This is a genomic window from Citrobacter sp. Cf087 (assembly GCF_030334285.1).
GTDB lineage: Bacteria > Pseudomonadota > Gammaproteobacteria > Enterobacterales > Enterobacteriaceae > Citrobacter > Citrobacter freundii.
On sequence record NZ_JAOWED010000028.1, the window covers coordinates 459,115 to 574,457 of the forward strand.

Consider the following 115,343-nt stretch of genomic DNA (forward strand, 5'->3'; position numbering starts at 1 on the left):
CGCCGTATTTGACCTTGTCGGGATCCCAGGGAATACCGTTTTTTTCCAGCGCTTTACGATACCCCATCAGGCGGGATTTACCGGTCGGGGTATGGCCTGGCACAGTGATACAAGCAATATCTCTATGGCCCTGGGAGATAAGATAATTGACCGCCTGATAGGCCGCGTCTTCCTGTTCAAAGAAAATCGCGCGATCGCGGGCCTGGCTTACATCACGGTTGATGACCAGCAAGGGCATAGCGATGCTGTTCATCAGCGACATTATCTCTTTTTCACTCATATAGCGGGTATAGAGAATAATGGCGTCGCACTGCCTGTCCGCCAGCATTTGCACGGCTTCCTGCTCACGCTCTGGTGTGTCGTGTCCGTCGGTGACGATCAACTGCTTGCCGTGAGATTCCGTCTGGCGTGAAGCCTGTTGCAGCAGCCGGCCAAAGTAGAATCCATCAAATGTAGAAACCACCAGACCAATGCTGTTGCTGGTGCGGTTTGCCAAAGATCGTGCTAAAAAATTAGGCCGATAATCAAGTGCCTGCATGGCCTTAAACACTTTCTGGCGCGTGCTCTCTTTTACCTGACCCGTGCCATTCAGTACGCGCGAAACGGTCGCTTTTGAGACGCCTGCGTGTCGTGAAACGTCCAACATCGTAGTCATAACGCTATCCTGGTTAATCGTTTGACGATGAATTCCCCGGCTCTGTCAGCGTCGAAACGGAATGGCGACGCACCAGAGTTGGGTTAAAAACGTGGGTAATTTCAGGCACGGGGCGCTTCTCCGCCAGCGCGAGCGCCAGTTCGGCAGCCTGGGTTGCCATCGTCACGATCGGATAGCGCACCGTGGTCAGACGCGGGCGCACGTAGCGGGAAACCAGCACATCATCAAAACCAATCAGCGAGATTTCTCCCGGTACATCAATGCCGTTATCATTTAATACGCCCATGGCACCAGCCGCCATTGAGTCGTTGTAGCAGGCTACCGCAGTGAAGTTTTTGCCACGACCAAGTAACTCGGTCATCGCCTGTTCACCGCCGCTTTCATCCGGTTCACCAAACGTTACCAGGCGATCGCTGACCGGTATATTGCTCTCTGCCAGCGCGTCGTAATAGCCTTGCAGACGATCTTCCGCATCTGAAATTGTGTGATTGGAACACAGATAGCCAATGCGTGTATGGCCCTGTTGAATGAGGTGCCGGGTCGCGAGCCATGCGCCGAAACGGTCATCAAGGGCAACGCAGCGTTGTTCGAATCCTGGCAGAATTCGGTTAATTAATACCATGCCGGGGATTTGCTTCATTAGTGATGCCAGCTCAGCATCCGGGATGATTTTTGCGTGGACAACAAGGGCTGCGCAGCGGTGGCGAATGAGCTGTTCAATCGCCTGTCGTTCCTTCTGTTCGTTATGGTAGCCGTTGCCAATCAGTAAAAAATTACCGGTGTTATAGGCCACCTGCTCGACAGCTTTAACCATTGCCCCAAAGAATGGATCGGACACATCACCAACTACCAGACCGATGGTCTCTGTGGATTGTTGTGCCAGCGCACGCGCATTGGCGTTGGGGTGGTAGCTGAGTGATTCCATTGCACTCGTTACAGCCAGGCGCGATGCTTCGCTGGCTTTAGGGGAATCATTAATCACTCGAGAAACGGTGGCGACTGATACACCTGCTAGTCGGGCTACATCCTTTATGGTCGCCATGATAGTACCTGTTGTGGGTAAACGCTTACATTCCGTCAGTGTTACGGAAAATGGCTGGCTGTTCAAGCAGATTGCCCGTCAGAACGTCGCAAATGTGAGCGCACACGAGCGAAGTAAGACAGAAAATAGAAAATGCTAATTTTTGCTTACACTTTGCGATGTGCTGTTGCGATTGTTCGCTGGTGAGGGAACTGAGCAGATTGCTAGAGTTGAGATCCCAGAGGTATTGATAGGTGAAATCAACTTTCGGGTTGATCACTAGAATTACACCAGCCTGCGCAGATGCGCAGGTTTTTTTTTACCTTCAGCCTATCTGTAACAGTAACCGATAATTTACACAACTCGTTGCATTTGGGTTCATTCCTTTGCGTTTTCGCACTGGCGTATCTGGCTGCTGACGACCACAATCAAGATCCCAGAGGTATTGATTGGTGAGATTATTCGGTACGCGCTTCGTACCTGTCTCTTGCACCAACCTGCGCGGATGCGCAGGTTTTTTTTCGAATTGTATTTAACAGTTACCTGTCGCACCTATTCCCCAACTCGTATACTCTCCCACCATTGATGTTTATATAATTAATGGCACAGGGAGTTGAGATGCTATTTGGCTTTTTTCGTAATCTGTTTCGCGTGCTTTTCCGCGTTCGCGTCACGGGCGATGTCAGCGCGCTACAGGGAGAACGCGTTCTAATCACTCCCAACCATGTTTCATTTATAGACGGCATCCTGTTGGCGCTCTTTTTACCGATTCGTCCCGTCTTCGCTGTTTACACCTCGATCAGCCAGCAATGGTATATGCGCTGGCTAACCCCGTTGATTGATTTCGTACCGTTAGATCCAACCAAACCGATGTCGATTAAACATCTGGTTCGTCTGGTCGAACAGGGCCGCCCGGTGGTTATCTTTCCGGAAGGGCGTATTTCGACCACCGGCTCGTTGATGAAAATCTATGACGGTGCCGGGTTTGTCGCCGCTAAGTCGGGAGCGACGGTCGTACCTGTGCGCATTGAGGGCGCAGAGCTTTCCCGCTTTAGCCGCCTGAAAGGTTTGGTTAAACAGCGATTCTTCCCGCGCATCCGCTTACACATCCTACCGCCGACACAACTGCCGATGCCGGAAGCACCGCGAGCTCGCGATCGCCGTAAAATCGCCGGAGAGATGCTGCATCAAATTATGATGGAAGCACGCATGGCGGTTCGTCCGCGTGAGACGCTCTACGAGTCGCTGCTGGCGGCGAAATACCGTTTTGGCGCAGGCAAAAACTGCATTGAAGATATTAATTTCACTCCGGACAGCTACCGCAAACTGCTGACGAAAACGCTGTTTGTCGCGCGTATTCTGGAAAAATACAGCACCGAGGGTGAAAGAATCGGCCTGATGCTGCCAAATGCGGGAATCAGCGCGGCGGTCATTTTTGGCGCCATTGCGCGTCGACGCATTCCAGCCATGATGAACTACACCGCGGGTGTGAAAGGATTAACCAGCGCCATTACTGCGTCTGAAATAAAAACGATCTTCACATCCCGACAGTTTCTCGATAAAGGCAAACTCTGGCATTTACCAGAACAGCTCACCCAGGTGCGTTGGGTGTATCTGGAGGACTTGAAAGCCGATGTGACCTTTAGCGATAAGCTGTGGATTTTCTCACATCTGCTGGCACCGCATCTGGCGCAGGTGAAGCAGCAGCCGGAAGACGCTGCGGTGATCCTCTTTACCTCCGGTTCAGAAGGCCATCCGAAAGGCGTGGTTCACAGTCATAAAAGCATTCTGGCGAACGTTGAGCAGATTAAAACGATTGCCGATTTCACCGCCGATGACCGCTTTATGTCGGCGCTGCCGCTGTTCCACTCCTTTGGGCTAACGGTGGGATTATTCACGCCGCTACTAACTGGCGCAGAAGTGTTTCTTTATCCCAGCCCGCTGCATTACCGCATTGTGCCAGAGCTGGTATACGACCGGAACTGCACCGTGTTGTTTGGTACGTCAACGTTCCTCGGCAACTACGCGCGTTTCGCGCATCCATACGATTTCCATCGCCTGCGCTATGTGGTTGCGGGAGCGGAAAAACTGCAGGACAGCACAAAGCAACTGTGGCAGGAGAAATTTGGCCTGCGTGTCCTTGAGGGCTATGGGGTGACGGAATGTGCGCCGGTGGTGTCGATTAACGTACCGATGGCGGCAAAATCGGGAACGGTAGGGCGCATTTTGCCTGGTATGGATGCTCGACTGTTGGCCGTTCCGGGAATTGAGGACGGTGGGCGTTTACAGCTGAAAGGCCCTAATATTATGAGCGGCTATTTGCGCGTCGAAAAACCTGGGGTGCTGGAAGTGCCGACGGCAGAGAATGCGCAAGGTGAGATTGAGCGCGGCTGGTATGACACCGGAGACATTGTGCGCTTTGATGAAAACGGCTTTGTACAGATTCAGGGGCGCGCTAAGCGTTTTGCTAAAATTGCCGGAGAGATGGTGTCGCTGGAAATGGTTGAGCAACTGGCGTTGGCGGTATCAGCAGACAAAATGCACGCCACGGCGATCAAGAGCGATGCCAGCAAAGGTGAGGCGCTGGTGCTGTTTACCACCGATAGCGAACTCACGCGTGAAAAACTCCAGCAGTATGCGCGGGCACACGGCGTACCTGAACTCGCCGTACCGCGTGATATACGCCACCTGAAGCAACTCCCATTACTCGGCAGCGGTAAGCCGGATTTTGTTACGCTGAAAAGCTGGGTCGATGAGCCGGAAAAACAACATGAGTGAGTCAGTGCACACTAACACGTCAATCTGGTCCAAAGGGATGATGTCCGTTATCGCCGCGCAGTTTCTGTCTGCGTTTGGCGATAACGCGTTGCTGTTTGCTACGCTGGCGTTGCTGAAGGAGCAATTTTATCCGGACTGGAGCCAGCCTATCCTGCAAATGGTGTTTGTGGGTGCTTACATTCTGTTTGCGCCGTTTGTTGGACAGGTGGCGGATAGCTTTGCCAAAGGCAGAGTGATGATGTTCGCGAACTCCCTGAAACTGCTGGGTGCGGCAAGTATTTGCTTCGGCATTAATCCGTTTCTCGGGTATACGCTAGTGGGGATTGGCGCGGCGGCGTATTCACCGGCCAAGTATGGCATTCTCGGTGAACTGACCACCGGCGACAAACTGGTGAAAGCCAACGGCCTGATGGAAGCTTCCACCATTGCCGCGATTTTGCTCGGTTCTGTCGCCGGCGGCGTTCTGGCCGACTGGCACGTGATTGCCGCGCTTTCTGCCTGTGCGCTGGCCTATGCTGGCGCAGTGGTCGCTAACCTGTATATCCCGAAACTAGCCGCGGCTCGCCCTGGCCAGTCCTGGCATCTGGGGAAAATGACGCGCAGTTTCTTCTGTGCCGCCTCTTCGCTGTGGCGCAACGGTGAAACACGCTTCTCGTTGGTGGGAACCAGCCTTTTTTGGGGGGCGGGCGTTACGCTGCGTTTTCTGCTGGTACTGTGGGTTCCGGTGGCGCTAGGCATCACCGATAACGCCACGCCGACCTATCTCAATGCCATGGTAGCGATCGGGATTGTCGTCGGCGCGGGGGCGGCTGCGAAGCTGGTGACGCTGGAAACCGTGTCGCGCTGTATGCCTGCGGGGATCCTGATTGGCGTCGTGGTGCTGATTTTTTCTCTTCAACATTCGCTGCTTCCGGCCTACGCATTGCTGATGCTTATCGGCGTGTGTGGTGGGTTCTTTGTGGTGCCGCTGAATGCGTTACTGCAGGAGCGGGGTAAGAAAAGCGTCGGCGCAGGTAATGCGATTGCGGTGCAGAACCTGGGTGAAAACAGCGCGATGCTGTTGATGTTGGGTATTTACTCACTGGCGGTGCTGGTGGGGATCCCGGCGGTAGCGATTGGTATTGGGTTCGGTGCGCTGTTTGCGCTGGCGATTGCGGCGCTGTGGATTTGGCAGCGCCGCCATTAGTCTGTTATATGCTGTTGCAACCAGGCCTACAGGGAACGCTGTCTGTAGGCCTGATAAGCGCAGCGCCATCAGGCGCTAACTGTTAAGGTGCAGGATAGGTATACACCTGATGCACCGCTTCAATCTCTGCCAGCACTTCCTCGCTCAACTCCAGATGCAGACTTTCAACGTTGGTTTTTAGCTGCTCCATGGTCGTGGCGCCCAGCAAAGTGCTGGCGACAAACGGCTGACGACGCACGAATGCCAGCGCCATTTGCGCAGGATCCAGATTATGGCGTTTCGCGATATCCACATAGGCCGCAACGGCTTTCTGCGTCTGCTCGCCGCTGTAGCGCGTGAAACGGCTAAACAGCGTATTGCGTGCACCGGTAGGTTTCGCGCCGTTCAGGTATTTCCCGGTTAATGTACCGAAGCCCAGGCAAGAGTATGCCAGCAGCTCAACGCCTTCATACTGGCTCACTTCTGCCAGTCCAACCTCAAAGCTGCGGTTCAGCAGGCTGTAGGGGTTCTGGATGGTGGCGATGCGTGGCAGATCGTGTTTGTCCGCCAGGTGCAGATAGCGCATCACGCCAAAAGCGGTTTCATTAGAAACGCCGATGTAGCGAATTTTCCCGGCGCGCTGAAACTCTGCCAATGCGTCCAGCGTATCCAGCAGGGAAACGACCGGCGCGGAGTCTGTCCAGCTGTAGCCTAACTTACCAAAGCAGTTGGTCGGGCGCTGCGGCCAGTGAACCTGATACAGATCCAGGTAATCGGTTTGCAGTCTTTTCAGGCTGTCGTGCAGCGCTTCACGGATATTTTTACGATCCAGCGCCTGATTCGGGCGGATGCCGCTGTCGTTGTTGCGTGATGGTCCACTGACCTTAGAAGCGACGATCAGCTTTTCACGGCTGCCGTGTTTGGCGAGCCAGTTACCTACGTAGGTTTCGGTGAGACCCTGGGTTTCAGGACGCGGCGGTACCGGATACATCTCGGCAACGTCGATCAAATTAATGCCCTGTGCTACGGCATAATCGAGCTGTGCATGTGCGTCGGCTTCGCTGTTTTGTTCACCAAACGTCATTGTGCCCAGCCCCAGTGTACTGACTTCCAGCGAGCTGTGGGGTATACGGTGATATTGCATAGCCGTTTCCTTTTTATAATCACGACATAAGGATTATAAAAATGGCTGAGGGAAGCGAAAAAGGGAAGTAAAATTGTTAAGGCCAGCGCGCTGCTGACCTCAACCATCAGCGTTCAATGATTTGGGACACATCATCGCGGTTAATCTGCATCGCATTGCCCTGCTGGTCGTGATAGCTCACCAGACCGGTATCATCGTCAATTTCTGGTTTTCCATCGGTCAGGATCATTCGACCATCTTTTGTCGCCATTACATAATCGCTGCTGCATCCGGAAACGGCAAAAGCCAGTCCTACGGCGGAAATCAAAACTGCCCATTTTTTCATCTGCTTATCCTCACATGGCCTGCGTCTGACAATAGTTTAGTAATAACGCGAAGTTGTGCAGGGTGAAAGCAGTAAAATCTTAAACTGTGAGAAGGGGTAGGTGTGGTGGGCATTCGCTCCCCTTGCAGGGAGCGATGGATTTCATCAGAGCGGATTTTTTTTATTACGCCACAGGTTCAGGGTCTCTACCGCGATAGAGAAGAACATGGCGAAATAGATATATCCTTTCGGAACGTGGACGTCGAAACTTTCCAGAATCAGCGTAAAACCGACCAGAATCAGAAACGAGAGCGCCAGCATTTTTACTGAAGGGTGGCGATCGACAAACTCACCAATTGGGCGAGCAGCAAACATCATCACACCTACGGCAATCACTACTGCCGCCATCATGATAAACAGATGATCGGACAAACCAACCGCAGTAATCACGGAATCCAGGCTGAAGATAATGTCTAACAACATGATCTGCACAATTGCACCCAGGAAAGAAGATACGCGGGTTTTTAACCCCTCTTCCTCACCTTCAATGGATTCGTGGATCTCCTTGCTGGCTTTCCAGATCAGGAACAATCCCCCCAGCAGAAGGATCAGGTCGCGTGCTGATATCGCCTCGCCAAACAACTCGAATAGCGGGTTTGTCAGGCGCGTTACCCAGGCGATAGAAGCCAGCAGTGCCAGACGCATGATCATCGCCGCCGCCAGCCCAATACGTCGGGCATGATTGCGTTGCGCTGTCGGGAGTTTGGCTACAACCAGAGAAAGGAAAATAATATTGTCGATCCCAAGAACGATCTCCAGCAGCGTCAGCGTACCGAGCGCAAGCCAGGCGTTAGGATCGGTTATCCATGCAAATAACATCGAACAAAGTCCTGCCAAAAAAAAGAAGCGGTAATTATAGGCTCGTAACGCGGCGGGTGAAAGGCCGGGCGGTGCCTATTGCGCCTGGAACAAGAAATGTCGCTCAAGCAATGCGCGGGTGAAGTTCTTTTTCAGGTAAAAGCCGCGTGGCAGGGTCAGGATGGGCTCGCCGTTGGCACCAATGGCCTCGGTAAGCGCGCGGGCGTTAGCGGCTTTAGGACGCAGTTGCAGTACTTCCCCATGGCGAGCGGTGATGCGTTCGACATGACCTAACACAATCATGTCCATTAATTCTTCCCAGTCCAGACGCAATTGCTGGTCCTCTTCTTCATTCGGGCTCCACAGCAGGGGAGAGCCGACGCGGCGCTCAGCCAGCGGGATGCTGCGTTCGCCTTCTACCGGGATCCACAGAACGCGTTTGAGTTTGTGCCGTACATGGCTGGTTTCCCAGGTGACGCCGGTATTGCCGGTTAACGGTGCCACGCACACAAAGGTGGTTTCCAGCGGTCTGCCAAGACTGTCCACAGGGATCGTTTTCAGCTCCACGCCCAGCGCCGCAAAATCCTGCTCTGGTTTACTGCCCGCGCTGGCACCGAGCCAGATTTCCAGTAGCACGCCAATCCAGCCTTTATCGCGCTTAAGATCCTTCGGCGTAACGATTCCCGCCATTGCCGCTAATTCTCCTAACGCGTAGCCCGAAAGCTGTCGTGCCTGGCTCAGCAACTGGGCTTCAGATTCAGGGGGAGAAAGCAACGGACGGAGTTCTGGCATCGGGTTAACCCTTAGGTGAAAAAATAAGCAATGATTTTATACCGTGTGGACAGAGTTTATCTTTTTCCACATGCTTTATTCAATTATATGATTTATATTGGTTTTTAGATTCACGTTTGCAGAGTTGCGCAACAGCGAAGCGGGTTTTCCAATTCTGGTCACTGACAATGAACAGGATCTTACACCATGTTATCCACAGAAAGATGGGATAACTGTGAAAAACCCCCACTACTGTTTCAATTTACAGCCTTGACGTGCGACGAAAATCGAATTTTCACACAAATTGTGCCTAACTTATTGGCATAATCTGTGGATAAAACCGACGCTGGTCGATCTTTCATCAGCGTGAAGATCGTATGAGTGATGTACATCACATTTCTGTGTGTTTATCTGCGTGGATCAGTTTTAACTTTATGAATGTATAAGACTATTTTTACTCTGTGACGAATGTCTTATTCGGGCTGTTCTGGGTTTTCCCATAGTAATTCCGTACTTCTTCACAACTATATCCACAGAAAAGGTGAATAAAATCGCCTTGCTTGCCCTTCTTCTGTTTATAACTCGGCCTTTAACTGTGAGTTATTCAATTGTTATTAGAATATCGCACCCTTAACAGAGTGGTTTACCGCCCCTCAGGAGTGTGAAACAATCGTTTGTATATAAGGTTTATGTTGAGGTAGTCCGGTGATTGATGACGATGGCTACCGCCCGAATGTAGGGATAGTAATTTGTAACCGCCAGGGGCAGGTCATGTGGGCCCGGCGATTTGGTCAGCACTCCTGGCAATTTCCACAAGGTGGGATCAACGCAGGAGAGACAGCAGAGCAGGCGATGTACCGGGAACTCTTTGAAGAAGTGGGTCTCAGTCGTAAAGATGTACGGATCCTTGCTTCTACTCGTAACTGGTTGCGTTACAAGTTACCGAAACGTTTGGTGCGTTGGGACACGAAGCCGGTTTGTATCGGCCAGAAACAAAAATGGTTTCTTCTGCAATTGGTCAGCAGCGATGCTGAAATCAATATGCAAACCAGCAGTACACCTGAGTTCGACGGCTGGCGCTGGGTGAGTTACTGGTATCCGGTTCGACAGGTGGTGTCATTTAAACGCGATGTCTATCGCAGGGTGATGAAAGAATTCGCAAGTGTTGTCATGGCGCTTCAGGAGAGCACTCCTAAGCCGCAAAGCACACCTGCGTACAGACGTAAAAGAGGTTAAGCTACGCAAATTATGCTCACCCGCCTGCGCGAAATAGTCGAAAAGGTGGCCAGTGCTCCGCGTCTGAATGAAGCGCTGAATATACTGGTTACCGACATCTGTCTTGCGATGGATACAGAGGTCTGTTCGGTTTATCTGGCCGATCACGATCGACGTTGTTATTACCTCATGGCGACCCGGGGACTGAAAAAACCACGTGGTCGCACTGTCGCACTCGCGTTTGATGAAGGTATCGTTGGCCTGGTTGGCAGGCTGGCGGAACCTATCAACCTCGCCGATGCGCAAAAACATCCCAGCTTTAAATACATTCCTTCGGTAAAAGAAGAGCGTTTTCGTGCATTCTTAGGCGTACCGATCATTCAGCGTCGCCAGCTTTTAGGTGTACTGGTGGTGCAGCAGCGTGAACTGCGTCAGTACGATGAAAGTGAAGAGTCTTTCCTCGTCACGCTTGCCACACAAATGGCGGCCATACTTTCGCAGTCGCAGCTAAACGCGCTGTTCGGTCAATACCGGCAAACGCGCATCCGTGCATTGCCTGCCGCCCCCGGCGTGGCAATAGCTGAAGGCTGGCAGGATGCGACGCTACCGCTGATGGAGCAGGTCTATCAGGCTTCAACGCTGGATCCGGTGCTTGAGCGCGAGCGACTGACCGGTGCGTTGGAAGAGGCGGCGAACGAATTCCGCCGCTACAGCAAGCGTTTTACCGCTGGGGCGCAGAAAGAAACGGCGGCGATCTTTGATCTTTACTCGCACTTGCTTTCCGATACCCGTCTGCGCCGCGAGCTGTTTGCGGAAGTGGATAACGGTTCGGTGGCCGAGTGGGCGGTTAAAACGATCATCGAAAAGTTTGCCGAACAATTTGCCGCGCTTAGCGATAACTACCTCAAAGAGCGGGCCGGAGATTTACGCGCGCTCGGCCAGCGTCTGCTGTTCCACCTTGACGACTCTATCCAGGGGCCGAATGCCTGGCCGGAACGCTTCGTGCTGGTGGCGGATGAACTTTCGGCGACCACGCTGGCGGAGCTTCCTCAGGACCGGTTAGTCGGCGTGGTTGTCCGGGACGGCGCAGCCAACTCTCATGCGGCAATTATGGTTCGTGCGCTGGGTATCCCTACCGTTATGGGGGCCGATATCCAGCCGTCGGTGCTGCATCGCCGCACGCTGGTGGTGGACGGTTATCGCGGTGAACTGCTGGTCGATCCGGAACCGGTATTGATTCAGGAATACCAGCGTCTTATCAGTGAAGAAATTGAGCTGAGCCGCCTGGCGGAAGACGACGTCAACCAGCCAGCACAGTTGAAAAGCGGCGAGCGCGTGAAGGTGATGCTCAATGCGGGTCTCAGCCCGGAACATGAAGAAAAGCTGGGTAGCAGGATCGACGGTATTGGCCTGTATCGCACCGAAATCCCGTTCATGCTGCAAAGCGGCTTTCCTTCGGAAGAAGAACAGGTTGCGCAGTATCAGGGCATGCTGCAAATGTTTAACGACAAGCCGGTGACCCTACGTACGCTGGATGTCGGTGCCGATAAACAGCTGCCCTACATGCCGATCAGTGAAGAGAACCCGTGCCTTGGCTGGCGGGGGATCCGCATAACGCTCGATCAACCAGAGATCTTTTTGATCCAGGTTCGCGCCATGCTGCGTGCCAACGCGGCAACCGGTAACCTCAGCATTTTGCTGCCGATGGTAACCAGCATTGATGAAGTGGACGAAGCGCGACGTTTGATTGAACGCGCCGGACGCGAAGTGGAGGAGATGATCGGTTACGAGATCCCGAAACCGCGCATTGGCATCATGCTGGAAGTTCCGTCGATGGTGTTCATGCTGCCGCATCTGACAAACCGGATTGACTTTATCTCGGTCGGAACCAACGATCTTACCCAGTACATACTGGCCGTCGATCGTAACAACACACGGGTAGCCAGCATTTATGACAGTCTGCATCCGGGGATGTTACGTGCGCTGGCGATGATTGCGCAGGAAGCCGAAAGAAGCGGTATCGATTTACGCCTGTGCGGTGAAATGGCGGGCGACCCGATGTGCGTGGCTATTCTGATCGGCCTGGGTTTCCGTCATTTGTCGATGAACGGTCGTTCTGTCGCTCGCGTTAAATATCTGCTGCGTCATATCGATTTTGATGAGGCGCAAACGCTGGCGCAGCGCAGCCTGGAAGCGCAGATGGCGGCTGAGGTACGCCATCAGGTAGCGGCCTTTATGGAGCGCCGCGGCATGGGGGGATTGATTCGCGGGGGATTGTAGGCCTGATAAGCGTAGCGTCATCAGGCATTACGGGGTAAAGATTACTTATACAGATCTTTTACATCTTCCCGGCATCCGCTTCTAACCCCTTGTGCTATCATTCGCACCTTTGGAGCGCCTGCATTATGCAGGCGCGCTTATCAATTGCTGTCTGACTTCAGCGAAATAACAAGAACTTGTGGTGACAGATGACCAGTAGCTATCTGCATTTTCCGGATTTCGATCCGGTCATTTTCTCAATCGGACCCGTCGCGCTTCACTGGTACGGCTTAATGTATTTGGTGGGGTTTATTTTTGCGATGTGGCTGGCGACGCGCCGCGCTAATCGCCCGGGCAGTGGCTGGACCAAAAATGAAGTAGAAAACTTACTGTATGCGGGCTTCCTCGGGGTTTTCCTCGGTGGGCGTATTGGTTACGTACTGTTCTATAACTTCGAGTTATTCCTCGATAATCCCCTGTATCTGTTCCGCGTCTGGGACGGCGGTATGTCCTTCCACGGTGGACTTATCGGTGTGATCCTGGTGATGATTATCTTCGCCAAACGCACCAAACGTTCGTTCTTCCAGGTTTCTGATTTCATTGCCCCGCTGATTCCGTTTGGTCTGGGTGCAGGGCGTCTGGGTAACTTTATCAATGGTGAGCTGTGGGGACGCGTTGACCCGAACTTCAAGTACGCCATGCTGTTCCCGGGCTCCCGTACCGAAGATATTTTACTACTGCAAACTAACCCGCAATGGCAGTCTATTTTTGATACCTACGGCTCGCTGCCGCGCCACGCCTCACAGCTTTATGAGATGGCGCTCGAGGGTGTTGTGCTGTTTATCATTCTCAACCTGTACATTCGTAAGCCGCGTCCAATGGGCTCGGTATCCGGTCTGTTCCTGATTGGTTATGGCGCGTTTCGTATTATCGTTGAATTCTTCCGCCAGCCGGATGCGCAGTTTACTGGCACCTGGGTACAGTACATCAGCATGGGGCAGATCCTCTCTATCCCGATGATTGTCGCAGGCATTATTATGATGGTTTGGGCGTACCGCCGCAGCCCACAGCAACACGTTTCCTGAGGAACCATGAAACAGTATTTAGAACTGATGCAAAAAGTGCTGGATGAAGGCACACAGAAAAACGACCGTACCGGAACCGGAACGCTTTCCATTTTTGGTCATCAGATGCGTTTTAATCTGCAGGAAGGGTTCCCGCTGGTTACGACGAAACGCTGCCATTTACGCTCGATCATTCATGAGCTGCTGTGGTTTTTGCAGGGCGACACTAACGTTGCCTACCTGCATGAAAACAACGTCTCAATCTGGGACGAATGGGCGGATGAAAACGGTAATTTAGGCCCGGTTTATGGTAAACAGTGGCGCGCGTGGCCTACGCCAGATGGTCGCCATATTGACCAGATCACCACCGTGTTAAACCAGCTTAAAAATGACCCGGACTCTCGCCGCATTATCGTTTCTGCATGGAACGTCGGTGAGCTGGATAAAATGGCGCTGGCACCGTGCCATGCGTTCTTCCAGTTTTACGTCGCGGATGGCAAGCTCTCCTGTCAGCTGTATCAGCGTTCGTGCGATGTGTTCCTCGGCCTGCCGTTTAACATTGCCAGCTACGCTTTGCTGGTACACATGATGGCGCAGCAGTGTGATCTGGAAGTGGGTGATTTTGTCTGGACCGGTGGCGACACGCACCTGTACAGCAATCATATGGATCAAACGCATCTGCAGCTTAGCCGTGAACCTCGCGCGTTGCCGAAACTGGTTATCAAACGTAAGCCTGAATCTATCTTTGACTATCGCTTCGAAGACTTCGAAATTGAAGGCTACGATCCGCACCCGGGTATTAAAGCGCCGGTGGCTATCTAACCAGCTTCATGCTGACACAACCGACGCCCGTGAGCGTCGGTTTTTTTTGTCTAAAATCACGTTATTCGGCCAACATTCCTGAAATAGTGCAACGGTCTGCAACGCGACGAATATTTCCCGTAGCTCGCCGTAGAAACCGAATTTCCCGCTCGTTATTCATTTTCCTCACGCCATACTGGCGACATGAAAAAACAACAAGGTTACACGCTTCTCGAAACCCTGATTGCGATGCTGATCGTCGCGGCGCTTGGTGCATCTGGGCTGTATGGTTGGCAGCGCTGGCAGCATCAACAGCGGCTGTGGCAGACCGCCTGCCAGGTGCGGGACTATCTGCTGCAACTGCGTGAAGATGCTAACTGGCGCAATCGTGATCACGTCATCAACGTGCTCCGCGAAGGGGGGACATGGTGTCTGGCAAGCTCAGCGACATCACAAGCTTCGTGTCAGCCTGTTTCACCGTTGATATTTGCGCCACTCTGGGCTGATGTCGAAATGGCAGATATCACGCCTTCACTGGCTTTTTTTGGACTGCGCAATACGGCATGGGCCGGACATATACGCCTGAAAAATGCGGCAGGGGAATGGCGCGTGGTGGTGTCTGGCTGGGGGCGAATCAGGCTTTGTGAGCGCGATGAGGCCAAATTATGTCAGTAAACGAACGGGGATTTTCACTGCTGGAGGTGCTCATTGCCATGGCGATTAGCAGTATTTTATTACTTAGCTCAGCACGATTTTTACCGGCGCTACAGCGAGAGATTCTGCGTAACACGCGCCAGTTAGCGCTGGAAGATGAAATATGGCAGCGGGCCTACACCGTGGCGAAGCATCTTCAACGGGCGGGATATTGCCGGGGAAACTGTGTCGGAGAGGGACTTGTGATATCGGCTAAGGGGGACTGTGTCATTGCACGCTGGGATGCCAACGGCAACGGCGTTTGGGAGAGCAGTTCCGCGAAAGAGGCTGATGCTATCGGGTTTCGTTTACAGGATAAGGTATTGGAAACCCTGCGTGGAGCCACCGGCTGCACTGGAAAAGGATGGGAGAAAATGACCGATCAGACTACCATCCTGATTCAGGCATTCCAGGTTGAACGGCTGAATTTTAGCGGATATTCCCCGCTTCTTACGCTGCGTTTGCGTGGAGTGAGCAATGACGAACCACAAAAAGTTGTTGAAGCGGTCTACAGCGTTACGGGATTCAACCTGTGAACCGTGAGCGAGGCGTATCCTCTCTGGCAATGGTCCTGTTGCTGCTGGTGCTCGGTAGTCTGCTGCTGCAAGGCGTTAGCAGACAGGAGGCTAGTTTTGCTGCGCGTGTGGCCACACAAAGTCAGGCGCTGCAGCGTCAGGCGGTAGTGCAATCCGCGATGGAATGGGGGCGTATACAACCCTGGCGCTTACAACCCGTCGTACAGTGTCGGCGCGATCCCACGCAGAATGCCGCGGTTTGCCTGCGCCTGCTTACCAATAATTTCGTGCTGCTAATCGCCCACTATGAAGGAGTATTTTTATGGCGTCAGGGGGCGGTTATTGATGGCAACATAGAATTCTCGGCGCATGGCTGGAGCGATTTTTGTCCGCTTAAGGAGCAGACGTTATGCCAGATCCCCTGAACAGTCAGCGTGGCTTTAGTCTGCCGGAAGTTATGCTGGCAATGGTACTGATGATCATGATTGTGACCGCGTTGTCAGGATACCAGCGGGTGCTAATGAACAGCTTTATTATCAGAAACCAGTATCAACAACTCTGGCGTCACGCCTGGCAGCAAAGCCAGCTGTACCAGTTTTCATCGCCTGTGAACTGGCAGGTTAACCGAATGCAGACAACGAGAGCGGGATGTGTCAGCATCAACGTCATAATTTCTTCACCCCTCGGCAGGCAGGGTCAGATGACGCGTCTGCATTGCCCGAATCGTCAGTAGTCAGGAGTCGCTATGTTAAGGGTCTACCACTCCAACCGTCTGGATGTGCTGGAAGCGTTAATGGAGTTTATCGTTGAGCGCGAGCGGCTGGACGACCCCTTTGAGCCTGAGATGATCCTGGTTCAAAGTACCGGTATGGCGCAGTGGTTACAAATGACTCTTGCACAGAAGTTTAGTATTGCCGCCAATATCGATTTTCCGCTGCCCGCGAGTTTTATCTGGGATATGTTTGTGCGCGTGCTGCCGGATATCCCGAAAGAGAGCGCGTTCAGCAAACAGAGCATGAGCTGGAAGTTGATGACGCTGTTGCCGCAATTACTGGATGGCGATGACTTTGCATTGCTGCGCCACTATCTGACGGACGACACCGATAAACGTAAGCTTTTTCAGCTTTCCTCGCGCGCGGCTGACCTTTTCGACCAGTATTTAGTCTACCGCCCTGACTGGTTGACCCAGTGGGAAGCGGGGCGACTGGTTGATGGACTCGGCGAGTCTCAGGCCTGGCAGGCACCGTTGTGGAAAGCGCTGGTGGAATACACCGCGGAGTTGGGCCAGCCGCGTTGGCATCGTGCCAATTTATACCAACGATTTATTCAGACGTTGGAAAACGCGTCCGAGTGCCCGCAGGGACTGCCTTCTCGCGTCTTTATTTGCGGCATTTCGGCGCTGCCGCCAGTTTATTTGCAGGCATTGCAAGCGCTGGGTAAGCACATCGATATTCATCTGCTGTTTACCAACCCTTGTCGCTACTACTGGGGAGATATTAAAGATCCTGCCTGGCTGGCGAAGCTTATGGCGCGTCAGCGTCGGCACAGCTTTGAAGAACGGCACCTGCCGCTATTTCGTGATAACCAGAAAGCCGAAGGATTATTTAACAGCGATGGGGAACAGGATGTGGGCAACCCGATGCTGGCCTCGTGGGGCAAGCTGGGGCGTGATTACATTTATTTGCTTTCGGAGCTGGAAAATAGTCAGGAACTGGATGCGTTTGTCGACATTACGCCTGACAACCTTTTGCATAATATTCAATCGGATATTCTGGAACTCGAAAGTCATGCCGTGGCGGGCGTCACGCTGGAAGAATATTCCCGTAGTGACAATAAACGCCGGCTTGATCTGAACGATACCAGCGTGACTTTCCATGTCTGCCATAGCCCGCAGCGCGAGGTGGAAATTCTGCATGATCGGCTGTTGGCCATGCTGGAAGCGGACCCAACGCTGACGCCGCGCGATATTATCGTGATGGTGGCGGACATCGATAGCTACAGCCCATTCATTCAGTCGGTCTTTGGCAGTGCACCAGCCGAGCGTTACTTACCTTATGCGATTTCCGACCGTCGGGCACGCCAGTCTCATCCCGTCTTACAGGCTTTTATTAGTCTGCTGTCTCTACCGGATAGCCGTTTTGTCTCAGAGGATGTCCTGGCGTTACTGGATGTCCCCGTGCTGGCGGCGCGTTTCAACATTGATGAAGAAGGGTTGCGCTATCTTCGCTTATGGGTCAATGAATCCGGGATTCGTTGGGGAATTGACGACGATAACGTGCGTGAACTGGAACTTCCGCCTACAGGTCAGCATACCTGGCAATTTGGTTTAACGCGTATGCTGCTCGGCTACGCGATGGAAAGCGCGCAGGGCGAGTGGCAATCGGTATTGCCTTACGATGAGTCCAGCGGTTTGATTGCCGAGCTGGTAGGGCATCTGGCCTCGTTGCTGATGCAGCTTAATCTCTGGCGTAGAGGATTAGCGCAGGAACGACCGCTGGAAGAGTGGCTACCTGTTTGTCGGGAAATGCTCAATGATTTCTTCCTGCCGGACGCGGATACCGAAGCGGCGATGACGCTGATTGAACAGCAGTGGCAGGCTATTATCACCGAAGGTTTAGGGGCCGAGTACGGCGATGCTATACCGCTCTCTCTGTTACGTGATGAGCTGGCCCAGCGCCTTGATCAGGAACGCATCAGCCAGCGCTTCCTGGCGGGTCCCGTTAACATTTGTACGCTGATGCCGATGCGCTCCATTCCGTTCAAAGTGGTGTGCCTGCTGGGTATGAACGATGGCGTTTATCCACGCCAGCTTGCGCCGCTGGGCTTTGATTTAATGAGTCAAAAACCGATGCGGGGCGATCGCAGCCGTCGTGATGATGACCGCTATCTGTTCCTCGAAGCATTGATTTCAGCACAGCAGACGCTCTACATCAGCTACATTGGCCGCTCTATCCAGGATAACAGCGAGCGCTTTCCGTCGGTGCTGGTGCAAGAACTGATGGACTACATTGGGCAAAGCCATTATCTGCCGGGTGACGAATTGTTGACCTGCGATCAAAGCGAGACAAGGGTAAAAGCGCACATTACCCGTTTGCATACCCGGATGCCCTTTGATGCGCAAAACTATCTACCAGGCGAACAGCAAAGCTATGCCCGGGAATGGCTACCTGCGGCGAGCCTGTCAGGAAAAGCGCACACGGATTTTGTGCAGCCTCTTCCTTTTGAAATGCCAGAAACGCTAACGCTGGAAACACTGCAGCGATTTTGGGCACATCCGGTACGCGCCTTTTTCCAGATGCGTCTGAGGGTCAACTTCCGCTCTGAAGAGAGTGAGATCCCGGACACGGAGCCTTTCACCCTTGAAGGATTAACCCGCTATCAGCTTAATCAGCAATTGCTTAATACACTGGTTGAAGAGAACGACGCTGAACGACTGTTCCGCCGTTTTCGTGCGGCGGGCACGCTACCCTATGGGCCGTTTGGCGAAATTCTGTGGGATACGCAGCGTCAGGAGATGCAGTCGCTGGCTGAGCGTATTATCGCCTGTCGTCAGCCCTGTCAGAGCATGGAAATCGATCTTAACTGTAACGGCGTACAAATCACCGGTTGGTTGCCGCAGGTACAAGAGGACGGTTTGTTGCGCTGGCGCCCATCTTTGATCAGCATTGCGCAGGGCGTGCAACTTTGGCTGGAACATCTTGTCTATTGTGCGAGTGGCGGTACGGGAGAGAGCCGATTATTCCTGCGTAAAGACGGGGAATGGCGTTTTCCGCCGCTGGATGCAGAACAGGCGTTGCTGTATCTGTCGCAACTCATTGAGGGGTATCGGGAAGGCATGTCGTCACCATTGCTGGTATTGCCCGAAAGCGGCGGTGCATGGATAAAAACCTGTTATGACGCCGCAAATGATGCCATGTTAGATGACGATGCAACGTTGCAAAAAGCGCGCAGTAAGTTTCTGCAAGCCTATGAAGGCAACATGATAGTACGTGGCGAAGGTGATGATATCTGGTATCAGCGTCTTTGGCGTCAACTGGATGCTGATACGCTGGAGACTATTGTTTTACAGTCTCAACGCTACCTGTTACCGATTTTTCGCTTCAATCAGTCATGATGGTTGTATAAAAATTGCGCAATTCGATAGCTTCCACTATGATGCGCATTCTGTCACGGACTGATTCTTACAAAGAGAAGATGCTGGCTCGTTCAGCACATAGTCTTGCCCTGTTCAGACCATGTATTTATGCGTGGTTTGTAGTGAACAGGTGAATACGTTAATGATGAGGTTTGTGAATGCCCCGCAGCACCTGGTTCAGCGCATTACTGTTGTTCGTCGCCCTTTGGGTTCCCGTAAGTCAGGCAGATACCGGTTGGCAGCCTTTAGCTGAAACCATCCGTAAAAGCGATAAAGATACCCGTCAGTATCAGGCCGTGCGCCTTGATAACGGCATGGTTGTGCTGCTGGTATCCGATCCTCAGGCCGTGAAATCCCTTTCTGCACTGGTAGTTCCCGTGGGCTCGCTGGAAGATCCGGACGATCATCAGGGGCTGGCGCACTATCTCGAACACATGTGCCTGATGGGCTCGAAAAAATATCCGCAGCCGGACAGCCTGGCTGAATTTCTGAAAATGCACGGCGGTAGCCACAATGCCAGCACTGCGCCTTATCGTACGGCCTTCTATCTTGAAGTCGAAAACGACGCGTTGGTGGGGGCGGTGGATCGCCTGGCGGATGCTATTGCCGATCCATTGTTGGATAAAAAATATGCCGACCGTGAGCGTAACGCGGTTAACTCCGAGCTGACGCTGGCGCGTACCCGAGACGGGATGCGTATGGCGCAGGTGAGCGCTGAGACTATCAACCCGGCGCACCCTGGCTCGCGTTTCTCTGGCGGGAATCTAGAGACATTAAGTGACAAACCGGGCAACCCGGTGGTACAGGCGTTACAAAAATTTCATGAAAAGTACTACTCCGCGAACCTGATGAAGGCGGTGATTTATAGCAATAAACCGCTGCCAGAGCTGGCGCGGATAGCGGCTGACACCTTTGGGCGCGTGCCGAACAGAAATATCGAAAAGCCTGAAATTACCGTACCGGTCGTCACTGATGCGCAAAAGGGCATCATCATCCACTATGTTCCGGCAATGCCGCGTAAAGTATTGCGCGTCGAGTTTCGTATTGATAACAACAGCGCGCAGTTCCGCAGTAAAACCGATGAGCTGGTGACCTACCTGATTGGCAATCGTAGTCCGGGCACATTGTCTGACTGGCTGCAAAAGCAGGGCTTGGTTGAAGGTATTCGCGCAGACTCCGATCCGGTGGTCAACGGGAACAGCGGCGTGTTAGCCATTTCCGCGACGTTAACCGACAAGGGGCTGGCGAATCGCGATGAAGTTGTCGCGGCAATCTTTAGCTACCTCAATTTGTTACGCGAGAAAGGCGTCGATAAACGCTATTTTGACGAGCTGGCGCATGTGCTGGATCTCGATTTCCGTTATCCCTCCATCACCCGTGATATGGACTACGTGGAATGGCTGGCTGATACCATGATCCGCGTTCCCGTCGAGCATACGCTGGATGCGGTGAATATTGCTGACCAGTACGATGCGAAAGCTGTTGAGCAACGTCTGGCAATGATGACGCCGCAGAATGCACGTATCTGGTATATCAGCGCGAAAGAGCCGCATAATAAAACCGCTTATTTTGTCGATGCGCCTTACCAGGTGGATAAAATCAGCGACAAAACCTTTGCCGACTGGCAGCAAAAAGCACAGGGCATTGCGCTGTCGTTACCGGAGGTGAACCCCTACATTCCGGATGATTTCACGCTGATTAAGACGGATAAAAAATACGCTCATCCGGAGCTGATTGTTGATGAACCGGATTTACGCGTGGTGTATGCCCCGAGCCAGTATTTTGCCAGCGAGCCGAAGGCTGACGTCAGCGTGATCCTGCGTAACCCGAAAGCCATGGACAGCGCCCGCAACCAGGTCTTATTCGCACTTAACGATTACCTGGCGGGGATTGCGCTCGATCAGTTAAGTAACCAGGCATCGGTAGGTGGAATTGGTTTCTCTACCAACGCTAACAATGGGTTGATGCTTAACGCCAACGGCTACACCCAACGTTTGCCGCAGCTTTTTCAGGCGCTGCTGAGCGGCTATTTCAGCTATACCTCAACGGATGAACAACTGGAACAGGCGAAATCCTGGTATGCCCAGATGATGGATTCCGCAGAAAAGGGTAAAGCCTACGATCAGGCTATTATGCCGGTGCAGATGCTTTCTCAGGTGCCTTATTTTTCACGTGATGAGCGCCGTCAGCTGCTGCCTTCCATCACCCTGAAAGAGGTGATGACCTACCGCGACGCTTTAAAAACCGGTGCGCGACCTGAATTCCTGGTCATTGGCAATATGAGCGAAGCTCAGACAACGAGCATGGCGCGGGATATCCAAAAACAGCTTGGTGCGAACGGGTCACAGTGGTGTCGCAACAAAGATGTGGTGGTGGACAAGAAGCAGTCCGTCATCTTTGAAAAAGCAGGCAGCAGCACGGATTCAGCATTGGCGGCGGTATTTGTGCCAACCGGATACGATGAATACGCCAGTTCAGCCTACAGCGCCATGTTGGGGCAGATTGTTCAGCCGTGGTTCTACAATCAACTGCGTACTGAAGAACAGTTAGGTTACGCCGTATTTGCTTTCCCGATGAGCGTTGGCCGTCAGTGGGGAATGGGGTTCCTGCTGCAAAGCAGTGATAAGCAGCCGTCTTACCTCTGGGAGCGTTATAAAGCGTTCTTCCCGACGGCGGAAGCGAAGCTGCGGGCGATGAAACCTGAAGAGTTCGCGCAAATTCAGCAGGCGATTATTGCGCAAATGCTGCAGGCGCCGCAAACGCTGGGGGCAGAAGCCTCACAGTTAAGCAAAGATTTTGATCGCGGCAATATGCGCTTCGATTCACGTGATAAAATAGTGGCTCAGATTAAACTGCTGACGCCGCAAAAACTTGCCGACTTCTTCCATCAGGCGGTGGTTGAGCCGCAAGGCATGGCGATATTGTCACAGGTTTCCGGCAGTCAGAACGGGCAAGCAGAATATGTGCACCCGGAAGGCTGGAAAGTGTGGCAGACCGTCAGCGCGTTGCAGCAAACCTTACCCCTGATGAGTGATAAGAATGAATGATGCCGCTGAGTCCCTTGATCCACTGCGTTTGCCCCTGACGGGCGAGCGTCTGATTGAAGCCTCTGCGGGCACCGGTAAAACCTTTACCATCGCCGCCCTGTATTTACGTTTACTGCTTGGACTGGGCGGCTCTGCCGCCTTTCCTCGTCCTCTGACCGTCGAAGAACTGCTGGTAGTCACCTTCACTGAGGCGGCTACCGAAGAGTTGCGCGGTCGAATTCGTAGCAACATTCATGAACTGCGAATTGCCTGCCTGCGTGAAACCACCGACAACCCGCTATATGCCCGTTTGTTAGATGAAATTGCCGATAAAAAACAGGCCTCTCAGTGGCTGTTATTGGCTGAAAGACAGATGGATGAAGCGGCGGTGTTTACCATCCACGGTTTTTGTCAGCGTATGCTCAGCCTTAACGCCTTTGAGTCTGGCATGCTGTTCGAACAGCAACTGATAGAAGATGAATCGCTGCTGCGCTATCAGGCCTGCGCGGACTTCTGGCGTCGGCACTGCTACCCGCTGCCCCGCGACATTGCGCAGGTGGTTTTTGAAACGTGGAAAGGACCGCAGGCGCTGCTGAGAGATATCGATCGCTATCTGCAAGGGGAAGCACCGGTTATCAAGGCTCCTCCGCCCGATGACGAAACACTGGCCTCCCGGCATGAACAAATTCTTGCACGCATTAACCAGATCAAGCAGCAATGGCGTGATTCTGTTGATGAGCTGGATGGTCTGCTGGAAGCCTCCGGGATCGATCGGCGTAAATTTAATCGCGCTAACCAGGGTAAGTGGATCGAAAAGATCAGCGCGTGGGCGCAGGAAGAAACTCAAAGCTATCAGCTGCCTGATGCGTTGGAGAAATTCTCCCAGCGCTTTTTAGAAGAGCGAACCAAAGCGGGCGGGATAACTCCTCAGCACCCGCTTTTCGTCGCTATTGATGAACTGCTTAGCGAACCGTTAACCCTGCGCGATCTGGTGATCACCCGGGCGCTGGCGGAGATCCGCGCGGCGGTTGCCGAGGAGAAACGCCGCCGCGGCGAGCTGGGTTTTGACGATATGCTCAGCCGTCTGGATGCAGCGTTGCGCAGTGAAAGCGGCGATGCGCTGGCGACGGCTATTCGCACCCGTTTTCCGGTTGCCATGATCGATGAATTCCAGGATACCGATCCGCAGCAGTACCGTATTTTTCGTCGGATCTGGCAGCATCAGCCGGATACCGCACTTCTGCTGATTGGCGATCCAAAACAGGCGATTTACGCGTTTCGCGGCGCGGATATCTTCACCTATATGAAGGCGCGCAGCGAAGTCAGCGCACACTATACGCTTGATACCAACTGGCGTTCGGCCCCTGGCATGGTCAATAGCGTGAATACGCTTTTCAGCCAGATGGACGACGCCTTTATGTTCCGCGAAATCCCCTTCAGCCCGGTAAAATTCGCAGAAAAAAACCAGTCGCTTCAGTTTGTTTTACACGGTGAAACGCAGCCTGCCATGAGTATGTGGCTGATGGAAGGGGAAAGCTGTGGCGTAGGCGACTATCAGAACTACATGGCGCAGGTGTGCGCCATGCAAATTCGTGATTGGCTTAAGGCTGGGCATTCTGGCGCTGCGCAACTGGTCAGTGGCAAAGCCTCCAGCCCGGTACGCGCGTCGGACATCAGCGTACTGGTACGTAACCGTCAGGAAGCGGCGCTGGTCCGAGATGCGCTGACGCAACTGGCCATTCCCTCCGTCTACCTCTCTAACCGTGACAGCGTATTTGAAACGCTGGAAGCGCAGGAGTTGCTGTGGGTGCTGCAGGCGGTGATGACGCCGGAGCGTGAGAACACGCTGCGTAGCGCGCTGGCAACCTCAATGATGGGGCTGAATGCGCAGGATCTTGAAGCGTTAAATAACGACGAAAATGCCTGGGATGCGGTGGTCGAGGAGTTCGATGGTTATCGTCAGATCTGGCATAAACGCGGCGTGATGCCGATGCTGCGCGCGCTGATGGCTGCCCGCCAGATTGCGGAGAACCTGCTGGCGACGGCGGGGGGCGAACGTCGACTGACCGACATTTTACATATCAGCGAACTGTTGCAGGAAGCGGGCTCGCAGCTGGAAAGCGAGCATGCGCTGGTGCGCTGGTTGTCCCAGCATATTCTTGAACCCGACAGCAATGCGTCCAGTCAGCAGCTCAGGCTCGAAAGCGACAAGCATTTGGTTAAAATCGTCACCATCCATAAATCGAAAGGGCTGGAATATCCGCTGGTCTGGCTGCCATTTATCACCAATTTCCGCGTCCAGGATCAGGCTTTCTACCACGATCGCAGCTCCTTTGAAGCGGTGCTGGATCTCAGCGATGCCGAGGAGAGCGTTGAGCTGGCAGAAGCGGAACGTCTGGCGGAAGACCTGCGTTTGCTGTATGTCGCGCTAACCCGTTCGGTATGGCACTGCAGCCTTGGCGTTGCGCCGTTGGTACGACGTCGGGGCGATAAAAAAGGGGATACCGATGTGCATCAGAGCGCCCTTGGTCGCCTGTTGCAAAAAGGCGAGCCGATGGATGCCGCGGGTCTGCGTGGCGCGATTGAAGCGCTGTGCTGCGACGATATTGCCTGCCAGATTCCCGCGCAGCCTGACGGCGAACCCTGGCAGGTTGCGCAGTCTGTTAGCAGTGAACTGAGTGCAAAAATACTGCAGCGTACGCCCGGCGATAGCTGGCGCGTGACCAGTTATTCCGGTCTGCAACAGCGTGGACATGGTATTGCGCAGGATCTGATCCCTCGACTGGATATCGATGCCGCAGGCGTCGGTGAGGTTATTGAAGAATCAGGACTCACACCGCATCAGTTCCCGCGCGGCGCTTCGCCGGGTACGTTCTTGCATAGCCTGTTTGAAAATCTCGATTTTACGCAACCGGTGGATCCGCATTGGGTCGAGGAGCAACTGGCGTTGGGCGGTTATGACGCGCACTGGACGCCGGTTTTGACCGAATGGCTGGACGCCATTTTGCAGGCGCCTCTCAACGAGACGGGCGTGAGTTTGAGCCAGCTTTCCGCGCGAGAAAAACAGGTGGAGATGGAGTTTTATCTGCCGATTTCGCAGCCGCTGATGGCCAACCAACTTGATGCGTTGATTCGCCAGTACGATCCGCTCTCGGCGGGGTGCCCTGCGTTGGACTTTATGCAGGTGCGCGGCATGCTAAAAGGCTTTATTGACCTGGTATTCCGCCATCAGGGGCGCTATTACCTGCTCGATTACAAATCGAACTGGCTGGGTGAAGACAGCTCCGCCTATACGCAGCAGGCGATGGCCTCTGCCATGCAGGCGCATCGCTACGACCTGCAGTATCAACTCTATACCCTGGCGCTGCATCGCTACTTGCGCCATCGCATTGCTGATTACGATTATGAACGCCATTTTGGCGGAGTTATCTATCTCTTCCTGCGTGGCGTTGACCGTGAAAATCCGCAGCAGGGAATTTATGCGACCCGACCTGACGGAGAGTTGATCGCTTTGATGGACGAGTTGTTTGCCGGTGTGCCGCTGGAGGAAATGTCATGACAATCCAGAAACGATTACTGGAAGCCGTTGAGCAAAAGCAGCTCCGCCCTCTGGATGCCCAGTTCGCGCTGGCGGTTGCTGGAAATGATAACCCTGCCGTTGCGCTGGCAGCGGCGTTGCTCAGCCGTGAAGCAGGAGAAGGGCACGTCTGCTTACCGCTTTCGCGTCTATCCCGAAGTGAGGACGCCCATCCTCTGTTAAGCGCCTGGCTCGCTGAAGCGGGAGAGCCCGAAGACTGGGCGGAATGCCTGCTGGCCTCCGGGGCGGTAAGCCGTGGCGAGCAGCCCACACCGCTGGTGCTGTACGGCGATCGTTTGTATCTGAACCGGATGTGGCATAACGAACGCGCGGTGGCGCGCTTTTTCGGTGAAGTTAACTACGCCATTGAGGTGGATGAACAACGGCTGACCCACACGCTGGCAGCGCTGTTTCCGCCCGTTGAAGGCGTTAACTGGCAAAAAGTGGCCGCTGCTGTCGCGCTCACCCGGCGTATATCGGTGATCTCCGGTGGACCGGGGACCGGAAAAACAACAACGGTGGCGAGGCTTCTGGCGGCGTTGATTCAGATGGCGGACGGTGAACGCTGTCGTATTCGTCTGGCGGCGCCCACGGGAAAAGCAGCAGCACGTCTGACCGCCTCGCTGGGCGCGGCGTTGCGTGAACTGCCGCTGACCGATGAGCAAAAGAAACGCATTCCCGATGATGCCAGTACGCTGCATCGATTATTAGGCGCTCAGCCTGGTAGCCAACGCTTGCGGCATCATGCAGGAAACCCGCTGCATCTTGACGTGCTGGTAGTGGATGAAGCCTCGATGATCGATTTGCCGATGATGTCGCGCCTTATCGATGCGCTACCGCCACACGGGCGGGTGATTTTTCTGGGCGATCGCGACCAGCTCGCTTCTGTTGAAGCGGGGGCGGTACTGGGGGATATCTGTGCTTTCGTCGGTGATGGTTTTACCCCGGAGCGTGCCCGCCAGCTTAGTCGCCTGACTGAAACCACTATTCCGGCTGGTTCGGGAACTCAGGCGGCTGCTCTGCGCGACAGTTTGTGCCTGCTGCAAAAGAGCTACCGTTTCGGTAGCGATTCCGGAATCGGTCAGTTGGCTGCGGCGATTAATCGTGGTGACAAAGCCGCGATAAAAACGGTCTTCCAGCAGGGATTTGGCGACATTGAAAAACGCGCTCTGCACAGCAGCGAAGATTACGCTGCGATGCTGGAGGAAGCGCTGGCGGGTTATGGTCACTATCTGGATTTACTGCGCGAGCGCGCCGAGCCGGATGCTGTCATTCAGGCCTTCAATGAGTATCAGCTATTGTGTGCCCTGCGGGAAGGTCCGTTTGGCGTGGGTGGTTTGAATGAACGCATTGAGCAGGTGATGGCGCAAAAACGCAAAATTCACCGTTCGACGCATAGCCGCTGGTATGAGGGAAGGCCAGTGATGATCGCGCGCAATGACAGTTCGCTGGGATTATTTAACGGTGATATTGGCATTGCCCTGGATCGTGGGCAGGGTCTGAGGGTGTGGTTTGCGCTGCCGGGCGGTTCTATCAAATCGGTCCAGCCCAGCCGCTTGCCTGAACATGAAACCACCTGGGCAATGACGGTGCACAAATCGCAGGGATCTGAGTTTGACCACGCGGCGTTGATTTTACCCAACCAGCATTCACCTGTGGTGACTCGCGAGCTGGTCTATACCGCCGTTACCCGCGCACGCCGTCGTTTGTCGCTGTATGCCGATGAGCGGATATTGAGTGGCGCCATTGCCACCCGAACCGAACGCCGCAGCGGATTGTCGGCGTTGTTTAATGATGGCATGATGTAGGCCGGATAAGCGTCAGCGCCATCCGGCTGTGTGCCTGATGGCGACGCTATCGCGTCTGATCAGGCCTACGATCTGCATACCAAAGATGTGCCAGCGAACTTTATGCCGCATCCGGCAACTACTCCTATGCCAAATCCGCCATCAGCACTTTTGACCGCCGCTGATAGTTGTACATCTCTTTTTTGCTTTCCGGCAGCAGGTCGATATCTACCGGCGTGAAGCCGCGCTCCTGAAACCAGTGAATGCTGCGCGTGGTCAGCACGAACAGCTTTCTCAGCCCCATTTGCCGGGCCTGCGCGGCGATCCGTTCCAGCAACACTTCCCCGCGCGACGAGCTACGGTAGTCCGGATGTACCGCTACGCACGCCATTTCGCCAATTCTCTCTTCCGGGAAAGGGTACAGAGCGGCACAGGCGATAGTCAGGTTATCACGCTGAATAATCGTGAATTTGTCGATCTCCATTTCCAACTGCTCGCGCGAGCGGCGGACCAGAATACCTTGCTGTTCCAGCGGGCGGATAAGCTCCAGAATCCCGCCGATATCGTTAATGGTAGCGCGACGGATCTGCTCGGCGCTTTCCATCACGATCTGCGTACCGATGCCGTCGCGGGAGAACAGTTCTTGCAGCAATGCACCATCTTCCTGATAGCTGATCAGATGGCAGCGGCGTACGCCACTGCGACAGGCTTTCACTGCTCCGCGCAGGAAACGCACCGTACCGGAGCTGTAATCGCCTTTCTCTTCCTGCAACTCAACGCGAGCCTGAGCTTCGTTAGGAAACAACTCGGAAATAATATCGCCATCATCGTTGGTGACACCCTGAGACGAGCAAAAACCGATCATTTTCTCTGCCTTCAGTTTGATAGCCAGCTGCGTGGCGACCTCTTCTGACGTCAGATTAAAGCTCTCACCAGTGACGGAAACGGCGACCGGGCCCATCAACACAATCGCGCCGCTATCTAACTGGCGGTGAATGGCATCTTCATCGATGCGACGAATACGCCCGCTATGGCAGTAATCTACGCCGTCATCAACGCCCAGCGGCTGGGAGATAATAAAATTACCGCTGACCACATTGATGTGTGCACCCTGCAATGGCGTATTATTCAGGCTCATCGACAGGCGGGCGGTAATATCAAGCTGAAGTAGCCCCGCAGCCTGTTTGACCAGCTCCAGCGTTTTCGCATCGGTGACGCGCGTGTTTTTGTGGTACACCGGCTCATGATGATGCGCCGCAAGATTGGCATCAATCTGCGGTCGAGCGCCATAGACCACGACCAGGCGGATGCCGAGGCTATGAAGAAGACCAATGTCATTGACGATACTGGAAAAGTTTTCATGCTCGATGGCTTCACCGCCCAGCATAATGACAAACGTTTTTCCCCGATGGGTATTGATATAGGGAACAGAATGGCGGAATCCCTGTACCAGTTCGGTTCTACGCTCCTTCACCACGGCACACCCTCATTGCATGATTATTCGTAATTTGTGTATTTTTATTCTGTTTTGGTTCTGTGCGCAAGCGTAATTTTTACCCATGCTGAAGATTTTTATCAGTAATACCGTGAATATAAAAAGAATGTTTACCCTTTTATAGATGACAGATTATGCGTCATTCGCTAAAGTTTCCGGTCAATTCGGACGTTTTACGTATTACCTCTAAAAAGATTTCTTTTGCTCGGGAGAAGCATGTCGGGATCCAACTCAGCAATCAGTCGCCGCCGTTTACTGAAAGGTGCGGGTGCTATGTGGCTTTTAAGCGTCAGCCAGGTGGGTCTGGCTGCCGCGAGTCAGGTCGTTGCCGTACGTATCTGGCCTGCGTCCAGCTATACCCGCGTCACGGTAGAATCTAACCGTCTGCTGAAATACAAACAGTTTGCCCTGAGTAATCCTGAGCGTGTGGTTGTGGATATTGAAGACGTTAATTTGAATTCGGTGCTCAAGGGCATGGGAGCGCAGATTCGTCCTGACGATCCGTATATTAAGTCGGCGCGCGTTGGCCAGTTTGATCCAAAGACCGTACGGATGGTGTTCGAGCTGAAACAGAATGTGAAGCCGCAACTTTTTGCCCTGGCACCGGTGGCGGGCTTTAAAGAACGTCTGGTGATGGATCTCTATCCCGCAAATGCCCAGGATGTTCAGGATCCGCTGCTGGCATTGCTGGAAGATTACAACAGGGGCGATCTGGATAAACAGGTACCGCCTGCGCAGAGTGGCCCACAGCCGGGCAAAGCGGGACGCGATCGCCCCATTGTCATTATGTTGGATCCGGGCCACGGCGGGGAAGACTCCGGTGCGGTGGGGAAATACAAGACGCGTGAAAAAGATGTGGTACTGCAGATTGCCCGCCGTCTGCGAGCCCTCATAGAGAAAGAGGGCAACATGAAGGTCTTTATGACACGAAATGAAGATATTTTCATTCCGCTTAAAGTCCGCGTGGCGAAAGCGCAGAAGCAGCGTGCAGACCTGTTTGTCTCTATTCACGCCGATGCCTTTACCAGTCGACAACCCAGCGGTTCTTCGGTGTTTGCGCTCTCGACCAAAGGCGCGACCAGTACCGCAGCGAAATATCTGGCGCAGACCCAGAACGCCTCGGATCTCATTGGTGGCGTCAGTAAGAGCGGTGACCGTTACGTCGACCACACCATGTTTGACATGGTGCAGTCGCTGACCATCGCCGACAGCCTGAAGTTTGGTAAAGCGGTATTGAATAAGCTTGGTAAAATCAACAACCTGCATAAGAATCAGGTTGAACAGGCCGGGTTTGCGGTACTAAAAGCGCCGGATATCCCGTCCATTCTGGTCGAAACGGCATTTATCAGTAACGTTGAGGAAGAGCGCAAACTCAAAACGGCGACCTTCCAGCAGGAAGTTGCAGAGTCGATTCTGGCAGGGATTAAAGCCTATTTTGCCGATGGGGCGACGCTGGCGAGAAGGGGATAAATATACGTCCTGGCATTCTGATGCGATATAACGAATGATTGTCCAGGACGAAATATTATAGTAGGACTATTTACAGGTTCATTTATTATTATCGAATAAATTACCGATAACGTATATTCATAAAGTATCTTGTTGATTATATGATTTTAAAATTAATATATCTGTTTGAAGTTTATTTTTAATTATTTGGCGGTGTTATTTTATTTATTAATTGATAATTATTTTATATTGATGTTTTCCTAAAAATAAATCTGATGATGTTTTCTGGCACATAGTGTCTCTTCACTTGGGATATAATTTTATCGCATCACCTCTGGTAGGAATGCAGACACCATAAATTATGGTATTGGATATTTATCACCAAGGGAAAAAAATGAAAAAATTTACTATTGCAGCCATTGCTATGGCATTTGCAGGAAGCGCTTTTGCGGGCGATCAGGACTCTGCGGATATTCACTTTGCCGGTGAAGTACAGACTAACATCTGTACGGCAGCGCTTTTAGGGGGAGGAACTTCAGTGCAACTGGATCCGACTGACGTTAAGACCGTCTCGGCAGCCACCACTGACTCGGTAATGAAAAAAGACTTCACAGTCTCTCTGGACTGTACGGCCCAGGGTTCCAAAGACAAAATTACCGGTGCGAGCTATGCCACTGTAACAGGCTATCTGGCGGCTGCAAAAGGAACAGCGGTTAATGCCAGCACTTCTGCGCTGGATAACACCGACGTTTCTGCTGCGGGTGCGCAAGGGGTTGGTTTCCAGGTGCAAAACAAAGACAGCAGCAATGCAGTCCAGACGTTTACCACCGCGGATCGCCAGGCGAAAGTGATCGATACTGCGGCGCCAATGCTGTTTAACTACAACGTCGGCTACCTGAAAACCGGCACCGTCAGCGGCGGTTTGGTTGCAGCTGACGCCATGTTTATCGCAACGTATCAGTAATATAAAAATAATGCCAGGCAGGGCCGTTGAGCCCTGCTTTTTCATCCAGGAGGGAGGGCGTATGCGTAAAGGAAAACCGTTATTGTTGCTCCTGATGATATTCGGTCTGTTAAACGGGCAAGGGGCGCTGGCTGCGGTTGCCCCTGATGCGGAACTTATTGTGCAGGGGCGTATTTATAGCACAACCTGTACCGTACAAACGCCGGGAGACGGTACTTCGATAGCGTTGGAGGAGGTGACCACACAGGCATTACATGATGCACGAAGCTTTCCTGTTTCGCCGAAGGAATTTACGATTAATGTCAGTTGTTCTTCACCTTCAAACTGGCATGAAGTGACGGGAAAATTTACCACTGACGGGGAGATCGAAGGTTCCAATTTTTCTGTTCATTTAAAAAATACGATTACCGATACGACTGGCGCAAAATATGTCGGCCTACAAATTAAAGATAAAATTACCGATACTGTTGTTGATTTCAGTGCAACGCAGCAGTTCACGTTAGCTTTTAGCAATGAGGACAGCGCCTCATTTAAGTTTGAAGTGGGTTATATGCCTTATGGTGTGCCGGAAAAGGGCGACGTACATGCGGCGGCGACCTTTACCCTGACCTATGCCTGACGGAGCGTCTGTGAATAAATTAATTGTTCTGCTGCTGTCTGGGTTGGCGTGGGTTAATTCAGCGCGTGCTGCCGATACGGTGGAATATGAATTTACCGGTCGGGTGACGGAGTTAACTTGTAAGGTGGAACTTTATTCCTACACGGGAACACCATTAAGTGCTCTTTATGTCGGCGGGCTCGTGATCGATACTCTGCCAGCCATAGGTGATATTACTTGGATATCGAATGCGGGAGATTATTATTTCCGCGTTTCCTGCCCGTCCGGATATAAGGCGTCAACAGTGACAGGAAAAATAAGTACATCGCAGGAGGTTGATGCCGCCACCCTCGCAATAAAATCTGAAGATAGAAATAATCAGTTTGGCTTCGTTTTTAAAGATACCGATCAGAATATGATGATTGATTTTAGCACGGCGGAAAATACGCAGACCCTTGTCCAGGATGGCGATGTAAAAAGGGCTGATTTTAATTTTATAGTGGGTGTCGTGCCTTACGGTGTGAACGTGAACTACGGTTTCCTGCAAGCTTCTATTATGTTTACTGCCACATTTGAGTAACAGGGGAAGAAAATGAAATATTTACCATTCCTTTTGTCTCTGATGGCTTTCTGTGTTTATGGTGCAGCGCCGGTTTACGACACGGTACAGACGCCTGAAATTGTTGTTTCGGCTTTCGTCGAGCCTATACCCACACAATGTAAAGTATGGGTCGAGGTGGATGGCGTGAGCAGCACCACTATTGCGTTAGAGACGGCTTCCCTGAAGGAACTTCAGGGGGCGACTTCAGGCGCGCTGCATCAAAAGAGTTTCGCTATACGTTCTGAGTGCACTCAGGCCGAGCAATATTATCCGAATATTCGTTGGGTGACGAGCGGAGAGACCGACCCTGCAACCTATGCATTAAAAAATACCGCCTTATCAGGCGCGGTAAACGTTGGTTTCCTGGTACAGGATCAATCAACACCACCGGGCTCAGTCGTGAATTTCCAGACGGGTAGCCGAAAAGATTATGAATATGTAGATCGCGGCCGTTGTTATAAATTAGAGGAAGGTGAACGAGTCTGCTTTAACTGGGCGTCAACCTATTCAGTCGGTTATATCGCCTACGGTACGCCCGGCGCGGGCATTGTTACTGCCGATGCTACCGTAATTATTAATGTTGAATAAAATAGCTAAAATATATTTGGTTGGTTTATATATCAGATTTGCATAGTGTAAAAATATTGTTTCTGTCAAAGGGATTTATATGAAAAGGTATTCATGTTCGCTATTTATTGCGTGTTTGATGACGCTCACTACAACTTCATCACTGGCCAGCGTGGTGATTCAGGGAACGCGGGTCATTTACCCTGAATCGGCGAAAGAAGTAACGGTAAAAATGGTAAATGAGGGCAGGTCGCCTTTATTGGTCCAATCCTGGCTGGATGACGGTAATGAAAACGGCGATCCGGCCAAAATGAAGCTACCGTTTATTGTCACTCCCCCCGTCTCGCGTCTTGATCCACAAAAAGGCCAGAGCGTGCGTATTACCTGGACCGGTAAGGCGTTAGCGCAGGATAAAGAGAGTATTTTTTGGTTTAACGTGCTGGAAATTCCACCTAAAGATAAGAATGCGGAAGGGAAAAGCAAACTTAATCTGGCTTTACGTTCGCGGATTAAATTCTTTTATCGTCCGGCCTCATTGAAGGGCAGCTTTATTGATGGTTTAAATAATGTTAAGTGGTCGCTGGTCAATGACGCGGGTAACGTGGCGATCGTCCTGAAAAACGACTCGCCTTATTATCTCTCACTGATTGGCGGCGCGGTGTGGGCAGGGGCGAAAAAATATGACTACAAACCGAAAATGCTGAGTCCTTTTAGTGAGGAACGCTTTGTCGTACCGCAATTAACCACGACTTCCGTTAATAAAGTGTCATGGGTTGCGTTGAATGATTACGGTGCGGATGCGGAAGTCGTCAAAACGGTTAAATAAAAAAGTACCCGCAGAGTAACAGGATTATTAATTAAAAGGGAATGATGGTGCGCCGATTATCACGATCTATTTATTTATCGACGTTTCTGACTGGCTTTTTTTCGCTGACATCCGCACAGGCAGATGAAGGTACGCCCGATGAAAGCGCCAGCACCGAAATGGTGGAGTTTAGTGACGCCTTTTTAATGGGTGATGCGGGCAGCCAACTTGACCTGAAGCGTTTTTCACGTGGTAATCCTGTTCTTGCCGGAACATACAACGTTAAAGTTTTCCTTAATGGCAAGGAAATGTTCAAAACTCCGCTGACTTTTCACGAAAACAATACGGATTATGCGTCGGCGTGTTTTACCCATGCGCTGCTGGAACAGCTCAGTGTGGATCCCGAGCCGCTAAATCAGGAGGATGAGGATGGCTGTTATGATCTGGCTGCCACCCTGCCGAAGTCATCCAGCCGCTACGACCCATTGACGCAGGAGCTGAATGTAACCATCCCGCAGGTCTATCTGGTCAGTCATCCTGCCGGCTATATTCCTCCTTCGCGTTGGGATTCCGGGATCCCGATGGCGCTGCTCTCCTATAACGCCAACGCCTGGCATTCCAAAAGCGACAATACCACGCAGGACACCTTTTACTCCGGGTTGATGTTGGGTTTGAACCTTGGCGCATGGCGTTTACGCTCAAATGGCGCATACAACTGGGATAACGATAACGGCGGAGAGTACAGCAGCTACGATCTGTTTATTGCACGCGACATTGTGCCGTTGCGCGCAAAACTGGAAGCGGGGGAGGTACGCACCAACGCCAACATGATGGATTCCGTTTCGCTGGACGGTGTGCACCTTTACAACGATGCACAGATGGATCCGTCGGCTAACAGCTATGTGCCGGTGATTCGCGGCGTCGCGAACAGCAATGCCAAAGTGACGGTACGCCAGGAAGGTCGTATTGTTACGCAGATCACCGTCCCTCCGGGGCCGTTCGCCATCAGCGACTACTATGCTGCACAAAACGGCAGCGATCTGGATGTTACCGTTGAGGAGTCTGATGGCAGTACGCGCGTATTTTCTATGCCCTATGCCTCTATTGCCCATTTACTGCGTCCTGGTGAAGTGGACTGGGATATCGGTATCGGCACGGTGGATAAAGACACGGTTGATGAAACGCTGTGGGCGGGAGTCGCCACCGCCTCTTACGGTCTGAGCAATATGTTTACCGCCTACGGCGGTGTGCAAATGGCAGACAACTTATACACCGCCGGAATGCTCGGCGTAGCAATGAACACCAGCATTGGGGCGTTTTCATTCGACGTGACGCACTCACAAACCACCGCCGATGACGTTGGCACCTTAAAAGGGCAGAGTTACAGCCTTAACTACAGTAAAAATTTCACGGCGACGGGGACCACCTTCAGCGTGGTCGGCTATCGTTTTTCCTCTGAAAACTACATGTCGATGAACGATGCGCTATCGCTCAAAAATACGCTGAATAATTATGCTTCCGATAAAAACACCACGACGCAGGAGGCATATCATGCCTATACACGCACGCGCAATGAGATACAGGCCAACGTCTATCAGGATGTGACTATCAATGGTGAAAGTTATGGCTCGTTTTATCTGAACGGGACCTGGCGTAGCTATTGGGGCGATGATGGCAATACCTCGCAGTATTCCGTAGGTTATAGCAACTCTGTGGGGAGCGTGAGTTACAGCATTTCCGCCCAGCGCAGCTATGACGAATTTGGCGAAGAAGACGATAGCATCAACCTGGGTTTCTCTATTCCGTTGGGGTCAGGCTCCAGCGTGGACTATCGTCCATTCTCCAGTATGAGCGTCAACAGCAGTAGCGACTTTAAAGGTAATGACAGCGTCAGCGCGATGGCGACAGGGAGTTCTCGGGACAATATGTATAACTACTCCCTGAACACCACGAGCAGCCGCAACAAAGACAGCGAAGACCTCACCACGATAGGCAGTTGGGTGACGCGCAACGGCGCGTACAGCACCACCTCATTATCGGCGACGCAGGGGCTTAACGGCGATCAACAGTACTCGCTAAGTACAACCGGTGGCGTGGTGCTGCACAGCGGCGGGCTGACGCTGGCCTCCGGCTATTTAACGCCAGACTCGACGATGGCGCTGGTGCACGCCAGCGGGGCGAAAGGCGCGTCCGCCTCAATGGGCAATGGGCAGATAGACGGTTTTGGCAATATGGTCGTCACCAGCCTGAGTCCCTACCGGGAAAACACCGTCGGTCTGAATATTGACACGATGGAAAACGATGTGGCGATTAGTAATACCACCGGTGTCGTGGTGCCGACCAGCGGGGCGCTGGTGCGTGTGGATATCGAAACCGACGCCCGTAAAGCGTTTATGCTGGAACTGATGCGCGACGATGGCGGGTTTATTCCGCTGGCGGCAGATGTGCAGGATAGTGCTGGCAGCTCGGTCGGCACCGTAGGCCAGGCGGGGATTGCCTTTGTGCGCGGCATGGATGACAGCGGTACGCTCTCCGTCATTTGGGGCAGCGGCGCAGAAAGCCGCTGTCAGGTGAGCTATCAGTTAGATGGCAATGCCAGCATGATCGGTAAAACGCCGCTTATCTCCGGTCTGCGCTGCCGGATGTCCTCAACCAGCGTGAAGGTGACGCCATGATCCATCATCGAATTTTTCGCCATGTAGTATTAGGCCTGTGTTCATTTTGCTTTAGCGCTGCTGCTTTTGCTGATTGCCTGGCAAAAAGTGATCCGTTGAAATGTATGGGGAGTACCAAGACGGTTGATGTAACCTTTACCGCAACTCTTCAAACTCCTTCGTGCAATGTTTCTTTAGGGGGAGAGAGTAATCTGGGAGGAAAGTCTCTCGTTATTGATTTTGGTCAGATTATAGCGCGTGATCTGGATTTGAATGATGAACGTTATAACCGTCCTTTAGGTATATTTTTAACTGGTTGTGACAATATGCTTAATAAAGCAAAGGTGACTTTTTCCATAAATAGTGCTGATCTCTGTTCAGATCCCCATAAAACATGCCTCGGGATGGGGACAATGTTGGGATTAAAAATTAAGGATCGAGTCAAGGGAGATTTTATTACATTCAACAGCGAGAGGGATATGACGTTGAATAGTAATGGTGAGGGGTATTTCACGATTTACGATATATATATTATGGCAGCCTTTGGGGGGGCTACAATGAGCTCTGGTTATTTCGAGGAATCGTTTCAAATCATTGTCCGTTATAACTAAATACCTAGGGTTATCATGCGCTATTATCTTCCTTACCTGTTCACGTTAATCCTGTCTTCTCCAGCGCTGGCGGCAGAAACGTTTATTGCTGCACCCACGATGGATGTTACTGTAACGGCAACAACCGTATTACCCGTATGTAATGTTAGTGTTGCACAGGAGATAACCCTTCCTGATACACATATAAGCCAGTTTGCTGCCGGCGGTGTATTGAACGCTTTAACCCCTACTGATTACAGTGGAGGAGATATCTATACGCCGTTTAATATTACGCTCACCAACTGTGGCAGCGAAACGGCGTCAATATCCAGAACAATGCGTTTAACGCTTCGTAATATAGGTGCCGGACCTATTATCGATGGCGTATTCAGCGATTATTTACAAAACAGTACCAACGTTGGCATTGTTATTTTTAATACGGATGGCGCCAGCGCAAGAAATGTCCTGCTGGATGAAATTATATTCACTAATCAAATTGCTACGAATAGTGAACAAGTCTTCCATTTCGCGGCGCGTTTTCAGAAAGTGGGCAACGGTGAAAGTGGCGTCGCAAGCGGATTGTATGCAGCGAAAGTTTCCGTGACCGCAGCGTATGAATAAAAAGGATATGTCATGCTGAAAAAATATGGATTTATCATGCTGTTATTGCTGGGCTTATGTGGCGTTCGCAGCGCATTGGCGAGTTGTGCATTTACCACGCCAACGGGAACATATATTGATCAAACTATGGCATCGTCGCCCGTAACGGCGGTCACGCTGACAAGCACAAATTTGCAGCAGTTATTCCAAAGTTCGGTGCTGGTTGGCGGACCGGTCATTTCCACCTGTAATCCGTCCACGGGAACCGCCATCACCGTATCGGGGGATGGTTTTTCTTCGGGTTCACTGCCTGAAACGATGCCTGATGGTGGTTTGCTGATAGGCGGCATCGCCGATGGATTTGGTTATGGATTCTGGTACACCGTGACCTATGGTGATGGCAGTGGAAGCGTTTCGGGGCATCTTAAAAAAGGGGGGATGTTCACCGCGACGCCTGCCCAGCTTAATGGCGCAAGGTGGGAGTTTCAGGCCGAATTATGGTATGCGGGGGGAAGCTATGGTGATAAGGTAAAAAAGAGCCAGATCGTGGCAGTGAACACTACGTATTTTAAAGTGGGCTTTAGTAATGTTATGAAAGGGTTTCGTTTTAATTCCCCTGCCATTCCGATTACGCCAACCACTTGTAACTTGTCTATTGACAGGTCAAAAGTCGATTTTGGTTCGTTTAACTTTTTGCTCTATGGCGGAACGGGGGGAGTTAAAAATGGGCCGTATCAAGAGATACGTGTTAGTAACAATAACTGCAAGATGACGACTAAAATTGAGACTCGTATACTGAGTAATGGGAATCCGGTGAGTTCTGACCAGCATTTGTTGCTAAACAAACTGGCTGGTGATGATGCCGCCAGCGGTTTTGGTGTGGCGCTTTATACTTTTGACAATCCCCTTATCATTGATGCTCTTTCGGGGAACGGAGACATTAGTGGCCCGTACACTTCCGCGCCGAAAGAGTTTGATGCCTCTGATCGTATTTACTTATATCTTGAGCCCGACGGTACGCCGCTAAGGAATGGGAAATTCGAGGCTACCGCTACTATTAACGTCAGCTACTATTAACCCCAATGAACGACCACTGCCTGTGCCTTTGATCGATACGGGCGGATGACAGAACGGCAGACACAAAAAAACCGCATAAAGCGAAACGCTTTTGCGGTTTTATTTTTTAAGGTCTTATTTAATAGCCTTAACAAACTATGTTGGTTGCGGGGGCCGGATTTGAACCGACGACCTTCGGGTTATGAGCCCGACGAGCTACCAGGCTGCTCCACCCCGCGTCCGTCTTTTCGCTTCGTATTTCAAACCACATCTGCGTTGGCTTTCCTCTTTCACCTCAGTCACTTACTGGAGTAAGCTCCTAAGGATTCACTGCGTCGCCACCTTGCTGTGATTTGAACTACTTTGCAAAAATATTACATCAGATTTTAATTGGTTGCGGGGGCCGGATTTGAACCGACGACCTTCGGGTTATGAGCCCGACGAGCTACCAGGCTGCTCCACCCCGCGTCCGTCATTACTCTTCCATCGAGTAACGTTACTGCTTCTGATTTTAATTGGTTGCGGGGGCCAGATTTGAACTGACGACCTTCGGGTTATGAGCCCGACGAGCTACCAGGCTGCTCCACCCCGCGTCCGTGGATGCGCACTATACTCTGCTCGCATTTTCATGCAACCCTTTTTTCACCTTGATCACGTTTTTAGGGTGAAAATGAACAAAAACAACGCATTCTGGATTGTTTTTTGCTCAAAATTTGCGTTCGGGTATGTATACGCATTTCATTAGGTTCGGGGGTTTGTTATCTTCGTCTCGCATTCAGGCAACATAAGACGAGAACAATGAAAGGACGTTGGGCAAAATATCTTCTGGCGGGAGCAGTAGTCGCGATGCTCGCCGCGTGTTCCTCAAAACCCACCGATCGTGGGCAGCAGTATAAAGACGGGAAATTTACCCAGCCTTTCTCACTGGTGAACCAGCCTGATGCGGTTGGCGCACCAATCAATGCCGGTGATTTCGCCGAGCAGGTTAATCAAATTCGCAGCGCTTCGCCACGTTTGTACGGTAACCAGAGCAACGTCTACAACGCTATCCAGCAATGGTTACGCGCGGGCGGTGATACGCGCAGTATGCGTCAGTTTGGTATTGATGCCTGGCAAATGGAAGGGGCTGATAACTACGGTAACGTCCAGTTTACCGGTTACTACACGCCGGTTATCCAGGCGCGGCATACGCGCCAGGGCGAATTTCAGTATCCTATCTATCGTATGCCGCCAAAACGTGGGCGCTTACCATCCCGTGCCGAGATCTACGCGGGCGCGCTAAGCGACAATTATATTCTGGCATACAGCAACTCCCTGATGGATAACTTCATTATGGATGTTCAGGGCAGTGGTTACATCGATTTTGGCGATGGCAGCCCGCTCAACTTCTTTAGCTATTCCGGGAAAAACGGCCACGCCTATCGCAGTATCGGTAAAGTGCTTATCGACCGTGGCGAAGTGAAAAAAGAAGATATGTCGATGCAGGCTATTCGTCATTGGGGTGAAACGCACAGCGAAGCCGAAGTGCGTGAGCTGCTGGAGCAGAACCCATCGTTTGTCTTCTTTAAACCACAATCTTTTGCTCCGGTGAAAGGGGCCAGCGCGGTACCGTTGATTGGCCGCGCATCCGTGGCTTCTGACCGCAGTATCATTCCTGCGGGCACAACGTTACTGGCGGAAGTCCCGTTACTGGACAATAACGGCAAGTTTACCGGCCAGTACGAACTGCGTCTGATGGTGGCGTTGGATGTGGGCGGGGCGATAAAAGGACAGCACTTCGACATCTATCAGGGTATTGGCGCAGACGCCGGACACCGTGCAGGGTGGTATAATCACTACGGACGCGTGTGGGTGCTGAAAACCGCGCCGGGTGCGGGTAACGTATTTAGCGGCTAGTTGCCTGATGGCGGCTAGCCTTATCAGGCCTACAAATTAGCGCGTAGGCCGGATAAGCGAAGCGCCATCCGGCAGCCATACTGCGTAGTATTAATGAATTTGAGGTGTTATGTCTGTGGTTATAAGTGATGCCTGGCGTCAGCGTTTTGGCGGTACGGCGCGTCTGTATGGCGAAAATGCGCTGCAACTGTTTGCCCAATCGCACGTTTGCGTGGTTGGGATTGGCGGAGTGGGGTCATGGGCGGCGGAAGCGCTGGCACGAACCGGCATTGGCGCCATCACGCTCATCGATATGGATGATGTGTGTGTCACCAATACTAACCGCCAGATCCATGCTTTACGCGATAACGTCGGCCTGGCAAAAGCTGAAGTGATGGCTGAACGTATCCGCCAGATTAACCCGGAGTGCCGGGTGAACGTGGTCGATGATTTTGTCACGCCGGATAACGTTGCTGAATATATGAGTGCGGGATTTTCGTATGTCATTGATGCGATTGATAGCGTGCGCCCAAAAGCGGCACTGATCGCGTACTGTCGGCGTAACAAAATTCCGCTGGTGACCACCGGTGGTGCGGGCGGACAGATCGATCCTACGCAGATTCAGGTCGTTGATTTGGCAAAAACCATCCAGGATCCGTTGGCGGCTAAGCTACGTGAGCGGCTGAAAAGCGATTTTGGCGTGGTGAAAAACAGCAAAGGCAAGCTGGGCGTGGACTGTGTGTTCTCGACCGAAGCGCTGGTGTACCCGCAGGCAGATGGCTCGGTATGTGCGATGAAAGCGACGGCGGAAGGGCCGAAACGTATGGATTGCGCATCCGGGTTTGGCGCGGCCACGATGGTGACCGCCACCTTTGGTTTTGTTGCCGTCTCCCATGCGCTGAAGAAGATGATGGCCAAAGCGGCGCGCCAGCTCTGATTGTGTCGGATGGCGCTATGCTTATCCGACCTACGGTTTGTGCGGTGTTGTAAGCCGGATAAGACGTATCAGCGCCGTCATCCGGCTTTCTGAGCAACCTCAAGAATCGCCTCGTTAAGAGCATGTAGCCCCTGGCTACGCGAGGCGCTGAGCTGCGCGCGTAAACCCAGCTCGTCAAATAATTCCATTGGTGAATGCGCCAGTAACTCGGCGGCCGTTTTACCTTCGACCGCGGTGAGTAATACCGCCAACAGCCCGCGTACTATTCGACCTTCGCTGTCGCCGAAGAAATGCAGAGTGCCATTCTCATGAAGAGTATGCCCCAGCCAGACGCGGTTTTCACAGCCCGCGATTTCTTTGGCCTGTGCTTTTAGCGCATCCGGAAGTGCCGGCAACTGCTTACCCAGCAGTATCAGCTGACGATATTTATCTTCCCACTGAGTGAGCGGGATAAAGGTATTGCGTAACGTCTCTTCGGTTACGGTTGTGCCAAACGGGTGTCCGGCGAACAGAGGGCTTGTCATTAATCCACCAATATTTCCAGCGCGCGGTCGACGGCTGCGACCAACGCATCCACATCGCTTTGTGTATTATAAGGGGCAAATGAGGCGCGTAGTGTCCCGGATACGCCCAGTTCTGCCAGTAGCGGTTGCGCGCAGTGTTGCCCCGCGCGCAGCGCAATGCCATATTCGGCCAATAGCGTAACCATATCGCTGTGATGAACACCCGAGAAATCAAAGGCTAACAGACTGGAATCCTGGCAGCGGAAGGACCGAAAGCCGGGGCGTTTCGCCAGCGCATCTTCTGCCAGCGTCGCCAGACCCCGGCTCCAGTTTTCGGCCTGTGCAACGTCGACGTCCGCCAGCCATTCGAGCGCTGCGCTTAGCCCGATAACGCCAGCAACGTTAGGCGTACCGGCCTCCAGCTTCCATGGGGCTGCCTGGGTGGTGAAACCGTCGAAGCTGACTTCGCTAATCATCTTTCCGCCGCCGAGCCACGGTGACATAGCTTCCAGTAATCCAGGCTTACCGTACAGCACGCCAATGCCGGTTGGACCATACAGCTTGTGGCCCGAGAACGCATAGAAATCAATATCTAACTGTTGTACGTCGGCAGGAAAATGGACAATCCCCTGGGCACCATCAACCATCACCACCATGCCAGCCGCATGGGCGAGCGTGATGGCGCGGGCCAGATCCGGGCAGCCACCGGTGACGTTCGACATTTGCCCGAGTGCCAGAATGCGGCTGCGCGGGGTAATGAGTTGCGTGAGGCGCTCAACGTCTGGCAATAAATCGGGGGTGAGTGGGAGTTTGACGACCTTAGCCCCCGTTTGCTCCGCGACCATCAGCCAGGGCACGAGGTTGGCGTGATGTTCCGCTGCGCTAACGATAATCTCATCACCCGGCTGAAGGCGTGGACGCGCATAGCTTTGAGCAACCATGTTGATCGCTTCCGTTGTGCCGCGGGTCCAGACGATGGTTTTTTCATCCGGCGCATTAATCAGGCTTGCGACTTTTTCCCGCGCGGCTTCATAGCGTGCGGTCAGGCGCTGGGCTTCAGCAAACTGGCTGCGATGGACGTTTCCGGCGCTCAGGCTATAAAACTGGTGGGTAGCCTCAATCACCGCCTGTGGCTTCAGCGCCGTAGCAGCGCTGTCGAGATAGACGCCAGCATCGTTGAGTGCGGGAAATTGTGCGCGAAACTGCGCGGGGTTAAAAGCGTTCATGGTATTCCTCAGTTCAGTAAACAGATCGTGGCGCAAAAAGGGCATTGATACAAGGGTTGCGCTAACCATCGGAATACTCTGGATATCCTGGCAAAGCCCGCTCAGTGTCTTATGCTAAATAGCGTTAGGCGAGCAATTTTGCCTGTTACGGAGTGTGTTTTTAATAGCATAAATCGCTTTAAGGAGAAGAAGATGAAAAAGACTGCCGCAATTATCTCTGCCTGTATGCTGACTTTTGCCCTGAGCGCCTGTTCCGGTTCGAATTACGTGATGCATACCAACGATGGTCGATCAATCGTAGCTGACGGTAAGCCACAGACCGATAATGAAACGGGGATGATTTCGTATAAAGACGCTAACGGCAACAAACAGCAGATTAACCGCACTGACGTGAAAGAGATGGTAGAACTGGATAACTAACCGGTCATCCATCGACAAAGAGTCGGACAAAAAAAAGCACCGCAATTTGGCGGTGCTACATTAATCACTATGGACAGACAGGGTAAATGTACAGGAAGTGAAAAAGGGTAGCTTTGCTACCATGGTCTGAATCGCAGACCAATTGCAAACACAACAACACAACATCACAACCGTAAGCCAAAAGCCCACCAGAACACGCATTCCGATAAAACTTTTCGTTCCGGCTTCAGGAAGTGCCGCCACTATAGGTATTTGCTGGTAGAACCTCAACGGACAATTTATAATGGCTCAGATAAAAAAAACTAATAGGTTACAGCCTGTTAGCTAATTGTTAAATTCATTTAACATCAAAGCCTAAAAGTCATGTCAAAACGATTACCACCCTTAAATGCGTTGCGTGTTTTTGATGCTGCAGCGCGTCATTTGAGCTTTACTCGCGCAGCAGAAGAGCTTTTTGTGACGCAGGCCGCAGTAAGTCATCAAATCAAGTCTCTTGAGGATTTCCTGGGGCTGAAGCTGTTTCGTCGACGCAATCGATCTTTGCTGTTAACGGAAGAAGGCCAAAGCTACTTCCTCGACATCAAAGAGATTTTTTCGCAATTAACCGACGCGACGCGTAAACTTCAGGCACGTAGTGCAAAAGGTGCACTTACCGTCAGTTTATTGCCCAGTTTTGCGATCCAATGGCTGGTGCCCAGACTCTCTAGCTTTAACTCAGCTTATCCGGGAATCGATGTCAGGATCCAGGCGGTGGACCGTCAGGAAGACAAACTGGCGGACGATGTAGATGTGGCGATTTTCTACGGACGCGGCAACTGGCCGGGTCTGCGCGTTGAAAAATTGTACGCAGAATATTTATTGCCGGTCTGCTCGCCGCTGTTACTTACCGGTGATAAACCCCTGAAGACGCCGGATGACCTGGCAAAACACACATTGTTGCACGATGCGTCGCGGCGTGACTGGCAAGCCTATACGCGCCAGCTTGGCCTGAATCATATCAACGTACAGCAGGGACCTATCTTCAGCCATAGCGCCATGGTGCTACAGGCTGCTATCCATGGACAGGGGATTGCGCTGGCTAATAACGTCATGGCGCAGTCCGAAATAGAAGCCGGACGTCTGGTCTGTCCGTTTAACGATGTTCTGGTCAGCAAAAACGCATTTTATCTGGTTTGTCATGACAGTCAGGCAGAACTGGGTAAAATAGCCGCCTTCCGTCAGTGGATTTTGGCTAAAGCGGCCACGGAACAAGAAAAATTCCGCTTTCGTTATGAACAATAATTTACGTAGGGTATTCACATGACCAGCCGTTTTATGCTGATTTTTGCCGCCGTAAGTGGCTTTATCTTTGTGGCGTTGGGTGCCTTTGGGGCACATGTTCTGAGTAAAACCCTCGGTGTCGTTGAGATGGGGTGGATCCAGACTGGCCTTGAGTATCAAGCGTTCCATACGTTGGCTATCTTTGGCCTGGCCGTCGCCATGCAGCGACGCATTAGCATTTGGTTTTACTGGAGTAGCGTGTTTCTGGCATTAGGAACGGTGCTGTTTAGCGGCAGCCTGTATTGCCTTGCGCTCTCTCATTTACGCCTGTGGGCGTTTGTTACCCCCGTCGGCGGTTTCAGCTTCCTTGTGGGCTGGGCGCTGATGTTAGTGGGTGCTATTAGATTGAAACGTAAGGGCGTTAGCCATGAATAAGGTTGTGTTGTTGTGTCGCCCGGGTTTTGAAAAAGAGTGCGCCGCAGAAATTACGGATAAAGCAGGGCGCCGGGAAATCTTCGGTTTTGCCCGCGTGAAAGACAATGCGGGTTACGTCATCTTCGAATGCTATCAGCAGGATGATGCCGAAAAGCTAGTGAAAGAGCTGCCGTTTAGCTCACTGATTTTTGCCCGTCAAATGTTTGTGGTGGGCGAACTGCTGCAATATTTACCGCCGGAAGACCGCATTACGCCGATCGTTGGCATGCTGCAGGGCGTGGTGGAAAAGGGTGGCGATCTGCGTGTCGAAGTCGCCGACACCAATGAAAGCAAAGAGCTGGTTAAGTTCTGCCGTAAATTTACCGTACCGCTGCGCGCGGCGCTGCGTGAAGCGGGCGTACTGGCAAAATATGAAACGCCGAAACGTCCGGTGGTTCATGTTTTCTTTATCGCCCCTGGCTGTTGTTATACCGGTTATTCCTGGCCTGACAATAACTCACCGTTCTACATGGGTATTCCGCGACTGAAATTCCCGGCCGATGCGCCGAGCCGCTCAACGCTGAAGCTGGAAGAAGCGCTGCACGTGTTTATCCCTGCCGATGAATGGGATGAGCGTCTGGCGAACGGAATGTATGCGGTGGATTTAGGGGCCTGCCCGGGCGGATGGACCTATCAGCTGGTTAAACGCAACATGTGGGTTTACTCGGTGGATAACGGTCCAATGGCACAAAGCCTGATGGATACCGGACAGGTCACCTGGCTGCGTGAAGACGGATTTAAATACCGTCCGAATCGCAACAATATTTCGTGGATGGTCTGCGATATGGTGGAGAAGCCGGCGAAGGTTGCCGCGCTGATGGCACAATGGCTGGTCAACGGCTGGTGTCGTGAGACAATATTCAACCTCAAGCTGCCGATGAAAAAACGCTACGAAGAGGTATCACAGAACCTGGCTTACATTCAGGCCCAGCTTGATGAACATGGCGTAAATGCCCAAATTCAGGCGCGTCAGTTGTATCATGACCGTGAAGAAGTAACCGTCCACGTACGTCGTCTGTGGGCGGCCGTCGGCGGTCGTCGCGACGAGCGATAAGGCTACAATCCAGGTCGGATGGCGGCGAAATCGCCCTATTCGGCCTGGATTGATTCAATCAGCTGTGTATCTGAAACAATATGCGTCACATCATCCAGATGCCCAATTCTGGCCTCTCCCGAACGATTAAATTTACTTTTATCGATCAACAATAAAGATTGCGATGCGCGCTTAAGCAGAATGGATTTGAAGTCTGCGTTGGTTACATTTGAGTCCCAGAGCGCGCCGTCGCTGTCGATCCCTTCGCAGGAAAAAATAAACAGGTCGATATCGAGGGATTTTAGCTGCGAGATAAGCGAGGGATTAACGTAGCAACCGTATTTGCGCTCAAGGCGACCGCCGGAGCTGATAAGCTGAATGTGTTCACGTTTAGCCAATTCCTGGCAGATGGGCTGGCTGTTGGTAAAAACGTGAATGTTGATGTCCGGTAGCTGTCGCGCCAGGTACCAGCATGTTGAGCTGGCGTCTAAAGCTATCACCATACCTTCTTCGATCCATGCCAGCGCTTCGCGGGCAATATTTGCTTTGTGGGCATAGTGGCTTTTTAGTCGTATATGGAACGGGTCGCCACTGTCCTGATTTTCCCGATGAATAGCCTTGGCCCGCCCGTGATTGCGTAGCACCTTGCCCTGGGTTTGTAATTCACTGAGATCGCGGCGGATGGTCTCTTTGCTAACGTTTAGCTGCAAAGACAGGGCTTCAGTTGTCAGGCTTTTGTGGTGGGTAAGCAGATCTACGATTGCCTGCTGGCGCGCCGCTTTCATGTTCAGATCCTCATCTGATGATAAATGCCCGTACCAGACGGGCATTCTGACCAGAGATTACGGCGTTACCCCTTTTTTTAAAAGAATATTCCCGTACTTTGCCCGCTCTCCTGTAATAACGATCGCAAACGCCTTTTGCGCTCGTTCGTAAAAGGCATAACGGTCAATACGCGTGATGTCTGGACAGGGGGCCTGCAATGAAAGCGCCTGTCGATAGCGAGCCTCGACGTCAGGATCGAGAGCGTCGCCTTCTACAGCGGCCATCATCACCAGCGGTGGGGCGTAGCTGTCCAGTTCAAAAAGCGGAATAATCGCCTGCAGCAGGTCGCTGACCAGCAGACCGTCGGCGCGAATCACCTGCGGTCCCATGCTATGAGCCGGAAAATGAGCATCGGAAAAGATAATCTCATCGCCGTGACCCATTTCAGCCAGCACCTTCAGCAGGTCGGGGGAAATTAAGGGGGATATTGTTTTGAGCATGTTACTCGACTCCTGTCAGTTCGGATTCGGTTTGCGGATAGAAGTAACGGTACTGGTAGCGCACCTGTGCACGGGCCTGTTCCGGTGAGGGAAATTCCCTAATGCCTGACCAGGCAAACATTGCGGCGCCTGCGACGGTGGTTTCGGCGTCATCCAGCACTTTGACAGGGATCCCAAGCACATTAGCTTTAATCTGGTTCCACAATGCGTTACGGCTTCCCCCGCCAACCAATAACAATTCAGTGGCCTGGAAATGACCGATTTTTTCCAGCGTGTGTAAATTCCGCTGCAACTGTTCTGTCAGCCCTTCCAGTGCGGCGCGATAAAAATGCCCGCGGGTGGTATTGAGCGTAACCCCTTGCCAACCCGCATTCTGAGAGGTCAGCAGGTCGCAGTGCATCTTGACGCCTTCTGCGCCAGCAGGAATGGACCGGGCTTCGTCAATCAGCGTTTGCCAGGGCGATTCGGCAGTCCAAAACAGCTTACGCACCCATTCAAGCACGCCGGAAGCCAGCCACTGCATGCCGGGATTATACAGCCCGGCATGACTGTCTAATTCACAAGTGGAACCCGCATAATGGCTGAGCAGAGAGGTGTCCACCTGTACGCTGCGTACCATCAGAATTTCCCATGTACCGGAAGAGAGCACCGGTTCGTCTGGCTGAGCTCCCGCGCCAAAGAGCGCAAACTGCGTGTCGTGCCCGGCAGATATCACAGGAATACCCACTGGTAGCCCGAGCAGGCTGGCGGCCTCGTGTTGCAGTACCCCAATCTGTTCGCCCGCTTCCACCAGACGTGGAAACAGTCGGCGCGGTATGCCGGTCGCCTGCAAAATGTCATCACTGAAATCGCGCTGCTGGATGTTCAGCATCTGGCTGGTGCCCGCCATGGTGATATCTGTGGTGAACTCGCCGGTTAAACGGTGGTTGATAAGCGATGAGATAAACAGCCAGGCGTGCGCCTGTTCCAGTAATTGTGGATGGTTTTCTTTCAGCCACACCAGTTTATACAGCGTGTTAAAGCTAAACGCGCCGACGCCGGAGATTTCCTGCAACTGCTGAGGTGACATGTAGCGATGGATATTTTCCATTACTGCTGCGGTGCGTGGGCACTTCCAACTGATTACCGGATATAACTGCCTGCCGTGTTGATCGACCAGCGCACCGTCTACGCCGAAGGTGGTGACGGCGATCCCGCAGATACGGCAATTGGCCAGTTGCGTGGAGAGCCGCTGACAGCAGCCGGCGAAGCGTTGCAAAATGGCTTCCAGCGACCACTGATGCCAGATACCGTTCTCCGCGGCAATATCACTGGCGTTGGGCGTAGAGGCGCGGGCGATAATTTTTCCCTGACGGTCAACGGCTATGGCCCGCACGTTGGTCGCGCCACAGTCGAGGACCAGGATAACCTCTTGTTTCATAATTGCTCCTGGGAGATTACCTATTGCCGGATGGCGGCTTCGCCTTATCCAGCCTACAAAACCGTGCGCTTCGTAGGCCTGATAAGACGCGTAAGCGCCACCATCAGGCAATTGCTCGATGTTTAACGCTTATACAGCGGACCGTAGTTCTGGCAGGCACGATAATCCTGGCCTTCCGTATCCATTCCGTGGGCTGCCCAGGCTGAAGGACGGTAAATTTTCTCGTCTTCCACGTTGTGCATGCAAACCGGGATACGCAGCATGGCGGCCAGAGTGATAAAGTCTGCGCCCACGTGACCAATCGTCAGCACTCCGTGGTTTGCACCCCAGTTAGCCATAACCGAATAGACATCGCTGAACGGGCCTTTACCGGTTAAGCGCGGGGCAAACCAGGTGGTCGGCCAGGTAGAGTTAGTGCGCGCATCGAGCTGGTCATGCATATCTTCCGGTAATTCCACGCTCCAGCCTTCGGCGATTTGCAGTACAGGCCCCAGGCCCTTGATGATGTTGATGCGAGTCATGGTGAACGGCACGCCGCCCTCGGTCAGGAAGCGAGAGGAGTAGCCGCCGCCGCGGAAGTATTCGTGAATAGCCGGACACCATTCGGTTGCCGCCAGGCAATCATCGACCTCTTTTTGCGAGATTTCCCAGTGCGGTTTCATGGTCGGTTTCCCTGCGTCGTCGCGCTGTTTGCAGGAGCCGTCCAGTGCTGCCGAGCCGGAGTTAATCAGGTGAATAATGCCGTGCTCAGCAAGGCCGGTCAGCGGTTTACCCGTGACGCGCTCTACCGCTTCTGGCGACCAGTAGGTGCGCACATCGGCAAAGACCTGCGCCGTGCCGGTGAGTTGATGGCCGAACAGCATCGCCACGCCGTTCAGGCTGTCGTTTTCGGTGGCGACAACGAACGGTTCGCGTATGCCATTCCAGTCAAAGGAGCTGTTGAGCAGCGCTTCGGCGGTATCACCATTCGGATATTGATCGGTCCAGTGACGCTGGCCCTGGAAGCCTGCGGCAATCGCGTTGTATCCCAGCGACTCTTCTACCCGACCTTTGTCGGCCAGCTTCTGGTTACCCTGCATCATGTCGCGAATGCACATGGCCATTAGCAGACTCTCTTTCAGCACCGCACGGCTCTGTTCTGCATTGCGCTTATATTGCTGCGCGTTCTGATCCTCACCGTAGCGGAAGTTTTTGTCCGCCCACGCCAGCGCCATTTCCAGCTCAGCTTCGTCATAGATTTTTTGGTCGATGCGACGACGCAGTTCGGTCATATCAACGGGTTGAACTTTCATTCCCAGCCAGGATTCAAAGAAGTTATGATCGACAATAGAGCCGGCAATACCCATTGAAACGCCGCCTACGGACAGGTAGGTTTTGCCTTTCATACCGGCGACGGCTAAGCCCGCGCGGGCAAAGCGCAGCAATTTTTCTTCCACATCGGCAGGGATCGTGGTGTCGCCGGCGTCCTGTACGTCATGGCCGTAAATAGAGAAGGCAGGAAGTCCTTTTTGATTATGCGCAGCCAGCGCGGCGGCCAGATAAACGGCCCCCGGACGTTCTGTACCGTTGAAACCCCAGATAGCTTTCGGCCGCATTGGATCCATGTCGATGGTTTCGCTACCGTAGCACCAGCATGGGGTCACTGTGATGGTCACGCCCACATTCAGACTGCTGAATTTTTCTTCGCAGGCGGCAGATTCCGCCATCCCGGCGATACAGGTGTCGGCAATGACACATTCAATTTGCGCGCCGCAGGCGTGACGAAGTTTCTCAGCGATCAGCGCAGCGGTGGCTTTAGCCATATTCATGGTTTGCTCTTCGAGCGATTCACGAACACCCATACGGCGCCCATCAATCACCGGACGAATGCCAATTTTCGGTAAGCTATTTTTTTTCATTCGAGGTTCCTCATCTCACTTTATGCCGTGCTGCAAAAGCGGATGTTGAACACCACCGTCGCAGTTGGCTGAATAACTCATTTTTGCTAACTCGAGTTAGCTTAGGTATTAGAGAGTTTTTTGCACAACTTTTTTGTTGTGGAACTGTGAGAGGCTTCACGAGAAGTGGTTAAAATTCGATCTGTGTCAAATAAACCAGAACGCATATTTTTGTATAAATTCTTTTAAATTAAGTATTTGCAATAAATTGTTTGTTCAGCGTCACAGATTTAAACCAAATGATTTGGCTAATTTGAGTAGCTAAAATAGCTTTAAAAGGCACTTCGCTAACTCGAGTTAGCATGATTGATAAAACGCATATGAACGTATAAGTAGTATTCGCATTAACGGTGACGATGGCTTCCTGGCAACGTTTTTTCGCCTGATTCACTGATTGCAGTTTCTGTATATTGAGGAAAGCAGCAATGTCTGAAACATTTTTACAGATGAGTCATATTACGAAACGTTTTCCCGGCGTATTAGCGTTGAGTAATGTGGATTTTGCTTTACGCAAAGGCGAGGTTCATGCGCTGCTGGGTGAGAATGGCGCAGGAAAGTCTACGTTGATGAAGATTTTATCCGGTGTTTATCAGCCAGATGAAGGAGATATTATTTTTGAAGGGCAATCTGTTTCTTTTGCGAACCCGTTGAGCGCACAAAGCGCAGGTATCACGATTATTCACCAGGAATTTAATCTTTTCCCTGAACTCACGGTAGAAGAAAATATTTTTATTGGCAGGGAGTTTTGCAAAAATAACCGCTGGCGTCTGGATGAAAAACAACAGCGACAGGCTGCTATCGATATTTTGCAAAAATTAAACCTGAATATCTCCCCAGAAACGCTGGTGGCCGATCTGACCGTCGCGCAACAACAAATGGTTGAGATTGCTAAAGCGATATCGGTGAATGCTAAGATCCTTATTATGGATGAACCGACGGCGGCACTGACGGAAACGGAAATCGACAGCTTATTTCAGGTAACCCGTTTGCTGAAAGAACAGGGGACGGGCATTGTTTATATCTCGCACAGGCTGGAGGAACTGGCGCTGATAGCCGATCGTGCGACGGTGATGCGTGATGGTCAGTTTATTGCCACTGTAGATTATGATGCGGTTAAAATTAGCGACCTGATTGCCATGATGGTTGGGCGGGACCTCGGCAATATCTATCCTCGTCGTGGACCTTTGGCTCAACGTAAGCCGGTGTTGGAAGTCAGCGGTCTGACTCGCAATGGTGTACTGAACAACATTGATTTCACCCTGTATCAGGGCGAAATATTGGGCTTTGCCGGTCTGATGGGCGCAGGGCGTACCGAGCTGGCGCGGGCGATTTTTGGCGCGGATCCCATTGATGGCGGTACCCTCAAGCTAAACGGAAAAGTGACGGTAATTAAAGATATTCCTGATGCTATCCAACAGGGTATCAGCTATTTAACCGAGGACAGAAAAAAAGAGGGACTGGCATTAGGACTGTCCGTTGAGCGTAATATTATGTTGGGCAATTATCCTGAATATTCCGACCGCTATGGCAATGTGGACAGCAAACGTTGTCAGAAAACCAGCGAGGAACAGGTTAAAGCCCTACGGATTAAAACACCACATTTAGAGCAGGCGGCACTGAATTTAAGTGGCGGTAATCAGCAGAAAATTATTATTGCCAGATGGGTATGTAAAGATACCGATATTCTCATCTTTGACGAACCCACTCGCGGTATTGATGTGGGGGCCAAACTTGAAATTTATGAATTAATGAATCGACTGGTGGCAAAAGGGAAGTCAATTATCATGATTTCCTCTGAATTACCGGAAGTGCTGGGTATGTGCGATCGCATTTTGGTTATGCGTAATGGACGTATTACCGGGGAGTTAGCTTCTGATGACGCCACACAAGAAAAAATCATGCAATACGCGACGTTAGAGGACTAATTTATGACTATCTCTGTAACCTCTTCAGACAGCAATAATAAGAAAATAAAAATTAACAAAGAACTTTTAATGCGCCTGGCACCGCTTCTGAGTCTGATTATTTTAGTAATATTTTTTAGTTTTGGTTCGCCATTTTTCTTTAACACTGAAAACATCATGACAATTGCCTTGCAAACGTCAGTGATTGGCATCATGGCAATTGGCGTTACCTTTGTCATTATCACTTCAGGAATCGATCTTTCTCTTGGCTCGGTAGTGGCCTTTTCTGGTGTTGCGGTAGGCATCAGCGCCACGCTGGGATTGCCTCTGCCCGTATGTATTCTGGCGGGGGTGCTGGCCGGGGGATTATGCGGCTATATCAACGGCCTGCTGGTTACCAAAATGACTATCCCGCCTTTTATCGCCACGCTGGGCCTGATGATGTCAGTCAGAGGCATCAATATGGTGATGACCGATGGTCGTGCGATTTATTTCGCTGATTACCCCACCTTCAAAATGCTGGCCCAGGGACGTTTGTTCGATGTGCTGCCATATCCCGTTTTTTACCTGGTGGTGGTGGCGTTAATTGCCGCCTACATCCTGAAGAAAACGGTGATTGGTCGCTATGTTTACGCCGTGGGTAGCAATGAGGTAGCCGCACATCTTTCCGGTATTAAAGTTCAGCGCGTCAAAATTTTCGTCTACGCCTTTTGTGGTCTGCTGACTGGGATTGCCGGGGTGATTCTGGCTTCTCGTTTGAACTCAGGACAACCAACGGTCGGCGTGGGGTATGAGCTGGAAGCCATCGCGGCGGTTGTTATTGGCGGTACGAGCCTAATGGGCGGAATTGGTACCATCGGCGGCACGATCATCGGCGCATTCATTATGAGCGTGCTGAAGAATGGTCTGAACCTGATGGGCGTCTCCCAGTTCTGGCAAATGGTTGCCATGGGCGTGGTGGTCATTGCCGCGGTTTATCTCGATACATTACGCAAAAAAATTCGTTGATTTACGCTCCCGGAAGTCACGGGGCATCATAACCCTGACGTTTAGGGTGACTCACTCAGAACGGAGTAAAACAATGAGAACCAGGAATTTTGTCTATGCGTTATCCCTGTTGGCCTGTATGACATCCAGCGTATTGGCTAAAGATATGAACCTTCCGGTGGTCAGTAAAGGTTTCCAGCATGAATTCTGGCAAACCGTGAAAATGGGGACGGAAGCGGCAGCAAAAGAGTTGGGCGATAAAACCAGCTATGTTGGCCCGGCGGATGAAACTCAAATTGCTGAGCAGATTCAGTTGGTTGAAAACGCGATGGCGCAAAAACCCAATGGATTATTACTGGCAGCGTTAGATGCCAACGCGCTTGCGCCATTAGTAGAGACCGCAAATTCACGCGGCATTAAAGTTGTGACGTTTGACTCCGGCGTGAATTCCGATATTCCGGTGAGCTTTGTCGCCACGAATAACCGTAAAGCCGGTGCAGAAGCCGCAGATGCGCTGGCAGCGGAAGTGGGCAGCAAAGGAAAAGTGGGCATTATTGCGCACGTAGCGGGGACCTCCTCAGCGATTGAGCGTTCGGAAGGGTTTATTGCCCGTATGAAGGAGAAATATCCGGATATTCAGGTGCTACCGGTCCAGTACAGTGATGGCGATCCGCAAAAGGCGATGGATAAAACCATCGATATGATCCAGGCCAATCCTGATATTGCAGGGATTTATGGCACGAATGAAGGTTCAACGCTGGGCGTAGCAAACGCTATTGATAGTCAGAACCTGAAAGGCAAAGTGAAAGTGATTGGTTTTGATAGCACAGAGGCAATTATTGCCTTCCTGAAGTCCGGAGTGATTCAGGGATTTGTGGTGCAGGACGCTTATCAGATTGGCTACCAGGGTATCAAGACGCTGAATGCAGCGGTATCGGGTCAGTCTGTACCGAAAGAGATTGATATTCCGGTGAAATTTGTCAGTGCGAAGAACATTGATACCCCGGAAATTGACAAATTGTTACACCCATTTGGTAAAAAATAAGACCGTTGGGGCGAGGTGCTCGCCCCATCATTAGCCAGCGTCAGGGAGTTACTATGGGCAGTGGATATTTCCTCGGTGTGGATGTCGGTTCCGCCAGCGTCAGGGCTGGTGTCTTTGATGCCAGTGGCACACGGCTGGCTTTTGCGACACGCCCCATCTCGCAGTTTCGACCCGGTCCTGAGCGGGTTGAGCAGTCATCTGCAGAAATCTGGCAGCAGGTTTGCCAGGCAGTGAAGGAGGCGGTGTCGTCATCCGGGGTTTGTATTGAGGATATTCGCTCATTGGGATTTGATGCCACCTGCTCCTTAGTTGCCCTCGATGAACACGGGCGGGGCCTGGCGGTTTCACCAGGCGAACCGTCAGACCATAACATCATCATGTGGATGGATCATCGTGCGTCGCAGGAGACGCAGCGTATTAACGCCACGCAGGATCCGTCTCTACGCTACGTTGGCGGTGAAGTCAGCGTCGAAATGGAGCTTCCCAAAGTGCTATGGCTGAAAAAACATTTTCCAGCCACCTGGGAGAGCGCACATCGCTTCTACGATCTGGCGGACTTTCTGGTCTCTAAAGCTACCGCTAATGATGTTGCAGGACTGTGCACGCTGACCTGTAAATGGAACTATCTGGCACATGAACAACGCTTCAGCCACTCCCTGCTCGACGCCGTTGGATTAACGGATTTGTTGGGCAAAATCCCGTCGCGTATTCTTCCGCCAGGCGCTGGCGTTGGAACGCTTAGCAGCGATTCGGCCCAGGCGCTGGGGCTGACGACTGCAGTGGTCGTCGCCAGCGGTATGATTGATGCCCATGCTGGCGGAGTTGCGCTTGCCGGGGTTGAGCCTGAGGGGACGTTGGCGCTGATTAGCGGAACGTCAAATTGCCATATGCTGTGCAGCGAGCAGGAAATTCATACGCCAGGTGTTTGGGGGCCTTATTGGTCAGCCATGCTGCCAGGCTACTGGCTGACGGAAGGGGGGCAGAGTGCTGCTGGGGCGTTAGTCGACTGGACGCTTCAGGAATCAGGAGCCAGTGCTGAGCTGTTTCACAAAGCTGAGGCCCGGGGCTGCCATCCCATTGTTTTAGTTAATGAATGGGTTGCCGCACTTGAGGAGCAGGGGTCTGAGCCTGGTCGTTATCTGCATGTGCTTGCCGATCACCACGGTAATCGTTCGCCGCGCGCAAGGCCCGATGCTCGAGGCAGCATCTGTGGTTTGACGCTGGAACGAGGTGAGATGCAGGTAGCTCGTCTGTATCTGGCGACATTACAGGCGATCGCCTGCGGTACGCGGCATATTATGGAAGTGATGCGTGAAAACGGTCACACCATTTCCCGACTGACGCTGTGCGGCGGCGCAACGCATAACCCACTGTGGATGAGGGAATATGCCGATGCTACCGGATGCGATATTCATCTTATGCAGGAAGAGGATGCGGTGACGTTAGGTGCGGCTATCACTGGCGCGGTAGCATGCGGCGCGTGGGCAACTATACCGTCCGCATGCCGGGCGATGGTTCGTTCGGGCGAGGTGATTAAGGCGAACCCGGCGCGGCGGAACTTCTATGATCGCAAATACCAGGCTTATCTGATGTTGTGGGAGCAGCAGCAGGCGATTAACCAACTTATGCAGTAAGACAAAAGTTTAAAATACTTTTATGATTGTAGATTGACGTTTTTGGATGTGGACTGGGGCATATAGATGGCTAAAACAGTAGAACAGATAGCCAGCGATCTGAATTTATCGGTTACGACCGTACGACTGGTGCTGAACGGGAAAGCAGAGCAATATCGAATCAGTGTCAAAACCCAAACGCGTATTAATGAATATGTCGAGCGCTATGGTTACGTCATTAACCATTCAGCACGTAGCCTGAAATTAAATAAAACGGATACTTTGGGATTGATTGTACCCAATATTTCCAACGTCTTTTTTGCCACACTCGCAGAAAAACTTGAGCAACGCTGTCGTCGTTCAGGTTATCAGTTAACGATTAGCTGTACCTATGACGATGTTGATTACGAAAATAAACTGACCAAAGCGTTAATCGCCCGTAATGTCGATGGCCTTTTTATTGTTCCCTCAACGTTAGAGAATCAGCAACACCATTTACGTCAGGTCAGAAAACCGATGGTGTTACTTGACCGTGATTTTAAGTATACCGATAACGCACTGGTAGAAAGTCATAACATCTTGGGCGGCGAGAAATTGACGCAGAGTCTGTTTGACGCTGGAAAGTCGCCAATCTGGTTTTTAGTGGGGGATACCGGATTACCCAGCATTGGTGATCGTTTGCAAGGTTATCTTAATGCATTGAACAATAATGGTATTTCACATAGAGATTGGGTGCGTGAAGGTCCGGACAACACACCTGAAAGTGGTTATCGACTGATGGATGAGTTGATCGGCGAACAGGGCTGTCCGCAGGCGTTTATCGCCTCATCATTACCGGTACTGGAGGGGGCCATTAACGCTATTCGTAATCGTTTGGGCACAATTCCACCGGAAATTAATATTGGGACATTCGATGAACACCCAATGCTGGGATTCCTCGCCAATAATGTCTGGTCAATGCAACAGGATGAAAATGTCTGGGCGGAAAAAGCATTCGATATGATGATGAGTGCTATTGATGATCACCCAATTAAAGAAACTGTAAAAGTTGAGATGAAACTTATTAAGCGCGTAAGACAACCTTAATATTTCGCTATAAATAAATCGGCCAACTGAATCTGAATAAATACGTTCAGTGGCTGCCTGTACCTGAAACCTGACCCGTCTTATTCTGCGGCTGCATTTTTCGCAATAAAGACGAGGGGAAACTGTACCCGGAGAATCATTATGGAAAGAATGCGTTTGTCGCGAGAAATCATTGAAACCTGTCTGGAAATGACCAGCCTTGGATTGAATCAGGGGACGGCGGGAAATGTGAGTGCGCGTTATGAAAACGGGATGCTGATCACGCCCAGCGGTATTCCTTACGAAAGACTTACTGAAAACATGATCGTGTATGTAGATAACGACGGGAAATATGATAAAGGACAATTACCCTCCAGTGAATGGCGTTTTCACCTGGCGGCATACCAGACGCGTCCGGATGCCAATGCGGTTGTCCATAACCATGCCGTACACTGCACGGCCGTTTCAATTCTTAATCGCCCTATCCCGGCAATTCACTACATGATTGCAGCGGCGGGGGGGAACTCTATTCCGTGTGCGCCTTATGCGACGTTTGGTACACGAGAGCTGTCAGAGCATGTGAGCGTCGCCCTGAAAAACCGTAAGGCAACGCTTTTACAGCACCATGGGTTGATTGCTTGCGAAGCGAATTTGGAAAAAGCACTGTGGTTGGCGCATGAAGTGGAAGTTCTGGCCCGTCTGTACCTGAGCACGCTGGCGATTGTTGATCCGGTGCCGGTGCTGGATGACGAGGAGATCGCTATTGTGCTGGAGAAATTCAAATCTTACGGATTACGCATTGAAGAGTAATTTCGCATAGCGAAAAGGAGAAATACAATGGCGAACAGAATGATTCTGAATGAAACGGCATGGTTTGGCCGGGGGGCTGTTGGCGCATTAACCGATGAAGTTATTCGTCGCGGTTATCGCAAAGCGTTGATTGTGACTGATAAAAATCTGGTGCAGTGCGGCGTTGTTGAGAAAGTGACTACCCGAATGGATGCTGTAGGTCTGGCATGGGAAATCTATTCAGGCGTTATTCCTAATCCAACCATTGCGGTAGTGCAGGAAGGATTGAGTGTCTTTCAGCAAAGCGGCGCAGACTATCTGATAGCAATCGGCGGAGGCTCCCCGCAGGATACCTGTAAGGCGATTGGCATTATCAATAATAATCCTGAGTTTGCTGATGTACGTAGCCTTGAAGGGTTATCGCCGACACGCAACCCAAGTGTGCCGGTTATGGCTATCCCAACCACCGCGGGAACAGCGGCGGAAGTGACCATTAACTACGTGATCACTGACGAAGAGAATCGGCGTAAGTTTGTTTGTGTCGATCCACATGACATCCCGCAGGTGGCGTTCATCGATGCTGATATGATGGACGGCATGCCTGCTGCATTAAAAGCGGCTACTGGGGTAGATGCACTGACTCATGCCATTGAAGGTTACATCACCCGGGCAGCGTGGGCGCTTACCGATGCGCTGCACATTAAAGCCATCGAAATTATTGCCGGGTCATTGCGCGGTTCCGTTGCGGGTGACAGCCAGGCGGGTGAAGCGATGGCCCTGGGCCAGTACGTTGCCGGGATGGGCTTCTCCAACGTTGGTCTGGGATTAGTGCATGGCATGGCACACCCGTTAGGCGCGTTCTACAACACGCCGCACGGCATCGCGAATGCCATTTTGCTGCCGCACGTGATGCACTATAACGCCGAATTCACTGGGGAAAAATTCCGCGATATTGCCCGGGTAATGGGGGTTAAGGTTGAAGGACTGACGTTGGCGCAAGCACGCAAAGCGGCAGTGGATGCTGTCTTCGCCCTTAATCGCGATGTAGGGATCCCACTGCACTTACGCGATGTTGGCGTCCGTAAAGAGGATATTCCTGCGCTGGCGCAGGCCGCATTTGACGATGTTTGTACCGGGGGAAATCCGCGTGAAGCGAGCCTTGGGGATATCGTCGAGCTGTACCATACTGCCTGGTAATCACCTGGCGTTTATCTGGCCTACAGGGTTATACGTTAAGTAGGCCGGATAAGCGCAGCGTCATCCGAAAATAAGACTACCGTGCCAGCCGTAGCTGCTGTAGGTTTCCGTCGATATGTAAGTCCGTTTGCAGCCGCGCGATATCGCGGCACAAAAACGCCATCTCCCGATGTTCTTCGAGTTTCTTACGCCATTTCTCCGGTACGTCATCCAGATGTTCATACAGTGCTTCCAGCGTTGGAAACTGCGTCAACAATTGTGTGGCGCTTTTAGGACCAATACCGGCAACCCCAGGTATCTTAGAACTGCTGATCCCTGCCAGTCCCCAGTAATCAGGCAACTGTTGCGGCAGTACGCCGAACTCTTTCTCGATAAACGGCGCATCCAGCCAGCGTTTCTGGAAATAATCGCGAATACGCAGCGTTGGGGAGAGTAGCTGACAATAGCCTTTATCGGTTGAGACGATGGTTGCCTGATGTCCGGCCTGGCTAACTTTCACCGCCAGAGTTGCGGCTAAATCATCGGCTTCATTCCCGCTGGATTCCCAGCAGCAGACACCGCGCTGTTCAAAAGCGGCGCGTAAGGCGGGTATTTCCTTGTGTAAATCGTCAGGCATTGGCGGGCGACCGGCTTTGTAGTCAGGTAAGCGTTGGTGACGCCAGCCGCTGTTGCGTGCTTCGTCATCAAATACCGCCACGGCGTGTGTGGGCTGACTGTGCACAATCAACTGATCGAGCGCGTGCTGGCACGTCTCCACGCAGGGGGAGCCCTGTACGGCGTGAATTCGGCGGATAAGATTCAGTGCATCGACAATGAGCAGATGGACGGCCACGGTGTTCTCCCTAACAAATCAGTCTGTAGGGTAACATTCACGGCGAGTGGAGGCGAAGATCTGATACAACATTTTGCCGGATGGCGGCTGAAGCCTTATCCGGCCTACAAATGAATACGGCACTGTAGGCCGGATAAGCTTGCGCCATCCGGCAATGGGGGGGGACTTAATCGCAGGTGACAATTTTCATTGCCAAACCGCCGCGAGATGTTTCGCGGTATTTGGCATTCATGTCTTTACCGGTTTCGTACATGGTCTCGATAACTTTATCGAGGCACACGCGTGGCTCACTGGTACGGCGCAGCGCCATACGTGCGGCGTTCACCGCTTTCACGGACGCGATCGCGTTACGTTCAATGCACGGTACTTGTACCTGGCCGGCAACCGGATCGCAGGTCAGACCCAGGTTATGTTCCATACCGATTTCCGCTGCGATGCACACCTGCATTGGACTACCACCCAGCAGTTCAGCCAGACCAGCCGCTGCCATGGAGCAGGCCACGCCAACTTCACCCTGACAGCCGACTTCGGCACCAGAGATAGAGGCGTTCATCTTATACAGTGAACCAATGGCGCTCGCGACCAACATATAGCGTGCCAGAGAGTTAGCGTTCACTTCACGGATAAACTTGTCGTAATACGCCAGTACGGCAGGAACAATCCCGCATGCACCGTTGGTTGGCGCGGTAACCACACGTCCACCAGCAGCGTTTTCTTCGTTCACGGCCAGCGCGAACATGTTGATCCAGTCAACAACCGCCATCGGGTCAGTGGTGGTTTTGTCGCTGCTGACCAGCATGCGACGCAGCGCAGCAGCACGACGCGGAACGCGCAGTTTGCCCGGCAATACACCTTCGGTGGTGATGCCGCGCTCAATCCCGCTACGCATCACTTCCCAGACGTTAGCAAAGTGCTGTTCCAGCTCTTCTTTACTGTGCAGGGCCAGTTCGTTTTGCATCATCAGACCGGAAAGTGACAGGCCGGTTTCCTGGCAATGACGTTGCAAATCAGCTGCGGATTTATACGGATACGGCACGTTTACCGGAGAGTTGTTCGGTAAACCAAAATGTTCTTCATCAACGATGAACCCACCGCCAATGGAATAGTAAGTCTGGCTGTAAATGGCTTTTTCGCCCGCCAGTGCGGTAATACGCATCCCGTTTTCGTGCAGGGACAAATTGTCCGCATGGAAATTCATGCACTTGTCGACCGGGAACTCGACCTCATGTTGACCGTCTGCCAGCAGCAAACGCCCATGAGTATTCACATCCTGGATAAAGGAAGGGATGGCATCAATGTCTACGGTATCCGGCAGATTACCCGCCAGGCCCATAATAATCGCGATGTCGGTATGGTGACCTTTCCCCGTCAGAGACAAGGAGCCATAGACATCAACCACTACGCGGGTTACGTCAGTGAGAATTCCGCGTGCAATCAGGTCATCCGTGAATTGTTTGCCTGCTTTCATCGGGCCAACAGTGTGGGAGCTGGAAGGGCCAATGCCGATTTTGAAAATATCGAATACGCTAATCATGAGGCGTCCATTGTGTATCGAGATGCGCCGCCCCGAAGAGCGGCGCAGGGGAATTAACTGAACAGAGAGTAGAAAATAGCGGAGATAGCGATCAGGCCCATAATCACAACGAAGACGTTGCTGATATGGCCGCTGTACTTACGCATTGCCGGTACTTTCTGGATGGCATACATCGGCATCAGGAACAGAATCATCGCGATGATTGGGCCACCCAGGGTCTCAATCATACCGAGGATGCTCGGGTTCAGTGTCGCCACAATCCAGGTGGTTACCAGCATGAACAGTGCAGTGATTTTGTTCAGTTTGTTGATTTCGATGGATTTGCCTTTGCCGCGCAGAGACTTAATCACCATCCCGTTGAAGCCTTCACGTGCGCCCAGGTAGTGGCCGAGGAAGGATTTGGTGATAGCGATAATCGCGATGATCGGTGCCATCCAGGCAATAATCGGCGCGTTAAAGTGGTTCGCCAGGTAAGACAGAATCGAGATGTTCTGCTCTTTTGCTGCTGCCAGGTCCGCCGGGGTCAGGCTGAATACACAGCTGAAGACGAAGAACATAACGGTCAGTACCATCATGATGTGAGCGAATGCCAGAATCTTGGAGCATTTCTTCTCAGCTTCATCACCGTACTCTTCACGCTTCGCCACGGCGAAGGAGGAGATGATCGGGGAGTGGTTGAAGGAGAACACCATTACCGGAATCGCCAGCCACAGGGTCAACAGCAGGCCGTTCCCGGTGGTTGCCGCAGAGTCAAAAGACATGGTTTCCAGAATCGCACCGCTCCACTGAGGGATCAGATACAGCGCCAGCAGCATCAGAGCCGCAACGAACGGGAATACCAGGATGCTCATCGCCTTAACGATCATCTGCTCACCGAAGCGCACGATGGTCATCATGCCGACAATCAGGATCAGAGACAGGATTGCACGCGGCGGAGGAGTAATCGCCAGCTGATGGGTCAGGAAGCTTTCAACGGTATTGGTGATTGCTACGCTGTAAACCAACAGAATCGGGTAGATAGCGAAGAAGTAGAGCAGGGTAATCAGTTTACCTGCGCCAACGCCGAAGTGTTCTTCTACAACTTCGGTGATGTCTTCACCCGGATTTTTACCGGACAGCACAAAGCGAGTCAGACCGCGGTGTGCAAAGAAGGTCATTGGGAAGGCAAGGATTGCCATGATGATCAGCGGGATCATACCGCCTACGCCTGCGTTGATCGGCAGGAACAATACACCCGCGCCAATCGCCGTGCCGTAAAGGCCCAGCATCCACATGGTGTCTGTCTTGCGCCATGCGCTGCGGGTCTGGCCCGTAACGATAGTGCTGGTTTGAGTGTTTTCCATCTATTTCTCCTGGAGGAAGCTTAAAAAGCCGGGTTTGAGGTCAATCCAATGAGAAAGTACCCGGCTGTAAATCGAAATTCGTTGAGCGATTTTTATATAATTTTTCGCCGTAATAATTTTCGGGCGGAAAGATACATTTTAGTAATGAATGTATCAGTGATCGGGATCCCAAATGCAATAATCCACCTTTTATGTGGATAAATTTGGGCCATTAATCTGTTAAAAAATAGTCAAAGCGAATTTACGGGCGCGAAGGCTAACATTAACGACATATCTCATGAAAGCGAAGGCGCGAAGATAGGCGTGTTCAGCTGTAAAAACTGTTGTTTTTAGATGATTTCGGCGACTAATAATAATTTACTAAGATAAATCACGGTTGGTTTTTCAAGGTAATCGTTTGCGTGGCACGCTGTTTTTAATGAATCATCACTGGTATTTATGTGATTGTCAGAGCTATGTGACTGGTATCACTAAAAAAACCGGGAGGCAAATGCGCCAAACCCGGCTTTGATATGGACAAAACTGTCATCGCTATAGTGCTGCTAGCGGGTGTAGAAGGTTAGGCGCAGATCTCGTAACAAGGGATATACGCAGTGCCCGGTAACTTCATACGATGTTGTGCAACAAAGCCCTGCAGGAGATCGTCCATGCGGCGCATCATTTCGCGGTCACCGTGGATTTTGTACGGGCCAAACTCTTCAATAGCGCGGATGCCGACTTCCTTCACGTTACCAGCCACAATACCGGAGAATGCGCGACGTAGATCGGCCGCCAGTACTTCAACGGGTTGATCCGGGTACAGCTTCAGGTTGGCCATGTTTTCATGGGACGGTTCGAACGGCATCTGCAGATCGGGCGCGATACGAATCGACCAGTTAAAGCTGTAAGCATCACCTGTGTCGCGACGGTTTTCTTTCACCAGCGGCATCGCTTTTTTCATCAGACGCGCCACTTCCGCTGCATCGTCAATGATAATGCGATAGTGGCGACGCGCATCTTCCCCCAGCGTGTGCACGATAAATTCGTCCAGTACGCGGAAGTAATCCGCACTCTCTTTTGGTCCGGTCAGGATCAGTGGTAGAACCTGATCTTTGTTGGCCGGATTCATCAGGATCCCCAGCAGATACAGCAGCTCTTCCGCTGTCCCTACGCCACCCGGGAAGATGATAATACCGTGGGCGATACGCACGAACGCTTCCAGACGTTTTTCAATGTCCGGCATGATGATCAGTTCGTTTACCAGCGGGTTAGGCGGTTCAGCGGCGATGATTGACGGTTCGGTCATGCCAATAAAGCGGCTGTCTTTGTATCGCTGCTGGGCGTGGCCTACCGCAGCGCCTTTCATTGGCGCTTCCATCGCCCCTGGACCGCAGCCGGTACAGATGTTCAGTTCGCGCAGGCCCAACTGGGTGCCGACGCGACGAGCGTACAGGTACTCATTTTCGTTGATTGAGTGACCGCCCCAACAGACGACCATGTTCGGCGCTTCACCGACGTGCAGCGCCCGGGCATTACGCAGGATCGAGAATACCAGGTTGGTGATATGGACCGAGCTTTCGAGATCCAGATGCTGAAAACGACCGGCGTTATGGATCTGGCCATTGACGAACAGAATGTCGCGCAGCACGGCAAACAGGTTAGCCTGTAGCGCACGAATAATGCGTCCATCAACAAACGCATCTTCAGGTGGGTTGATCAGTTCCAGCTTCACGCCCCGTTCGCGGCGCAGTACGTTAATATCGAAACTTTCAAAGCGTGACAGCAGTTCTTTACTGTTGTCGGTCAAACTGCCGGAGTTCAGAACGGCAAGCGAACAGTTACGAAACAGTTGATACAGGTCGCTGCTGGCCGTGCGTTTAAGCATATCGACTTCCAGCTGCGACAACATGTCCATTGAGCCAAGCGGGCTAATATGTGTAATCAAGTAAACTCCTTATGGGACGCAACACGTCATTCCCTGTGATTACAATAGCCCTGGCTTATGACCTTTCACAACCTTGTGCGCGGAATCCGACACGCAAAATTGAGAAAAAAGATTACTGACGCACCAGACGACCGGTTGCCGGAGTGAAATCGGTGTTGGTGCGCCATGGGTTAATGTCCAGGCCACCACGTCGCGTGTAGCGTGCGTAAACGCTCAGTTTCTCCGGCTGGCAGAAGCGCAGAATGTCATTGAAAATGCGTTCCACACACTGCTCGTGAAACTCATTATGGTGGCGGAAGGAGACCAGATAACGCAGCAGCTTCTCCCTGTCGATTTTCCGTCCGCGATACTGAATTTGTATGGAGCCCCAGTCGGGCTGATGGGTAATCAGACAGTTGGATTTCAGTAGATGGCTGACCAGTGTCTCTTCCACTGCCTTTTCACCGCTCACGGCATTTTCCAGATACGCAGTGCTGAACTGGTAGTTATCGATGACGATATCCTGATTGTCGATACAGGTGCCGTTAAAGTGGGCTATCGGCTGCCCTTCCAGTTCGTCAAGGCGGTACAGCGCCACGCTGACATCGCCCTGAGCGCAGGCGCGAAGATCGTTTTCCAGTGTCTGACGTACCGCATCCCAGGAATCAAAACGCGTCTGATTAAAACTGTTCAGGTAAAGCTTAAAGCTTTTCGATTCAATCAGATTTACGCTGGTGTAATCCAGTTCCACGTGACCGACTGCGACCTGGGGTAAGCCGTTGGTATTCAGCCACGACAGTTCATACAGCGTCCAGATATCTGCACCGTGAAAAGGCAGGGTATCGGCCTTTAAATCCAGCGGATCGCGGTTTAGGCTGCGCGGAACGCCCTGCAACAGACTTGCATCGTAATTGTCTCGGTAATCCGTTGATTTACCTAGAGTCAGGCCGTCAAGCGCCTGATGATTTTCATAAGAGGACATGTTTCACCGTCATAAACCAGATACACTATGCGACAAGTGTATCCTGGCTTTTGTGAAGAGAGAAATCAGTGGACGAATTGACAGCGCAGGCGTTGGTAGCCTTTACGACGCGTTATTGCGACGCATGGCATGAAAAAAACAACAGTTGGCCACTCAGTGAAGAGCTGTATGGCGTACCTTCTCCGTGCATCATTTCTTCCACAGACGATGCGGTATTTTGGCAGCCTCAACCTTTTGTCGGCGAAAAAAACCTCAATGCGGTTGAACGGGCCTTTGATATTGTGGTACAACCTGCCGCTCACGCTTTTTACACCACCCAGTTTGCCGGGGATATGCACGCGCAGTTTGCGGATGAAAAGCTGACGCTGCTGCAGACCTGGAGTGAAGATGACTTCAGGCGCGTTCAGGAAAACCTGATTGGTCACTTGGTTACGCAAAAGCGACTTAAGCTTTCGCCTACGCTTTTTATTGCCACACAAGATAATGAGCTTGACGTCATTTCGGTGTGCAATCTGTCCGGTGAAGTGTGCAAAGAAACGCTGGGAACCCGTAAACGAACGGTGCTGGCGGCCTCACTTGCGGAATTCCTCACTCAACTTAAGCCAGTTCTGTAATCCTGTTTGCCCTGAATCTTGTGAGAGATCTCTTACAAACCCTGTAGGACATTGCCAGGTGATAAGTAAAGACTTAATGAATTAATAAAATAATAATTTATTATTATTCAATTGGTTAGTCTTTTATTGTCAACTTTCATACGAAAATAATCGTAAGGGTAAGCCTGTAAGCATCTTGTAAGACAAAGCGAAACAGGCGATTCTATATCTGTCGACAAGGAGTCGCACAACGAAGAGAACATCAGGATGATGGCTCTTCACCTGGATACACCAGGACGGTGTTGCAAGGACAGGCTTCAGGACGAAGCAAAGAGGAAGACGCTGGATGCGTTAAAGGACACCTCCAGGACGGAGAATGAGAGCCGGTCAGGATGTTCGGCGGGTCAGGATGGCCAGGATACTTCAGGATGAAGTTTTCACATCGGGGTGATGTGAGCAGGATGCAAAAGTTCAGGATGAACAAGGTCGCAAGACCACAGGAAAAGTTGTCACGGATGAGCAGGGAGCACTAAAAGTAGCTGGAATGCTGCGAAACGAACCGGGAGCACTGTTTTTTTACAGTGCTCCCTTTTTTTATTTCCCTCCACTAGTGCTATTCTTCGCGCCAGATTTTTCATCATTGAGGTTTATTTCATGACGACTCATGACCGTGTGCGCCAGCAGTTACACGCACTTGAAGCGCTACTGCGTGAACATAATCACTGGCGGATGGATGAGCCAGCAGAGCATCTGTTTACCAGTACGCAGCCTTTTTGTATGGATACCATGGAGCCGGTTGAGTGGCTGCAGTGGGTGTTGATTCCCCGCATGCATACGCTACTCGATAACGCGCAGCCGCTTCCGCAGGCTTTTGCCGTTGCACCGTATTACGAAATGGCGCTGGCAGCCGATCATCCGCAACGCGACATTCTCCTGGCGGCATTGCAGGAGCTGGATGCGCTGTTTACCAGTGATAACGCCTGATGCTGGAAATTCTTTATCAGGACGAATGGCTGGTTGCAGTCAATAAACCTTCGGGCTGGTTGGTTCACCGCAGTTGGCTCGACCGGGATGAGAAAGTGGTGGTGATGCAAACGGTGCGAGACCAAATTGGTCAGCACGTTTTTACCGCCCATCGACTCGACAGACCAACCTCCGGTGTGCTGCTGATGGGACTGTCCAGCGAAGCCGGGCGTTTGTTGTCTCAGCAGTTTGAACATCATCAAATTCAGAAACGCTATCATGCGATTGTGCGTGGCTGGCTGATGGATGATGCCGTGCTGGATTACCCGTTGGTCGAAGAGCTGGATAAGATTGCCGATAAGTTTGCCCGCGATGATAAAGGCCCGCAGCCTGCCGTCACCCATTATCGCGGCCTGGCAACGGTAGAAATGCCGGTAGCGACCGGGCGTTATCCGACCACCCGTTATGGACTGGTGGAGCTGGATCCTAAAACCGGTCGCAAGCACCAGCTCAGGCGCCATCTGGCCCACTTACGCCATCCGATAATTGGCGACAGCAAGCACGGTGATTTACGGCAAAACCGCAGCGCCGCAGAGCATTTCGGTTGTCAGCGATTAATGCTGCATGCCAGCCAGCTTGCGCTGACGCATCCATTCACCGGTGAGCCTCTGGTTATTCGCGCCGGGCTGGATGACGTCTGGATGCAGGCATTGTCACAATTTGGCTGGCGTGGACTTCTCCCTGAGAATGAAAGGGTTGAGTTCGTCGAGCGGTCAGGTCAGGATGAGCAGATAGATTCTTAAGTCCCAGGAGATTACGGTTATGGCGGAAATTGGAATTTTTGTCGGCACAATGTACGGAAACGCGCTGCTGGTTGCCGAAGAGGCCGAGGCCATTTTGACGGCACAGGGTCATAAAGCCACGGTGTTTGAAGATCCTGAGCTTAGCGACTGGCAGGTATATCAGGATAAATATGTGCTGGTGGTGACCTCAACGACCGGGCAGGGCGATCTGCCCGATAGCATTGTGCCGCTGTTTCAGGGGATCAAAGATAATCTCGGTTTCCAGCCAAATCTGCATTACGGAGTCATTGCGCTGGGCGACAGCAGCTACGTTAATTTCTGCAATGGTGGCAAACAGTTTGATGCGCTGTTGCAGGAGCAAAGCGCACAGCGCGTGGGTGAAATGTTGCTGATTGACGCCAGCGAACATCCTGAACCGGAAAGCGAATCCAACCCTTGGGTAGAAAACTGGGGAACCTTGCTCAAATAATCTCTCGCCCGTACGGGCATACAACCCCCATTTGAACCGTAGGCCGGGTCAGGCGAAGCCGCCACCCGGCAATAAAACCCCAATTACGTGAACTAACTTCCACTGCTTTGGGCTTATGCCCCAAACAACTTCTTACTGCCTCCCGAATGTTGTGTTCATGCACGGTGAGGGTAAGAGCCACTCCTTCATATACTTTTCCCGTCAGTTCCCGAAAAGGCAGCGAGTCAGAATAAAACGGCCCTGAGCTGTACCAAAACTGCCACACACTAACCTCTCATTCTGATCACCCTACAGGTGCTGTACAGAATGAACTGGCGAAAGCCAAGATTCAGGAGTGCAACAATGAGTTCATTAAGTCAGGCGGCGAGCAGCGCTGAAAAACGCACTAACGCTCGCTACTGGATAGTGGTGATGTTGTTTATCGTCACATCCTTCAACTACGGCGATCGCGCCACCTTATCCATTGCCGGTTCGGAGATGGCCAAAGACATTGGTCTGGATGCGGTAGGGATGGGTTATGTATTCTCCGCTTTCTCATGGGCCTATGTTATCGGCCAGATCCCTGGCGGCTGGTTGCTTGACCGCTTCGGTTCAAAACGTGTTTATTTCTGGTCCATCTTTATCTGGTCCATGTTTACCCTGCTGCAGGGCTTCGTCGATATCTTTAGCGGCTTCGGCATTATCGTTGCGCTGTTTACGTTGCGATTCCTTGTCGGTTTAGCTGAAGCACCTTCCTTCCCCGGCAATAGTCGTATAGTTGCGGCATGGTTCCCGGCACAGGAGAGGGGCACGGCGGTCGCAATCTTTAACTCTGCGCAGTACTTTGCCACCGTTATTTTTGCGCCAATCATGGGGTGGCTGACCCACGAAGTGGGCTGGTCGCATGTGTTCTTCTTTATGGGCGGCCTCGGGATTGTTATCAGCTTTATCTGGCTGAAGGTGATTCATGAACCAAACCAGCACCCGGGCGTAAACCAAAAAGAGCTGGAGTACATTGCTGAAGGCGGGGCGCTGATCAATATGGATCAGGCGGCCGCCAAAGCTAAAGTGCCGTTCAGCGTGAAGTGGGGGCAAATCAAACAGCTGCTGGGCTCACGGATGATGATCGGTATTTACATCGGGCAATACTGCATTAACGCGCTGACCTACTTCTTTATCACCTGGTTCCCGGTTTATCTGGTGCAGGCTCGCGGTATGTCGATTTTGAAAGCTGGTTTTGTCGCTTCGGTCCCGGCCATTTGCGGATTCGCCGGCGGCGTGCTCGGCGGCATTATTTCCGACTGGCTGATGCGCCGTACCGGTTCGCTAAATATCGCCCGTAAAACGCCAATCGTACTCGGCATGCTGCTGTCGATGGTGATGGTGTTCTGTAACTACGTCAACGTGGAGTGGATGATCATCGGCTTTATGGCGCTGGCCTTCTTCGGCAAAGGTATCGGTGCGTTGGGATGGGCGGTGATGGCTGATACTGCACCTAAAGAGATCAGCGGTCTGAGCGGCGGTTTGTTCAACATGTTTGGCAATATCTCCGGTATCGTCACGCCAATTGCTATCGGCTACATCGTAGGGACCACCGGCTCGTTTAACGGCGCGTTGATTTACGTCGGGGTGCATGCGTTGATTGCGGTGGTGAGCTATCTGGTACTGGTGGGTGATATTAAACGTATCGAACTGAAACCTGTCGCAGGACAATGATGATGACAACACAATCGAGTCCCGTTATTACCGATATGAAGGTCATCCCGGTGGCCGGTCATGACAGCATGCTGCTCAATATTGGCGGTGCGCACAATGCATATTTCACCCGCAATATTGTGGTTCTTACCGATAACGCCGGCAATACCGGCGTCGGTGAAGCGCCGGGCGGCGAAGTGATTTATCAGACGCTGGTTGACGCTATCCCGATGGTATTGGGTCAGGAGGTTGCGCGCCTGAATAAGGTGGTACAGCAGGTGCATAAAGGCAACCAGGCCGCTGATTTTGACACCTTCGGCAAAGGCGCCTGGACGTTTGAGCTACGGGTAAACGCGGTGGCGGCGCTGGAAGCGGCGCTGCTCGACCTGCTGGGCAAGGCGCTGAACGTGCCGGTTTGTGAACTGTTAGGGCCGGGCAAGCAGCGTGATGCGGTCACCGTACTCGGCTATCTGTTCTACGTGGGCGATCGCACAAAGACCGATTTACCGTATCTGGAAAGCACGCCGGGAAACCATGAGTGGTATCACCTGCGTCACCAGCAAGCGATGAACAGTGAGGCGGTGGTACGTCTGGCTCAGGCTTCGCAGGATCGCTACGGCTTTAAAGATTTCAAACTCAAAGGTGGTGTACTGCCTGGCGAGCAGGAAATCGACACCGCTCGTGCGCTGAAAAAATGCTTCCCGGATGCGCGTATTACGGTTGATCCCAACGGTGCCTGGTTGCTGGATGAAGCCATCTCCCTGTGTAAAGGGCTGAACGATGTTCTGACCTACGCCGAAGATCCATGCGGCGCTGAACAGGGTTTTTCTGGCCGCGAAGTGATGGCCGAGTTCCGCCGTGCAACCGGTCTACCGGTAGCAACCAACATGATAGCCACCAACTGGCGTGAAATGGGCCATGCGGTGATGCTGAACTCAGTAGATATTCCGCTGGCCGATCCGCACTTCTGGACCCTTTCCGGCGCGGTACGCGTGGCACAGTTATGCGATGACTGGGGCCTGACCTGGGGCTGCCATTCTAACAATCATTTTGATATTTCGCTGGCGATGTTCACCCACGTTGGCGCCGCTGCGCCGGGCAACCCGACGGCTATCGACACCCACTGGATCTGGCAGGAGGGCGATTGCCGTCTGACCAAAAATCCGCTGGAGATTAAGAACGGGAAAATTGCTGTTCCTGACGCGCCTGGACTGGGCGTAGAGCTGGACTGGGATCAGGTTAACAAGGCTCATGAAGCCTACAAGAGACTGCCCGGCGGCGCGCGTAATGACGCAGGCCCAATGCAGTATCTGATCCCCGGATGGACTTTTGACCGTAAACGTCCCGTTTTCGGCCGCCACTAATTTTGAATAAGGACTTAATTATGAGCGCACAATTTTCTACCCCATTGGTTACCTCTATGCAGGTTATTCCGGTTGCGGGTCATGACAGTATGCTGATGAACCTGAGCGGCGCACATGCTCCATTCTTCACGCGCAATATTGTGATTATTAAAGATAACTCCGGTCATACCGGCGTGGGTGAAATTCCCGGCGGAGAAAAAATCCGCAAAACGCTGGAAGATGCGATCCCGCTGGTGGTAGGCAAAACGTTAGGTGAATACAAAAACGTGCTGAATGCGGTACGCAATACTTTTGCCGATCGTGATGCGGGCGGTCGCGGTTTGCAGACGTTTGATTTACGTACCACTATTCATGTGGTTACTGGGATCGAAGCGGCCATGTTGGATCTGTTAGGTCAGCATCTGGGCGTAAACGTCGCCTCTCTGCTGGGTGATGGACAGCAGCGTAGCGAAGTTGAAATGTTGGGTTACCTGTTCTTTGTCGGTAACCGTAAGGCAACGCCGCTGCCGTACCAGAGTCAGCCGGATGAGAAGTGCGACTGGTATCGTCTGCGTCATGAAGAGGCGATGACCCCGGATGCGGTAGTGCGCCTGGCGGAAGCTGCGTATGAGAAGTATGGTTTCAACGACTTTAAACTGAAAGGCGGCGTGCTGGCCGGGGAAGAGGAAGCGGAATCTATCGTTGCGCTGGCGAAGCGTTTCCCGCAGGCCCGCGTCACGCTGGATCCGAACGGCGCGTGGTCCCTAAACGAAGCGATTAAGATCGGCAAATATCTGAAGGGTTCTCTGGCCTATGCGGAAGATCCGTGTGGCGCCGAGCAGGGCTTCTCTGGTCGTGAAGTGATGGCGGAATTCCGCCGCGCCACCGGTCTGCCGACCGCCACCAACATGATCGCCACCGACTGGCGTCAGATGGGGCATACGCTGTCGTTGCAGTCCGTGGATATCCCACTGGCGGACCCACACTTCTGGACCATGCAGGGTTCTGTCCGCGTGGCGCAAATGTGCCATGAGTTTGGGTTGACCTGGGGATCGCACTCTAACAACCACTTTGATATTTCGCTGGCGATGTTTACGCATGTCGCGGCAGCGGCTCCGGGCAAAATTACCGCGATTGACACCCACTGGATCTGGCAGGAAGGCAATCAACGCCTGACCAAAGAGCCATTTGAAATCAAAGGCGGCATGGTGCAGGTTCCGGCAAAACCGGGTCTGGGCGTGGAGCTGGATATGGATCAGGTCATGAAAGCGCATGAGCTGTACCAGCAACATGGATTGGGGGCGCGTGATGATGCGATGGGAATGCAGTATCTGATCCCGAACTGGACGTTTGATAATAAGCGTCCGTGCATGGTACGCTAAGCGAGCTGGGACCGCTCCCATTAAGGGGCGGTTTTTATCCTGGTATATGCTTAACACAGTCAACATGCGTAAGGATGCTTTATGAAAATAGTAATCGCACCGGATTCCTATAAGGAAAGTTTGAGTGCGCTTGAAGTGGCAACGGCTATTGAGCAGGGGTTTCGTGAGATCTGGCCTGATGCGGATTACGTGAAGATTCCGGTTGCAGATGGCGGTGAAGGAACGGTCGAAGCGATGGTTGCCGCAACGCAAGGTCACCTTGTGCATGTTGATGTTACCGGCCCTTTGGGCAACACAATTCAGGCATTTTATGGTTTATCCGGTGATGAGCGCTCGGCGTTTATCGAAATGGCGGCTGCCAGCGGACTGGAACAGGTTCCTGCGGGGTTACGCGATCCGCTGAAAACGACATCCTGGGGAACCGGGGAGTTAATCCGTCATGCGTTGGACGCTGGCGTTGAGCATATCATCATTGGAATTGGCGGAAGCGCCACCAATGATGGCGGTGCCGGGATGGTGCAAGCGCTGGGAGCAAAATTGCTGGATACGCAAAATAACGATATTGCCCATGGCGGGGCTGGCCTCGAATCGCTCGCTCGGATTGATATTTCTCAGTTAGACCAGCGACTTGCTGCGTGTCGTATTGAAGTAGCTTGCGACGTGACTAATCCGTTGACCGGTGAAGAGGGCGCTTCTGCGGTTTTTGGCCCGCAAAAAGGGGCGACGCCGGAGATGATTACCCGCCTGGATCGGGCACTCACGCACTATGCGCAACTCATTGCCCGCGATCTGGACGTCAACGTGCTGGATCTGGCCGGCGGTGGCGCCGCTGGTGGTATGGGGGCGGCGCTATATGCGTTTTGCGGCGCACAGTTGCGCTGCGGTATTGAGATAGTAACGGATGCGTTGCACCTTGACGCCTGCGTTGCGGATGCGGATTTAGTGGTCACGGGTGAAGGGCGCATTGATAGTCAGACCATTCACGGTAAGGTTCCGGTTGGCGTGGCGAAGGTCGCAAAGCGTTACAACAAACCGGTTATCGGCATTGCCGGTAGCCTGACGGCGGATGTCGGTGTGGTCCACGAGCATGGGCTGGATGCGGTTTTCAGCGTCATCTATACCATCTGTACCTTGGATGAGGCGCTAAAGAACGCGAGCGACAACGTACGAATGACGGCGAGAAACGTGGCCGCAACGCTTAAAGCCGGGCAGCAATTACGCTGAGTTGTAGGTTGGATAAGGCGGTCACGCCGCCTTCCTGCGAATATTACCCCAACAACTTCTTCGCTTCGCGCGCAACGTTGTCCATTTCATCCAGAAGCTCTAAAAACTCAGGCTCCAGCTCTTCTTCCTTGGTCCCGCTACGTAATTGCTGCTCAATAAGCTGACACAGGTTTTTCATGCGGGGAACGCCGCTATAACCGCAGCTGCCGTGCAGCTTGTGGATCATATCCACCAGACCTTCAGGGTTTTCACCGACCAGCTGTTCTTCAATTTTGTTACGTACTTCGGGCAGAAAATCGAGCAGCATTTGCAGCATATCCCGCGCCAGATCGTTTTTACCTGCGGCTTGTCTTAATGCTAACTGCCAGTCGAGTGTGGTATTCGGATTGACTACCGGCTCAACAGGTTCAACGGCGATCGCCCTAAGCGCTGTGCTTGCGCCAGGTTTGTAGCGTAACAGCAGATTATGCAGCTTATCTTCTTCGATAGGCTTCGCCAGGTAATCGTTCATCCCGGCGCTGAGCAACTTCTCTTTCTGCCCGGCCATGGCGTGTGCGGTGACCGCAATGACCGGTGTCTGCTGTTGATGAGGAAGCTGGTGGATTAGTTCACAAGCGCGAATGCCGTCCATGTCTGGCATCTGAATATCCATCAGGATCAGATCAAATTGCATTTGTCTGGCGCGATCCACCGCTTGATGCCCACTGTCGCAGAGCACGACGTGCTGCACCTTATCTTCCAACAGTGCGCCAATCAGCTTGAGGTTCGCAGGGTTGTCGTCTACCGCCATAACGGTCATCGCAATTTTGCTATCGTCTAACAGCAGCGGATCCGCGCTGTGATTCACCTGACAATACTCTGTCAGCGCAGGCAGTAAGCGAGTTGAGGTGAGAGGTTTCAACAGACATGCCGCCGCGCCGCCCTGTTTTAACTTCTCGGCGTTAATCTGCGCATGGCAAGGCAGGGCCAGTAACAAAAAGTCGGTCATCGCCGCAGCGTTTGCCAGCCGCTCATGCTGCATGGTGAGCGGTTCGCGTAAAGTAACCGGAATGCCGAGCAGCAGAATATCGTAGTGATCCTTCGGCAGCCCGGAGAATGAAGGGCTGTAAATCACCTCCAACGGCGTTTCGCTCAAGATATCTAATGTGCACTGTGCGGCAGTGGCGTTCGGTTCGACGTAGGCCAGTCGTTTACCGGCCAGGCAGAGCGTGGTTGAGCGGTCAACGAGAACGTTAGGGTTAAGATCGAGGCTGATATGGAACCAGAACGTGGAACCCCGGTTCGGTTGACTATGGAAGGAGATATCCCCGCCCATTTCGTTGACCAGTTTTTGCGTAATGACCAGGCCCAGCCCGGTACCGCCGTGGCGGCGGGAAATACTGGCATCCGCCTGGCGGAAGGCCTGGAACAAGCGTGACTGATCGCGCTCAGGAATACCAATTCCGGTATCGCGGATTTGTACTTCAATCTGCACTTTCGTGTTACTAAGGGCGCGCTTCTCGACCAGAATGTCGATATTGCCGCCTTCGGTAAATTTGATGGCATTGCCAACCAGATTAGTGATTACCTGCTGTAAGCGCAGCGGATCGCCGATGACGTTGTCCGGCACGTCATTCTTAATATTTAGCGTCAGCTCAAGCCCTTTATCATGGGATGAATGCGCTAACAGCGTAACGACGTCATCCAGCGTGCTGCGCAGCGGGAAGGGAATGCTTTCCAGAATCAGCTTGCCCGCCTCAAGTTTGGAGAAGTCGAGTACATCATTGATGATAGCCAGCAGATTGTTAGCCGAGCGTTCAATGGTATTCAGGTGATCGCGCTGCGTGGTGTTGAGCTCGGTTTTTAGCGTAAGACGGGTGAAGCCAATCACGCCATTCAGCGGTGTTCGCAGTTCGTGCGACATGTTAGCCAGAAACTCAGACTTAATACGCGCCGCTTCCTGGGCGCGTTTCTTCGCCAGATCCAGTTCGACGTTCTGGATTTCCATCTGCTCCAGCGTTTCACGCAGGTCAGAGGTGGCCTGATCGATGTTGTGCTGCATCTCTTCATGGTAAGCCGCAAGTGACATCGCCATCGAGTTGATACCATTTTTGAGCATATCCAGCTCGCCCAGCATGAAACCTTCCACGCGGCTGTCGAGCTGTCCTCTACGAATTCGGTCAACGGTATTCACCATATTGCGAATCGGGCCGGTTACGTCTCGCATCAGACGCCAGCCAAAAATTAACGCAATACCAATACAAAACAGCATCATTACGCTGGAGATAAAGATCTCTTTGTACTGCTGCAATCGCACGGACTTAAGATCCAGCTCAAGCGCCACATACCCCAGCATATTTTTGGTGTTTTTCGCATCGCTTACGGCGGACTCATCTGGTGAATAGCTTTCCGATATAATCGGGGTACGCAGGATCATGATATCCCCGTGCCGGGTGACGCTTAGCTTACGGGGAAACGGTGAACCTGTCGCCAACTGCATTTCAGACGGATCGAGATGAAAATTAGAGGTGACGAACAGTCGGTTATTTTCGTCATAAACAGAAATTGCCCGCACAATATCGGAATGGCGACGATGCAGCACGCTGATAAGCTGGCCGATGGATTCCCTGTTTTGCAGGTTCATGCCATATTCGCTGGAGACCGCGAGTGGTTCTATGATGCTGGCACCAGCATCTTCCAGTTGACGCTGCAAGTCGTTATAGCGATGCACAACAAAAAAGATACTGAGCAACAAACCTATCAGGACGGTCGGGGCCAGGATCAGAATCATCATGCGTGCGCGCAGGCTGTAGTTGGTCATGGAGTTCCGTTATGGGACAATTAGGGTCACACTGTTAAATAGAGAAATATCTCGTCGATGGCGCAATTCTACTCTGCAAAACGACGCGTGACGACGCGTCAGATCATAACCGTTACCGTCAATGACCTCGATCCTTTTGGTCAGGGCGTCGCTCGCCATAACGGAAAAGCGTTGTTTATACCGGAATTGCTACCCCAGGAAAGCGCCGAGGTGGTGATTACCGAAGATAAAAAACAGTTCGCCCGCGCGCAAGTAAAACGACGTTTGAACAACAGCCCTGAGCGTGAAGTGCCACGTTGCCCGCATTTTGGCGTATGCGGCGGTTGCCAGCAGCAGCATGCCAGCATCTCGTTACAGCAGCGTAGTAAAAGCGCGGCGTTGTCGCGTTTAATGAAATGTGACGTGTCGGATGTTATAGCTGATACGCCGTGGGGCTATCGTCGTCGTGCCCGATTGAGCCTGAACTATCGGCCAAAAGAACACAAATTGCAGATGGGGTTTCGCAAATCAGGCTCCAGCGACATTATCGATGTCAAACAATGCCCTGTTTTGGTGCCCCAGCTTGAAGCGTTATTGCCCCATCTCAGGGCGTGTCTGGAAAGTCTTCAAGGGTTACGCCACCTTGGACATGTTGAACTGGTGCAGGCAGGGAGCGGAACCCTGATGATTTTGCGCCACACGGCGCCATTAAGTGCAGCGGATAAAGAAAAACTGGAATGCTTTTCGCATTCTCAGGGGCTGTCTTTGTTTCTGGCCCCGCAAAGCGAGATACTGGAATCAATATCAGAAGAATCGCCCTGGTATGACTCAAATGGACTACGGTTAACCTTCAGCCCGCGCGATTTTATTCAGGTTAACGAAGGGGTAAACCAACAAATGGTGGCCCGTGCGCTGGAATGGCTCGATGTGCAACCTGAAGATCGCGTACTCGATCTGTTCTGTGGAATGGGTAATTTTACCCTGCCGCTGGCAACTCGAGCAGCAAGCGTGGTTGGCGTGGAAGGTGTTCCGGCGCTGGTTGAAAAAGGTCGGGAAAATGCACTGAATAACGGATTACACAATGTGACATTCTTTCATGAGAACCTTGAGGAAGATGTTACCCGGCAGCCGTGGGCGAAAAACGGATTCGACAAAGTTTTGCTCGATCCTGCGCGTGCGGGGGCTGCTGGTGTGATGCAACATATTATAAAATTAGAACCTATACGCGTTGTTTATGTATCCTGTAACCCGGCAACGCTGGCTCGTGACAGCGATGCTTTGCTCAATGCGGGATATGCCATCCGGCGGCTGGCGATGCTCGATATGTTCCCGCACACTGGACACCTGGAATCAATGGTCCTGTTTGAGCGTTTGTAATGAACTTAATACCCATTGGATTTCGCCTTGTAATGCTGTGTGAAAGACAATGGGTTCGGCTTGTCGACTTCGACAGGCCATGCCCCTTAAGGAGAGGACGATGGTTGCGGTAAGAAGTGCACATTTAAATAAAGCTGGTGAGTTTGATCCCAAGAAATGGATCGCGAGTCTGGGGATCTCCAGCCAGCAGTCGTGTGAACGCTTAGCCGAAACCTGGGCGTACTGCCTCCAGCAGACACAGGGGCATCCGGATGCGGATCTGCTGCTGTGGCGTGGCGTGGAGATGGTAGAAATTCTCTCCATGTTGAGCATGGATATCGACACGCTGCGTGCAGCAATGCTGTTCCCTCTGGCTGATGCCAACGTGGTAAGTGAAGACATCCTGCGCGAGAGCGTGGGCAAATCCATTGTTCATCTTATCCACGGCGTGCGTGATATGGCGGCGATACGCCAGCTTAAAGCCACGCATACCGATTCAGTTTCTTCCGAGCAGGTCGATAACGTCCGCCGCATGCTGCTGGCAATGGTAGATGACTTCCGCTGTGTGGTCATCAAGCTGGCAGAGCGGATTGCCCATCTGCGTGAAGTGAAAGACGCGCCGGAAGATGAACGCGTTCTGGCGGCAAAAGAGTGCACCAATATCTATGCACCGCTGGCCAACCGTTTGGGAATCGGGCAATTAAAATGGGAGCTGGAAGATTATTGCTTCCGTTATCTGCACCCGGCTGAATACAAACGCATTGCCAAGCTGCTGCATGAACGTCGTATCGACAGGGAGCATTACATTGATGAGTTCGTTGGTCATTTGCGCTCAGAGATGAAAACGGAAGGCGTCAAAGCTGAAGTGTACGGGCGTCCGAAGCATATCTACAGCATCTGGCGCAAAATGCAGAAAAAGCAGTTGGCCTTCGATGAACTGTTCGATGTGCGCGCAGTGCGTATCGTGGCAGAGCGTTTACAGGACTGCTATGCCGCGCTCGGGATAGTACATACTCACTATCGCCATCTGCCGGATGAGTTTGATGACTACGTCGCGAACCCGAAACCCAACGGCTACCAGTCAATCCATACGGTTGTGCTGGGGCCGGGCGGGAAAACCATTGAAATTCAGATCCGTACTAAACAGATGCACGAAGATGCCGAACTGGGCGTCGCGGCGCACTGGAAGTACAAAGAGGGCACCGCTTCAGGCGCGGCGCGCTCTGGTCATGAAGATCGCATTGCATGGCTGCGTAAGCTGATCGCCTGGCAGGAAGAGATGGCAGATTCCGGTGAAATGCTGGATGAAGTTCGTAGCCAGGTCTTTGATGACCGCGTGTATGTCTTTACGCCGAAAGGCGATGTTGTGGATCTGCCTGCAGGCTCCACGCCGCTCGATTTTGCTTACCACATTCATAGTGATGTGGGGCATCGTTGCATTGGCGCGAAAATTGGTGGACGCATCGTACCGTTTACCTACCAACTGCAGATGGGCGATCAAATTGAAATTATCACCCAGAAACAGCCAAACCCAAGCCGCGACTGGTTGAACCCTAACCTTGGCTACGTAACCACCAGTCGTGGGCGTTCGAAGATCCACGCCTGGTTCCGTAAACAGGACCGTGATAAGAACATTCTTGCAGGTCGCCAGATTCTCGACGATGAGCTGGCGCATTTAGGCATCAGCCTGAAAGAAGCGGAAAAACATCTGCTGCCGCGCTACAGTTTCAATGAGCTGGATGAACTGCTGGCGGCGATTGGCGGAGGAGACATCCGCCTCAACCAGATGGTGAATTTCCTGCAGGCGCAGTTTAATAAGCCAAGCGCTGCCGAACAGGATGCCGCCGCGCTGAAACAGCTTCAGCAGAAAACGCACGCACCGCAGAGTCGCCGTAAAGACGACGGTCGTGTCGTGGTGGAAGGGGTAGGTAACCTGATGCACCACATCGCTCGCTGCTGCCAGCCGATTCCAGGCGATGAGATTGTCGGGTTTATTACCCAGGGACGCGGTATTTCCGTGCACCGGGCGGATTGTGAACAGCTGACTGAGCTGCGCTCCCATGCGCCGGAACGTATTGTTGATGCGGTCTGGGGCGAAAGTTACTCTGCAGGGTATTCGCTGGTGGTTCGCGTCCAGGCCAACGATCGCAGTGGCTTGTTACGTGATATCACCACGATTCTCGCCAACGAGAAGGTAAACGTGCTGGGCGTTGCCAGCCGGAGTGATACCAAACAACAGCTTGCCACCATTGATATGACCATCGAAATCTACAACCTGCAGGTGCTCGGGCGCGTGCTCGGCAAGCTGAACCAGGTACCGGATGTGATCGACGCACGTCGTCTGCACGGTAATTAATCATAATGTAGGCCGGATAACCTTGTAGGCCTGATAAGACGCGTTAGCGTTGCCATCAGGCATTGCTATGTTGCCGGATGTTGCCTTATCCGGCCTACCGTATTGAAATTTCAGGATATTCCAATGAATCAAATCAACCGACTGCTCGGTATTATGCAGCGCCTGCGCGACCCGGAGAACGGTTGTCCGTGGGACAAAGAGCAGACATTCGCCACTATTGCTCCTTACACCCTCGAAGAGACTTATGAAGTGCTGGACGCGATTGCGCGAGAAGACTTCGACGACCTGCGTGGAGAGTTGGGGGATCTGCTGTTCCAGGTGGTGTTTTACGCCCAGATGGCTCAGGAAGAAGGGCGCTTCAACTTTGATGATATTTGCGCTGCGATAAGCGATAAGCTTGAACGCCGCCACCCGCATGTTTTTGCTGACGTTTCTGCCAGTAACAGCACCGAGGTGCTTACCCGTTGGGAGCAAATCAAAACCGAAGAACGTGCTGAGAAGGCACAGCATTCCGCGCTCGACGATATTCCCCGTAGTTTACCGGCATTAATGCGCGCCCAAAAAATCCAGAAACGCTGCTCAAATGTTGGCTTCGACTGGAAAACATTAGGACCGGTTGTCGACAAGGTTTACGAAGAGATCGACGAAGTCATGTTTGAGGCGAAGCAGGCTGTTGTCGACCAGGCTAAACTGGAGGAGGAAATGGGCGATCTGCTGTTTGCCACGGTCAATATGGCCCGGCATTTAGGCACTAAAGCAGAGACTGCTTTGCAAAAAGCGAACGAGAAATTTGAGCGACGTTTTCGTGAGGTTGAGCGAATTGTGGCGGCTCGAGGTCTGGAAATGACTGGTGTTGATCTGGAAACTATGGAAGAAGTCTGGCAACAGGTAAAACGGCAGGAAATTGATCTCTAAGGGATTTCGTCGGTCAAGGGCGATTTGTGTGATTTTTTAAATAACAAGCGCTTGATTTACGTCAAAAACATTTACCCCAAAGGGGCTATTTTCTCACTCCCGATGTTAATGTGAGCCTGGTGAAGAGGAGGAATAATGAAAGTTTGTGGCGCTCGTCATGTTCGGGTATACTACTTTCCCGTCTTGGTAATTCCATCGTTTCACCCTAACTTCTCAGGTCCAGCATGACAACGAACTATATTTTTGTGACCGGCGGGGTCGTATCCTCTCTGGGAAAAGGCATTGCCGCAGCCTCCCTGGCAGCCATTCTTGAAGCCCGTGGCCTCAATGTAACCATGATGAAACTGGATCCGTACATCAACGTCGATCCAGGTACTATGAGCCCAATCCAACACGGGGAAGTGTTCGTTACCGAAGACGGCGCTGAAACCGACCTGGACCTGGGTCACTATGAGCGCTTCATTCGTACCAAAATGAGCCGCCGCAACAACTTCACTACGGGTCGTATCTACTCCGACGTTCTGCGTAAAGAACGCCGTGGCGACTACCTGGGCGCGACCGTTCAGGTTATCCCGCACATCACGAATGCCATTAAAGAGCGTGTTCTGGAAGGCGGTGAAGGTCATGATGTTGTTCTGGTTGAAATCGGCGGAACCGTTGGGGATATCGAATCTCTGCCGTTCCTTGAAGCGATTCGCCAGATGGCCGTAGAAATTGGTCGCGAGCACACGCTGTTTATGCATCTGACGCTGGTTCCGTACATGGCAGCGGCAGGTGAAGTCAAAACTAAACCGACTCAGCACTCTGTAAAAGAGCTGCTTTCTATCGGTATTCAGCCAGATATCCTGATTTGCCGCTCCGATCGCGCAGTTCCGGCTAATGAACGTGCAAAAATTGCATTGTTCTGTAACGTTCCGGAAAAAGCGGTGATTTCTCTGAAAGATGTCGATTCCATCTATAAAATCCCGGGCCTGTTGAAATCTCAGGGCCTTGACGATTATATTTGTAAACGATTCAGCTTGAACTGTCCGGAAGCTAATCTGTCAGAATGGGAACAGGTTATCTACGAAGAAGCGAATCCGGCAGGCGAAGTGACTATCGGTATGGTCGGCAAGTACATTGAACTGCCGGATGCCTATAAATCAGTTATCGAAGCGCTGAAGCATGGCGGTCTGAAGAATCGTGTCACCGTCAATATCAAGCTGATCGATTCACAAGATGTCGAAACGCGTGGCGTTGAGATCCTGAAAGGTCTTGATGCAATCCTGATCCCTGGCGGCTTCGGCTATCGTGGTGTTGAAGGTAAAATCGCGACGGCGCGCTTTGCGCGTGAGAACAATATTCCTTATCTGGGCATTTGCCTGGGTATGCAGGTTGCGTTGATTGAGTTTGCACGTAACGTAGTGGGTATGGACAACGCCAACTCCACGGAATTTGTGCCAGACTGTAAGTACCCGGTGGTGGCCCTGATTACCGAATGGCGCGATGAAGACGGCAACGTCGAAGTCCGTACCGAGAAGAGCGATCTGGGCGGCACTATGCGTCTTGGTGCGCAGCAGTGTCAGTTGAGCGACGATAGCCTGGTTCGTCAACTGTACGGCGCGCCGACAATTGTTGAACGCCACCGCCACCGTTACGAAGTCAACAATATGCTGTTGAAACAGATTGAAGCTGCGGGTCTGCGTATTGCAGGCCGTTCCGGTGATGATCAGTTGGTCGAGATCATTGAGGTACCGAATCATCCGTGGTTCGTGGCCTGTCAGTTCCACCCGGAATTTACTTCCACGCCACGTGATGGGCACCCGCTGTTTGCCGGCTTTGTGAAAGCCGCCAGTGAACATCAGAAGCGTCAGGCGAAGTAAGAAGTAAATAAGTTAGAACGGCAATGCACCCATCAGGGTGCATTGTTTGTCTGGAGTTTTAGTTTAACTTGTACTGAGGAAAATCTAATGTCCAAAATCGTTAAAATCATCGGTCGTGAAATCATCGACTCCCGTGGTAACCCGACTGTTGAAGCCGAAGTACACCTGGAAGGTGGTTTCGTTGGTATGGCAGCAGCTCCGTCAGGTGCTTCTACTGGTTCCCGCGAAGCACTGGAACTGCGCGATGGCGACAAATCCCGTTTCATGGGTAAAGGCGTACTGAAAGCTGTTGCAGCTGTTAACGGCCCAATTGCTCAGGCTCTGCTGGGTAAAGATGCTAAAGATCAGGCTGGCATCGACAAGATCATGATCGATCTGGACGGTACTGAAAACAAATCCAACTTCGGTGCAAACGCCATCCTGGCTGTGTCCCTGGCGAACGCCAAAGCAGCAGCTGCTGCTAAAGGCCTGCCGCTGTATGCACACATCGCTGAACTGAACGGTACTCCGGGTAAATACTCCATGCCGGTTCCGATGATGAACATCATCAACGGTGGTGAGCACGCTGACAACAACGTCGACATCCAGGAATTCATGATTCAGCCGGTTGGCGCTAAGACTCTGAAAGAAGCCGTTCGTATGGGTTCTGAAGTGTTCCACAACCTGGCTAAAGTTCTGAAAGCTAAAGGTATGAACACTGCAGTTGGTGACGAAGGCGGCTACGCGCCGAACCTGGGTTCCAACGCTGAAGCTCTGGCTGTAATCGCTGAAGCGGTTAAAGCAGCTGGCTACGAGCTGGGCAAAGACATCACTCTGGCGATGGACTGTGCAGCTTCTGAATTCTACAAAGACGGTAAATACGTCCTGGCTGGCGAAGGCAACAAAGCATTCACCTCCGAAGAATTCACTCACTTCCTGGAAGAACTGACCAAACAGTACCCGATCGTGTCCATCGAAGATGGTCTGGACGAGTCTGACTGGGACGGTTTCGCATACCAGACTAAAGTACTGGGCGACAAAATCCAGCTGGTTGGTGACGATCTGTTCGTAACCAACACCAAGATCCTGAAAGAAGGCATCGAAAAAGGCATCGTTAACTCCATCCTGATCAAATTCAACCAGATCGGTTCTCTGACCGAAACTCTGGCTGCGATCAAAATGGCGAAAGATGCTGGCTACACCGCTGTCATCTCTCACCGTTCTGGCGAAACTGAAGATGCTACCATCGCTGACCTGGCTGTTGGTACCGCTGCAGGCCAGATCAAAACTGGTTCTATGAGCCGTTCTGACCGCGTTGCTAAGTACAACCAGCTGATTCGTATCGAAGAAGCTCTGGGTGAACAAGCACCGTACAACGGTCGTAAAGAGATCAAAGGTCAGGCGTAATCCTGTTCTTTAACTCTTAACGTAAAAACCCGCTGCGGCGGGTTTTTTTATGCTTTTAAAGCAGTAGAGGAAGTGTTGCGCTGGCGGTTTGCTGGCTCACATCACTATACTTTTCATCCAGCGCAATCAGCGACGTGGTGAGAAGTTCTACCAACAGCATCACACCCACCTTGGCGTTTAGCGCACCAGCACTCAACGGACCTTCTGGTTTGGCTGCGACCAGTTGAATATCGCTCAGCGAGGCCAGCGGACTGCGCGGCGTATTACTCAGCGCCAGTACGCGCACGCCTTGCTTACGCGCCAGTTTCACGACATGCAGCAGATCGCGCGTGGAGCCTGAACTGGAGATCGCTACCACGAGCGTATTTTTGCTAAGCGTAGTGGCATTCATGGCTGCGCGGTGCATGTCGCTGAACAGTTGCGCGGGTTTGCCGAGGCGCAGGAGTTTGTAATGTAAATACTCCCCCAGAATAGCGCTGGCCGCTACGCCATAAATCTGTACCGACTGAGCCTGATGTAGCGCCAGAGCGGCGGATTCCAGTAATGTCCTGTCGAGTAACTTTGCTGTGTCCTGCAGCGCTTGCACGGATTCATTGACCACATTGTCAATTTCATCCCCGCTGTGCTCTACCGGCAGCCCTTGCTGGAGATCGAGTGCCAGCGCCATTTTGAATTCGTTATAACCCTTACACCCAAGCGTGCGGCACAGACGTGTGACGCTCGCCTCGCTGGTGTCGCTTTCACGCGCCAGTTCGGTAATCGTCAGGTAGACAACTTTTGCCGGATCACTAAGCACAAACTCTCCCAGCTTCTGCTGTGTTCGGCTATATCCGTCAACGCCCTGGCGCAATCTCAGCAGCAGGTTTTCATTTTCTGACATGCAAAATCCTTAATGCGTTTCTCTGCTGATAGTGTGGCGGAAAGCAGGGGAGAGATGCCAGTCATTTTAAAAAAGTATGATCGGCTTCCTGGTTTTTGATGATAATTTTCATTTATAAAAGTAAATATGGTAAAAATTTTCATCATTAATCGGGGAGATGAAAAAATGATGCAAATGTTTAGCGGCGCCTCATCGGGCGCTTGGTTTGAAAAGGCACAGCGGTTCGGCAAATCGTTCATGCTGCCGATTGCGGTACTGCCCGCTGCGGGGCTGTTGTTAGGGATTGGCGGTGCGCTGTCGAATCCAAACACATTGACGGCGTATCCGTTTTTGGACGTTGACTGGTTACAGGCAATCTTCACGATCATGACCAGCGCAGGTTCTATTGTGTTTGCCAACCTGTCGGTGCTTTTTGCGGTGGGTGTGGCAGTAGGATTGGCGAAAACGGACAAAGGCACCGCCGGGCTTGCTGCATTGCTGGCATTTCTGGTGATGAACGCCACCATCAACGCTTTATTGACACTCAACGGAACGCTGGCGCACGAGAATCCCGGTGCCGTAGGCCAGGGGATGACGCTGGGTATTCAGACGCTGGAAACAGGCGTATTTGGTGGGGTGGTGATTGGGCTTGTCACCTGCGCGCTGCATAGCCGTTTCAATAAAGTCTCGCTGCCTCAGTTCCTTGGTTTCTTCAGCGGTTCGCGCTTTGTGCCGATTATTAGCTCCCTTGCCGCGATTGTAGTGGGTGCGGTCATGACGGTGGTTTGGCCGCATTTCCAGAAACTCATTTTTGGACTGGGTGGTCTGGTGGATGCGACCGGTTATCTGGGTACGCTGTTGTACGGCTTCATCCTGCGTATGCTTGGCCCACTAGGGTTACACCATATCTTTTATTTACCGTTCTGGACCACAGCGCTTGGCGGGAGTGAAATCGTCAACGGCCAGTTGGTTGAAGGCACGCAGCGTATTTTCTTCGCGCAACTTGCCGATCCGAATACGCAGCAGTTCTATGCGGGCACCTCGCGCTTTATGTCCGGGCGCTTTATCACCATGATGTTTGGCCTGCTTGGCGCATGTCTTGCGATGTACCATACTGCCAAACCAGAGAACAGAAAGCTTGTCGCCGGACTGCTGTTGTCTGCGGCCCTGACCTCTTTCCTGACGGGGATCACTGAGCCTATCGAGTTCTCCTTCCTGTTTGTCGCACCTGTGTTATACGTCATTCACGCCTTCTTCGATGGTCTGGCGTTTATGATGGCGCATATTTTACATATCACCATCGGGCAAACCTTTTCGGGTGGGCTTATCGATTTCCTCCTCTTCGGTGTGCTACAGGGGGAAGCTAAAACCAACTGGATGTACGTCCCTATGGTGGGGATCCCGTGGTTCTTCCTTTACTACTTCACCTTCCGCTATTTGATTAACCGCTTTAACTGGTTGACGCCTGGTCGTGAAAACGCAGCACCGACTGAATCCGGCCTGCCGCAAAGTGAGCGTGCTGCGGCTGTGATTGCCGGACTGGGAGGTAAAGAGAATCTGGAAGAGGTGGACTGTTGCGCCACACGTCTGCGCGTGACGGTAAAAGAGAGTAGCAAGGTCGATGAAGCGGCGCTGAAAGCGACCGGAGCGCGTGGCGTAATTATTCGCGGCAACGGGGTTCAGGTGATTTATGGCCCGCATGTCACCATCATCAAAAACGAAGTCGAAGAGATCTTATCGTAATGAAAACTGTACTGGATTCCCTGAAAGGTAAATTAATCGTCTCCTGCCAGGCGCTGGAAAATGAGCCCCTGCACAGTCCGTTTATTATGTCGCGTATGGCGCTGGCGGCAGCGCAGGGAGGTGCTGTAGGTATTCGTGCGAACAGCGTGGTGGATATTCGCGCGATCAAAGAGAGCGTCTCCCTGCCGGTGATTGGGATTATCAAGCGTGATTATCCGGGTAGCGATGTGTTTATCACGGCCACGCTCCAGGAAGTGGATGAGCTAATGACCGTTGAGCCGGAGATTATTGCTCTGGATGCGACAGCGCGCCCGCGCCCAGGTGGACAAACGCTGGAAGAATTAGTTATGCAAATCCGCGCTCGCTACCCGTCTGTGCTGCTGATGGCGGATATCGCCACCATAGACGAGGCGGTGACAGCTGAGCGTCTGGGTTTTGACTGCGTGGGCACCACGCTCTACGGCTATACCGCTGACACTGCCGGGCATGTGCTGGCGGAAAACGACTGCGGTTTTTTACGTGAGGTATTGGCGGCGGTCAGCGTACCTGTCGTGGCAGAAGGAAACGTCGATACTCCGGAACGTGCCGCACGATGCCTGGAATTAGGTGCCCATACCGTGGTGGTTGGTGGCGCTATCACGCGTCCGCAGCAGATAACGGCACGCTTTGTCGCGGCGATCGCCTCGTAAAGCATCGATGGGGCATGATACTTTGGCGGGGATCTGCGATAATTATCGTTTATCCCCATATTGAGAGCGCTATGCAGTACCCGATTAACGAGATGTTCCAGACCCTGCAAGGTGAGGGTTACTTTACCGGCGTCCCCGCCATTTTTATTCGTTTACAGGGATGCCCGGTTGGCTGTGCCTGGTGCGATACCAAACACACCTGGGATAAGCTTGAGGATCGGGAAGTCTCCCTGTACAGCATCCTGGCCAAGACCAAAGAAAGCGACAAATGGGGGGCGGCGAGTAGTGAGGATCTGCTGGCGGTCATTTCGCGTCAGGGGTATACCGCCCGTCATGTGGTGATCACCGGCGGCGAGCCCTGCATTCATGACCTGATGCCGCTGACTGACCTGCTGGAAAAGAACGGCTTTAGCTGCCAGATTGAGACCAGTGGTACCCACGAAGTACGCTGTACGCCGAATACCTGGGTGACCGTATCGCCGAAGGTAAATATGCGCGGTGGCTATGATGTGCTGTCGCAGGCGCTGGAGCGCGCGAATGAAATCAAACATCCGGTTGGTCGCGTTCGTGATATTGAAGCGCTGGATGAACTGCTGGCGACGTTGAGCGACGACAAACCACGAATCATCGCCTTACAGCCAATCAGCCAGAAAGAAGATGCGACGCGTTTGTGTATTGATACCTGTATTGCACGAAACTGGCGTCTGTCGATGCAAACCCATAAATATCTGAATATTGCCTGATAACTGTGCCGGGAGCGTTTCGCTTACCCGGCCAGAGTTTGTTGCTTGTTGCAGGCCGGATAAGACGCATTGTCATCCGGCAAGCCTACAATCACTCGCCGCGGTACACGCAGCCTGCTGTGCAGGTTTCTTTCACCATTACAGCACTTAGCAGAGGGACCACAGGTTTAATCTGATCCCAAATCCATTTGGCCAGCACTTCACTGGTTGGATTTTCTAAGCCAGGAATATCGTTCAAATAGTAGTGATCGAGTCTGTCGTAAGTCGGCTTAAACGCGGCTTTTAACTCAGCAAAATCCATGATCCAACCGGTATGCGGATCGACTTCACCGGTAATTTCAAGACGCACCATAAATGAGTGACCATGCAGGCGGCCACACTTATGCCCTTCCGGTACGTGCGGCAGGCGGTGAGCGGCTTCGAAGGTGAAATCTTTAAACAAGGTGGTGGACATTATTTACTCTCAAGAATGCGAAAAACCGCCGTAGGGTACCGTAAAGCACAATTTTTATCATTAGTTAAAAGGGCGCTAAGCATCAGAACGTCATATTTACGCTGTTAATGTTTGATAACTATTTATATATCATATAGTTATTAAATCGTTTTTGTCGTTAATGACTATAACTAAAACAGGTTAGTCCATTTGGTTATTTGTTATTTCTATCCCTTCTTTAATTGTTACTATCCCCGCCGTTAACCTTATCTTCAGTTTGGGTTTTATTGCTGAAATCCGCTTTGCTTACTGGAACATGACAACGCATGACGACACAGGCCCCACCTTCCGCTCTGCTACCGCTAAACCCGGAGCAACTGGCACGCCTTCAGGCAGCCACGACCGATTTCACTCCCGCACAGCTTGCGTGGGTTTCTGGCTATTTTTGGGGCGTGCTGAATCAGCAGCCTGGTAGCAATGCAGCGGCGCTTGCGCCTGTCGCTGAAATGCCAGGCATTACGCTTATCTCCGCCTCGCAAACCGGTAATGCGCGTCGTGTGGCGGAAGCCCTGCGCGATGAGCTGATCGCCGCGAAGCTCAACGTCACTCTGATCAACGCTGGCGACTATAAATTCAAACAAATCGCCAATGAAAAACTGCTGATCGTGGTGGCGTCGACGCAAGGGGAAGGTGAACCGGCGGAAGAAGCCGTGGCGTTGCATAAATTCCTGTTCTCGAAAAAAGCGCCGAAGCTGACCGATACCGCCTTTGCGGTGCTGGGCCTTGGCGATACCTCCTATGAATTCTTCTGCCAGGCCGGGAAAGACTTCGACAGCAAACTGGCCGAGCTGGGCGGTGAACGTCTGCTCGATCGTGTAGATGCCGACGTCGAATATCAGGCCGCCGCCGCGCAGTGGCGTGCCCGTTTGGTTGATGTCCTGAAAGCACGTGCGCCTGCGGTACCGTCTGTGCAAGTTGCCGCGAGCGGTGCGGTAAATGAAGTACACACCAGTCCGTACACCAAAGAAGCGCCGCTGACGGCGTCGCTTGCGGTGAATCAGAAAATTACCGGCCGTAATTCGGAAAAAGACGTCCGTCATATCGAAATCGACCTTGGCGATTCCGGTCTGCGTTATCAGCCGGGTGACGCGCTGGGCGTGTGGTATCAGAACGACCCGGCGCTGGTCAAAGAGCTGGTTGAACTGCTGTGGCTGAAAGGTGATGAACCGGTGACGGTTGAAGGCAAAACCTTGTCGCTCGCTGAAGCGTTGCAGTGGCATTTCGAGCTGACGGTGAATACCGGCAATATCGTGGAGAACTATGCCACCTTAACCCGCAGCGAAACATTGCTGCCGTTAGTGGGTGACAAAGCACAGTTGCAGCATTATGCCGCCACCACGCCCATCGTCGATATGGTGCGCTTTTCCCCGGCGCAACTGGATGCTCAGGCGTTAGTTGATCTTCTGCGTCCGTTGACGCCGCGTTTGTACTCCATTGCCTCTTCTCAGGCGGAAGTGGAAAGCGAAGTGCACGTCACCGTGGGCGTGGTGCGTTATGAAATAGAAGGTCGCGCCCGTGCTGGTGGTGCTTCCAGTTTCCTCGCCGACCGCGTGGAAGAAGAAGGTGAAGTCCGCGTGTTCATTGAACACAACGACAATTTCCGCCTGCCGTCAAACCCGCAGACGCCGGTGATTATGATTGGCCCGGGTACGGGAATTGCACCGTTCCGTGCTTTCATGCAGCAGCGTGCGGCTGATGGAGCCGAAGGCAAAAACTGGCTGTTTTTCGGTAACCCGCACTTTACCGAAGATTTCCTGTATCAGGTGGAATGGCAGCGTTACGTCAAAGAGGGCGTACTGAGCCGTATCGATCTCGCCTGGTCCCGCGATCAAAAAGAAAAAGTCTACGTACAAGATAAACTGCGCCAACAGGGCGCGGAACTGTGGCGCTGGATTAACGACGGTGCCCACATTTATGTCTGCGGCGATGCCAATCGTATGGCGAAAGACGTTGAGCAGGCGTTGTTGGAAGTGATTGCCGAATTCGGTGGTATGGATATCGAAGCGGCGGATGAATTTTTAAGTGAGCTGCGCATTGAGCGCCGTTATCAGCGAGATGTCTACTAATGAGCGAAAAACATCCAGGACCATTGGTGGTCGAAGGCAAACTGTCCGACGCTGAGCGTATGAAGCTGGAAAGCAACTATCTGCGCGGTACCATTGCCGAAGATTTAAACGACGGCCTGACCGGCGGGTTTAAAGGCGACAACTTCCTGCTGATCCGTTTTCACGGTATGTACCAGCAGGACGACCGCGATATCCGCGCCGAACGTGCCGAGCAAAAGCTGGAGCCGCGTCACGCGATGCTGCTGCGCTGTCGTCTGCCGGGTGGAGTGATCACCACCAAACAGTGGCAGGCGATCGACAAGTTCGCCCATGACAACACTATTTACGGCAGCATTCGTCTGACCAACCGTCAGACCTTCCAGTTTCACGGCATTCTGAAGAAGAACGTTAAGCCGGTACACCAGATGCTGCACTCCGTCGGCCTGGACGCACTGGCGACCGCCAACGATATGAACCGTAACGTGCTGTGTACCTCCAACCCGTATGAATCTGAGCTGCACGCCGAAGCCTACGAGTGGGCGAAAAAGATCTCCGAACATCTGCTGCCGCGCACCCGCGCCTATGCAGAGATCTGGCTTGATCAGGAAAAAGTTGCGACCACCGACGAGGAGCCGATCCTCGGTCAAACCTATCTGCCGCGTAAGTTTAAAACCACGGTGGTGATCCCACCGCAGAACGACATCGATCTGCATGCCAATGACATGAACTTCGTGGCGATTGCGGAAAACGGCAAATTGGTGGGCTTTAACCTGCTGGTGGGCGGCGGTTTGTCCATTGAGCATGGCAATAAGAAAACTTACGCCCGGACGGCAAGCGAATTTGGGTATCTGCCGCTTGAGCATACGCTGGCCGTCGCGGAAGCGGTGGTGACGACTCAGCGTGACTGGGGTAACCGTACCGATCGTAAAAACGCCAAAACCAAATACACGCTGGAACGCGTAGGCGTTGAGACCTTTAAAGCTGAAGTTGAGCGCCGCGCGGGGATCAAGTTTGAGCCCATCCGCCCGTACGAGTTCACCGGTCGCGGCGATCGTATCGGCTGGGTGAAAGGGATCGACAATAAATGGCATCTGACGCTGTTTATTGAAAACGGCCGTATCCTGGATTATCCGGGCCGTCCGTTGAAAACCGGTCTGCTTGAGATCGCGAAGATCCACAAAGGTGAGTTCCGTATTACCGCGAACCAGAACCTGATCATTGCAGGTGTTCCTGAGAGTGAAAAGGCGAAGATCGAGAAGATTGCGCAGAAGAGTGGCTTAATGAATGCGGTCACTCCGCAGCGTGAAAACTCGATGGCCTGCGTGTCGTTCCCGACCTGTCCGCTGGCGATGGCGGAGGCCGAGCGCTTCCTGCCAACGTTTATCGACAACATCGACACGCTGATGGCGAAGCACAGCCTGAGTGATGAAAATATTGTCATGCGTGTGACTGGCTGCCCGAACGGTTGCGGCCGCGCGATGCTGGCGGAAGTTGGTCTGGTGGGGAAAGCGCCCGGACGTTACAACCTCCATTTAGGGGGCAACCGTATTGGAACTCGTATTCCCCGGATGTTTAAAGAGAACATCACCGAGCCGGAAATTCTGGCATCGCTGGATGAACTGATTGGGCGCTGGGCGAAAGAGCGCGAAGCGGGTGAAGGCTTCGGTGACTTTACGGTGCGTGCGGGCATTATTCGCCCGGTGCTCGATCCTGCCCGGGATTTCTGGGAATAATGTGAAATTGACTTATCGGGTCTACTGAATCGGTAGACCTGATAAGCGCAGCGCCATCAGGCAAGGCAAACAGTGAGGAACTTATGTCCAAACTCGATCTCAACGCGTTGAACGAACTGCCGAAAGTTGAACGCGTTATGGCGTTGGCGCAAACCAACGACCAACTGGAAAAATTGAGCGCCGAGGATCGCGTGGCGTGGGCGCTGGAAAACCTGCCTGGCGAATATGTACTGTCATCAAGTTTTGGTATTCAGGCGGCAGTGAGTCTGCACCTGGTAAATCAGGTTCGCCCTGATATCCCGGTGATCCTCACCGATACCGGTTATCTGTTCCCGGAAACCTACCAGTTTATTGACGAGTTAACGGACACGCTCAAGCTTAATCTGCAAGTCTACCGGGCGAAGGAAAGTGCGGCCTGGCAGGAAGCGCGCTATGGCAAACTGTGGGAGCAGGGCGTTGAGGGCATTGAAAAATACAATGACATCAACAAAGTCGAACCGATGAACCGGGCATTGCTGGAGCTGAACGCGCAGACCTGGTTTGCCGGTCTGCGCCGTGAGCAATCGGGCAGTCGTGCGCATTTACCGGTGCTGGCGATTCAGCGTGGTGTGTTTAAAGTTCTGCCGATCATCGACTGGGACAACCGTACGGTTTACCAGTATCTGCAAAAGCATGGTCTGAAGTACCATCCACTGTGGGATCAGGGCTATCTGTCAGTCGGCGATACCCATACCACCCGCAAATGGGAGCCGGGAATGGCGGAAGAAGAGACGCGGTTCTTTGGGCTGAAAAGAGAGTGCGGGCTGCACGAAGGCTAACTGTTAAAAGCCCGGTAACGTTTATTTATTACCGGGCTTCTTCTTCAGGATTTACCTGCTTTCGCCAGTTCTTTTACCAGCGGCAGCATAATGCGTACCACGTCGCGGCTACGGCGCTCTATCCGGCCCGGTAAGGCTTTATCGATATGCTGCTGGTTATCCAGTCGCACATCATGCCAGCTGTTGCCAGACGGGAACGAGGCGCTTTTGGCGCGCTGTTGGTAGCCATCCTTCTTGCCCAGGTTCCAGTTGGTCGCTTCAACGGAGAGCACAGCAATACCCGCGTCGTCGAAGACCTCCGCATCGTTACAACATCCTGTACCCTTCGGATAGTCTTTGTTCAGGCCTGGATTGGTGCTGGCTACAATGCCGCGACTATGCGCGATAGCCAGTGCCCGGTCGCGCGTTAGTTTTCGCACCGCTTCCGGGGTTTTCTTACCGCTGTTGAAATAGAGCTTATCACCGACAATCAGGTTATCGAGGTTGATAACCAGCAGCGTGTTTTTCTTCTCGGCGGCGCTCATTCGCTTCAGGATGTTCTCCGCGCCCAGTTTGCCTTCTTCCTCGCCGCTGGTGGCGATAAATCGGATGCCGTACTGCGTCGGCACGTCTTTGAGTTTTTCCGCTAGTTCCAGCATCACGCCAACACCTGCGGCGTTGTCGTCGATCCCTTGCAGGGTTAATCCACCCAGATTGGCATCTGAATCGGCATCGCTTTGTGCGGCGTAGGTGTCGAGGTGCGCCATAATAATAATCTGCTGCGGCGCTTTGCCTTCATGTGCTGCAATAACGGTGCTTCCCGTTACGTTATGCCAGTTTTTTCGGTTATCTTTGGCGGTATAAACATAACGGCTATTAAACGTCCGAATATCACTGCTGTAGCCCATCTGCTGAAATTGCTGACGTATATAATCAGCAGATAACATTTCAGCCGGAGATCCCGTCACGCGGCCCGGGAAAAACGTTGCGATATATCGAGCCTGGGTATTTGCGATATCGCCAGGTTTGGAGGATGTTGCCTGTGCAGGAAGGATAAAACACGCGCCGAGCGCCATGGCAGCAATAAGGTGGCGCGTTGCGGAAAACATAATGAGTCCTTAAATACCAAGCAGAAATTTTCAGCCGCTAGTATGAAACTGTGATCGAGGTAAAACAATTTCATTTGCTCCTAAATGCCCGAAATCCGGTAGCTTAAGCACTTTTTGATATTTGCTTTTCCGGATCGTTATTCCTTTGAGGAACTACTCATTCCAATTCGTAATTTCATTCGCCCTCTTGCCCTCCCTATAGTCAGGTTATCTGAGCATCGTTAGCAAAATAACGGCATTACATAGGAACGGTTATGGATCAAAAACGACTTACCCACCTGCGGCAACTGGAAGCGGAAAGCATCCATATCATTCGTGAGGTGGCCGCCGAGTTTTCTAATCCGGTGATGATGTATTCCATCGGCAAAGATTCCAGCGTAATGCTGCATCTGGCGCGTAAAGCGTTTTATCCTGGCACGCTGCCGTTCCCATTACTGCACGTTGATACCGGCTGGAAATTCAGCGAAATGTACGAGTTTCGTGACCGTACGGCGAAAGCCTACGGCTGCGAACTGCTGGTGCATAAAAACCCGGAAGGGGTGGCGATGGGCATCAACCCGTTCGTCCACGGCAGCGCCAAGCATACCGACATTATGAAAACCGAAGGGCTGAAGCAGGCGCTTAATAAATACGGTTTTGATGCCGCGTTTGGCGGTGCTCGTCGTGACGAAGAGAAATCGCGTGCCAAAGAGCGTATTTACTCTTTCCGCGATCGTTTTCATCGCTGGGATCCTAAAAATCAGCGCCCGGAGCTGTGGCACAACTACAACGGACAAATTAACAAAGGCGAAAGTATTCGCGTCTTCCCGCTCTCCAACTGGACCGAACAGGATATCTGGCAGTACATCTGGCTGGAAAATATCGACATCGTGCCACTGTACCTGGCGGCGGAGCGTCCGGTGCTTGAACGCGATGGCATGTTGATGATGATTGATGACGACAGAATCGATCTGCAACCCGGGGAAGTGATTAAAAAACGCATGGTACGTTTCCGTACGCTCGGCTGCTGGCCGCTGACAGGCGCGGTGGAGTCGAATGCGCAGACGCTGCCGGAAATTATCGAAGAGATGCTGGTCTCAACCACCAGTGAACGTCAGGGCCGCGTGATTGACCGCGACCAGGCGGGCTCCATGGAGCTGAAGAAACGTCAGGGGTATTTCTAAGGAGCCGCCATGAATACGACACTTGCACAACAAATTGCTAATGAAGGCGGCGTTGAAGCCTGGATGGTTGCCCAGCAACACAAAAGTCTGCTGCGCTTTTTAACCTGCGGTAGCGTGGATGACGGGAAAAGCACCCTGATTGGTCGCTTGCTGCATGACACGCGTCAGATTTATGAAGACCAGCTTTCATCGCTGCACAATGACAGTAAACGTCACGGCACTCAGGGCGAAAAGCTTGATCTGGCGTTATTGGTTGACGGCTTACAGGCCGAGCGCGAGCAGGGCATCACCATCGACGTGGCTTACCGTTATTTCTCTACCGAGAAGCGCAAATTTATTATTGCGGACACTCCCGGGCATGAACAGTACACCCGTAACATGGCGACCGGTGCGTCGACCTGCGACCTGGCGATCCTATTGATCGATGCGCGTAAAGGTGTGCTGGATCAGACTCGTCGTCACAGCTTTATCTCCACGCTGCTTGGGATCAAACACCTGGTGGTGGCGATCAACAAAATGGATCTGGTGGACTTTAGCGAAGAGACATTTAATCGCATTCGCGAAGACTATCTTACTTTTGCTGAACAACTTCCGGGCAACCTGGATATCCGGTTTGTGCCGCTCTCTGCGCTGGAAGGCGATAACGTGGCTTCGCAAAGCGCCAGTATGCCGTGGTACAGCGGTCCGACGCTGCTGGAAGTGCTGGAAACCGTTGAGATCCAGCGCAGTATTGATACTCAGCCGATGCGCTTCCCGGTGCAGTATGTGAACCGACCGAATCTGGATTTTCGTGGTTATGCCGGAACGCTGGCCTCCGGTAGCGTGAAGGTCGGGCAGCGCGTCAAAGTGCTGCCGTCCGGCGTTGAGTCCAGCGTAGCGCGGATCGTGACCTTTGATGGCGATTTACAGGAAGCGCATGCAGGTGAAGCGATCACCCTGGTGCTGAAAGATGAGATCGATATCAGCCGGGGCGACCTGTTACTTGATGCCGGTGAGGCGTTGCCGGCGGTTCAAAGCGCTGCCATTGATGTGGTTTGGATGGCGGAACAACCGCTGTCGCCTGGACAAAGCTACGACATCAAAGTCGCAGGCAAGAAGACCCGCGCACGCGTTGATAGCGTGCAATATCAGGTCGATATAAACAACCTGACCCAACGTGACGTTGAAGCGCTACCGCTAAACGGCATCGGTCTGGTTAATCTGACCTTTGATGAGCCGCTGGTGCTGGATACCTATCAGCAGAACCCGGTGACGGGCGGGCTGATAATTATTGACCGCCTGACCAACGTTACCGTTGGCGCGGGACTGGTGCGTGAGCCACTTGTTCAGGAGCACGCCACCGCTTCTCAGTTCAGCGCGTTTGAGCTGGAGCTTAATGCACTGGTGCGTCGCCACTTCCCACACTGGGGTGCGCGCGATCTGCTGGGAGGAAAATAATGGCGCTGCATGACGAAAACGTCGTCTGGCATGCCCATCCTGTTACACCGCAACAGCGGGAACAACGCCACGGTCATCGTGGTGTTGTACTGTGGTTTACCGGGTTGTCTGGTTCCGGTAAATCCACGGTAGCAGGGGCGCTTGAAGAAGCGTTGCATAAGCTGGGGGTGAGTACTTATCTCTTGGATGGCGATAACGTGCGTCACGGCTTGTGCAGCGATCTTGGATTTAGTGATGCCGATCGTAAGGAGAATATTCGCCGGGTTGGTGAAGTGGCTAACCTGATGGTGGATGCGGGGCTTGTGGTGTTGACCGCCTTTATCTCACCGCATCGCGCTGAGCGCAAAATGGTTCGTGAGCGAGTTGGCGAAGGGCGTTTTATTGAAGTTTTTGTCGATACGCCATTAGCAACGTGTGAAGCACGCGATCCAAAAGGGCTGTATAAAAAAGCGCGGGCGGGTGAGTTACGCAATTTCACCGGAATTGATTCGGTATACGAAGCGCCTGAATCGCCAGAGATTCATCTTGATGGTGAACAATTGGTAACAAATTTGGTACCCCAATTATTAGACCTGCTGAGGCAGGAAGATATTATCAGATCCTGAGACACCCGAGCTCACATGCCCGGTCAGTCACGGTCACAGGATTAGATATGCGTAACAGCCATAACATTACTATTACAGATTCAGATACCTTCGCCGCCGACGACGAAACCACCTGGTCACTACCGGGGGCCGTGGTCGGTTTTATCGCGTGGTTGCTGGCGCTGGGATTCCCGTGTCTGATGTATGGCCCTAATACACTGTTTTTCTTCATTTATACCTGGCCCTTTTTCCTCGCATTGCTGCCCGTGGCGATTGTCGCGGGTATTGCCTTGCACTCGCTATTGAAGGGGAGGTTGCTGCTGAGCATTACCTGTACCCTGCTGGTGGTTGGGGCGATGTTTGGCGCACTATTTTTATGGTTATTGGGTTAGGCAAACGCCTTTTTTTAACAATCGCCGACGTTGTTCACTCTCTGGTCATAATTCAAACCGTAACCAACAATGAGATTATGTTCTCCTTACACGGGGTATACGTAACAACGGGCAAATGTGGTACATTTGCCCGCGTTGTCGCGGCATTCCCGACCGTTGATGTAAAGTTGTCTGCGGAAGTTATGGGATATTAATGCCGTTTTTCAGGGGGCAGGATGGGTAAACTAACGCTGCTGCTGCTGGCTTTATTAGTCTGGCTGCAGTATTCGCTGTGGTTCGGTAAGAACGGCATACATGACTATAGTCGCGTCAACGATGATGTTGCTGCGCAGCAAGCTACAAACGCGAAACTTAAAGCGCGTAACGATCAGCTCTTTGCCGAAATTGACGATCTCAATGGCGGACAAGAGGCTATTGAGGAGCGTGCGCGCAACGAACTCAGTATGACTAAGCCGGGCGAAACCTTTTATCGTCTGGTGCCTGACGCGTCTAAACGCGCCCAGACTGCAGGGCAAAACAATCGATAAACCGTCCAGGGATTTAACATGGCAGCCACTTTATTGGACGTTTGCGCCGTGGTGCCGGCTGCCGGGTTTGGCCGCCGAATGCAAACAGAGTGTCCTAAGCAGTACCTCTCTATTGGCAATAAAACCATTCTTGAACACTCGGTTGATGCGCTGCTGGCTCATCCCCGGGTGACGCGAGTCGTCATCGCTATCAGCCCAGGCGACAGTCGCTTTGCCCAACTTCCACTTGCTGCGCACCCGCAAATTACGGTGGTGGATGGCGGCAACGAGCGTGCCGATTCTGTCCTTGCCGGTTTGCAAGCCGCAGGGGAGGCCCGTTGGGTGCTGGTGCATGACGCCGCGCGTCCGTGCCTGCACCAGGATGATTTGGCCCGTTTGCTGGCAATCAGCGAGTCCAGCCGTACCGGCGGGATCCTTGCCGCACCGGTACGCGACACAATGAAACGCGCGGAGCCGGGGCGAACAGACATCGCCCATACGGTCGATCGCACCGATTTATGGCATGCGTTGACGCCGCAGTTTTTCCCGCGCGAGTTATTGCACGATTGCCTGACACGTGCACTCAACGAAGGTGCAACTATTACAGACGAAGCTTCGGCGCTGGAATATTGCGGCTTTCATCCGCAGCTGGTCGAAGGACGTGCTGACAACATCAAAGTCACCCGCCCGGAAGATCTGGCGCTGGCGGAATTTTATCTGACCCGAACTATCTAGATACATCATCCTTCAGGCTGCCTGGAGGACGCTGTGTATATCAGGAGAAGGCATAATGCGAATTGGACACGGTTTCGACGTACACGCTTTTGGAGGAGTTGGCCCAATTATCATTGGTGGTGTGCGCATCCCGTATGAAAAAGGATTGCTGGCGCATTCTGATGGTGACGTGGCGTTACACGCGTTAACCGATGCTCTGCTGGGCGCGGCTGCGCTGGGGGATATCGGTAAGCTATTCCCGGACACCGACCCGGCCTTTAAAGGTGCAGATAGTCGTGAATTATTGCGTGAAGCCTGGCGGCGTATTCAAGCCAAAGGCTATACGCTTGGTAATGTGGATGTGACAATTATTGCTCAGGCGCCGAAGATGCTGCCGCACATTCCACAAATGCGTGTGTTTATTGCCGAAGACCTCGGCTGCCATATGGATGATGTTAACGTGAAAGCGACCACCACGGAAAAACTCGGTTTTACCGGGCGTGGGGAAGGGATTGCCTGTGAAGCGGTGGCGTTACTCATTAAGGCAACGAAATGACTGCGTTTGAAGATCTGACGTATCTCCATGGCAAACCACAAGGCCATGGCGTTCTGAAAGCGAATCCGGAAGACTTTGTCGTCGTCGAAGATTTAGGCTTCGAACCCGATGGCGAAGGCGAGCACATTTTGGTGCGTATCCTGAAAAACGGTTGTAACACCCGTTTTGTGGCTGACGCGCTGGCGAAATTCCTGAAAATTCATGCCCGCGAAGTGAGCTTTGCTGGCCAGAAAGACAAGCATGCGGTCACGGAACAGTGGCTGTGTGCGCGTGTGCCGGGCAATGCGATGCCTGATTTAAGCAAATTTGAGCTTGAAGGCTGTAAAGTGCTGGAGTACGCGCGCCACAAGCGTAAGCTGCGTTTAGGGGCGCTGAAAGGCAACGAATTTACGCTGGTGTTGCGTGAAGTGAGCGAGCGAAATGATGTTGAAGCGCGTTTGCAGGCAATTAACGAGCGCGGCGTACCGAACTATTTTGGCGCTCAGCGTTTTGGTATCGGCGGCAGCAACCTGCAAGGGGCGCTGCGCTGGGCGCAAAGCGATGCGCCGGTGCGCGATCGCAATAAACGCAGTTTTTGGTTGTCGGCGGCCCGTAGCGCGTTGTTTAATCAGATAGTCAGTGAACGCCTGAAAAAAACAGACTTTAATCAAGTTGTTGACGGCGATGCGCTACAATTATCGGGGCGCGGAAGCTGGTTTGTCGCCACACAGGAAGAACAAACTGAATTACAGCGTCGCGTCGATGAGAAAGAGTTGATGATTACAGCGGCATTGCCGGGCAGCGGTGAGTGGGGAACTCAACGCGACGCGCTGGCGTTTGAAGAAGCCGCTGTTGCTGATGAAACCGCGCTGCAGTCTCTGTTATTGCGCGAGAAAGTCGACGCGTCGCGTCGCGCTATGTTGCTGTATCCACAACAATTAAGCTGGAACTGGTGGGATGACGTAACCGTTGAGTTACGTTTCTGGCTACCGGCAGGTAGCTTCGCCACCAGTGTTGTAAGGGAACTTATTAACACAATGGGTGATTATGCGTATATTGCTGAGTAACGATGATGGGGTTCACGCACCCGGTATACAAACGCTGGCGAAAGCGCTGCGTGAGTTTGCTGACGTACAGGTGGTTGCCCCGGATCGTAACCGCAGTGGCGCGTCCAACTCGCTGACGCTGGAATCCTCACTTCGCACGTTCACCTATGATAACGGTGATATTGCCGTACAAATGGGTACACCTACCGATTGCGTCTATCTGGGCGTTAACGCATTAATGCGTCCGCGTCCGGACATTGTTGTGTCTGGTATTAACGCAGGTCCTAATCTCGGCGATGATGTTATCTATTCCGGTACCGTTGCGGCGGCGATGGAAGGTCGTCACCTGGGCTTCCCTGCGCTGGCTGTCTCACTTGATGGGCATAAACACTACGATACTGCTGCCGCAGTAACCTGCCGTATCTTACGGGCGCTGAGTCGTGAACCGCTGCGCACCGGGCGCATTTTGAATATCAACGTGCCGGATTTACCGCTGGATCAGATTAAAGGTATCCGCGTCACCCGCTGCGGTAGTCGCCATCCTGCAGATCAGGTGATACCACAGCAGGACCCGCGCGGTAATACGCTGTACTGGATCGGGCCACCGGGCGAAAAGTGCGACGCCGGACCGGATACTGATTTTGCCGCCGTCGATGAAGGCTATGTTTCCATCACGCCGCTGCATGTCGATTTAACCGCATACGGCGCGCATGAAGTTGTTTCTGACTGGTTAGACAGCGTGGGAGCCGACACGCAATGGTAAGCAGACGCGTACACACTCTTCTTGAACAATTACGTGCGCAGGGCATCAGAGATGAGCTTGTTCTCGATGCACTTGCCGCCGTGCCGCGTGAAAAATTCATTGATGAGGCGTTTGAACATAAGGCCTGGGACAATATTGCCCTGCCGATTGGTCAGGGGCAGACGATTTCGCAGCCCTATATGGTTGCGCGGATGACCGAGCTGCTGGAGTTAACGCCACAGTCCCGGGTGCTGGAAATTGGTACCGGCTCTGGCTACCAAACGGCGATTCTGGCGCACCTGGTGCACCATGTGTGCTCTGTTGAGCGCATTAAAGGTTTGCAGTGGCAGGCGCGTCGTCGACTTAAACAGCTTGATTTACATAATGTTTCTACCCGTCATGGTGATGGATGGCAAGGCTGGCAAGCGCGAGCCCCTTTTGACGCTATCATTGTTACGGCAGCGCCGCCTGAGATCCCAACCGCATTGATGATGCAGTTGGATGAAGGCGGCATTCTCGTCTTACCCGTGGGTGACGAGCACCAGTTTCTGAAACGGGTGCGTCGTCGGGGAGGCGAATTTATTATCGATACCGTGGAGGCCGTACGCTTCGTTCCCTTAGTAAAAGGGGAGCTTGCGTAGATACAGGCTCTGAATACCTGGAGTTTTCCTGGATATTCTGGAATTAGTAAGCGTATCGTGGTCACGTTTCCAGTGCCCAGTCCGATGCCTTGCACGGTGATTACGTCACTGGTTTTAACCAAATTTTCCTGGGGGATAAATGAGCGCGGGAAGCCACAAATTTACCGTTCGCCGCATTGCGGCATTGTCACTGGTTTCATTATGGCTGGCAGGTTGTTCAAATACCTCGAATCCACCTGCACCGGTCAGTTCCGTTGATGGCGGTGCATCAACGAACACCAATTCCGGTATGCTGATTACGCCTCCACCAAAAATGGGCTCGACGTCGACAGTACAGCAAACGCCGCAGATCCAGCCGGTGCAGCGTCCGACCACACAGTCAACACAGATCCAGCCTGTTGCGGAACAACCTGTGCAGATGGAAAACGGTCGTATTGTGTACAACCGTAAGTATGGGAACATTCCGAAAGGTAGCTATACGGGCGGCAGTACCTATACTGTTAAGAAAGGCGATACCCTTTTCTATATTGCCTGGATTACCGGGAACGATTTCCGTGATCTCGCACAACGCAATAACGTTCCGGTCCCGTATGGCCTGAATGTCGGTCAAACTCTGCAAGTGGGCAATGCGTCTGGCGCACCGATTACCGGTGGAAATGCCATCACCCAGGCGGATGCAGCACAGCAAGGAGTTGTGACCAACCCTGCACAAAATTCCACCGTTGCTGTTGCTTCGAAACCAACAATTACGTATTCTGAGGATTCAGGTGAACAAAGTGCTAATAAAATGTTGCCGAACAACAAGCCTGCTGGGACTGTGGTCACAGCGCCTGTAACGGCTCCGGCAGTTAGCGCAACCGAATCAACTGCAAGCTCAACGTCAACCAGCTCGCCAATCTCTACCTGGCGCTGGCCGACCGACGGCAAAGTGATCGAAAACTTTGCGGCTACCGAAGGTGGCAATAAAGGGATCGACATTGCAGGCAGCAAGGGACAGGCTATTGTCGCGACCGCAGATGGACGCGTCGTCTATGCCGGTAACGCGCTGCGTGGTTACGGTAATCTTATTATCATCAAACATAACGATGATTACCTGAGTGCCTACGCCCATAACGATACAATGCTGGTCCGGGAACAACAAGAAATCAAGGCGGGGCAGAAAATAGCTACCATGGGTAGTACCGGAACCAGTTCAACACGCTTGCATTTTGAAATTCGTTACAAGGGGAAATCCGTAAACCCGCTGCGTTATTTACCGCAGCGATAATTCGGCGGAACCAGGCTTTCACGTGCTAGTTCCGTTAGGGATCACGGGTAGGAGCCACCTTTATGAGTCAGAATACGCTGAAAGTTCATGATTTAAATGAAGATGCGGAATTTGATGAGAACGGAGTAGAGGCTTTTGATGAAAAAGCCTTGAGTGAAGAGGAACCCAGTGATAACGACCTGGCTGAAGAAGAGCTGTTATCGCAGGGGGCCACACAGCGTGTGTTGGACGCGACTCAGCTTTACCTTGGTGAGATTGGTTATTCACCACTGTTAACAGCCGAAGAAGAAGTTTATTTTGCGCGTCGCGCACTGCGTGGGGATGTCGCATCCCGCCGTCGCATGATTGAAAGTAACCTGCGTCTGGTGGTGAAAATTGCTCGTCGTTATGGCAATCGTGGTCTGGCATTGCTGGACCTGATTGAAGAGGGCAATCTGGGACTGATCCGTGCAGTCGAGAAGTTTGACCCGGAACGCGGGTTCCGCTTCTCAACATACGCAACCTGGTGGATCCGCCAGACGATCGAACGGGCGATTATGAACCAAACCCGTACGATCCGACTGCCAATTCACATTGTAAAAGAGCTGAACGTCTATCTGCGTACCGCGCGTGAGTTGTCGCATAAACTGGACCACGAACCGAGCGCAGAAGAGATTGCTGAACAACTGGACAAACCGGTTGATGACGTCAGCCGTATGCTACGACTCAACGAGCGTATTACCTCGGTAGACACCCCGCTGGGTGGCGATTCCGAAAAAGCGTTGCTGGATATTCTGGCCGATGAAAAGGAAAACGGCCCGGAAGACACCACGCAAGACGATGATATGAAACAGAGCATCGTCAAATGGCTGTTCGAACTGAACGCCAAACAGCGTGAGGTACTGGCACGTCGCTTTGGTCTGCTGGGGTATGAAGCTGCGACACTGGAAGATGTGGGCCGCGAAATTGGCCTCACCCGTGAACGTGTTCGCCAGATTCAGGTTGAAGGTCTGCGTCGTCTGCGTGAAATCCTGCAGACTCAGGGACTGAATATCGAAGCGCTGTTCCGCGAGTAAGCACAAGTTCTATCAAGAAAGGCCAGTCTCATTGAGACTGGCCTTTTTCTATGTTTGTTGCCTGATGGCACTGCGTTTATCAGGCCTACGGGGAGCAGGACTTTGTAGGCCGGATAAGACATTTATGTCACCATCCGGCAGATTAGTTCATCATCTTACGCACCAGACGTATGAACTGCTCACGTTCTTCATCAGATAATCGCCCCAGAAACTCATCATCCACGCTATCGCCTAACGGGGTTGCGCTGGTCAGTAATGCTTCTCCTTGCGCGGTCAAATAAACAAACCGCCGACGCTTATCCGCCGGGTCGTGTTCACGTCTGACCAACTCCCGTTTTTCCATCCGGCTCAGCATTTCCGCAAGCGTTGCCTTGGTACAGACTGCGGCTTCGGTCAGGGCGACCTGCTCAATGCCGGGATGCTCGGCAATGGCGCGCATCACCGCATACTGCGGTTTGGTCAGATCCGGTAATTCATGTTGCCAGCGAGCCGTATGTTGCTGAAAAAGCTGACGTAAAAGGTGAAAGGCTGTGTTTCTTAACGGCATGAGAGCTCCGGAATATCTGTCAGTCTCTATCTTAACGGGTAACGCGTCATAGTTTAACCATTGCTGCTTTAGCAATCTGTGCGAGGTGCTCTTGTCCGGAATGCATCGAGGGAGTATTTTAATAAAATGTTCGTACACGAACAAAATTGAGGGCTAAATGAGACTGATTGTAGGAATGACCGGGGCGACCGGCGCACCGCTTGGTGTGTCGCTATTGCTGGCGCTGCGGGAAATGCCGGGGGTAGAAACCCATCTGGTGCTGTCAAAGTGGGCCAAAACCACCATTGAACTGGAGACGCCGTACAGCGTCCGTGATGTGTCGGCGTTGGCCGATTATTGCCACAACCCGGCGGACCAGTCGGCGACCATATCCTCAGGATCGTTTCGTACTGACGGCATGATCATTATCCCCTGCAGTATGAAAACGCTGGCCGGTATTCGAGCAGGCTACGCGGAAGGACTGGTGGGGCGCGCTGCTGATGTGGTGCTGAAAGAAGGGCGCAAGCTGGTTCTGGTTCCGCGTGAAATGCCGCTCAGCACTATTCATCTGGAAAACATGCTCGCACTTTCCCGCATGGGCGTGGCGATGGTCCCGCCGATGCCCGCGTTTTACAACCACCCGCAAACGGTCGATGACATCACTCAGCATATCGTTGCGCGTGTGCTCGATCAGTTTGGTCTGGAGCATCCAAACGCCCGTCGCTGGCAGGGTTTACGGCAGGCGCAGAATTTTTCACAGGAGAATGAATAATGGCATTTGATGATTTGCGCAGCTTTTTACAAGCGCTGGACGACCAGGGACAATTGCTGAAAATCAGTGAAGAAGTCAACGCTGAGCCGGATCTGGCTGCGGCGGCTAACGCGACCGGACGTATTGGTGATGGTGCGCCAGCGCTGTGGTTTGACAATATTCGTGGTTTTACCGACGCCCGCGTGGCGATGAATACCATCGGCTCATGGCAGAATCATGCCATTTCATTAGGCCTGCCGTCCAATACGCCGGTGAAAAAACAAATTGATGAGTTTATTCGCCGTTGGGATAAATTTCCGGTTACACCGGAGCGTCGTGCCAACCCGACGTGGGCTGAAAACTGTGTTGATGGTGAGGAGATCAACCTGTTTGATATTCTGCCGCTGTTTCGTCTGAACGATGGTGACGGCGGTTTCTATCTTGATAAAGCCTGCGTGGTGTCGCGCGATCCGTTGGATCCGGACAACTTCGGCAAACAGAACGTCGGCATTTATCGTATGGAAGTGAAGGGCAAACGCAAGCTTGGCCTGCAGCCGGTGCCGATGCATGATATCGCGCTGCATCTGCATAAAGCTGAAGAGCGCGGTGAAGATCTGCCGATTGCCATCACGCTGGGTAACGATCCGATTATTACCCTGATGGGGGCCACGCCGCTAAAGTACGATCAGTCGGAATACGAAATGGCGGGAGCGCTGCGTGAAAGCCCGTACCCGATCGCTACCGCACCGCTCACCGGCTTTGACGTGCCTTGGGGTTCGGAAGTGATCCTCGAAGGGGTCATTGAAAGCCGTAAGCGTGAAATCGAAGGGCCGTTTGGCGAGTTTACCGGGCACTATTCCGGTGGACGTAATATGACGGTCGTACGTATCGATAAAGTCTCTTATCGCACCAAACCGATTTTTGAATCGCTATATCTGGGGATGCCGTGGACGGAGATTGACTACCTGATGGGGCCGGCAACCTGCGTACCGCTGTATCAACAGCTGAAAGCCGAGTTCCCGGAAGTGCAGGCGGTGAATGCCATGTACACCCACGGTTTGCTGGCGATTATCTCCACCAAAAAACGCTACGGCGGCTTTGCCCGCGCGGTGGGGCTGCGCGCAATGACGACGCCGCATGGCCTGGGTTACGTGAAAATGGTGATTATGGTTGATGAGGATGTTGACCCGTTCAACCTGCCGCAGGTGATGTGGGCGCTGTCTTCGAAGGTCAATCCGGCGGGCGATCTGGTGCAACTGCCGAATATGTCGGTGCTGGAGCTTGATCCGGGTTCCAGTCCGGCGGGGATTACCGACAAGTTAATTATTGATGCCACCACGCCGGTCGCGCCGGATAACCGTGGGCACTACAGCCAGCCGGTATGTGATTTACCGGAAACGAAAGCCTGGGCAGAAAAACTGACCGCCATGCTGGCCAACCGTAAATAAGGAGTAGCAGATGATTTGTCCACGTTGTGCCGATGAACATATTGAAGTGATGGCAAACTCGCCGGTAAAAGGTGTCTGGACGGTATATCAGTGCCAGCATTGTCTGTACACCTGGCGTAATACCGAACCGCTACGTCGTACCAGCCGCGAGCACTACCCGGAGGCGTTTCGGATGACGCAAAAAGATATGGATGATGCACCGATGGTGCCGAGTATTCCACCGCTGCTGGCGGAAGATAAGCGCTAATACTGAAGGCCCGGGATTCTGGGTCTTTTTTGCGAGCAGACTCGTAACGTATTGATAAATTGATTTGTTACAGTGGCATCGGGAATAGAATAGCGGCGGGTGCTTGAGGCTTTTTGGGCTTTGAGCATTGGCAAGGTCCCGGAAAGACAAAAGCCCCAGGAGATAGTTCTATCAACCTGAGGCTAGCGTACAAACCTGAACAATTTGGATGTTAGTCTCTTCTTTGCAGGGAGGCAAGACATGCTGACAAAATATGCCCTTGTGGCAATTGTAGTGCTGTGTTTCACGGCGCTGGGATTCACGTTAATGGTGCGAGATTCGTTGTGCGAGTTAAGTATTAAAGAACGTGGTATGGAGTTTAAAGCTGTTCTCGCTTACGAACCGAAGAAGTAGCAACAACGCGGGGGAAACCCCGCGTCTTGATGGTCTGGTTTCGTCCTCTTGCACCCATTCTCGCGTTGCCGTAGGCCCGATAAGCAAAGCGCCATCGGGCATTACAACGTTACACCAGACTTTTCAACCGGTAGATCCACTCCAGCGCCTGGCGAGGCGTTAGTGAATCCGGGTCGAGGTTTTCCAGCGCTTCAACGGCGGGCGAGGTTTCTTCAGGCACTGAAAGCAGCGACATCTGTGTTCCATCGACCTGGGTCGCAGCAACGTTTGGCGCAATGCTTTCCAGTTCGCGCAGTTTTTGCCGCGCGCGTTTAATAACCTCTTTCGGCACGCCAGCCAGGGCTGCTACTGCCAGACCATAGCTCTTGCTCGCCGCACCATCCTGTACGCTGTGCATGAAGGCGATGGTATCGCCGTGCTCTAATGCATCCAGATGCACATTCGCGACGCCTTCCATTTTTTCCGGTAACTGAGTCAGTTCGAAGTAGTGGGTGGCAAACAACGTTAATGCTTTGATTTTATTGGCCAGGTTTTCCGCGCATGCCCATGCCAGCGACAGGCCGTCGTAGGTGGAGGTGCCGCGTCCAATCTCATCCATCAGTACCAGGCTGTTCTCGGTGGCGTTATGCAGAATGTTGGCGGTTTCGGTCATTTCTACCATAAAGGTAGAACGACCGGATGCCAGATCATCCGCCGCGCCCACGCGGGTAAAGATCCGATCGATCGGGCCTATTTCCACTTTCTGCGCCGGAACGTAGCTGCCGATGTAGGCCAACAGCGCAATCAACGCGGTCTGGCGCATATAGGTACTTTTACCCCCCATATTCGGACCGGTGATGATCAGCATCCGTCGCTGAGGCGAGAGGTTAAGCGGGTTGGCGATAAACGGCTCGGTTAGCACCTGTTCAACCACCGGATGACGTCCCTCAGTAATACGAATGCCGGGTTTATCGGTGAAGGTCGGGCAGGTGTAATTCAGGGTATAAGCGCGTTCTGCAAGGTTGACCAGTACGTCCAGCTCCGCCAGCGCGCTGGCGCTCTGTTGCAAATCAGCCAGGTGCGGCAACAGCATGTCGAACAGCTCATCGTACAGCTGTTTTTCCAGCGCCAGTGCTTTGCCTTTTGACGTCAGAACTTTATCTTCGTACTCTTTCAGTTCCGGAATAATGTAGCGTTCAGCGTTTTTCAGCGTCTGGCGACGCACATAGTTAATCGGCGCCAGATGGCTCTGCCCACGACTGATCTGAATGTAGTAGCCATGAACGGCGTTAAACCCAACCTTCAGCGTATCCAGACCGGTGCGCTCGCGCTCACGGATTTCCAGTCTGTCCAGATAGTCAGTTGCGCCATCAGCCAGCGCTCGCCACTCGTCCAGCTCTTCGTTATAGCCCGGGGCGATGACGCCACCGTCGCGAACCAGCACTGGCGGAGCTTCCACAACGGCGCGTTCCAGCAGTTCACGCAGCTCTGCAAACTCACCCATTTTCTCGCGCAGCATCTGCACGGGGGCACTGTCTACACTTTCCAGTTGCGCGCGCAGTTCCGGTAATTGCTGGAAGGCATGACGCATACGGGCCAGATCGCGCGGACGCGCAGTACGCAGGGCCAAACGCGCCAGGATACGTTCCAGATCGCCGACCTGACGCAGCACGGGTTGCAATTCACTGGTGGAATCCTGTAGCGCGCCGATAGTCTGTTGACGCTCGGTAAGGACTTTGGTGTCACGGACCGGCATATGCAGCCAGCGCTTGAGCATACGGCTGCCCATCGGCGTCACGGTGCAGTCGAGTACTGAAGCCAGCGTGTTTTCAACGCCGCCCGCTAGGTTCTGGGTAATTTCCAGATTGCGGCGCGTGGCGGCATCCATAATGATGCTGTCCTGTTGACGTTCCATGGTGATGGAACGAATATGCGGCAGTGAGGTGCGCTGGGTATCTTTTACGTATTGCAGCAGACAGCCAGCAGCACATAATCCGCGCGGGGCGTTTTCCACGCCAAAACCAATCAGATCCCGCGTGCCAAACTGCAAGTTTAGCTGCTGGCGAGCAGTATCGATTTCAAATTCCCATAGTGGACGACGACGTAATCCGCGACGCCCCTCAATCAGTGAGGTTTCAGCGAAATCTTCGGCATACAGCAGTTCAGCGGGATTGGTGCGCTGCAATTCTGCGGCCATGGTCTCGCGGTCGGCCGGTTCGCTGACGCGAAAACGCCCGGAGCTGATATCCAGCGTGGCATAGCCGTAACCTTTACTGTCTTGCCAGATAGCGGCCAGCAGGTTGTCCTGGCGTTCTTGCAACAGCGCTTCATCACTGATGGTGCCAGGCGTGACGATACGCACCACTTTGCGCTCAACCGGACCTTTGCTGGTTGCCGGATCGCCGATTTGCTCACAAATAGCGACAGATTCCCCCTGATTGACCAGCTTGGCGAGGTAGTTTTCTACCGCATGGTGAGGAATACCCGCCATCGGGATAGGCTCGCCTGCTGATGCGCCGCGTTTGGTCAGGGAGATATCAAGCAGCTGAGACGCGCGTTTCGCATCGTCATAAAACAGTTCGTAAAAGTCGCCCATGCGGTAAAACAACAGTATCTCCGGATGCTGGGCTTTCAGCTTGAGATACTGCTGCATCATTGGGGTGTGGTTCGTGAAGTCCGTATCAAGTGACTCTTTCATATCGCTTTTGCTCTTTTTTTAATCTTTTGGGGTACCTGGGCAGTCTCACGTGAGCCCCTGGAAACTCACATAAACCCACAAATTTGTCATTCGAAAGCCGCCTGAAGGGCAGTAACGACGAGCGTTGGCTCGGCCTGAATGGTCTATCTTATCACCGACAACGGCTGAGATTCATCCGTAGGTTTTGCCGCCAGAACGCTTATTGATTATTCATTTTCCGGCAAAGCATAATTCTGGCAATACAGATAGGGGATCCCCTCTTTGGTAATCAGGTATGTCTCGCTGTTCAGCGCAAAAAAATCGACGTTGGATACGCTGGTGTTGGTCAGGAAAAAGTCGGGGAGGAGTTCCTGAATAAGGCTGGCGGGAGCCGTTTCGCGATTGGAAATTTGGATTTTCTGTGAAATCCAAACCGGGCTTGAGCCGTAGCTGGATTGTGTAAAAAGTACCATGCGTTGCACGGTCTGCTCATTATTTTCGGCATCTTTGATAATACCATCAATATTAACAATACCTTTACTGCCCCCGGTTTTGATATCAATAATCCCTCGGAACGAGCTTGTATTGCGTACAATTTCGATGGCAGAACGGCAGGTAAGATCTTGTAACTCGCCATTGTTCTTACTGTACCGATAAATGACAGTAAGAATTAGCGTAGCAAAACAAAGCAGCAGGATAATACCTGTCTGGATGCGGGAGGTTCGGGGATATAAATTCATTAGCTATCATACCGTGGGTAATATACCGGCTGACAGGCGTTTTCCTGCCTGGCTTTTATCGGTGAGCGACACACCAGCGCGGACAGTTTCTTAGACTCAGGATAGGTTGTGATATAAATAAATTTATGGCTCTGACACAATCCTGGGTTTTTGTCGATAAACGCGGTATGCCGGGAAAAGTTACTGGCATCACTATTGAAATAATACTGACAGTCTGTTGGTGTTTTGCTCGCGGCGATATAGCCGGAGAAATAATCATCGCTGGCTTGCCACGGATATAGTATAAGCACACAAATTATCAGGGTAAGTGCCAACATTATCGTTTCTGCTGTCGCTATCAAAGGTTGACGCGGCGTGTCAGCCAAAAGTTCCTCAATGGTGGCATCTGGCGCTAAGGATTCTTCAGCAGAAGCAGAGTTATTCTCCGGTGTATCAATGACCTGAATATCAAACTCTTCTTGAATGATCAGCCCTTTGCGGGGAATCGTTGTGATCAGCGGTTGTTGAAGCTCCAGCTGCAGCAAGCTTTTACGCAACGAGAGAATACTTTGATAAAAGGCGTTGAAACTTACCTGGCGGTGATTTTTACCCCAACCGAATTCCAGCAATTCGTTTTGAGAAACCACTTGCCCGCGATGTTGAATAAGTAATAAAAGACATAACGACGCTGAGTGTTTGAGTTTTATCCGCTGATTGGGGTGATCTACCCGCGCCAGACATTGTGCGGCTGGCGTAAATATTATTCTATTTTCAATCAGATAACTGACATTGCCAGTCTCAGACATATTGTCTCTACTCTTGATGATGCGTCAGATGGTTGGTTAGTCATGATACCACTGAGCCTATAAAGACCACCAGCATGGACCTAATCCCACAGCGAGAACTGAGAAGTGTTGCAATTTAGTATCATGATATAACAAGAATGATAACTTTTTAATGAAAATAAAATTCATTGAAATCAATTGATTGTATCTTTTTTGCCACTATAAAAAGAACAGAAAGATGAAAAAATGTCGACAAAGATGATTGCCATTAATTCTTTATGGACAGCGCCATATACTGCCTGACACCACCACGCGAAAACAGCATGAACCTTAACGCGTCAACGCACCAGGGAATGCCGGTGGTAGATGTAGATGGGAATAAATGTCAGCTTGTTTGCGAGCTGACATTTATTTTTAGTGCTGAGTAAATTGAACCATCTTTTTGACAAAGCCATAATTTGCGGTAGAGAGTCACATGTTCCAGAAAGAAATTGAAAATGCTGTAGTGCTCGTTGGCGATGAAATGAAGAAGTCGGATAATGCCTGGCTGTCGTTACGTAAAAAACGTCAGCGTATTGATTTGAAGACCGATGGACATATCTTGTTTCTGGAGAAAGGGACTGTCTCTGTTTATCGTGTGGAAAACGATTTAGTCACGGTGAGTATTTCTGCACCTGCCATTCTCGGCCTGCCACAAATGCGTACGGAAGTGGCCGGCCACTATTTACGTTGTGATACTGATTGTGAAATGTGGGCGATGAGCGTACAAAATGCCGATCTCCTGTTTACAGCCAAAAACTTATGGAAGCAGGCGTTTGATATCTTAACGCATCATCTTCAACGTTATTTCCAGCGTGAGGCGTTGCAGTCGCACCGCACTATACGTGAGCAGATTATTGAACACGTAAAATATATCTGGGCGATGGATCCTGGGGTACGTGATAAAACGTCCGTGTATACATTTATTCTCGCTCGAAATCATATCTCACGCAGTGCTATCCATAAAGTACTGCAGGAGTTAGCAAATGACGGAAAAATAATTATGAATCGAGGAAAACTCTCTTTGTTTATCTATTAAAGTTAACATTGATATCGTCTGAAGTGTTTATTGCACTCTATACTAAATTTCCATTTTTATCTATAAATTAGTATTTATTAATTTGATATTCCTTCCAATAATAACAAAAGTTATATCACCAATGATCAACGGCAGGCCGGAAAGTCCCGAGTCACAGCATAGCCGATGGTTTGGCAACCCTACTGCCGATACAACGGATGTTCGCGCTGCACTACAGCACACGTTGGATCACAACACCTTTGTCCTGCTGGCCTAGCCTATCGTCAGTACTCGTGGTGAAGAGCCTTATCATGCGCTACCATCCGCTGAGTTGTTTTTCCATTAACCTGGCGCCAGTGACGTTATGCTGTTCAGGTTTGGTTGCAAGATCGCGGAGTTGTTGCGGGAATATATGGTGATACCGCAACGGATTATTTTTGAGATAACCGAGGCTGATACCCTGTCAGATAAAGAGTAAACGGTAGAAGCGCTACGCTCACTACGTCAGTTGGGATGCCGGATCGCGATAGATGACTTTGGGGCTGGGTTTGCAAGCTATGAACGTCTGATGAGCATTGAAGCAGATATTTTGAAGATCGATGGGTCTTTCGTTCGTGGGATTACAAAATGTAAGATTAGTCACTATATCATCGAATCTTTCTGCCAGGTTGC

Annotated in this window: 99 protein-coding genes, 3 tRNA genes and 1 pseudogene (2 of these 103 only partly in view); 74 read left to right on the forward strand and 29 right to left on the reverse strand. The window is 52.3% G+C overall.

All coding sequences use genetic code 11. The features are described from left to right. Both OGV57_RS10710 and galR read right to left on the reverse strand, forming a co-directional pair. Positions 1-655, reverse strand: the 5' portion of a protein-coding gene (locus OGV57_RS10710; protein ID WP_054528747.1) for a LacI family DNA-binding transcriptional regulator. 356 nt of this gene lie to the left of the window's left edge; 655 of the gene's 1,011 nt are visible here — the first part of the coding sequence; it begins with the start codon at positions 653-655; the stop codon falls past the left edge of the window. Positions 656-668: 13 nt separating this feature from the next. After that, complete coding sequence (gene galR / locus OGV57_RS10715) at positions 669-1,697, reverse strand: HTH-type transcriptional regulator GalR (protein ID WP_003033945.1); 1,029 nt, start codon at positions 1,695-1,697, stop codon at positions 669-671. A 597-nt stretch (positions 1,698-2,294) separates the two neighbouring features. Here galR and aas point away from each other — a divergent pair. Both aas and lplT read left to right on the forward strand, forming a co-directional pair. Then, positions 2,295-4,454 (forward strand): bifunctional acyl-ACP--phospholipid O-acyltransferase/long-chain-fatty-acid--ACP ligase, encoded by a 2,160-nt coding sequence (gene aas, locus OGV57_RS10720; protein ID WP_003033949.1) that lies wholly within the window; start codon positions 2,295-2,297, stop codon positions 4,452-4,454. Further along, positions 4,447-5,640: a lysophospholipid transporter LplT gene (gene lplT, locus OGV57_RS10725; protein WP_003033951.1), complete on the forward strand. Its 1,194-nt coding sequence runs from the start codon at positions 4,447-4,449 to the stop codon at positions 5,638-5,640. The genes aas and lplT overlap by 8 nt, the downstream gene beginning before the upstream one ends. A gap of 82 nt (positions 5,641-5,722) precedes the next feature. Here the strand turns inward: lplT and OGV57_RS10730 are convergent, their stop codons facing one another. The 4 genes from OGV57_RS10730 to mutH form a co-directional block, all read right to left on the reverse strand. Continuing rightward, positions 5,723-6,763, reverse strand: coding sequence for an NADP(H)-dependent aldo-keto reductase (locus tag OGV57_RS10730; RefSeq protein WP_054528746.1), 1,041 nt, complete (start codon positions 6,761-6,763; stop codon positions 5,723-5,725). A 106-nt stretch (positions 6,764-6,869) separates the two neighbouring features. Continuing rightward, positions 6,870-7,088 carry a lipoprotein YgdR gene (ygdR, locus tag OGV57_RS10735; protein ID WP_000758660.1) on the reverse strand — a complete coding sequence of 73 codons (219 nt, stop codon included), beginning with the start codon at positions 7,086-7,088 and terminating at the stop codon, positions 6,870-6,872. 144 nt (positions 7,089-7,232) lie between these two features. Continuing rightward, entirely contained in the window at positions 7,233-7,946 is a 714-nt protein-coding gene (locus tag OGV57_RS10740; protein ID WP_003033961.1) for a TerC family protein, read from the reverse strand. A gap of 75 nt (positions 7,947-8,021) precedes the next feature. Continuing rightward, on the reverse strand, positions 8,022-8,717 hold the full coding sequence (gene mutH / locus OGV57_RS10745; RefSeq protein ID WP_003840955.1) for a DNA mismatch repair endonuclease MutH: 696 nt from the start codon (positions 8,715-8,717) through the stop codon (positions 8,022-8,024). Positions 8,718-9,401: 684 nt separating this feature from the next. On the opposite strand from mutH, the gene rppH reads away from it, so the two are divergent. From rppH to recD, 12 genes are all read left to right on the forward strand, one after another. Next, a complete protein-coding gene (gene rppH, locus OGV57_RS10750) occupies positions 9,402-9,932 on the forward strand; it encodes an RNA pyrophosphohydrolase (protein WP_003033982.1) in 531 nt (176 codons plus the stop codon). A gap of 12 nt (positions 9,933-9,944) precedes the next feature. After that, positions 9,945-12,191, forward strand: a complete 2,247-nt coding sequence (ptsP, locus tag OGV57_RS10755) for a phosphoenolpyruvate--protein phosphotransferase (protein WP_003033984.1) — start codon at positions 9,945-9,947, stop codon at positions 12,189-12,191. 188 nt (positions 12,192-12,379) lie between these two features. Further along, positions 12,380-13,255 (forward strand): prolipoprotein diacylglyceryl transferase, encoded by an 876-nt coding sequence (gene lgt, locus OGV57_RS10760; RefSeq protein ID WP_003846461.1) that lies wholly within the window; start codon positions 12,380-12,382, stop codon positions 13,253-13,255. A 6-nt stretch (positions 13,256-13,261) separates the two neighbouring features. Continuing rightward, a complete protein-coding gene (thyA, locus tag OGV57_RS10765) occupies positions 13,262-14,056 on the forward strand; it encodes a thymidylate synthase (protein WP_003033990.1) in 795 nt (264 codons plus the stop codon). A 183-nt stretch (positions 14,057-14,239) separates the two neighbouring features. Next, complete coding sequence (locus OGV57_RS10770) at positions 14,240-14,710, forward strand: prepilin peptidase-dependent protein (RefSeq protein WP_054528745.1); 471 nt, start codon at positions 14,240-14,242, stop codon at positions 14,708-14,710. Continuing rightward, the gene (locus OGV57_RS10775; protein ID WP_054528744.1) at positions 14,701-15,264 is read left to right on the forward strand and encodes a prepilin peptidase-dependent protein; all 564 of its coding nucleotides are present in this window, start codon (positions 14,701-14,703) and stop codon (positions 15,262-15,264) included. The genes OGV57_RS10770 and OGV57_RS10775 overlap by 10 nt, the downstream gene beginning before the upstream one ends. Beyond that, complete coding sequence (locus OGV57_RS10780; protein ID WP_044699765.1) at positions 15,261-15,668, forward strand: DUF2509 family protein; 408 nt, start codon at positions 15,261-15,263, stop codon at positions 15,666-15,668. The genes OGV57_RS10775 and OGV57_RS10780 overlap by 4 nt, the downstream gene beginning before the upstream one ends. Continuing rightward, positions 15,653-15,976 (forward strand): prepilin-type N-terminal cleavage/methylation domain-containing protein, encoded by a 324-nt coding sequence (locus tag OGV57_RS10785; RefSeq protein WP_003846470.1) that lies wholly within the window; start codon positions 15,653-15,655, stop codon positions 15,974-15,976. Before OGV57_RS10780 ends, OGV57_RS10785 begins: the two co-directional genes overlap by 16 nt. 12 nt (positions 15,977-15,988) lie before the next feature. Beyond that, positions 15,989-19,357, forward strand: a complete 3,369-nt coding sequence (gene recC / locus OGV57_RS10790) for an exodeoxyribonuclease V subunit gamma (RefSeq protein WP_054528743.1) — start codon at positions 15,989-15,991, stop codon at positions 19,355-19,357. Between the two features lie 179 nt (positions 19,358-19,536). Continuing rightward, entirely contained in the window at positions 19,537-22,425 is a 2,889-nt protein-coding gene (gene ptrA, locus OGV57_RS10795) for a pitrilysin (RefSeq protein ID WP_003034003.1), read from the forward strand. After that, on the forward strand, positions 22,418-25,963 hold the full coding sequence (gene recB / locus OGV57_RS10800; protein ID WP_054528742.1) for an exodeoxyribonuclease V subunit beta: 3,546 nt from the start codon (positions 22,418-22,420) through the stop codon (positions 25,961-25,963). The genes ptrA and recB overlap by 8 nt, the downstream gene beginning before the upstream one ends. Then, the gene (recD, locus tag OGV57_RS10805; RefSeq protein ID WP_003034009.1) at positions 25,960-27,789 is read left to right on the forward strand and encodes an exodeoxyribonuclease V subunit alpha; all 1,830 of its coding nucleotides are present in this window, start codon (positions 25,960-25,962) and stop codon (positions 27,787-27,789) included. The genes recB and recD overlap by 4 nt, the downstream gene beginning before the upstream one ends. Before the next feature lie 124 nt (positions 27,790-27,913). Here recD and argA read toward each other — a convergent pair whose 3' ends face one another. Beyond that, complete coding sequence (gene argA, locus OGV57_RS10810) at positions 27,914-29,245, reverse strand: amino-acid N-acetyltransferase (protein WP_054528741.1); 1,332 nt, start codon at positions 29,243-29,245, stop codon at positions 27,914-27,916. A gap of 234 nt (positions 29,246-29,479) precedes the next feature. On the opposite strand from argA, the gene amiC reads away from it, so the two are divergent. From amiC to OGV57_RS10860, 10 genes are all read left to right on the forward strand, one after another. After that, complete coding sequence (gene amiC, locus OGV57_RS10815) at positions 29,480-30,733, forward strand: N-acetylmuramoyl-L-alanine amidase AmiC (RefSeq protein WP_003840937.1); 1,254 nt, start codon at positions 29,480-29,482, stop codon at positions 30,731-30,733. 373 nt (positions 30,734-31,106) lie between these two features. Next, positions 31,107-31,676 (forward strand): fimbrial protein, encoded by a 570-nt coding sequence (locus OGV57_RS10820; RefSeq protein WP_016150922.1) that lies wholly within the window; start codon positions 31,107-31,109, stop codon positions 31,674-31,676. Positions 31,677-31,737: 61 nt separating this feature from the next. After that, the gene (locus tag OGV57_RS10825; protein ID WP_003840934.1) at positions 31,738-32,295 is read left to right on the forward strand and encodes a fimbrial protein; all 558 of its coding nucleotides are present in this window, start codon (positions 31,738-31,740) and stop codon (positions 32,293-32,295) included. A 10-nt stretch (positions 32,296-32,305) separates the two neighbouring features. Continuing rightward, entirely contained in the window at positions 32,306-32,854 is a 549-nt protein-coding gene (locus tag OGV57_RS10830; RefSeq protein WP_032937468.1) for a fimbrial protein, read from the forward strand. A 12-nt stretch (positions 32,855-32,866) separates the two neighbouring features. Then, entirely contained in the window at positions 32,867-33,463 is a 597-nt protein-coding gene (locus tag OGV57_RS10835; protein ID WP_003840930.1) for a fimbrial protein, read from the forward strand. A 118-nt stretch (positions 33,464-33,581) separates the two neighbouring features. Continuing rightward, entirely contained in the window at positions 33,582-34,268 is a 687-nt protein-coding gene (locus tag OGV57_RS10840; RefSeq protein WP_003840927.1) for a fimbrial chaperone, read from the forward strand. 44 nt (positions 34,269-34,312) lie between these two features. Continuing rightward, complete coding sequence (locus OGV57_RS10845; protein WP_226791515.1) at positions 34,313-36,922, forward strand: outer membrane usher protein; 2,610 nt, start codon at positions 34,313-34,315, stop codon at positions 36,920-36,922. Continuing rightward, positions 36,919-37,512 carry a fimbrial protein gene (locus OGV57_RS10850; RefSeq protein ID WP_003840923.1) on the forward strand — a complete coding sequence of 198 codons (594 nt, stop codon included), beginning with the start codon at positions 36,919-36,921 and terminating at the stop codon, positions 37,510-37,512. Before OGV57_RS10845 ends, OGV57_RS10850 begins: the two co-directional genes overlap by 4 nt. 15 nt (positions 37,513-37,527) lie before the next feature. Continuing rightward, the gene (locus OGV57_RS10855) at positions 37,528-38,112 is read left to right on the forward strand and encodes a fimbrial protein (protein WP_003840921.1); all 585 of its coding nucleotides are present in this window, start codon (positions 37,528-37,530) and stop codon (positions 38,110-38,112) included. Between the two features lie 12 nt (positions 38,113-38,124). After that, positions 38,125-39,168: a fimbrial protein gene (locus OGV57_RS10860; protein ID WP_016150919.1), complete on the forward strand. Its 1,044-nt coding sequence runs from the start codon at positions 38,125-38,127 to the stop codon at positions 39,166-39,168. Between the two features lie 141 nt (positions 39,169-39,309). On the opposite strand, the gene OGV57_RS10865 is transcribed toward OGV57_RS10860, so the two are convergent. From OGV57_RS10865 to OGV57_RS10875, 3 genes are all read right to left on the reverse strand, one after another. Next, positions 39,310-39,386, reverse strand: a tRNA-Met gene (locus OGV57_RS10865). Between the two features lie 152 nt (positions 39,387-39,538). Beyond that, positions 39,539-39,615, reverse strand: a tRNA-Met gene (locus OGV57_RS10870). A 48-nt stretch (positions 39,616-39,663) separates the two neighbouring features. Next, a tRNA-Met gene (locus tag OGV57_RS10875) sits at positions 39,664-39,740 on the reverse strand. A 205-nt stretch (positions 39,741-39,945) separates the two neighbouring features. Here OGV57_RS10875 and mltA point away from each other — a divergent pair. After that, entirely contained in the window at positions 39,946-41,043 is a 1,098-nt protein-coding gene (mltA, locus tag OGV57_RS10880; protein ID WP_003034021.1) for a murein transglycosylase A, read from the forward strand. A 109-nt stretch (positions 41,044-41,152) separates the two neighbouring features. Beyond that, entirely contained in the window at positions 41,153-41,959 is an 807-nt protein-coding gene (tcdA, locus tag OGV57_RS10885; RefSeq protein ID WP_048218528.1) for a tRNA cyclic N6-threonylcarbamoyladenosine(37) synthase TcdA, read from the forward strand. Between the two features lie 77 nt (positions 41,960-42,036). On the opposite strand, the gene csdE is transcribed toward tcdA, so the two are convergent. Together csdE and csdA are read right to left on the reverse strand one after the other, a co-directional pair. Next, positions 42,037-42,483, reverse strand: a complete 447-nt coding sequence (csdE, locus tag OGV57_RS10890) for a cysteine desulfurase sulfur acceptor subunit CsdE (protein WP_044713423.1) — start codon at positions 42,481-42,483, stop codon at positions 42,037-42,039. Further along, positions 42,483-43,688: a cysteine desulfurase CsdA gene (gene csdA, locus OGV57_RS10895; RefSeq protein ID WP_003840388.1), complete on the reverse strand. Its 1,206-nt coding sequence runs from the start codon at positions 43,686-43,688 to the stop codon at positions 42,483-42,485. The genes csdE and csdA overlap by 1 nt, the downstream gene beginning before the upstream one ends. Before the next feature lie 192 nt (positions 43,689-43,880). Between csdA and OGV57_RS10900 the strand changes: the two genes are divergently transcribed. The 4 genes from OGV57_RS10900 (at position 43,881) to rlmM (ending at position 46,896) form a co-directional block, all read left to right on the forward strand. Next, the gene (locus OGV57_RS10900) at positions 43,881-44,108 is read left to right on the forward strand and encodes a YgdI/YgdR family lipoprotein (protein ID WP_003840386.1); all 228 of its coding nucleotides are present in this window, start codon (positions 43,881-43,883) and stop codon (positions 44,106-44,108) included. A gap of 363 nt (positions 44,109-44,471) precedes the next feature. Further along, a complete protein-coding gene (gcvA, locus tag OGV57_RS10905; protein ID WP_003034035.1) occupies positions 44,472-45,389 on the forward strand; it encodes a glycine cleavage system transcriptional regulator GcvA in 918 nt (305 codons plus the stop codon). An 18-nt stretch (positions 45,390-45,407) separates the two neighbouring features. After that, positions 45,408-45,803, forward strand: coding sequence for a DUF423 domain-containing protein (locus tag OGV57_RS10910; protein ID WP_003034037.1), 396 nt, complete (start codon positions 45,408-45,410; stop codon positions 45,801-45,803). Next, positions 45,796-46,896 (forward strand): 23S rRNA (cytidine(2498)-2'-O)-methyltransferase RlmM, encoded by a 1,101-nt coding sequence (rlmM, locus tag OGV57_RS10915; protein ID WP_003034040.1) that lies wholly within the window; start codon positions 45,796-45,798, stop codon positions 46,894-46,896. Before OGV57_RS10910 ends, rlmM begins: the two co-directional genes overlap by 8 nt. Before the next feature lie 35 nt (positions 46,897-46,931). Here the strand turns inward: rlmM and fucR are convergent, their stop codons facing one another. From fucR to fucI, 4 genes are all read right to left on the reverse strand, one after another. Then, the gene (gene fucR, locus OGV57_RS10920; protein WP_054528740.1) at positions 46,932-47,660 is read right to left on the reverse strand and encodes an L-fucose operon activator; all 729 of its coding nucleotides are present in this window, start codon (positions 47,658-47,660) and stop codon (positions 46,932-46,934) included. A gap of 57 nt (positions 47,661-47,717) precedes the next feature. Continuing rightward, positions 47,718-48,140, reverse strand: a complete 423-nt coding sequence (gene fucU, locus OGV57_RS10925) for an L-fucose mutarotase (RefSeq protein WP_003840383.1) — start codon at positions 48,138-48,140, stop codon at positions 47,718-47,720. A gap of 1 nt (position 48,141) precedes the next feature. Continuing rightward, the gene (fucK, locus tag OGV57_RS10930) at positions 48,142-49,560 is read right to left on the reverse strand and encodes an L-fuculokinase (protein ID WP_054528739.1); all 1,419 of its coding nucleotides are present in this window, start codon (positions 49,558-49,560) and stop codon (positions 48,142-48,144) included. A 122-nt stretch (positions 49,561-49,682) separates the two neighbouring features. Further along, a complete protein-coding gene (gene fucI / locus OGV57_RS10935; protein ID WP_003034050.1) occupies positions 49,683-51,458 on the reverse strand; it encodes an L-fucose isomerase in 1,776 nt (591 codons plus the stop codon). Between the two features lie 464 nt (positions 51,459-51,922). Between fucI and OGV57_RS10940 the strand changes: the two genes are divergently transcribed. The 7 genes from OGV57_RS10940 to fucO all read left to right on the forward strand — a co-directional run bounded on the left by OGV57_RS10940 (position 51,923) and on the right by fucO (position 60,097). After that, positions 51,923-53,422 carry a sugar ABC transporter ATP-binding protein gene (locus tag OGV57_RS10940; RefSeq protein ID WP_003034052.1) on the forward strand — a complete coding sequence of 500 codons (1,500 nt, stop codon included), beginning with the start codon at positions 51,923-51,925 and terminating at the stop codon, positions 53,420-53,422. A 3-nt stretch (positions 53,423-53,425) separates the two neighbouring features. Continuing rightward, complete coding sequence (locus OGV57_RS10945; protein WP_003034055.1) at positions 53,426-54,409, forward strand: ABC transporter permease; 984 nt, start codon at positions 53,426-53,428, stop codon at positions 54,407-54,409. Between the two features lie 73 nt (positions 54,410-54,482). Continuing rightward, positions 54,483-55,433 carry an ABC transporter substrate-binding protein gene (locus OGV57_RS10950; protein WP_003034057.1) on the forward strand — a complete coding sequence of 317 codons (951 nt, stop codon included), beginning with the start codon at positions 54,483-54,485 and terminating at the stop codon, positions 55,431-55,433. Positions 55,434-55,486: 53 nt separating this feature from the next. Continuing rightward, on the forward strand, positions 55,487-57,067 hold the full coding sequence (locus OGV57_RS10955; protein ID WP_054528738.1) for an FGGY-family carbohydrate kinase: 1,581 nt from the start codon (positions 55,487-55,489) through the stop codon (positions 57,065-57,067). 66 nt (positions 57,068-57,133) lie between these two features. Then, positions 57,134-58,132 (forward strand): LacI family DNA-binding transcriptional regulator, encoded by a 999-nt coding sequence (locus tag OGV57_RS10960; RefSeq protein WP_286531102.1) that lies wholly within the window; start codon positions 57,134-57,136, stop codon positions 58,130-58,132. Positions 58,133-58,273: 141 nt separating this feature from the next. Next, the gene (fucA, locus tag OGV57_RS10965) at positions 58,274-58,921 is read left to right on the forward strand and encodes an L-fuculose-phosphate aldolase (protein WP_003034062.1); all 648 of its coding nucleotides are present in this window, start codon (positions 58,274-58,276) and stop codon (positions 58,919-58,921) included. 27 nt (positions 58,922-58,948) lie between these two features. Next, complete coding sequence (gene fucO, locus OGV57_RS10970; RefSeq protein WP_054528737.1) at positions 58,949-60,097, forward strand: lactaldehyde reductase; 1,149 nt, start codon at positions 58,949-58,951, stop codon at positions 60,095-60,097. A 76-nt stretch (positions 60,098-60,173) separates the two neighbouring features. Here the strand turns inward: fucO and xni are convergent, their stop codons facing one another. The 5 genes from xni to queF all read right to left on the reverse strand — a co-directional run bounded on the left by xni (position 60,174) and on the right by queF (position 66,691). Continuing rightward, a complete protein-coding gene (gene xni, locus OGV57_RS10975) occupies positions 60,174-60,929 on the reverse strand; it encodes a flap endonuclease Xni (RefSeq protein ID WP_054528736.1) in 756 nt (251 codons plus the stop codon). A 166-nt stretch (positions 60,930-61,095) separates the two neighbouring features. Beyond that, positions 61,096-62,463 (reverse strand): L-serine ammonia-lyase, encoded by a 1,368-nt coding sequence (locus tag OGV57_RS10980; RefSeq protein WP_003034070.1) that lies wholly within the window; start codon positions 62,461-62,463, stop codon positions 61,096-61,098. 53 nt (positions 62,464-62,516) lie between these two features. Further along, complete coding sequence (locus OGV57_RS10985) at positions 62,517-63,806, reverse strand: HAAAP family serine/threonine permease (RefSeq protein WP_003034073.1); 1,290 nt, start codon at positions 63,804-63,806, stop codon at positions 62,517-62,519. 559 nt (positions 63,807-64,365) lie between these two features. Beyond that, a complete protein-coding gene (ppnN, locus tag OGV57_RS10990; protein ID WP_003034076.1) occupies positions 64,366-65,730 on the reverse strand; it encodes a nucleotide 5'-monophosphate nucleosidase PpnN in 1,365 nt (454 codons plus the stop codon). 112 nt (positions 65,731-65,842) lie between these two features. Beyond that, on the reverse strand, positions 65,843-66,691 hold the full coding sequence (queF, locus tag OGV57_RS10995; RefSeq protein ID WP_003034084.1) for an NADPH-dependent 7-cyano-7-deazaguanine reductase QueF: 849 nt from the start codon (positions 66,689-66,691) through the stop codon (positions 65,843-65,845). A gap of 68 nt (positions 66,692-66,759) precedes the next feature. Here queF and syd point away from each other — a divergent pair, with 68 nt between their 5' ends. The 8 genes from syd (at position 66,760) to OGV57_RS11035 (ending at position 75,142) form a co-directional block, all read left to right on the forward strand. Then, positions 66,760-67,305: a SecY-interacting protein gene (syd, locus tag OGV57_RS11000; RefSeq protein ID WP_003840362.1), complete on the forward strand. Its 546-nt coding sequence runs from the start codon at positions 66,760-66,762 to the stop codon at positions 67,303-67,305. Positions 67,306-67,938: 633 nt separating this feature from the next. Next, positions 67,939-68,268 (forward strand): YqcC family protein, encoded by a 330-nt coding sequence (locus tag OGV57_RS11005; RefSeq protein ID WP_003034091.1) that lies wholly within the window; start codon positions 67,939-67,941, stop codon positions 68,266-68,268. Then, the gene (gene truC / locus OGV57_RS11010; protein ID WP_016150914.1) at positions 68,268-69,050 is read left to right on the forward strand and encodes a tRNA pseudouridine(65) synthase TruC; all 783 of its coding nucleotides are present in this window, start codon (positions 68,268-68,270) and stop codon (positions 69,048-69,050) included. The genes OGV57_RS11005 and truC overlap by 1 nt, the downstream gene beginning before the upstream one ends. A gap of 19 nt (positions 69,051-69,069) precedes the next feature. Continuing rightward, positions 69,070-69,519 (forward strand): flavodoxin, encoded by a 450-nt coding sequence (locus OGV57_RS11015; RefSeq protein ID WP_003846536.1) that lies wholly within the window; start codon positions 69,070-69,072, stop codon positions 69,517-69,519. A gap of 342 nt (positions 69,520-69,861) precedes the next feature. Next, positions 69,862-71,214 carry a galactarate/glucarate/glycerate transporter GudP gene (gene gudP / locus OGV57_RS11020; protein ID WP_003034105.1) on the forward strand — a complete coding sequence of 451 codons (1,353 nt, stop codon included), beginning with the start codon at positions 69,862-69,864 and terminating at the stop codon, positions 71,212-71,214. A gap of 2 nt (positions 71,215-71,216) precedes the next feature. Then, entirely contained in the window at positions 71,217-72,557 is a 1,341-nt protein-coding gene (locus OGV57_RS11025) for an enolase C-terminal domain-like protein (RefSeq protein ID WP_003846538.1), read from the forward strand. 20 nt (positions 72,558-72,577) lie between these two features. Beyond that, on the forward strand, positions 72,578-73,918 hold the full coding sequence (gudD, locus tag OGV57_RS11030) for a glucarate dehydratase (RefSeq protein WP_003034111.1): 1,341 nt from the start codon (positions 72,578-72,580) through the stop codon (positions 73,916-73,918). Between the two features lie 81 nt (positions 73,919-73,999). Continuing rightward, positions 74,000-75,142, forward strand: a complete 1,143-nt coding sequence (locus OGV57_RS11035; protein ID WP_048218511.1) for a glycerate kinase — start codon at positions 74,000-74,002, stop codon at positions 75,140-75,142. Between the two features lie 43 nt (positions 75,143-75,185). On the opposite strand, the gene barA is transcribed toward OGV57_RS11035, so the two are convergent. Continuing rightward, a complete protein-coding gene (gene barA, locus OGV57_RS11040; RefSeq protein WP_003840349.1) occupies positions 75,186-77,942 on the reverse strand; it encodes a two-component sensor histidine kinase BarA in 2,757 nt (918 codons plus the stop codon). Positions 77,943-77,999: 57 nt separating this feature from the next. Here barA and rlmD point away from each other — a divergent pair, with 57 nt between their 5' ends. From rlmD to eno, 5 genes are all read left to right on the forward strand, one after another. Further along, complete coding sequence (gene rlmD / locus OGV57_RS11045; protein ID WP_032949930.1) at positions 78,000-79,298, forward strand: 23S rRNA (uracil(1939)-C(5))-methyltransferase RlmD; 1,299 nt, start codon at positions 78,000-78,002, stop codon at positions 79,296-79,298. Positions 79,299-79,398: 100 nt separating this feature from the next. Beyond that, positions 79,399-81,633, forward strand: a complete 2,235-nt coding sequence (gene relA, locus OGV57_RS11050; protein ID WP_003034123.1) for a GTP diphosphokinase — start codon at positions 79,399-79,401, stop codon at positions 81,631-81,633. A gap of 123 nt (positions 81,634-81,756) precedes the next feature. Next, positions 81,757-82,548, forward strand: coding sequence for a nucleoside triphosphate pyrophosphohydrolase (gene mazG, locus OGV57_RS11055; protein ID WP_003034125.1), 792 nt, complete (start codon positions 81,757-81,759; stop codon positions 82,546-82,548). A gap of 224 nt (positions 82,549-82,772) precedes the next feature. Next, positions 82,773-84,410, forward strand: coding sequence for a glutamine hydrolyzing CTP synthase (gene pyrG / locus OGV57_RS11060; RefSeq protein ID WP_003034127.1), 1,638 nt, complete (start codon positions 82,773-82,775; stop codon positions 84,408-84,410). Positions 84,411-84,497: 87 nt separating this feature from the next. Beyond that, a complete protein-coding gene (gene eno / locus OGV57_RS11065) occupies positions 84,498-85,796 on the forward strand; it encodes a phosphopyruvate hydratase (protein WP_003034129.1) in 1,299 nt (432 codons plus the stop codon). 55 nt (positions 85,797-85,851) lie between these two features. On the opposite strand, the gene OGV57_RS11070 is transcribed toward eno, so the two are convergent. After that, positions 85,852-86,676 (reverse strand): MurR/RpiR family transcriptional regulator, encoded by an 825-nt coding sequence (locus tag OGV57_RS11070; RefSeq protein WP_044699736.1) that lies wholly within the window; start codon positions 86,674-86,676, stop codon positions 85,852-85,854. A 165-nt stretch (positions 86,677-86,841) separates the two neighbouring features. Here OGV57_RS11070 and OGV57_RS11075 point away from each other — a divergent pair, with 165 nt between their 5' ends. The 3 genes from OGV57_RS11075 (at position 86,842) to queE (ending at position 89,830) form a co-directional block, all read left to right on the forward strand. Next, complete coding sequence (locus tag OGV57_RS11075; protein ID WP_003034134.1) at positions 86,842-88,398, forward strand: maltose/glucose-specific PTS transporter subunit IIC; 1,557 nt, start codon at positions 86,842-86,844, stop codon at positions 88,396-88,398. Then, positions 88,398-89,087 (forward strand): N-acetylmannosamine-6-phosphate 2-epimerase, encoded by a 690-nt coding sequence (locus OGV57_RS11080; protein ID WP_003846548.1) that lies wholly within the window; start codon positions 88,398-88,400, stop codon positions 89,085-89,087. The genes OGV57_RS11075 and OGV57_RS11080 overlap by 1 nt, the downstream gene beginning before the upstream one ends. Positions 89,088-89,158: 71 nt before the next feature. Then, the gene (queE, locus tag OGV57_RS11085; protein WP_003034139.1) at positions 89,159-89,830 is read left to right on the forward strand and encodes a 7-carboxy-7-deazaguanine synthase QueE; all 672 of its coding nucleotides are present in this window, start codon (positions 89,159-89,161) and stop codon (positions 89,828-89,830) included. Positions 89,831-89,921: 91 nt separating this feature from the next. On the opposite strand, the gene queD is transcribed toward queE, so the two are convergent. Continuing rightward, on the reverse strand, positions 89,922-90,284 hold the full coding sequence (queD, locus tag OGV57_RS11090; RefSeq protein ID WP_003034142.1) for a 6-carboxytetrahydropterin synthase QueD: 363 nt from the start codon (positions 90,282-90,284) through the stop codon (positions 89,922-89,924). Between the two features lie 305 nt (positions 90,285-90,589). On the opposite strand from queD, the gene cysJ reads away from it, so the two are divergent. The 3 genes from cysJ to cysH all read left to right on the forward strand — a co-directional run bounded on the left by cysJ (position 90,590) and on the right by cysH (position 94,919). Next, positions 90,590-92,389: an NADPH-dependent assimilatory sulfite reductase flavoprotein subunit gene (gene cysJ / locus OGV57_RS11095; protein ID WP_054528735.1), complete on the forward strand. Its 1,800-nt coding sequence runs from the start codon at positions 90,590-90,592 to the stop codon at positions 92,387-92,389. Continuing rightward, positions 92,389-94,101 (forward strand): assimilatory sulfite reductase (NADPH) hemoprotein subunit, encoded by a 1,713-nt coding sequence (cysI, locus tag OGV57_RS11100; RefSeq protein WP_003034148.1) that lies wholly within the window; start codon positions 92,389-92,391, stop codon positions 94,099-94,101. The genes cysJ and cysI overlap by 1 nt, the downstream gene beginning before the upstream one ends. A gap of 83 nt (positions 94,102-94,184) precedes the next feature. Beyond that, positions 94,185-94,919, forward strand: coding sequence for a phosphoadenosine phosphosulfate reductase (gene cysH / locus OGV57_RS11105; protein WP_048232693.1), 735 nt, complete (start codon positions 94,185-94,187; stop codon positions 94,917-94,919). Between the two features lie 44 nt (positions 94,920-94,963). On the opposite strand, the gene OGV57_RS11110 is transcribed toward cysH, so the two are convergent. Continuing rightward, the gene (locus tag OGV57_RS11110) at positions 94,964-96,007 is read right to left on the reverse strand and encodes an aminopeptidase (protein ID WP_032938348.1); all 1,044 of its coding nucleotides are present in this window, start codon (positions 96,005-96,007) and stop codon (positions 94,964-94,966) included. Between the two features lie 254 nt (positions 96,008-96,261). Between OGV57_RS11110 and cysD the strand changes: the two genes are divergently transcribed. The 12 genes from cysD (at position 96,262) to rpoS (ending at position 106,089) form a co-directional block, all read left to right on the forward strand. Beyond that, positions 96,262-97,170, forward strand: coding sequence for a sulfate adenylyltransferase subunit CysD (cysD, locus tag OGV57_RS11115; protein ID WP_003034152.1), 909 nt, complete (start codon positions 96,262-96,264; stop codon positions 97,168-97,170). A gap of 9 nt (positions 97,171-97,179) precedes the next feature. Next, complete coding sequence (gene cysN / locus OGV57_RS11120) at positions 97,180-98,607, forward strand: sulfate adenylyltransferase subunit CysN (protein ID WP_049002595.1); 1,428 nt, start codon at positions 97,180-97,182, stop codon at positions 98,605-98,607. After that, the gene (gene cysC / locus OGV57_RS11125) at positions 98,607-99,212 is read left to right on the forward strand and encodes an adenylyl-sulfate kinase (RefSeq protein WP_003034157.1); all 606 of its coding nucleotides are present in this window, start codon (positions 98,607-98,609) and stop codon (positions 99,210-99,212) included. The genes cysN and cysC overlap by 1 nt, the downstream gene beginning before the upstream one ends. Before the next feature lie 47 nt (positions 99,213-99,259). Then, positions 99,260-99,583, forward strand: coding sequence for a DUF3561 family protein (locus tag OGV57_RS11130; protein WP_054528734.1), 324 nt, complete (start codon positions 99,260-99,262; stop codon positions 99,581-99,583). Between the two features lie 215 nt (positions 99,584-99,798). Further along, a complete protein-coding gene (ftsB, locus tag OGV57_RS11135; protein WP_003034163.1) occupies positions 99,799-100,110 on the forward strand; it encodes a cell division protein FtsB in 312 nt (103 codons plus the stop codon). Between the two features lie 18 nt (positions 100,111-100,128). Then, positions 100,129-100,824 carry a 2-C-methyl-D-erythritol 4-phosphate cytidylyltransferase gene (gene ispD, locus OGV57_RS11140; protein WP_003840328.1) on the forward strand — a complete coding sequence of 232 codons (696 nt, stop codon included), beginning with the start codon at positions 100,129-100,131 and terminating at the stop codon, positions 100,822-100,824. Positions 100,825-100,879: 55 nt separating this feature from the next. Continuing rightward, a complete protein-coding gene (gene ispF / locus OGV57_RS11145) occupies positions 100,880-101,359 on the forward strand; it encodes a 2-C-methyl-D-erythritol 2,4-cyclodiphosphate synthase (RefSeq protein WP_003034167.1) in 480 nt (159 codons plus the stop codon). Beyond that, complete coding sequence (gene truD / locus OGV57_RS11150; protein ID WP_003840327.1) at positions 101,356-102,405, forward strand: tRNA pseudouridine(13) synthase TruD; 1,050 nt, start codon at positions 101,356-101,358, stop codon at positions 102,403-102,405. The genes ispF and truD overlap by 4 nt, the downstream gene beginning before the upstream one ends. After that, the gene (gene surE, locus OGV57_RS11155) at positions 102,386-103,147 is read left to right on the forward strand and encodes a 5'/3'-nucleotidase SurE (protein WP_003825728.1); all 762 of its coding nucleotides are present in this window, start codon (positions 102,386-102,388) and stop codon (positions 103,145-103,147) included. The genes truD and surE overlap by 20 nt, the downstream gene beginning before the upstream one ends. Continuing rightward, positions 103,141-103,767 carry a protein-L-isoaspartate(D-aspartate) O-methyltransferase gene (locus OGV57_RS11160; protein WP_003034172.1) on the forward strand — a complete coding sequence of 209 codons (627 nt, stop codon included), beginning with the start codon at positions 103,141-103,143 and terminating at the stop codon, positions 103,765-103,767. Before surE ends, OGV57_RS11160 begins: the two co-directional genes overlap by 7 nt. 184 nt (positions 103,768-103,951) lie before the next feature. Continuing rightward, positions 103,952-105,034, forward strand: coding sequence for a murein hydrolase activator NlpD (gene nlpD, locus OGV57_RS11165; protein WP_286531109.1), 1,083 nt, complete (start codon positions 103,952-103,954; stop codon positions 105,032-105,034). Between the two features lie 62 nt (positions 105,035-105,096). After that, the gene (gene rpoS, locus OGV57_RS11170) at positions 105,097-106,089 is read left to right on the forward strand and encodes an RNA polymerase sigma factor RpoS (RefSeq protein WP_000081498.1); all 993 of its coding nucleotides are present in this window, start codon (positions 105,097-105,099) and stop codon (positions 106,087-106,089) included. Positions 106,090-106,231: 142 nt separating this feature from the next. On the opposite strand, the gene OGV57_RS11175 is transcribed toward rpoS, so the two are convergent. Further along, positions 106,232-106,636 (reverse strand): MarR family winged helix-turn-helix transcriptional regulator, encoded by a 405-nt coding sequence (locus OGV57_RS11175; protein ID WP_003034194.1) that lies wholly within the window; start codon positions 106,634-106,636, stop codon positions 106,232-106,234. Positions 106,637-106,793: 157 nt separating this feature from the next. Here OGV57_RS11175 and OGV57_RS11180 point away from each other — a divergent pair, with 157 nt between their 5' ends. The 4 genes from OGV57_RS11180 (at position 106,794) to OGV57_RS11195 (ending at position 109,454) form a co-directional block, all read left to right on the forward strand. Then, positions 106,794-107,387: a non-oxidative hydroxyarylic acid decarboxylases subunit B gene (locus OGV57_RS11180; protein WP_003034196.1), complete on the forward strand. Its 594-nt coding sequence runs from the start codon at positions 106,794-106,796 to the stop codon at positions 107,385-107,387. Next, positions 107,387-108,814, forward strand: a complete 1,428-nt coding sequence (locus OGV57_RS11185) for a non-oxidative hydroxyarylic acid decarboxylases subunit C (RefSeq protein ID WP_054528733.1) — start codon at positions 107,387-107,389, stop codon at positions 108,812-108,814. The genes OGV57_RS11180 and OGV57_RS11185 overlap by 1 nt, the downstream gene beginning before the upstream one ends. 10 nt (positions 108,815-108,824) lie before the next feature. Continuing rightward, positions 108,825-109,061 (forward strand): non-oxidative hydroxyarylic acid decarboxylases subunit D, encoded by a 237-nt coding sequence (locus OGV57_RS11190; RefSeq protein WP_032938336.1) that lies wholly within the window; start codon positions 108,825-108,827, stop codon positions 109,059-109,061. A gap of 240 nt (positions 109,062-109,301) precedes the next feature. After that, positions 109,302-109,454: a Hok/Gef family protein gene (locus tag OGV57_RS11195; protein WP_003034202.1), complete on the forward strand. Its 153-nt coding sequence runs from the start codon at positions 109,302-109,304 to the stop codon at positions 109,452-109,454. A 109-nt stretch (positions 109,455-109,563) separates the two neighbouring features. Here OGV57_RS11195 and mutS read toward each other — a convergent pair whose 3' ends face one another. From mutS to OGV57_RS11210, 3 genes are all read right to left on the reverse strand, one after another. After that, entirely contained in the window at positions 109,564-112,131 is a 2,568-nt protein-coding gene (gene mutS / locus OGV57_RS11200) for a DNA mismatch repair protein MutS (RefSeq protein WP_054528732.1), read from the reverse strand. 206 nt (positions 112,132-112,337) lie between these two features. Further along, positions 112,338-112,850, reverse strand: coding sequence for a YqeJ family protein (locus OGV57_RS11205; protein WP_003846560.1), 513 nt, complete (start codon positions 112,848-112,850; stop codon positions 112,338-112,340). Next, a complete protein-coding gene (locus OGV57_RS11210; RefSeq protein ID WP_044713385.1) occupies positions 112,850-113,635 on the reverse strand; it encodes a winged helix-turn-helix domain-containing protein in 786 nt (261 codons plus the stop codon). The genes OGV57_RS11205 and OGV57_RS11210 overlap by 1 nt, the downstream gene beginning before the upstream one ends. Positions 113,636-114,089: 454 nt before the next feature. On the opposite strand from OGV57_RS11210, the gene OGV57_RS11215 reads away from it, so the two are divergent. Further along, on the forward strand, positions 114,090-114,692 hold the full coding sequence (locus tag OGV57_RS11215; protein ID WP_054528731.1) for a helix-turn-helix domain-containing protein: 603 nt from the start codon (positions 114,090-114,092) through the stop codon (positions 114,690-114,692). Positions 114,693-115,167: 475 nt separating this feature from the next. Continuing rightward, a pseudogene (locus OGV57_RS11220) lies at positions 115,168-115,343 on the forward strand (EAL domain-containing protein); its annotated part runs 181 nt beyond the window's last position; the annotation flags it as partial.

Coding starts and splice junctions, on each gene's coding strand:
- amiC (WP_003840937.1), top strand. CDS start 29,480: ATGTCGGGATCCAACTCAGCAATCAGTCGCCGCCGTTTACTGAAAGGT.
- OGV57_RS10770 (WP_054528745.1), top strand. CDS start 14,240: ATGAAAAAACAACAAGGTTACACGCTTCTCGAAACCCTGATTGCGATG.
- fucO (WP_054528737.1), top strand. CDS start 58,949: ATGGCGAACAGAATGATTCTGAATGAAACGGCATGGTTTGGCCGGGGG.
- mutS (WP_054528732.1), bottom strand. CDS start 112,131: ATGAAAGAGTCACTTGATACGGACTTCACGAACCACACCCCAATGATG.
- truD (WP_003840327.1), top strand. CDS start 101,356: ATGACTGCGTTTGAAGATCTGACGTATCTCCATGGCAAACCACAAGGC.
- fucK (WP_054528739.1), bottom strand. CDS start 49,560: ATGAAACAAGAGGTTATCCTGGTCCTCGACTGTGGCGCGACCAACGTG.
- OGV57_RS10845 (WP_226791515.1), top strand. CDS start 34,313: ATGGTGCGCCGATTATCACGATCTATTTATTTATCGACGTTTCTGACT.
- rpoS (WP_000081498.1), top strand. CDS start 105,097: ATGAGTCAGAATACGCTGAAAGTTCATGATTTAAATGAAGATGCGGAA.
- queF (WP_003034084.1), bottom strand. CDS start 66,691: ATGTCCTCTTATGAAAATCATCAGGCGCTTGACGGCCTGACTCTAGGT.
- OGV57_RS10835 (WP_003840930.1), top strand. CDS start 32,867: ATGAAATATTTACCATTCCTTTTGTCTCTGATGGCTTTCTGTGTTTAT.
- thyA (WP_003033990.1), top strand. CDS start 13,262: ATGAAACAGTATTTAGAACTGATGCAAAAAGTGCTGGATGAAGGCACA.
- OGV57_RS11075 (WP_003034134.1), top strand. CDS start 86,842: ATGATGCAAATGTTTAGCGGCGCCTCATCGGGCGCTTGGTTTGAAAAG.
- OGV57_RS11160 (WP_003034172.1), top strand. CDS start 103,141: ATGGTAAGCAGACGCGTACACACTCTTCTTGAACAATTACGTGCGCAG.
- lgt (WP_003846461.1), top strand. CDS start 12,380: ATGACCAGTAGCTATCTGCATTTTCCGGATTTCGATCCGGTCATTTTC.
- truC (WP_016150914.1), top strand. CDS start 68,268: ATGCTGGAAATTCTTTATCAGGACGAATGGCTGGTTGCAGTCAATAAA.
- ptrA (WP_003034003.1), top strand. CDS start 19,537: ATGCCCCGCAGCACCTGGTTCAGCGCATTACTGTTGTTCGTCGCCCTT.
- OGV57_RS10740 (WP_003033961.1), bottom strand. CDS start 7,946: ATGTTATTTGCATGGATAACCGATCCTAACGCCTGGCTTGCGCTCGGT.
- OGV57_RS11190 (WP_032938336.1), top strand. CDS start 108,825: ATGATTTGTCCACGTTGTGCCGATGAACATATTGAAGTGATGGCAAAC.
- OGV57_RS10955 (WP_054528738.1), top strand. CDS start 55,487: ATGGGCAGTGGATATTTCCTCGGTGTGGATGTCGGTTCCGCCAGCGTC.
- OGV57_RS11175 (WP_003034194.1), bottom strand. CDS start 106,636: ATGCCGTTAAGAAACACAGCCTTTCACCTTTTACGTCAGCTTTTTCAG.
- OGV57_RS11205 (WP_003846560.1), bottom strand. CDS start 112,850: ATGAATTTATATCCCCGAACCTCCCGCATCCAGACAGGTATTATCCTG.
- OGV57_RS10940 (WP_003034052.1), top strand. CDS start 51,923: ATGTCTGAAACATTTTTACAGATGAGTCATATTACGAAACGTTTTCCC.
- OGV57_RS10980 (WP_003034070.1), bottom strand. CDS start 62,463: ATGATTAGCGTATTCGATATTTTCAAAATCGGCATTGGCCCTTCCAGC.
- gudP (WP_003034105.1), top strand. CDS start 69,862: ATGAGTTCATTAAGTCAGGCGGCGAGCAGCGCTGAAAAACGCACTAAC.
- OGV57_RS11005 (WP_003034091.1), top strand. CDS start 67,939: ATGACGACTCATGACCGTGTGCGCCAGCAGTTACACGCACTTGAAGCG.
- OGV57_RS10900 (WP_003840386.1), top strand. CDS start 43,881: ATGAAAAAGACTGCCGCAATTATCTCTGCCTGTATGCTGACTTTTGCC.
- cysH (WP_048232693.1), top strand. CDS start 94,185: ATGTCCAAACTCGATCTCAACGCGTTGAACGAACTGCCGAAAGTTGAA.
- barA (WP_003840349.1), bottom strand. CDS start 77,942: ATGACCAACTACAGCCTGCGCGCACGCATGATGATTCTGATCCTGGCC.
- fucR (WP_054528740.1), bottom strand. CDS start 47,660: ATGAAAGCGGCGCGCCAGCAGGCAATCGTAGATCTGCTTACCCACCAC.
- OGV57_RS10785 (WP_003846470.1), top strand. CDS start 15,653: ATGCCAGATCCCCTGAACAGTCAGCGTGGCTTTAGTCTGCCGGAAGTT.
- ptsP (WP_003033984.1), top strand. CDS start 9,945: ATGCTCACCCGCCTGCGCGAAATAGTCGAAAAGGTGGCCAGTGCTCCG.
- ispD (WP_003840328.1), top strand. CDS start 100,129: ATGGCAGCCACTTTATTGGACGTTTGCGCCGTGGTGCCGGCTGCCGGG.
- OGV57_RS10855 (WP_003840921.1), top strand. CDS start 37,528: ATGCGCTATTATCTTCCTTACCTGTTCACGTTAATCCTGTCTTCTCCA.
- mutH (WP_003840955.1), bottom strand. CDS start 8,717: ATGCCAGAACTCCGTCCGTTGCTTTCTCCCCCTGAATCTGAAGCCCAG.
- cysC (WP_003034157.1), top strand. CDS start 98,607: ATGGCGCTGCATGACGAAAACGTCGTCTGGCATGCCCATCCTGTTACA.
- OGV57_RS10820 (WP_016150922.1), top strand. CDS start 31,107: ATGAAAAAATTTACTATTGCAGCCATTGCTATGGCATTTGCAGGAAGC.
- recB (WP_054528742.1), top strand. CDS start 22,418: ATGAATGATGCCGCTGAGTCCCTTGATCCACTGCGTTTGCCCCTGACG.
- fucI (WP_003034050.1), bottom strand. CDS start 51,458: ATGAAAAAAAATAGCTTACCGAAAATTGGCATTCGTCCGGTGATTGAT.
- pyrG (WP_003034127.1), top strand. CDS start 82,773: ATGACAACGAACTATATTTTTGTGACCGGCGGGGTCGTATCCTCTCTG.
- OGV57_RS11025 (WP_003846538.1), top strand. CDS start 71,217: ATGACAACACAATCGAGTCCCGTTATTACCGATATGAAGGTCATCCCG.
- cysJ (WP_054528735.1), top strand. CDS start 90,590: ATGACGACACAGGCCCCACCTTCCGCTCTGCTACCGCTAAACCCGGAG.
- recC (WP_054528743.1), top strand. CDS start 15,989: ATGTTAAGGGTCTACCACTCCAACCGTCTGGATGTGCTGGAAGCGTTA.
- OGV57_RS11070 (WP_044699736.1), bottom strand. CDS start 86,676: ATGTCAGAAAATGAAAACCTGCTGCTGAGATTGCGCCAGGGCGTTGAC.
- lplT (WP_003033951.1), top strand. CDS start 4,447: ATGAGTGAGTCAGTGCACACTAACACGTCAATCTGGTCCAAAGGGATG.
- cysI (WP_003034148.1), top strand. CDS start 92,389: ATGAGCGAAAAACATCCAGGACCATTGGTGGTCGAAGGCAAACTGTCC.
- OGV57_RS11210 (WP_044713385.1), bottom strand. CDS start 113,635: ATGTCTGAGACTGGCAATGTCAGTTATCTGATTGAAAATAGAATAATA.
- ispF (WP_003034167.1), top strand. CDS start 100,880: ATGCGAATTGGACACGGTTTCGACGTACACGCTTTTGGAGGAGTTGGC.
- OGV57_RS10730 (WP_054528746.1), bottom strand. CDS start 6,763: ATGCAATATCACCGTATACCCCACAGCTCGCTGGAAGTCAGTACACTG.
- surE (WP_003825728.1), top strand. CDS start 102,386: ATGCGTATATTGCTGAGTAACGATGATGGGGTTCACGCACCCGGTATA.
- relA (WP_003034123.1), top strand. CDS start 79,399: ATGGTTGCGGTAAGAAGTGCACATTTAAATAAAGCTGGTGAGTTTGAT.
- cysD (WP_003034152.1), top strand. CDS start 96,262: ATGGATCAAAAACGACTTACCCACCTGCGGCAACTGGAAGCGGAAAGC.
- OGV57_RS10910 (WP_003034037.1), top strand. CDS start 45,408: ATGACCAGCCGTTTTATGCTGATTTTTGCCGCCGTAAGTGGCTTTATC.
- OGV57_RS11110 (WP_032938348.1), bottom strand. CDS start 96,007: ATGTTTTCCGCAACGCGCCACCTTATTGCTGCCATGGCGCTCGGCGCG.
- cysN (WP_049002595.1), top strand. CDS start 97,180: ATGAATACGACACTTGCACAACAAATTGCTAATGAAGGCGGCGTTGAA.
- rlmD (WP_032949930.1), top strand. CDS start 78,000: ATGGCGCAATTCTACTCTGCAAAACGACGCGTGACGACGCGTCAGATC.
- OGV57_RS11185 (WP_054528733.1), top strand. CDS start 107,387: ATGGCATTTGATGATTTGCGCAGCTTTTTACAAGCGCTGGACGACCAG.
- rlmM (WP_003034040.1), top strand. CDS start 45,796: ATGAATAAGGTTGTGTTGTTGTGTCGCCCGGGTTTTGAAAAAGAGTGC.
- OGV57_RS10775 (WP_054528744.1), top strand. CDS start 14,701: ATGTCAGTAAACGAACGGGGATTTTCACTGCTGGAGGTGCTCATTGCC.
- OGV57_RS11180 (WP_003034196.1), top strand. CDS start 106,794: ATGAGACTGATTGTAGGAATGACCGGGGCGACCGGCGCACCGCTTGGT.
- queD (WP_003034142.1), bottom strand. CDS start 90,284: ATGTCCACCACCTTGTTTAAAGATTTCACCTTCGAAGCCGCTCACCGC.
- OGV57_RS11130 (WP_054528734.1), top strand. CDS start 99,260: ATGCGTAACAGCCATAACATTACTATTACAGATTCAGATACCTTCGCC.
- fucA (WP_003034062.1), top strand. CDS start 58,274: ATGGAAAGAATGCGTTTGTCGCGAGAAATCATTGAAACCTGTCTGGAA.
- ftsB (WP_003034163.1), top strand. CDS start 99,799: ATGGGTAAACTAACGCTGCTGCTGCTGGCTTTATTAGTCTGGCTGCAG.
- tcdA (WP_048218528.1), top strand. CDS start 41,153: ATGTCTGTGGTTATAAGTGATGCCTGGCGTCAGCGTTTTGGCGGTACG.
- galR (WP_003033945.1), bottom strand. CDS start 1,697: ATGGCGACCATAAAGGATGTAGCCCGACTAGCAGGTGTATCAGTCGCC.
- OGV57_RS11080 (WP_003846548.1), top strand. CDS start 88,398: ATGAAAACTGTACTGGATTCCCTGAAAGGTAAATTAATCGTCTCCTGC.
- mltA (WP_003034021.1), top strand. CDS start 39,946: ATGAAAGGACGTTGGGCAAAATATCTTCTGGCGGGAGCAGTAGTCGCG.
- gcvA (WP_003034035.1), top strand. CDS start 44,472: ATGTCAAAACGATTACCACCCTTAAATGCGTTGCGTGTTTTTGATGCT.
- OGV57_RS10860 (WP_016150919.1), top strand. CDS start 38,125: ATGCTGAAAAAATATGGATTTATCATGCTGTTATTGCTGGGCTTATGT.
- queE (WP_003034139.1), top strand. CDS start 89,159: ATGCAGTACCCGATTAACGAGATGTTCCAGACCCTGCAAGGTGAGGGT.
- gudD (WP_003034111.1), top strand. CDS start 72,578: ATGAGCGCACAATTTTCTACCCCATTGGTTACCTCTATGCAGGTTATT.
- ygdR (WP_000758660.1), bottom strand. CDS start 7,088: ATGAAAAAATGGGCAGTTTTGATTTCCGCCGTAGGACTGGCTTTTGCC.
- OGV57_RS11215 (WP_054528731.1), top strand. CDS start 114,090: ATGTTCCAGAAAGAAATTGAAAATGCTGTAGTGCTCGTTGGCGATGAA.
- recD (WP_003034009.1), top strand. CDS start 25,960: ATGACAATCCAGAAACGATTACTGGAAGCCGTTGAGCAAAAGCAGCTC.
- OGV57_RS10840 (WP_003840927.1), top strand. CDS start 33,582: ATGACGCTCACTACAACTTCATCACTGGCCAGCGTGGTGATTCAGGGA.
- aas (WP_003033949.1), top strand. CDS start 2,295: ATGCTATTTGGCTTTTTTCGTAATCTGTTTCGCGTGCTTTTCCGCGTT.
- mazG (WP_003034125.1), top strand. CDS start 81,757: ATGAATCAAATCAACCGACTGCTCGGTATTATGCAGCGCCTGCGCGAC.
- eno (WP_003034129.1), top strand. CDS start 84,498: ATGTCCAAAATCGTTAAAATCATCGGTCGTGAAATCATCGACTCCCGT.
- OGV57_RS10850 (WP_003840923.1), top strand. CDS start 36,919: ATGATCCATCATCGAATTTTTCGCCATGTAGTATTAGGCCTGTGTTCA.
- OGV57_RS10950 (WP_003034057.1), top strand. CDS start 54,483: ATGAGAACCAGGAATTTTGTCTATGCGTTATCCCTGTTGGCCTGTATG.
- OGV57_RS10960 (WP_286531102.1), top strand. CDS start 57,134: ATGGCTAAAACAGTAGAACAGATAGCCAGCGATCTGAATTTATCGGTT.
- OGV57_RS11015 (WP_003846536.1), top strand. CDS start 69,070: ATGGCGGAAATTGGAATTTTTGTCGGCACAATGTACGGAAACGCGCTG.
- OGV57_RS10945 (WP_003034055.1), top strand. CDS start 53,426: ATGACTATCTCTGTAACCTCTTCAGACAGCAATAATAAGAAAATAAAA.
- OGV57_RS10985 (WP_003034073.1), bottom strand. CDS start 63,806: ATGGAAAACACTCAAACCAGCACTATCGTTACGGGCCAGACCCGCAGC.
- OGV57_RS11035 (WP_048218511.1), top strand. CDS start 74,000: ATGAAAATAGTAATCGCACCGGATTCCTATAAGGAAAGTTTGAGTGCG.
- csdA (WP_003840388.1), bottom strand. CDS start 43,688: ATGAACGCTTTTAACCCCGCGCAGTTTCGCGCACAATTTCCCGCACTC.
- fucU (WP_003840383.1), bottom strand. CDS start 48,140: ATGCTCAAAACAATATCCCCCTTAATTTCCCCCGACCTGCTGAAGGTG.
- OGV57_RS10825 (WP_003840934.1), top strand. CDS start 31,738: ATGCGTAAAGGAAAACCGTTATTGTTGCTCCTGATGATATTCGGTCTG.
- OGV57_RS11195 (WP_003034202.1), top strand. CDS start 109,302: ATGCTGACAAAATATGCCCTTGTGGCAATTGTAGTGCTGTGTTTCACG.
- csdE (WP_044713423.1), bottom strand. CDS start 42,483: ATGACAAGCCCTCTGTTCGCCGGACACCCGTTTGGCACAACCGTAACC.